The sequence below is a fragment of the Chryseobacterium sp. P1-3 genome (assembly GCF_000738495.1).
Lineage (GTDB): Bacteria > Bacteroidota > Bacteroidia > Flavobacteriales > Weeksellaceae > Chryseobacterium > Chryseobacterium gallinarum.
The window spans coordinates 57,672-173,014 of the sequence record NZ_JPEQ01000008.1; the positions used below are offsets into that span (position 1 = coordinate 57,672).

General features: G+C 37.3%; 105 protein-coding genes, 1 tRNA gene, 12 pseudogenes and 1 riboswitch (1 of these 119 only partly in view). Of the genes and pseudogenes, 70 read left to right on the forward strand and 48 right to left on the reverse strand.

Annotation, left to right across the window (positions count from 1 at the left end; all coding sequences use genetic code 11):
* The 6 genes and pseudogenes from proS to dnaJ all read left to right on the forward strand — a co-directional run.
* A pseudogene (gene proS / locus HX13_RS13045) lies at positions 1 to 130 on the forward strand (proline--tRNA ligase) (it extends 1,348 nt beyond the left edge of the window).
* Positions 131 to 250: 120 nt separating this feature from the next.
* Complete coding sequence (locus HX13_RS22805) at positions 251 to 1,219, forward strand: DUF937 domain-containing protein (RefSeq protein ID WP_238555323.1); 969 nt, start codon at positions 251 to 253, stop codon at positions 1,217 to 1,219.
* Positions 1,220 to 1,271: 52 nt separating this feature from the next.
* Complete coding sequence (locus tag HX13_RS24340) at positions 1,272 to 1,583, forward strand: OmpA family protein (RefSeq protein ID WP_238555324.1); 312 nt, start codon at positions 1,272 to 1,274, stop codon at positions 1,581 to 1,583.
* 110 nt (positions 1,584 to 1,693) lie between these two features.
* Entirely contained in the window at positions 1,694 to 3,031 is a 1,338-nt protein-coding gene (locus HX13_RS13055) for an Nramp family divalent metal transporter (protein ID WP_050021472.1), read from the forward strand.
* A gap of 177 nt (positions 3,032 to 3,208) precedes the next feature.
* A pseudogene (locus HX13_RS13060) lies at positions 3,209 to 3,746 on the forward strand (nucleotide exchange factor GrpE).
* Between the two features lie 109 nt (positions 3,747 to 3,855).
* A complete protein-coding gene (gene dnaJ / locus HX13_RS13065; RefSeq protein ID WP_050021473.1) occupies positions 3,856 to 4,971 on the forward strand; it encodes a molecular chaperone DnaJ in 1,116 nt (371 codons plus the stop codon).
* Between the two features lie 98 nt (positions 4,972 to 5,069).
* On the opposite strand, the gene HX13_RS13070 is transcribed toward dnaJ, so the two are convergent.
* A complete protein-coding gene (locus HX13_RS13070) occupies positions 5,070 to 5,951 on the reverse strand; it encodes a DUF808 family protein (protein WP_050021474.1) in 882 nt (293 codons plus the stop codon).
* 344 nt (positions 5,952 to 6,295) lie between these two features.
* Between HX13_RS13070 and HX13_RS13075 the strand changes: the two genes are divergently transcribed.
* Positions 6,296 to 7,165 (forward strand): alpha/beta hydrolase, encoded by an 870-nt coding sequence (locus HX13_RS13075; RefSeq protein ID WP_050021475.1) that lies wholly within the window; start codon positions 6,296 to 6,298, stop codon positions 7,163 to 7,165.
* Between the two features lie 39 nt (positions 7,166 to 7,204).
* Here the strand turns inward: HX13_RS13075 and HX13_RS13080 are convergent, their stop codons facing one another.
* From HX13_RS13080 to HX13_RS13090, 3 genes are all read right to left on the reverse strand, one after another.
* Entirely contained in the window at positions 7,205 to 7,900 is a 696-nt protein-coding gene (locus tag HX13_RS13080) for a DedA family protein (protein ID WP_050021476.1), read from the reverse strand.
* 85 nt (positions 7,901 to 7,985) lie between these two features.
* Positions 7,986 to 9,098, reverse strand: a complete 1,113-nt coding sequence (gene prfB, locus HX13_RS13085; RefSeq protein WP_050021477.1) for a peptide chain release factor 2 — start codon at positions 9,096 to 9,098, stop codon at positions 7,986 to 7,988.
* A gap of 470 nt (positions 9,099 to 9,568) precedes the next feature.
* Positions 9,569 to 10,657 (reverse strand): ATP-binding protein, encoded by a 1,089-nt coding sequence (locus HX13_RS13090; RefSeq protein ID WP_238555325.1) that lies wholly within the window; start codon positions 10,655 to 10,657, stop codon positions 9,569 to 9,571.
* A 117-nt stretch (positions 10,658 to 10,774) separates the two neighbouring features.
* On the opposite strand from HX13_RS13090, the gene HX13_RS13095 reads away from it, so the two are divergent.
* Positions 10,775 to 11,677: an ABC transporter ATP-binding protein gene (locus HX13_RS13095; protein WP_050021478.1), complete on the forward strand. Its 903-nt coding sequence runs from the start codon at positions 10,775 to 10,777 to the stop codon at positions 11,675 to 11,677.
* Positions 11,678 to 11,679: 2 nt separating this feature from the next.
* A complete protein-coding gene (locus tag HX13_RS13100) occupies positions 11,680 to 12,525 on the forward strand; it encodes an ABC transporter permease (protein ID WP_050021479.1) in 846 nt (281 codons plus the stop codon).
* A gap of 122 nt (positions 12,526 to 12,647) precedes the next feature.
* Here HX13_RS13100 and msrB read toward each other — a convergent pair whose 3' ends face one another.
* The 3 genes from msrB to HX13_RS13120 form a co-directional block, all read right to left on the reverse strand.
* Positions 12,648 to 13,745, reverse strand: a complete 1,098-nt coding sequence (gene msrB, locus HX13_RS13105) for a peptide-methionine (R)-S-oxide reductase MsrB (protein ID WP_050021582.1) — start codon at positions 13,743 to 13,745, stop codon at positions 12,648 to 12,650.
* Between the two features lie 14 nt (positions 13,746 to 13,759).
* On the reverse strand, positions 13,760 to 14,209 hold the full coding sequence (locus HX13_RS13110; RefSeq protein WP_050021480.1) for a DUF417 family protein: 450 nt from the start codon (positions 14,207 to 14,209) through the stop codon (positions 13,760 to 13,762).
* A 359-nt stretch (positions 14,210 to 14,568) separates the two neighbouring features.
* Positions 14,569 to 15,120 carry a sigma-70 family RNA polymerase sigma factor gene (locus HX13_RS13120; RefSeq protein WP_185113608.1) on the reverse strand — a complete coding sequence of 184 codons (552 nt, stop codon included), beginning with the start codon at positions 15,118 to 15,120 and terminating at the stop codon, positions 14,569 to 14,571.
* Positions 15,121 to 15,428: 308 nt separating this feature from the next.
* Between HX13_RS13120 and alaS the strand changes: the two are divergent.
* The 8 genes and pseudogenes from alaS to HX13_RS13160 all read left to right on the forward strand — a co-directional run bounded on the left by alaS (position 15,429) and on the right by HX13_RS13160 (position 26,074).
* A pseudogene (gene alaS / locus HX13_RS13125) lies at positions 15,429 to 18,033 on the forward strand (alanine--tRNA ligase).
* Between the two features lie 271 nt (positions 18,034 to 18,304).
* Positions 18,305 to 19,784: pseudogene (locus tag HX13_RS13130) on the forward strand (alkaline phosphatase PhoX).
* 67 nt (positions 19,785 to 19,851) lie between these two features.
* On the forward strand, positions 19,852 to 20,055 hold the full coding sequence (locus HX13_RS13135) for a hypothetical protein (protein ID WP_050021482.1): 204 nt from the start codon (positions 19,852 to 19,854) through the stop codon (positions 20,053 to 20,055).
* A 49-nt stretch (positions 20,056 to 20,104) separates the two neighbouring features.
* Entirely contained in the window at positions 20,105 to 20,740 is a 636-nt protein-coding gene (locus HX13_RS13140) for a hypothetical protein (protein ID WP_050021483.1), read from the forward strand.
* Complete coding sequence (locus HX13_RS13145) at positions 20,700 to 21,668, forward strand: cytochrome-c peroxidase (protein WP_050021484.1); 969 nt, start codon at positions 20,700 to 20,702, stop codon at positions 21,666 to 21,668. The genes HX13_RS13140 and HX13_RS13145 overlap by 41 nt, the downstream gene beginning before the upstream one ends.
* 212 nt (positions 21,669 to 21,880) lie before the next feature.
* Positions 21,881 to 24,277 carry a hypothetical protein gene (locus HX13_RS13150; RefSeq protein WP_050021485.1) on the forward strand — a complete coding sequence of 799 codons (2,397 nt, stop codon included), beginning with the start codon at positions 21,881 to 21,883 and terminating at the stop codon, positions 24,275 to 24,277.
* 75 nt (positions 24,278 to 24,352) lie between these two features.
* The gene (locus HX13_RS13155; RefSeq protein ID WP_050021486.1) at positions 24,353 to 24,589 is read left to right on the forward strand and encodes a hypothetical protein; all 237 of its coding nucleotides are present in this window, start codon (positions 24,353 to 24,355) and stop codon (positions 24,587 to 24,589) included.
* A 9-nt stretch (positions 24,590 to 24,598) separates the two neighbouring features.
* On the forward strand, positions 24,599 to 26,074 hold the full coding sequence (locus HX13_RS13160; RefSeq protein WP_050021487.1) for a M20/M25/M40 family metallo-hydrolase: 1,476 nt from the start codon (positions 24,599 to 24,601) through the stop codon (positions 26,072 to 26,074).
* A gap of 186 nt (positions 26,075 to 26,260) precedes the next feature.
* On the opposite strand, the gene ilvA is transcribed toward HX13_RS13160, so the two are convergent.
* The 8 genes and pseudogenes from ilvA to folP form a co-directional block, all read right to left on the reverse strand.
* On the reverse strand, positions 26,261 to 27,523 hold the full coding sequence (ilvA, locus tag HX13_RS13165; RefSeq protein WP_050021488.1) for a threonine ammonia-lyase: 1,263 nt from the start codon (positions 27,521 to 27,523) through the stop codon (positions 26,261 to 26,263).
* Between the two features lie 10 nt (positions 27,524 to 27,533).
* Positions 27,534 to 28,582, reverse strand: a pseudogene (gene ilvC, locus HX13_RS13170) (ketol-acid reductoisomerase).
* A gap of 186 nt (positions 28,583 to 28,768) precedes the next feature.
* On the reverse strand, positions 28,769 to 29,050 hold the full coding sequence (locus HX13_RS13175) for a hypothetical protein (RefSeq protein ID WP_053328367.1): 282 nt from the start codon (positions 29,048 to 29,050) through the stop codon (positions 28,769 to 28,771).
* Positions 29,051 to 29,066: 16 nt separating this feature from the next.
* Positions 29,067 to 30,791, reverse strand: coding sequence for a biosynthetic-type acetolactate synthase large subunit (gene ilvB / locus HX13_RS13180; protein ID WP_050021490.1), 1,725 nt, complete (start codon positions 30,789 to 30,791; stop codon positions 29,067 to 29,069).
* An 8-nt stretch (positions 30,792 to 30,799) separates the two neighbouring features.
* On the reverse strand, positions 30,800 to 32,479 hold the full coding sequence (ilvD, locus tag HX13_RS13185) for a dihydroxy-acid dehydratase (RefSeq protein WP_050021491.1): 1,680 nt from the start codon (positions 32,477 to 32,479) through the stop codon (positions 30,800 to 30,802).
* A gap of 1 nt (position 32,480) precedes the next feature.
* Positions 32,481 to 32,672 (reverse strand): hypothetical protein, encoded by a 192-nt coding sequence (locus tag HX13_RS13190; protein ID WP_050021492.1) that lies wholly within the window; start codon positions 32,670 to 32,672, stop codon positions 32,481 to 32,483.
* Positions 32,673 to 32,847: 175 nt separating this feature from the next.
* Complete coding sequence (ilvE, locus tag HX13_RS13195; RefSeq protein ID WP_050021493.1) at positions 32,848 to 33,720, reverse strand: branched-chain-amino-acid transaminase; 873 nt, start codon at positions 33,718 to 33,720, stop codon at positions 32,848 to 32,850.
* A gap of 360 nt (positions 33,721 to 34,080) precedes the next feature.
* A pseudogene (gene folP / locus HX13_RS13200) lies at positions 34,081 to 34,852 on the reverse strand (dihydropteroate synthase).
* A gap of 315 nt (positions 34,853 to 35,167) precedes the next feature.
* Here folP and HX13_RS13205 point away from each other — a divergent pair.
* The 7 genes from HX13_RS13205 (at position 35,168) to tpiA (ending at position 41,349) form a co-directional block, all read left to right on the forward strand.
* The gene (locus HX13_RS13205) at positions 35,168 to 35,734 is read left to right on the forward strand and encodes a DUF1599 domain-containing protein (RefSeq protein ID WP_050021494.1); all 567 of its coding nucleotides are present in this window, start codon (positions 35,168 to 35,170) and stop codon (positions 35,732 to 35,734) included.
* A gap of 1 nt (position 35,735) precedes the next feature.
* Entirely contained in the window at positions 35,736 to 36,851 is a 1,116-nt protein-coding gene (locus HX13_RS13210) for a BT_3928 family protein (protein WP_050021495.1), read from the forward strand.
* A gap of 9 nt (positions 36,852 to 36,860) precedes the next feature.
* Positions 36,861 to 37,541, forward strand: coding sequence for a DUF6058 family natural product biosynthesis protein (locus tag HX13_RS13215; RefSeq protein ID WP_128572408.1), 681 nt, complete (start codon positions 36,861 to 36,863; stop codon positions 37,539 to 37,541).
* Positions 37,542 to 37,548: 7 nt separating this feature from the next.
* Positions 37,549 to 37,896, forward strand: a complete 348-nt coding sequence (locus HX13_RS13220; protein WP_050021497.1) for a TerB family tellurite resistance protein — start codon at positions 37,549 to 37,551, stop codon at positions 37,894 to 37,896.
* 31 nt (positions 37,897 to 37,927) lie between these two features.
* Complete coding sequence (locus HX13_RS13225; RefSeq protein ID WP_050021498.1) at positions 37,928 to 40,054, forward strand: S9 family peptidase; 2,127 nt, start codon at positions 37,928 to 37,930, stop codon at positions 40,052 to 40,054.
* Positions 40,055 to 40,104: 50 nt separating this feature from the next.
* A complete protein-coding gene (locus HX13_RS13230; protein WP_410493132.1) occupies positions 40,105 to 40,428 on the forward strand; it encodes a GxxExxY protein in 324 nt (107 codons plus the stop codon).
* 162 nt (positions 40,429 to 40,590) lie between these two features.
* Complete coding sequence (tpiA, locus tag HX13_RS13235; protein WP_050021499.1) at positions 40,591 to 41,349, forward strand: triose-phosphate isomerase; 759 nt, start codon at positions 40,591 to 40,593, stop codon at positions 41,347 to 41,349.
* A 205-nt stretch (positions 41,350 to 41,554) separates the two neighbouring features.
* Here the strand turns inward: tpiA and HX13_RS25630 are convergent, their stop codons facing one another.
* Entirely contained in the window at positions 41,555 to 41,896 is a 342-nt protein-coding gene (locus tag HX13_RS25630) for an esterase-like activity of phytase family protein (protein WP_316931314.1), read from the reverse strand.
* Positions 41,844 to 42,821 carry an esterase-like activity of phytase family protein gene (locus HX13_RS13240; protein ID WP_262483551.1) on the reverse strand — a complete coding sequence of 326 codons (978 nt, stop codon included), beginning with the start codon at positions 42,819 to 42,821 and terminating at the stop codon, positions 41,844 to 41,846. The genes HX13_RS25630 and HX13_RS13240 overlap by 53 nt, the downstream gene beginning before the upstream one ends.
* A 256-nt stretch (positions 42,822 to 43,077) precedes the next feature.
* Positions 43,078 to 43,266: riboswitch (cobalamin riboswitch) on the forward strand.
* A gap of 52 nt (positions 43,267 to 43,318) precedes the next feature.
* On the opposite strand from HX13_RS13240, the gene HX13_RS13245 reads away from it, so the two are divergent.
* Both HX13_RS13245 and HX13_RS13250 read left to right on the forward strand, forming a co-directional pair.
* A complete protein-coding gene (locus HX13_RS13245) occupies positions 43,319 to 44,602 on the forward strand; it encodes a YncE family protein (RefSeq protein ID WP_050021500.1) in 1,284 nt (427 codons plus the stop codon).
* Between the two features lie 8 nt (positions 44,603 to 44,610).
* Positions 44,611 to 45,735 carry a T9SS type A sorting domain-containing protein gene (locus HX13_RS13250; protein WP_050021501.1) on the forward strand — a complete coding sequence of 375 codons (1,125 nt, stop codon included), beginning with the start codon at positions 44,611 to 44,613 and terminating at the stop codon, positions 45,733 to 45,735.
* Between the two features lie 57 nt (positions 45,736 to 45,792).
* Here the strand turns inward: HX13_RS13250 and clpP are convergent, their stop codons facing one another.
* Both clpP and dnaG read right to left on the reverse strand, forming a co-directional pair.
* Positions 45,793 to 46,479 carry an ATP-dependent Clp endopeptidase proteolytic subunit ClpP gene (gene clpP / locus HX13_RS13255; protein WP_050021502.1) on the reverse strand — a complete coding sequence of 229 codons (687 nt, stop codon included), beginning with the start codon at positions 46,477 to 46,479 and terminating at the stop codon, positions 45,793 to 45,795.
* Positions 46,480 to 46,593: 114 nt separating this feature from the next.
* Positions 46,594 to 48,576 carry a DNA primase gene (dnaG, locus tag HX13_RS13260; protein ID WP_050021503.1) on the reverse strand — a complete coding sequence of 661 codons (1,983 nt, stop codon included), beginning with the start codon at positions 48,574 to 48,576 and terminating at the stop codon, positions 46,594 to 46,596.
* A gap of 227 nt (positions 48,577 to 48,803) precedes the next feature.
* Between dnaG and tsaE the strand changes: the two are divergent.
* The 12 genes and pseudogenes from tsaE to HX13_RS13320 all read left to right on the forward strand — a co-directional run bounded on the left by tsaE (position 48,804) and on the right by HX13_RS13320 (position 58,141).
* Positions 48,804 to 49,212 (forward strand): annotated as a pseudogene (gene tsaE / locus HX13_RS13265) (tRNA (adenosine(37)-N6)-threonylcarbamoyltransferase complex ATPase subunit type 1 TsaE).
* A gap of 68 nt (positions 49,213 to 49,280) precedes the next feature.
* Positions 49,281 to 50,472: pseudogene (locus HX13_RS13270) on the forward strand (alanine dehydrogenase).
* Positions 50,472 to 50,843 (forward strand): hypothetical protein, encoded by a 372-nt coding sequence (locus HX13_RS13275; RefSeq protein ID WP_050021504.1) that lies wholly within the window; start codon positions 50,472 to 50,474, stop codon positions 50,841 to 50,843. The pseudogene HX13_RS13270 and the gene HX13_RS13275 overlap by 1 nt, the downstream one beginning before the upstream one ends.
* Positions 50,844 to 50,866: 23 nt before the next feature.
* Entirely contained in the window at positions 50,867 to 51,640 is a 774-nt protein-coding gene (locus HX13_RS13280; RefSeq protein WP_128572409.1) for a histidine kinase, read from the forward strand.
* Positions 51,615 to 52,322, forward strand: a complete 708-nt coding sequence (locus HX13_RS13285) for a LytR/AlgR family response regulator transcription factor (RefSeq protein ID WP_050021505.1) — start codon at positions 51,615 to 51,617, stop codon at positions 52,320 to 52,322. Before HX13_RS13280 ends, HX13_RS13285 begins: the two co-directional genes overlap by 26 nt.
* A 317-nt stretch (positions 52,323 to 52,639) precedes the next feature.
* Positions 52,640 to 54,922 (forward strand): cation:proton antiporter, encoded by a 2,283-nt coding sequence (locus tag HX13_RS13290; protein WP_050021506.1) that lies wholly within the window; start codon positions 52,640 to 52,642, stop codon positions 54,920 to 54,922.
* 97 nt (positions 54,923 to 55,019) lie between these two features.
* Complete coding sequence (locus HX13_RS13295) at positions 55,020 to 55,508, forward strand: hypothetical protein (protein WP_050021507.1); 489 nt, start codon at positions 55,020 to 55,022, stop codon at positions 55,506 to 55,508.
* Positions 55,509 to 55,547: 39 nt separating this feature from the next.
* Positions 55,548 to 56,072, forward strand: a complete 525-nt coding sequence (locus tag HX13_RS13300; RefSeq protein WP_316931311.1) for a hypothetical protein — start codon at positions 55,548 to 55,550, stop codon at positions 56,070 to 56,072.
* The gene (locus tag HX13_RS13305) at positions 56,072 to 56,494 is read left to right on the forward strand and encodes a hypothetical protein (RefSeq protein ID WP_050021509.1); all 423 of its coding nucleotides are present in this window, start codon (positions 56,072 to 56,074) and stop codon (positions 56,492 to 56,494) included. Before HX13_RS13300 ends, HX13_RS13305 begins: the two co-directional genes overlap by 1 nt.
* A complete protein-coding gene (locus tag HX13_RS13310) occupies positions 56,487 to 56,750 on the forward strand; it encodes a hypothetical protein (protein WP_050021510.1) in 264 nt (87 codons plus the stop codon). The genes HX13_RS13305 and HX13_RS13310 overlap by 8 nt, the downstream gene beginning before the upstream one ends.
* A gap of 184 nt (positions 56,751 to 56,934) precedes the next feature.
* Positions 56,935 to 57,123 carry a hypothetical protein gene (locus tag HX13_RS13315; protein ID WP_050021511.1) on the forward strand — a complete coding sequence of 63 codons (189 nt, stop codon included), beginning with the start codon at positions 56,935 to 56,937 and terminating at the stop codon, positions 57,121 to 57,123.
* 175 nt (positions 57,124 to 57,298) lie between these two features.
* Complete coding sequence (locus HX13_RS13320; protein WP_050021512.1) at positions 57,299 to 58,141, forward strand: prephenate dehydrogenase; 843 nt, start codon at positions 57,299 to 57,301, stop codon at positions 58,139 to 58,141.
* Between the two features lie 62 nt (positions 58,142 to 58,203).
* Here the strand turns inward: HX13_RS13320 and HX13_RS13325 are convergent, their stop codons facing one another.
* From HX13_RS13325 to HX13_RS13355, 8 genes are all read right to left on the reverse strand, one after another.
* Positions 58,204 to 59,622 (reverse strand): L-serine ammonia-lyase, encoded by a 1,419-nt coding sequence (locus HX13_RS13325; RefSeq protein WP_050021585.1) that lies wholly within the window; start codon positions 59,620 to 59,622, stop codon positions 58,204 to 58,206.
* 149 nt (positions 59,623 to 59,771) lie between these two features.
* On the reverse strand, positions 59,772 to 61,118 hold the full coding sequence (locus HX13_RS13330) for an ammonium transporter (protein WP_050021513.1): 1,347 nt from the start codon (positions 61,116 to 61,118) through the stop codon (positions 59,772 to 59,774).
* Positions 61,119 to 61,219: 101 nt separating this feature from the next.
* Positions 61,220 to 61,867: an alpha/beta hydrolase gene (locus HX13_RS13335; protein ID WP_050021514.1), complete on the reverse strand. Its 648-nt coding sequence runs from the start codon at positions 61,865 to 61,867 to the stop codon at positions 61,220 to 61,222.
* Between the two features lie 184 nt (positions 61,868 to 62,051).
* Positions 62,052 to 62,681 (reverse strand): YceI family protein, encoded by a 630-nt coding sequence (locus HX13_RS13340; RefSeq protein WP_050021515.1) that lies wholly within the window; start codon positions 62,679 to 62,681, stop codon positions 62,052 to 62,054.
* 78 nt (positions 62,682 to 62,759) lie between these two features.
* A complete protein-coding gene (locus HX13_RS13345) occupies positions 62,760 to 63,326 on the reverse strand; it encodes a YceI family protein (RefSeq protein WP_050021516.1) in 567 nt (188 codons plus the stop codon).
* Positions 63,327 to 63,471: 145 nt separating this feature from the next.
* Positions 63,472 to 64,275: a glucokinase gene (locus HX13_RS13350; protein WP_238555328.1), complete on the reverse strand. Its 804-nt coding sequence runs from the start codon at positions 64,273 to 64,275 to the stop codon at positions 63,472 to 63,474.
* Entirely contained in the window at positions 64,250 to 64,522 is a 273-nt protein-coding gene (locus tag HX13_RS24350) for a hypothetical protein (protein ID WP_238555329.1), read from the reverse strand. The genes HX13_RS13350 and HX13_RS24350 overlap by 26 nt, the downstream gene beginning before the upstream one ends.
* Before the next feature lie 113 nt (positions 64,523 to 64,635).
* Complete coding sequence (locus HX13_RS13355; protein ID WP_050021517.1) at positions 64,636 to 65,199, reverse strand: hypothetical protein; 564 nt, start codon at positions 65,197 to 65,199, stop codon at positions 64,636 to 64,638.
* 338 nt (positions 65,200 to 65,537) lie between these two features.
* On the opposite strand from HX13_RS13355, the gene HX13_RS13360 reads away from it, so the two are divergent.
* Entirely contained in the window at positions 65,538 to 66,782 is a 1,245-nt protein-coding gene (locus HX13_RS13360) for a DUF1800 family protein (protein ID WP_238555330.1), read from the forward strand.
* 208 nt (positions 66,783 to 66,990) lie between these two features.
* On the forward strand, positions 66,991 to 68,121 hold the full coding sequence (locus HX13_RS13365) for a DUF1501 domain-containing protein (protein ID WP_128572410.1): 1,131 nt from the start codon (positions 66,991 to 66,993) through the stop codon (positions 68,119 to 68,121).
* Between the two features lie 457 nt (positions 68,122 to 68,578).
* Here HX13_RS13365 and HX13_RS13370 read toward each other — a convergent pair whose 3' ends face one another.
* Both HX13_RS13370 and HX13_RS13375 read right to left on the reverse strand, forming a co-directional pair.
* Positions 68,579 to 69,598 (reverse strand): helix-turn-helix transcriptional regulator, encoded by a 1,020-nt coding sequence (locus tag HX13_RS13370; protein ID WP_050021518.1) that lies wholly within the window; start codon positions 69,596 to 69,598, stop codon positions 68,579 to 68,581.
* Between the two features lie 4 nt (positions 69,599 to 69,602).
* On the reverse strand, positions 69,603 to 69,938 hold the full coding sequence (locus HX13_RS13375; RefSeq protein ID WP_050021519.1) for a HopJ type III effector protein: 336 nt from the start codon (positions 69,936 to 69,938) through the stop codon (positions 69,603 to 69,605).
* 151 nt (positions 69,939 to 70,089) lie between these two features.
* Here HX13_RS13375 and HX13_RS13380 point away from each other — a divergent pair, with 151 nt between their 5' ends.
* The 3 genes from HX13_RS13380 (at position 70,090) to HX13_RS22545 (ending at position 72,937) form a co-directional block, all read left to right on the forward strand.
* Complete coding sequence (locus HX13_RS13380; protein ID WP_050021520.1) at positions 70,090 to 71,472, forward strand: RtcB family protein; 1,383 nt, start codon at positions 70,090 to 70,092, stop codon at positions 71,470 to 71,472.
* Positions 71,473 to 71,727: 255 nt separating this feature from the next.
* Positions 71,728 to 72,795 (forward strand): hypothetical protein, encoded by a 1,068-nt coding sequence (locus tag HX13_RS13385; protein WP_050021521.1) that lies wholly within the window; start codon positions 71,728 to 71,730, stop codon positions 72,793 to 72,795.
* A 1-nt stretch (position 72,796) separates the two neighbouring features.
* Positions 72,797 to 72,937, forward strand: a complete 141-nt coding sequence (locus HX13_RS22545; RefSeq protein ID WP_157837444.1) for a hypothetical protein — start codon at positions 72,797 to 72,799, stop codon at positions 72,935 to 72,937.
* Between the two features lie 63 nt (positions 72,938 to 73,000).
* Here HX13_RS22545 and cobC read toward each other — a convergent pair whose 3' ends face one another.
* Genes cobC through cobT form a run of 3 tightly spaced genes read right to left on the reverse strand, consistent with a single transcriptional unit; the run spans position 73,001 to position 75,327 of the window.
* Positions 73,001 to 73,555, reverse strand: a complete 555-nt coding sequence (gene cobC / locus HX13_RS13390) for an alpha-ribazole phosphatase family protein (RefSeq protein WP_050021522.1) — start codon at positions 73,553 to 73,555, stop codon at positions 73,001 to 73,003.
* Positions 73,540 to 74,322, reverse strand: a complete 783-nt coding sequence (locus HX13_RS13395) for an adenosylcobinamide-GDP ribazoletransferase (RefSeq protein ID WP_050021523.1) — start codon at positions 74,320 to 74,322, stop codon at positions 73,540 to 73,542. The genes cobC and HX13_RS13395 overlap by 16 nt, the downstream gene beginning before the upstream one ends.
* Positions 74,323 to 75,327, reverse strand: coding sequence for a nicotinate-nucleotide--dimethylbenzimidazole phosphoribosyltransferase (cobT, locus tag HX13_RS13400; RefSeq protein WP_050021524.1), 1,005 nt, complete (start codon positions 75,325 to 75,327; stop codon positions 74,323 to 74,325).
* A 251-nt stretch (positions 75,328 to 75,578) separates the two neighbouring features.
* On the opposite strand from cobT, the gene HX13_RS13405 reads away from it, so the two are divergent.
* Both HX13_RS13405 and HX13_RS13410 read left to right on the forward strand, forming a co-directional pair.
* Positions 75,579 to 76,331 (forward strand): DNA polymerase beta superfamily protein, encoded by a 753-nt coding sequence (locus tag HX13_RS13405; RefSeq protein WP_050021525.1) that lies wholly within the window; start codon positions 75,579 to 75,581, stop codon positions 76,329 to 76,331.
* 37 nt (positions 76,332 to 76,368) lie between these two features.
* Positions 76,369 to 77,446 (forward strand): annotated as a pseudogene (locus tag HX13_RS13410) (DNA polymerase beta superfamily protein).
* Positions 77,447 to 77,502: 56 nt separating this feature from the next.
* Here the strand turns inward: HX13_RS13410 and HX13_RS13415 are convergent.
* Entirely contained in the window at positions 77,503 to 77,844 is a 342-nt protein-coding gene (locus HX13_RS13415; protein ID WP_050021526.1) for a TfoX/Sxy family protein, read from the reverse strand.
* Positions 77,845 to 78,007: 163 nt separating this feature from the next.
* Here HX13_RS13415 and HX13_RS24355 point away from each other — a divergent pair, with 163 nt between their 5' ends.
* The 9 genes from HX13_RS24355 (at position 78,008) to HX13_RS13450 (ending at position 85,938) form a co-directional block, all read left to right on the forward strand.
* The gene (locus tag HX13_RS24355; RefSeq protein ID WP_238555342.1) at positions 78,008 to 78,334 is read left to right on the forward strand and encodes a hypothetical protein; all 327 of its coding nucleotides are present in this window, start codon (positions 78,008 to 78,010) and stop codon (positions 78,332 to 78,334) included.
* Entirely contained in the window at positions 78,246 to 78,524 is a 279-nt protein-coding gene (locus tag HX13_RS24360) for a DUF2975 domain-containing protein (RefSeq protein ID WP_238555331.1), read from the forward strand. Before HX13_RS24355 ends, HX13_RS24360 begins: the two co-directional genes overlap by 89 nt.
* A 1-nt stretch (position 78,525) precedes the next feature.
* On the forward strand, positions 78,526 to 78,729 hold the full coding sequence (locus tag HX13_RS13425; RefSeq protein WP_002980904.1) for a helix-turn-helix domain-containing protein: 204 nt from the start codon (positions 78,526 to 78,528) through the stop codon (positions 78,727 to 78,729).
* Between the two features lie 133 nt (positions 78,730 to 78,862).
* Positions 78,863 to 79,735: an ABC transporter ATP-binding protein gene (locus HX13_RS13430; protein WP_050021527.1), complete on the forward strand. Its 873-nt coding sequence runs from the start codon at positions 78,863 to 78,865 to the stop codon at positions 79,733 to 79,735.
* Between the two features lie 2 nt (positions 79,736 to 79,737).
* Entirely contained in the window at positions 79,738 to 82,593 is a 2,856-nt protein-coding gene (locus HX13_RS13435; protein WP_238555332.1) for an ABC transporter permease/M1 family aminopeptidase, read from the forward strand.
* Positions 82,583 to 82,978 carry a hypothetical protein gene (locus tag HX13_RS24365; protein ID WP_238555333.1) on the forward strand — a complete coding sequence of 132 codons (396 nt, stop codon included), beginning with the start codon at positions 82,583 to 82,585 and terminating at the stop codon, positions 82,976 to 82,978. The genes HX13_RS13435 and HX13_RS24365 overlap by 11 nt, the downstream gene beginning before the upstream one ends.
* 100 nt (positions 82,979 to 83,078) lie before the next feature.
* Positions 83,079 to 83,519: a MarR family winged helix-turn-helix transcriptional regulator gene (locus tag HX13_RS13440; protein ID WP_050021528.1), complete on the forward strand. Its 441-nt coding sequence runs from the start codon at positions 83,079 to 83,081 to the stop codon at positions 83,517 to 83,519.
* Positions 83,520 to 83,525: 6 nt separating this feature from the next.
* A complete protein-coding gene (locus HX13_RS13445; protein WP_050021529.1) occupies positions 83,526 to 84,752 on the forward strand; it encodes a TonB-dependent receptor plug domain-containing protein in 1,227 nt (408 codons plus the stop codon).
* A complete protein-coding gene (locus tag HX13_RS13450; protein ID WP_050021530.1) occupies positions 84,724 to 85,938 on the forward strand; it encodes an outer membrane beta-barrel family protein in 1,215 nt (404 codons plus the stop codon). The genes HX13_RS13445 and HX13_RS13450 overlap by 29 nt, the downstream gene beginning before the upstream one ends.
* A 174-nt stretch (positions 85,939 to 86,112) precedes the next feature.
* On the opposite strand, the gene HX13_RS13455 is transcribed toward HX13_RS13450, so the two are convergent.
* On the reverse strand, positions 86,113 to 88,320 hold the full coding sequence (locus HX13_RS13455) for a polyribonucleotide nucleotidyltransferase (RefSeq protein ID WP_050021531.1): 2,208 nt from the start codon (positions 88,318 to 88,320) through the stop codon (positions 86,113 to 86,115).
* Between the two features lie 513 nt (positions 88,321 to 88,833).
* On the opposite strand from HX13_RS13455, the gene HX13_RS13460 reads away from it, so the two are divergent.
* Both HX13_RS13460 and HX13_RS13465 read left to right on the forward strand, forming a co-directional pair.
* Positions 88,834 to 90,153 carry a sugar MFS transporter gene (locus HX13_RS13460; RefSeq protein WP_238555334.1) on the forward strand — a complete coding sequence of 440 codons (1,320 nt, stop codon included), beginning with the start codon at positions 88,834 to 88,836 and terminating at the stop codon, positions 90,151 to 90,153.
* A gap of 271 nt (positions 90,154 to 90,424) precedes the next feature.
* Positions 90,425 to 90,784, forward strand: a complete 360-nt coding sequence (locus HX13_RS13465) for a DUF4260 domain-containing protein (protein ID WP_050021532.1) — start codon at positions 90,425 to 90,427, stop codon at positions 90,782 to 90,784.
* A gap of 111 nt (positions 90,785 to 90,895) precedes the next feature.
* On the opposite strand, the gene rpsO is transcribed toward HX13_RS13465, so the two are convergent.
* Complete coding sequence (gene rpsO, locus HX13_RS13470) at positions 90,896 to 91,165, reverse strand: 30S ribosomal protein S15 (protein WP_050021533.1); 270 nt, start codon at positions 91,163 to 91,165, stop codon at positions 90,896 to 90,898.
* Positions 91,166 to 91,338: 173 nt separating this feature from the next.
* Between rpsO and HX13_RS13475 the strand changes: the two genes are divergently transcribed.
* The 7 genes from HX13_RS13475 (at position 91,339) to HX13_RS13490 (ending at position 95,730) form a co-directional block, all read left to right on the forward strand.
* Positions 91,339 to 91,899 (forward strand): hypothetical protein, encoded by a 561-nt coding sequence (locus HX13_RS13475; RefSeq protein ID WP_050021534.1) that lies wholly within the window; start codon positions 91,339 to 91,341, stop codon positions 91,897 to 91,899.
* A gap of 325 nt (positions 91,900 to 92,224) precedes the next feature.
* A complete protein-coding gene (locus tag HX13_RS22550) occupies positions 92,225 to 92,368 on the forward strand; it encodes a bacteriocin-like protein (RefSeq protein ID WP_156173289.1) in 144 nt (47 codons plus the stop codon).
* 182 nt (positions 92,369 to 92,550) lie between these two features.
* Positions 92,551 to 92,694, forward strand: coding sequence for a bacteriocin-like protein (locus tag HX13_RS22555; RefSeq protein ID WP_156173288.1), 144 nt, complete (start codon positions 92,551 to 92,553; stop codon positions 92,692 to 92,694).
* Between the two features lie 34 nt (positions 92,695 to 92,728).
* On the forward strand, positions 92,729 to 92,902 hold the full coding sequence (locus HX13_RS22560; protein ID WP_156173287.1) for a hypothetical protein: 174 nt from the start codon (positions 92,729 to 92,731) through the stop codon (positions 92,900 to 92,902).
* A 160-nt stretch (positions 92,903 to 93,062) separates the two neighbouring features.
* The gene (gene mgtE, locus HX13_RS13480; protein WP_128572412.1) at positions 93,063 to 94,448 is read left to right on the forward strand and encodes a magnesium transporter; all 1,386 of its coding nucleotides are present in this window, start codon (positions 93,063 to 93,065) and stop codon (positions 94,446 to 94,448) included.
* Positions 94,414 to 95,064 carry an ABC transporter substrate-binding protein gene (locus tag HX13_RS13485; RefSeq protein ID WP_238555335.1) on the forward strand — a complete coding sequence of 217 codons (651 nt, stop codon included), beginning with the start codon at positions 94,414 to 94,416 and terminating at the stop codon, positions 95,062 to 95,064. The genes mgtE and HX13_RS13485 overlap by 35 nt, the downstream gene beginning before the upstream one ends.
* A gap of 198 nt (positions 95,065 to 95,262) precedes the next feature.
* Positions 95,263 to 95,730, forward strand: coding sequence for a cupin domain-containing protein (locus HX13_RS13490; protein WP_050021535.1), 468 nt, complete (start codon positions 95,263 to 95,265; stop codon positions 95,728 to 95,730).
* Between the two features lie 108 nt (positions 95,731 to 95,838).
* On the opposite strand, the gene HX13_RS13495 is transcribed toward HX13_RS13490, so the two are convergent.
* Complete coding sequence (locus HX13_RS13495; RefSeq protein ID WP_050021536.1) at positions 95,839 to 96,288, reverse strand: GAF domain-containing protein; 450 nt, start codon at positions 96,286 to 96,288, stop codon at positions 95,839 to 95,841.
* Between the two features lie 12 nt (positions 96,289 to 96,300).
* A pseudogene (locus tag HX13_RS13500) lies at positions 96,301 to 97,729 on the reverse strand (TonB-dependent receptor).
* A gap of 55 nt (positions 97,730 to 97,784) precedes the next feature.
* Here HX13_RS13500 and HX13_RS13505 point away from each other — a divergent pair.
* From HX13_RS13505 to HX13_RS13535, 7 genes and pseudogenes are all read left to right on the forward strand, one after another.
* Positions 97,785 to 98,553 (forward strand): annotated as a pseudogene (locus HX13_RS13505) (MBL fold metallo-hydrolase).
* Between the two features lie 78 nt (positions 98,554 to 98,631).
* Positions 98,632 to 98,711 (forward strand) — tRNA-Leu (locus HX13_RS13510).
* A gap of 193 nt (positions 98,712 to 98,904) precedes the next feature.
* The gene (locus HX13_RS13515) at positions 98,905 to 99,870 is read left to right on the forward strand and encodes an ATP-binding protein (protein ID WP_050021537.1); all 966 of its coding nucleotides are present in this window, start codon (positions 98,905 to 98,907) and stop codon (positions 99,868 to 99,870) included.
* A gap of 40 nt (positions 99,871 to 99,910) precedes the next feature.
* Positions 99,911 to 101,218, forward strand: a complete 1,308-nt coding sequence (locus tag HX13_RS13520) for a sensor histidine kinase (protein WP_050021538.1) — start codon at positions 99,911 to 99,913, stop codon at positions 101,216 to 101,218.
* On the forward strand, positions 101,208 to 102,269 hold the full coding sequence (locus tag HX13_RS13525) for a hypothetical protein (RefSeq protein WP_050021539.1): 1,062 nt from the start codon (positions 101,208 to 101,210) through the stop codon (positions 102,267 to 102,269). Before HX13_RS13520 ends, HX13_RS13525 begins: the two co-directional genes overlap by 11 nt.
* Before the next feature lie 4 nt (positions 102,270 to 102,273).
* Positions 102,274 to 102,639, forward strand: coding sequence for a hypothetical protein (locus HX13_RS13530; RefSeq protein WP_050021540.1), 366 nt, complete (start codon positions 102,274 to 102,276; stop codon positions 102,637 to 102,639).
* A gap of 584 nt (positions 102,640 to 103,223) precedes the next feature.
* Positions 103,224 to 104,900, forward strand: coding sequence for an Eco57I restriction-modification methylase domain-containing protein (locus HX13_RS13535; protein WP_202962925.1), 1,677 nt, complete (start codon positions 103,224 to 103,226; stop codon positions 104,898 to 104,900).
* Between the two features lie 73 nt (positions 104,901 to 104,973).
* On the opposite strand, the gene HX13_RS13540 is transcribed toward HX13_RS13535, so the two are convergent.
* The 11 genes and pseudogenes from HX13_RS13540 to tssD all read right to left on the reverse strand — a co-directional run bounded on the left by HX13_RS13540 (position 104,974) and on the right by tssD (position 115,189).
* A complete protein-coding gene (locus tag HX13_RS13540) occupies positions 104,974 to 105,237 on the reverse strand; it encodes a hypothetical protein (RefSeq protein ID WP_128572413.1) in 264 nt (87 codons plus the stop codon).
* Positions 105,238 to 105,404: 167 nt separating this feature from the next.
* The gene (locus HX13_RS13545; RefSeq protein WP_050021543.1) at positions 105,405 to 105,893 is read right to left on the reverse strand and encodes a T9SS type A sorting domain-containing protein; all 489 of its coding nucleotides are present in this window, start codon (positions 105,891 to 105,893) and stop codon (positions 105,405 to 105,407) included.
* A 419-nt stretch (positions 105,894 to 106,312) separates the two neighbouring features.
* Entirely contained in the window at positions 106,313 to 106,531 is a 219-nt protein-coding gene (locus HX13_RS13550; RefSeq protein ID WP_050021544.1) for a hypothetical protein, read from the reverse strand.
* Positions 106,531 to 107,367 carry a tetratricopeptide repeat protein gene (locus HX13_RS13555; protein ID WP_050021545.1) on the reverse strand — a complete coding sequence of 279 codons (837 nt, stop codon included), beginning with the start codon at positions 107,365 to 107,367 and terminating at the stop codon, positions 106,531 to 106,533. The genes HX13_RS13550 and HX13_RS13555 overlap by 1 nt, the downstream gene beginning before the upstream one ends.
* On the reverse strand, positions 107,357 to 108,511 hold the full coding sequence (locus tag HX13_RS13560) for a glycoside hydrolase family 19 protein (protein WP_128572414.1): 1,155 nt from the start codon (positions 108,509 to 108,511) through the stop codon (positions 107,357 to 107,359). The genes HX13_RS13555 and HX13_RS13560 overlap by 11 nt, the downstream gene beginning before the upstream one ends.
* A gap of 146 nt (positions 108,512 to 108,657) precedes the next feature.
* Positions 108,658 to 109,359, reverse strand: a complete 702-nt coding sequence (locus tag HX13_RS13565; RefSeq protein WP_050021547.1) for a hypothetical protein — start codon at positions 109,357 to 109,359, stop codon at positions 108,658 to 108,660.
* Positions 109,360 to 109,362: 3 nt separating this feature from the next.
* On the reverse strand, positions 109,363 to 110,691 hold the full coding sequence (locus HX13_RS13570; protein WP_050021548.1) for a phospholipase effector Tle1 domain-containing protein: 1,329 nt from the start codon (positions 110,689 to 110,691) through the stop codon (positions 109,363 to 109,365).
* Positions 110,639 to 111,196, reverse strand: coding sequence for a hypothetical protein (locus tag HX13_RS13575; RefSeq protein ID WP_050021549.1), 558 nt, complete (start codon positions 111,194 to 111,196; stop codon positions 110,639 to 110,641). The genes HX13_RS13570 and HX13_RS13575 overlap by 53 nt, the downstream gene beginning before the upstream one ends.
* An 11-nt stretch (positions 111,197 to 111,207) precedes the next feature.
* The gene (locus tag HX13_RS13580; protein WP_262483554.1) at positions 111,208 to 112,212 is read right to left on the reverse strand and encodes a DUF2931 family protein; all 1,005 of its coding nucleotides are present in this window, start codon (positions 112,210 to 112,212) and stop codon (positions 111,208 to 111,210) included.
* A 469-nt stretch (positions 112,213 to 112,681) separates the two neighbouring features.
* Positions 112,682 to 114,542, reverse strand: a pseudogene (locus HX13_RS13590) (type VI secretion system Vgr family protein).
* A gap of 239 nt (positions 114,543 to 114,781) precedes the next feature.
* Positions 114,782 to 115,189, reverse strand: coding sequence for a type VI secretion system tube protein TssD (tssD, locus tag HX13_RS13595; RefSeq protein WP_050021552.1), 408 nt, complete (start codon positions 115,187 to 115,189; stop codon positions 114,782 to 114,784).
* Positions 115,190 to 115,343 lie beyond the last annotated feature (154 nt).

Here is a 115,343-nt window from a genome sequence, read left to right on the forward strand (position 1 = left end):
AGAACAGATCAAAGAAGAAACTAAGGCAACGATCAGATGTATTCCTTTGGATGATGATGTGGAAGAAGGTATTTCACTGATCTCCGGAAAACCTTCTAAGAGACGTGTGTTATTCGCAAAAGCGTATTAAAATTTTTTAACGATTTAAAAAAACTTCGTTAAATTTTAAAGAAATATTCAAAAAAAAGTGGCATTTTGACAGATTTTTGTTTAAATTTATCACAACATTAATCTAAAAAAATTTATTATTATGTCTTTAAATGTCATTGATTTAATTAAAGGACAATTAGGTCCCGCTTTAGTAACACAAGCTGCATCACAATTTGGAGAAAGCGAATCTGGTATTTCTAAAGCAATTGGCGGCTTATTGCCTGCAGTAGTAGGTGGATTAGCCAATAACGCAGACAATCCTGGCGTTTTGGATGCTATCACGAAAGCCTCTTCAAGCGGGATTTTGGGGAATTTATTAGGAGGAACTTACAATAGCCCTATTATCACCACTTTATTATCTTCAATTTTTGGAGACAAGATAGGCGGATTAGTGAACTCCATTGCCACTTTTTCAGGAATCAGCAATAATTCTGCAGGTTCTTTGTTAAATCTGGTGACCGGAGCTACGGTAGGCACTATCGGAAAATACGCTGCAGATAATAATCTCGGCCCATCAGGTATTTCCAGTCTACTGAATGACCAAAAAGGCATTGTCTCTTCGTTATTGCCGGCAGGTCTTTCTTTAGCTTCTTTTGGTTTAGGAGCTGAGAATTGGTTTGGACAGGCTAAGGAAAACGTTTCTTCAGTAGCATCCACGGCTAAAGATAATCTTGCCGAAGGTGTAGCTACAGCCAGGGAAAATGTTTCTGAAGGAGCCAGAGAAATAAGAGAACAATTTAATAATAATAACAATAATCAAGGCGGAGGTTCAATCTGGAAATGGTTGCTTCCGCTTTTATTATTGATTGCAGCTGCCTATTTCTTATGGAAGCAGTGCGACAAAAAACAAAATACCACTACTACCACTACATCAGCTGACTCAACAGGGATGGCTACAGACACGGCTACCGTTCAGACATCGACAGATACTACTGCTCCGACTACCGCACCGGCCAGAACTGATGAAAATATTGATCTTAACGGAGTAACTCTAAAAGGGTACAAAGGAGGAATGGAAGATCAGATGATTGCATTCCTGAAATCTGACGGATACAAAAAACGCCGCTGATGATGCTGCCCTGAAAGATAAATGGTATGACTTTGACCATGTTAATTTCAAAATGGGAAGCGCTACAGAACTGGAAGCAGGTTCTCAGGGACAATTGGATAACCTGGTAGCTATTTTAAAAGCTTTCCCTGATGCAAAAATCAAAATCGGAGGCTATACAGATAAAACAGGTAACGAGGCTGCTAATGTTAAACTTTCCAAGGAAAGAGCTGAATACATCAAAGCTGCTTTAGTAAAAGCCGGAGTAGGCGCTCAGGTGCTTGAGGCTGAAGGATACGGAAGTAAATTTGCTAAAGTAGATGCAAAAGCTTCTGATGCTGAAAGAGCTTCTGACAGAAAAATGGCAGTAAGATTTGCAAAATAATCTTAGACTGAATAAATTAGATCCCGGAAAGTGATTTCTGGGATTTTTTTATCCCTTAATTTTTTTGTTTACATTTATTTAATTAAATTTGTTAGTCATTTCTAACATTCATGAATTTAAAATTAAAGAGCGCCTGGCGAAAAGATAAAACAGCCCATTCATTACCGGAAGTTTATTCTTCAATAAAAGTACCTAAAAAAGGTTCTTTCTGGAGAAAGTATCTGGCTTTTACGGGCCCCGGATTAATGATTGCTGTCGGCTATATGGATCCGGGGAACTGGGCAACCGATATTGCCGGCGGAGCACAGTTTGGATATACTTTGCTTTCGGTAATTCTTATTTCCAATATTTTCGCCATGGTTCTTCAGCATTTATCCCTGAAATTGGGAGTAGCTACTGAAAGGGACCTGGCACAAGCCTGTAGGGACCATTTTAGTCCTGCAACCAATTTTATCCTTTGGGTATTCTGTGAAATAGCCATTGCTGCCTGTGATCTCGCTGAGGTAATAGGATCGGCAATTGCCCTCAATCTGTTATTTCATATACCGCTCACCTGGGGTATTGTCATCACCACCATAGATGTACTGATTATTCTTTTGCTTCAGGCCAAAGGCTTCCGCTGGATTGAAAGCATTGTAGGCGGACTTATTTTCGTTATTCTCGCATGCTTTATTTATGAAATTATTATTTCCCAGCCTGCTTTTACTGAAATTCTGGGGGGATTAGTTCCTCAGAAAGAAATTATTCAGAATCCGGCCATGCTTTATATAGCCATCGGAATATTGGGGGCAACCGTTATGCCTCATAACCTGTACCTTCACAGCAGTATTATCCAAACCCGTGATTATACTCGTGACACGGAGGGAAAAAAAGAAGCTATAAAATTTGCTACTTTAGACAGTACGGTATCTCTGATGCTTGCTTTTTTCATCAATGGAGCCATTCTTATCCTGGCTGCTGCTACGTTCCATACCACCGGTAATGAGCATGTTGCAGATATTCATGACGCCTATAAAATGTTAACTCCTATTTTAGGAGCTTCAATGGCAAGTATTGCATTTGCTATTGCATTACTGGCATCAGGGCAAAATTCAACGCTTACCGGGACGCTTGCCGGGCAAATCGTAATGGAAGGATTCTTAAATATCCGGTTAAAACCTTGGTTGAGAAGGCTCATTACCAGACTTATTGCCGTTATTCCGGCCCTTATCGTGGCTATTCTTTATGGAGAACAGGGAACAACTGATTTATTGGTGCTGAGCCAGGTGATTTTATCCATGCAATTAAGTTTTGCGGTAGTCCCTTTGGTAATGTTTACCAATGATAAAGCTAAAATGGGAGAGTTTGTCAACAAACCATTTTTAAAAGTAGGTGCCTGGATCATTTCGGGGATCATCATTGTTCTGAATGTATATCTGCTATACCAAACATTAACGGGGGAACAATAAATGAGATCTAAATAATGGAAAAGCTGAAAATTACCACAGTAGTAACAAAATCACTTGACATTTACATTCAGCTTTTTATTTTCAATTCTACCCTCCCTCCTTTTTCTGCCTTAATGTCCTGATTTTTTTTATTTGGCAGACTCTTTGTCAAACAATTGTGTAAATAAATATTGAATTATGGAAAATCAGGATATTAACGAAGAAAGCATCAATAATCAGGAAGAAAACAAAGTTCAGAACTCCACAACGTCTGAGGACAATGTGACAGATACTCCTTCTGCAGAAGACCTTTTGGCAGAAGAAAAGGACCGTTATATCAGATTATATGCCGAATTCGAAAACTATAAAAAAAAGAACGGCAAAAGAAAAAATGGAATTCTTCCAATATGCCAATCAGGACATGATGGTATCTATGCTGGGTGTTTTGGATGATTTTGAAAGAGCATTAAAGGAAATCGCTAAAAATGGTAATCCGGCTGACTTACAGGGAGTAGAGTTAATCTACCAGAAATTTAAAAATAAACTTGGCGAAAAAGGGTTGAAAACCATGGAGGTAAAGGCAGGAGATAATTTCAATGTAGACTTCCACGAAGCCATTACCCAGATCCCTGCTCCGTCAGAAGATCTGAAAGGTAAAATTGTAGATGTTATTGAAACAGGATACACTTTAAATGATAAAGTAATCCGTTTTGCAAAGGTAGTAACAGGAAACTAGTATTATAAATGATAAATGATGAGTGATAATTGATGGATAATAATCCTTTATTACTTGAATTTTAATATCTTTTATCATTTATCAATCATCGATTATAGAATAGAAAGTCATGTCAAAAAGAGATTATTACGAGGTCCTCGAGATCAGCAAGTCTGCATCGGCCGACGAAATAAAAAAAGCATACCGAAAAATGGCCATTAAATATCACCCGGATAAAAATCCCGGGGATAAACAGGCTGAAGAAAAATTTAAAGAAGCTGCTGAAGCATATGAAGTATTAAGTGACGACCAGAAGCGCGCCAGATATGATCAGTTCGGTCATGCCGGATTGGGAGGAAACGGTGGTTTCGGAGGCGGAGGCTTCGGAGGCGGAATGAATATGGAAGACATTTTCAGCCAGTTCGGGGATATTTTCGGTGGTGGTTTCGGAGGCTTTGGAGGCGGCGGAGGCCGTCAGCAGGTGAAAGGTTCTAATTTAAGAATCAGAATCAAGCTGAACCTTGAGGAAATGGTAAACGGAACCCAGAAGACCATCAAAGTAAAAAAAATGAAGATGGCGGAAGGTGCCACATCAAAAACATGCCCTACCTGTAACGGTTCCGGTGTTCAGATTAAAGTAATGAACACGATGTTTGGCCAGATGCAGACTCAAACCACCTGTGGTACTTGTCAGGGAATCGGAAAGGTTGCTGATAAAATTCCTGCCGGTGCCAATGCACAGGGTCTTATCAAAGATGAAGAAGAAATCAGCATTAACATTCCTGCCGGTGCCAGAGACGGAATCCAGCTAAACGTGCGAGGAAAAGGAAATGATGCTCCATTTGGTGGAACTCCGGGTGACTTATTGGTTATCATTGAAGAAGAAGTAGATCCAACCATCAAAAGAGAAGGCGACAATCTTCACCAGGAATTATACGTATCTTTTGCTGAAGCAGCATTAGGAACTAAAAAAGAGGTTCCTACCGTAGGTGGAAAAGTAAAAATCACCGTTGACCCGGGAACACAATCCGGAAAGATTTTAAGGCTTGCCGGAAAAGGGCTGCCGAGCATCGACAGTTACGGAAAAGGAGATATGTTTATCCACATTAATGTATGGACTCCACAAAAGCTTACGAAGGAACAGAAAGATTTCTTTGAAAAGCAGATGTCCAGCGGGGAAATGGTTGCAGAACCTTCAGGCAAGGAAAAAACTTTTTTTGATAAAGTGAAAGATTTATTCAACTAATATAGAGGCCTTAGGGTCTCTTTTTATTTAAAGGTTATAAAAAAATATCCTGTACTTTTTCTGAGTACAGGATGTTTTTTTTATTTCGATGTAAAATTCTATTTCTTCGTAGCTAATGAATATACTGCCTTCCCAACGGTAAAAACAGCTACTGCAGCCAGTCCGCCTATAATTCCGAAAGTAAATTCTTTAAGCATTGATGGCCAGGTTGGAAGCGAATCATGCAGATAATGAATATTGTGTGAAAAAATACCTCCTGAAACCAGGATAAGGGCAATGGTTCCTACAATTCCCAATAATTTAATAATTACAGGTAATGCTTTTACCAGTAAATGGCCCAGTTTTGAAAAGAAACCTTTATCATGACTTTTTCTGATTAGGCTAAAACCAGCATCATCCATTCTTACAATAAGGGCTACAATTCCATATACCCCTACAGTAGCTATAAATGACACGAAAGTTACCGTAAGAATCTGGGTTAATAGCGGATGATTCTCTTGAATTACCGTTCCCAAAGCAATAATCACAATTTCAATAGAAAGAATAAAATCTGTTCTGATAGCAGAATTGATTTTGGCTTTCTCGGATACTTCCGAGTTCTCTTCTATTTTACTTTCTTCTATAACCTCATGTCCTTTTTTGGAACGATGAAATAGAAATTCAATGATTTTTTCCACTCCTTCAAAAGCCAGATATATTCCTCCCAAAATAAGGATTATTTCAATAGCCGGTTTGTAAAGCCAGTTCAACAGGAAAGCAATAGGAAGAATAATCAGCTTATTGATAAATGATCCTTTCGTAATAGCCCATAAAACCGGAATCTCTCTGGAAGAAAGAAAGCCCGTAGCTTTCTCTGCATTTACCGCTAAATCATCACCTAATATTCCTGCCGTTTTCTGTGTTGCTATTTTACTGGTAACGGCAACATCATCCATCAATGCTGCAATATCATCTAAAATTGCAAAAAAGCCTGATGCCATATTTTAATATTTTTTTAATCTCTGTTAAGTTCAGCAAAAATAAATATTAAAATCTATTTTTATTTATTTCCGGCTATTAATTTAAAATATTTTCGACGCAGTATGTGGATATGAGCAAAAGCCTACTTCTTTTTACTGATTTGACCTGATATTACGTGGCACCAATCATGTATTTGCTTTAGGATATTTTTATGTTATCCGGAATGATAACCGTTCTAAGGTAAAAATGCAGGCTGAAAAGAGGGCCTATTTTTACTGCAGGATGATGATGCTGAAATCTCTTTTGTTTTCAAAAAAGGAGAAAATCTGATCCATAATCAATCGAATTTCAGTATATTTAATTAATGAAAAGACTCATTCTCAGGTATCATTTTTTCGCTATGGGATTCATCGGTTTCCTGTTGCAATCCTGCAATACGAAATTCAGAGTCTGGGTAGGCCCGGAAGGTCAGCAGAAAATTTATAATTTGAAATACGGTAAGCATAAAAGGCAGAAAATGGATATTTTTCTCCCTAAGAATTACCCGTCAGATTCACCTGTCCTTCTCATCGTGCATGGAGGTGCATGGACATTGGGGAAAAAAGAACACATGATCCAGATTCAGAAAATGCTTTTCAAGAATAATATTCCGAGCATTAACATGAACTACAGATTGGTATCCAGGAAAAAGAAAATAACCTATAAAGAGCAGCTTGACGATATAGCCCTGGCTATTGAGCAGTTTAATTCTTTAACCGAAAAGGCAGAGCTTCTCCCCAATAATTATATTATCCTTGGCGAAAGTGCCGGAGGACATCTGGCGCTGTTATATGGATATCAACATCCTGACCAGATTAAGAAAATCATTTCGTTAAGCGGGCCTACAGATTTTTACAGTCCTGACTACTTAAATTCCTTTTACTCCAGATATACATCACCTACCATTCAGAAAATGGTGGGAATTCCATTTGACCGTAAAAAGATTTCCGAAGCTTTTAAAGAAGCCAGTCCTATCGCCAATATTACTGATGTTCCTACCCTTTTATTCCAGGGAAATCAGGATATTTTGGTGAGCCAGCATCAGGGAATTGCCATGGATTCTGCGCTTACCCGACTGAATGTACCGCATAAGTTTGTCTTTATGGAAAGAACGGGCCATGTTCCAAGGCTCTTCAATAAAAGAAAAAGAGACAGCATTATCTATCCGAATATTCTGGAATGGATAAAAAAATAGCCCGCTTTAAGCAGGCTATCTATATATTTTATATAACTTTTATTCAAAATCTTTGTTTTCGTATTTGGATAAATCATCCTTTTTACCGAACATAAATTTGATAATCACCGGAAGTGTTGTAATCAATACAATAACAATGATGATATACTCCAGCTTTTCTTTAAGATTGACACCAAACTGTTCCATAAATAATTTGTCCAGGTAGTGGCCTGCGAAGATCAAAATAAAAGACCATAGGACTGCTCCAATGACATTGTCTCTCAAAAATTCTTTTTTATCCATTTTTACAATACCCGCAACTATGGGAGTAAATGTTCTTACCACCGGTAAAAATCTTGCCATAATGATTGCCAGCGCACCATGTTTTTCAAAAAAATCATGCGCCTGGTACAGGTACTTTTTCTTAAAGAGCATAGAATCCGGTCTTTTATACAAAGCAGGACCCGTTTTTCTTCCAAAATAATATCCTACTTCATTTCCTATAATAGCTGCAATTGCTACTCCTGATGCTAAAAGGGTTGTATCCAAAAAATCGCTCCCTGTGGAGCCAAAAGTCTCTTTGATGATTTCAACGGCATAAATTCCCGAAACAAACAATAAAGAGTCTCCAGGTAGAAAAAATCCTACAAAAAGACCTGTTTCAGCAAAAACTATAAATAAAATAAGCCAAAACCCTCCCATTTTAATATAAAACTCCGGGTTTAATAAATCCTTCCAGCTATTGAAATCTTCCATATATATCGATGTACAACAAAAATAAGTCTAAAATGTCTGAAACAAAAATTAATTATAAGATTTTAACTAAAATCAGGCATGATATTTATAGGTTCAGGTCATCATCGGAAACGGCCGTTCCATCAGCCATTAGGAATGCTTTTAAAAATGGAGTGATATTACCATTCATTACAGCATCCACATCTGATGTTTCATGGCCTGAGCGTACATCTTTTACCAATTTATAAGGATGCATTACGTAATTCCTGATCTGGCTGCCCCATTCGATTTTCATTTTATTGGCTTCGATTTCATTTCTGGCTTTCATCCGCTCTTCCAGTTCCATTTCGTATAATCTTGAACGAAGGAGCTGCATGGCCTTTTCTTTATTCTGGAGCTGTGAGCGGGATTCCGAGTTTTCAATAATAATTCCTGTAGGTGCGTGGCGAAGACGTACAGCAGTTTCCACTTTGTTTACGTTCTGTCCTCCGGCTCCCGAAGCTCTCATTGTTTCAAAGCTGATATCAGCCGGGTTAATGTTGATCTCTATGGTATCATCTACCAATGGATAAACATATACGGAAACAAAGCTTGTGTGGCGTTTTGCATTGCTGTCAAACGGTGAAATCCTTACCAACCGGTGTACTCCGTTTTCTCCTTTCAGGTATCCGAAAGCATATTCTCCTTCAATCTCCAGGGTAACGGTTTTTACTCCTGCCACATCCCCTTCCTGGAAGTTCAGTTCACGGATTTTATAGCCTTGTTTTTCTGCCCACATGGTATACATTCTCATCAGCATAGAAGCCCAGTCACAGCTTTCCGTTCCTCCGGCCCCGGCAGTGATCTGAAGTACGGCAGAAAGCTCATCCCCTTCATTGGAAAGCATATTTTTAAACTCCAGGTCTTCTATTTTTTCTACCAATAACGGAAAGGTTTCGTCCAATTCTTTTTCAGAATCGGGATCTTCTTTGGCAAAATCGGCTAGAACCTGCAAATCTTCAAACTGTGCCTGAATTTCATCATAGCTTTCCACCCATTTTTTCTTGGAGCGGAGCTGTTTTAAAAATGCTTCAGCTGCTTTAGGGTTATCCCAGAACTCAGGGGCTGCCGTTTTTTCATCATCATTGGCAATTTCTATTTTCTTTTTTTCAATCTGAAGGTATCTGTGTAAATCTTCAATCCTGGATTGAATTTCTTTTATCTGATCGCTGTTAATCACGAATTTTTTCTTTTTGCAAAAATAAGGAATTCTTTGAGAGTAGAAAGAGATTGAATGAGGAGTTAGAGCCGGGATATAACTTCAAATAAAATTAAACTGAAAGTAACTTCCGGCTTTTTATATTTAATTTTCGAACTCCGTCAATTAGTAATTTTATATTCTATCTCTTCCCAGCTCTTTATTTTTCAAACTCCCAGCCTGAAACTTATCCTTTGTCTTCTTCTCCATTGTGCTGGAACCCAATCGCTCTTTGCGGTTTTTCCACCACTTTATAGGTTTCCAGCTCATTTCTCAAGGCCTGGATTCTAAACCGGAATTCATCCAGATTATTGATAATAACGTCTGCCAGAAAACGCGCTACCTGATCAAGATATTCCTCTGTGAGTTTTCCTGCAGCATCTCTTAATGCGGCATTGAGCAGATTCTGATCAATCTTAAGTTTTTCATTCCTGGTTCTCTGGTAAAGGTTTTTAATCCTTTTTTTTCAGACTTTGTGTAAAATCGATCAGCATAGTATTGCTAAAAGCTTTCATTTTGGAAGATACATCATGCCAGAAGGGAACTTTATCCGCCTTATTGTTTTTGAGTATTTTATACAGTAAAGAGTCTTCTTCAAGTCCTTTTGTCATGGCATATAAAATAATTTCAGAACGTTCTCCGGCATTAGGAGGAAATATAGGAATCATCACATCAAACCTACCCGGTGCCAGCACTTCTTCATCAATTTCCGAAACAGAATTGGCAGAACCCACCATAAGAACTCCTTCTTTTTCAAATTTCCCTATATAATGAAGGATCAGTTCCTGCGCTTCAAGGTTACAGGATGCTATATCCGTTTCAGCTTTTCTCTGCATCATAATTTCATCAAAATCATCAAGGAAAAGCAGCATTTTATTTTCACTCATCATCGAAACCAGAAAATCGTTGAAGTTGACTTCATTACCGTCAACCAGGGAAGTTCCCAGATAATGTTTTTTAACTTCTTTAAACTGGTAGCCTATAATTTCAGCAATTTTATTAGCCCAGAAAATTTTACCGCTTCCCGGTGGCCCATATACAATAATTCCGGCAGGTCTGTTGATCCCCCAGTCTTTTATCTGCTGTGGATTAAGGAAAGGCTCCAAAACTGAGGATATGTAAAAAAATAAGTCCCGGTAACCTATAAAATCTCTTTTCTGCAAACTGGTTTTATGCCCGAAATAATCGTAGACAAACTGATAGTTTCCGCCCAATTTATTATCAATTCCATAGCTTGAAATGGAAGATTTAAAAAGTCCATTGTCAAAAATATTCGGGGTGTGATCCTTTATGGCTTTTTCAATCTTATCTTTGGGCTGATTAATCACCTCAGCAATCTGTTCCACTGTTTTGTTTTTATCCAGGTCTTTTTCATACAACCTTAAAAAATCTACATTTTCACGAGCAAATTTTTCAAAATCTCCTTTTACTTCAAAGTTAGTGCTGATACAATCCACCAGTTCAAGGTCAAAATCCTGTATAAATTGTTTAATGGCTTCTGCGGTAACCTGTAATTCTTCTGCAAGTTCAATTAATTTCATAAAGTCTTCATTAATTCAATCAAATTTAATGTATTTACTACTAAAAGTAAATTGATTTATGATAATTGTGTAACATTTTATAATTCATATAGACTACTACTATGTAAAACAAATTACATGGAAAAAATTTTATCCGTAAAGAATCTGACGAAAAAATTCAAGAGAGTGGTTGTTAACAACATTTCTTTTGATGTCGAAAAAGGTAATGTATATGGGCTCCTGGGCCCCAACGGAAGCGGAAAATCAACAACGTTCGGAATGCTTCTTTCCACCATTAATCCTACAAGTGGAGACTGGTATTGGTTTGGCAGAAAAGGAACAGATTCCGAAACTTTAAAGAAAATTGGAGCCATTATCGAGCAACCCAATTTTTATCCATACCTGAGTGCTGAAACCAACCTTAAAATTGTTGCTGAAATTAAGGGGACGCCGTATTCAAGAATTGAAGAGGTTTTACAAACGGTCAATTTATTTGAAAGGCGAAAAGATCCTTTTAGAACATATTCCCTGGGAATGAAGCAGCGCCTTGCCATTGCTTCGGCTATGCTGAACAATCCGGAAGTTCTGATTCTGGATGAACCCACAAACGGCCTGGATCCGGAAGGCATTATTCAGATCAGGGAGATCATTAACAATATTGCAAAACAAGGTATTACGATCATTATTGCCAGTCATCTTCTGGATGAAATTGAAAAAATATGCAGTCATGTTATTGTGCTAAAGGAAGGAAATTCCATCTATTGTGGAAGAGTGGATGAGATGACTTCCAATAATGGATATTTTGAGCTTAAGGCAGACAATAACACCTTGCTTTTAAACATACTGAACGAATTTCAATGGTTCACTTCCATCAAACAGGATGGGGATCTTATCAAGGCACAGATCCGTGATGACGCTTCAATTTCGGCATCTGCATTGAATCAAAAGCTGGTTGAAAAGGGAATTTTCCTATCCCATTTAACCAGGAAAAAACTGTCTCTTGAATCTCAATTCCTTGAACTTGTAAAAAACACAAATTAATCATGATCAAATTACTAAAACTGGAGTACTATAAAAACCTGAACTATAAGCCATTCAAAGTTTTTAGCATCCTTTATTTTGCTATTCTTATTGCCTTGCTTTTTATTGGATTGGTAGATTTTGACCTTTTTGGCGGCACCGTTAATTTAAAAGAGGAAGGCATCTATAATTTTCCTGAAATATGGAACTTTACCACATGGATTGTAGCTTTATTGAAAATTTTCCTGGGATTGATTATTGTATTCTCCATTTCACAGGAATTCAGCAACCGGATGTTTAAGCAGAATACTATTGACGGATTAAGCCGGAAAGAATTCATTACTTCAAAATTATTGACTATCAGTATTTTTACCATTACCTCTACTCTCATTGTATTTGGGATTACAATGTTTCTGGGATATCAATATTCAAAAACGACAGAATCTGCTAAAGTTTTCGGAGAGATTTTTTTCATTGGAAATTACTTTGTTAAACTGTTTACTTTCTTTTGTTTTCTACTGTTTCTTTCCGTTTTGCTGAGAAAATCAATTTTTGTATTCCTTGCTTTTTTTGTTTTCTGGATTGTGGAAAGCATTTTAACGGCTTTAGAAGTTTTTTATAAAGTAAAAGGAATGCAGGGCCCACAAAGAAACGAGGTGCTGCAACATGATTTTTTTATAACCCATCTTTTACCGTTGGAAAGTATGTCCAGCCTTATTCCTAATCCGATGATGCGATTAAATATGGCTAAAATGATGGGGGTAAAATATGAATTCCATTACCCTGCAGAAAGCCTTATCGCCTGTCTGGTCTGGAGTGCTGTTTTCATTTTCGGATCGTATTGGATTCTGAAAAAAAGAGATTGGTAAACTTTTCATAAACCATTACTAAAATTGTTTTTAAAGTGATTCGTTCCGGATCACTTTTTTTTGGTTTAAGTTTTTGAAGTATTATCAAAAAAAGACTGCCTGTTGGCAGCCTTTATTTCATCTTACTTTTTATCTAGCAACGGAAGGTATTTTCCGTATCCTTTTTTTTCCATTTCCGCTTTTGGAATAAATTTCAGTGAAGCACTGTTGATACAATAGCGGAGTCCTCCTTTGTCCTGCGGACCATCTGTAAAAACATGTCCAAGGTGGGCATCTCCTGTTTTGCTTCTTACCTCCACCCTGTCCATACCGTGAGAACGGTCCAGTTTTTCTTCAATCAGGCTTTTGGTAATAGGTTTTGAAAAGCTTGGCCATCCACAACCTGATTCGAATTTATCCGTTGAAACAAACAAAGGTTCTCCTGTTGTAATATCTACATAGATTCCTTCGCGGGTTTCATTCCAGTATTCATTCTGGAAAGGTCTTTCCGTACCATTTTCCTGGGTAACGTTGTACTGTTCTGCGGTAAGTTTTTCTTTTAAAATATTTTTATCCTGTTTCTGATAGGTTGTTTTAGGAAGCGGGTTTGCTTTTTTGGCCATTTCAAAAAGACCGGGCTCAATATGACAATAGCCTCCCGGATTTTTATCCAGATAATCCTGGTGATAGTCCTCTGCTCTATAGAAGTTTTTCAAAGGAATGGTCTCCACCACTACCGGTTTACTATAGTTTTTTGCCAGTTTCTGAACTTCTCCTTTGATCACGGCTTCATCTTCTTTATTGGTAAAATAAATCCCGGTTCTGTATTGGTTCCCCCTGTCATTTCCCTGTTTGTCTATACTTGTAGGATCAATTGTCTTGAAATACAGATCAATCAGCAATTTCAGATCTACTTGTTCAGGATCATATTTCACTTTTACCGTTTCTGCAAAACCTGTGGTGTGACTTACTACTTCTTCATAGGTAGGATTTTGGGTATTACCGTTGGCATATCCTACTTCCGTTCCTACTACCCCACGAATCTGTTGGAAGAAATGTTCTGTACCCCAAAAACACCCTCCTGCAAAATAAACTTCTCTGACATTTTTATTATCCATAATTTCCTGATTTTCTTTTTCTTTTATTACTACTTTAGGTTTTGCATGTCTGAAAAACCCGGAGCCTGCAGCAAAGACTGCAATACCCAGAACTATCCCGAGTACTATTAATATATTTTTCATATCTAGCTTTTTATTCATTTTGTATTACTTTGAAATACCATCAATCCAAATCCTAAAAACATAAGATCTTTTAAGATGAAAAAATCTGTAACCGGAATTCCATCTACTATTTTCCATATTCCCGGCGTTGTAAACAGATAACTCAATGTTACCAGAAACGTTACAATCATCCCTATTCCGGCATATCTTTTCAGTACAGCAAATTTCGCACTAAATACCAACAGTAAGGCAATGATAATTTCTATCGTTCCGATCAGGTTTGACACTGTCTGAACACTCATTATTTTGTATACGAAAAAAGTTAGAAAATGGTTTTCAACCAAAGGCTTTATTGCAGCGGCTTCAGTAGGAGTAAATTTGAAGATACCAATCCAGAGCAGAATCAGGGCTGCGCCGAAAAGAGAAACATAATATCCTGATTTGTACGTTGAATGATTGGCAGATTCAGATGTTGTTCCGATCATGTGTTGTAAGATTTTGAATTATACTTATTGTTCAGAAGTATAGTCGGCAAAGTTTCAAAATCCTGACAAAATTTTCTTAAAAATCTAATTTTTCGAACATTTTATTTTTAAAATCCTGAATATCAGATTCATTAATTTCACTTTCTCTTTTAGAAAAAATTTTTCGGAATATGTGATCCAAAAAAGCCAGTTTTTTATTATACATCCTGCACCATTTGCAAATTATCAGGTGTATACTGAGTTTTCTGTTCTCTCCGGCAGAAATAGATTGGGCATTGCGCTTTTCCATCAGTAAAGTAGCCTCACTACATGACAAAAAAAGCAGGTGTACAATTTTTTTTTAACATTTCAGTCATTTATTATTTTGAAAACCAGTTCATCTCCAGACATTCTCTAAGCTGCATCCGGGTTCTTTGTAAGATCTTCCAAAGGTTAGTCGTAGAAACCTCTAATTCCTGACTCACTTCGGGTGCTTTTTTTTCTTCAATGTAGTACATTTTTAACAAAATTTTCCATCTGGAAGGCAATTCTTCGATACATTCTTCTAATGTTTTATTAAAATCTATATTATCTAGCAGCTCAGGTTCTCTGGCGGATACATCCCAGTCATTCAAAACATCATTATTTTTCCATGAGCCTGTTTCGTCAAAAAAGTGATCGAGTCTTACGTTCGGTTCTGATTTGTATTTTTTCCGGTAGAAATCAGCAATTTTCCGTTGTAAAATGGACATGAGCCAAGTCAGAGGCTGACTTTTTCCTTCAAAAGAATCATAAGAAGAAAATGCAGCAAGGAAAACTTCCTGGACTACATCCTGAGCATCTTCTTTATTGGAAAGCATATACACAGCTTTCTTCAAAAGCGGTGCAGAATACTGTTCTATCCAGCTTTTCAAAATCTCATTTTTCATCATTGCGAGTTAATTTAAACGAAGATAAGATTTTTTTTAATTGTGTAAAGTGAGCAAAACTTGCTATAATTCATCAGTGTTATCTTCAACTTCATAAGCCTAACAGGTTTGAAAGCATGTTAGGTTTAAATAGGCGAAAGAATCTGCTTACCAGGGTAAATTACCAGATCCATTAAAAACCATGATTCATTGTTTATGTCAACCATTTGATAAAATGGCTTTAAAATATCTAATATTTGATATAAAATCACCTAAAAACCTTAAATTTGCATCTTATCAAAATTTGATATTAAAAAAGCAAAAGCAATACTATGACATCACAAGAGATACGTCAAAAATTTTTAGATTATTTTAAAAGTAAGGACCACCTTATTGTTCCTTCAGCTCCTATTGTGCTGAAAGACGACCCTACCCTTATGTTTTCCAACTCAGGAATGACGCAGTTCAAAGATTTTTTCTTAGGCTATAAAACACCTACCGCCCCTAGAATTGCCGATACACAGAAATGTCTGAGAGTTTCAGGAAAGCATAATGACCTGGATGATGTAGGTAGAGATACTTACCACCACACCATGTTCGAGATGTTAGGAAACTGGTCTTTTGGAGATTATTTTAAAAAAGAGGCTATTGCTTTTGCCTGGGAATTGCTGACTGAAGTTTATGGAATTCCAAAAGAGAATTTATATGTAACTATTTTTGAAGGTGATGCCTCTGAAAATTTAGAGAGAGATCAGGATGCTTTTGATTTCTGGAAATCTCATATTGCTGAAGACCGGATCATCAATGGAAATAAAAAAAGACAATTTCTGGGAAATGGGTGAAAGCGGACCTTGCGGCCCATGTTCAGAGATTCATATCGACCTGAGAACCCCTGAAGAAAAAGCAGCTGTTCCGGGAATTACCCTGGTAAATCAGGATCATCCACAAGTGGTGGAAGTATGGAACCTGGTTTTCATGGAATTCAACAGAAAAGCGGATAAGTCTTTAGAAAAACTTCCTGCCCAGCATGTGGATACGGGAATGGGCTTCGAGCGTTTATGTATGGCGCTTCAGGGAAAATCCTCCAACTATGATACGGATGTTTTCACTCCGTTGATTTCTAAAGTGGAAGAGCTTTCAGGTAAGAAATATACCGGTATCCTGGAGGATGAAAAAGATATTGCCATCCGTGTGGTGGTAGACCACATCAGGGCTGTTTCTTTTGCTATTGCTGATGGCCAGTTACCTTCTAACGGTGGTGCAGGATACGTTATCAGAAGAATCTTAAGAAGAGCTATTTCCTATGCTTACAGATTCCTTGGCATGAAAGAGCCTTTCCTTTATAAACTGGTTCCTGTACTTCAGGAACAAATGGGACAATTCTTCCCTGAAATTGAAAAACAGGGTAAATTAGTAGGCGAAGTCATCAAAAGTGAGGAAGAATCATTCTTAAAAACAATTGAAAACGGTCTGATCAGGGTAGAAAAGCTGATCCAGCAGACGATTGCCGGGAATTCAAAAATATTACCTAGCGAGGAAGTCTTTGAATTATATGATACCTATGGTTTTCCTGATGACCTGACGAGAATTATTGCTGAGGAAAAAGGGTTAACAATTGATGAGGCCGGATTTAAAGCTGAAATGGAAAAACAAAAACAACGTTCCAAGTCTGATTCTGCACAGAAAGTGTATGACTGGGTTGTTTTGGAAGAAAAGCCGGAAAACTTCGTAGGGTATGATCAGATTGAATCTGAAACCTATATTACAAGATACAGAAAAGTAGAAAACAAAGACGGGGAATTTTACCAGGTGGTATTAAGCAGCTCTCCATTCTACCCTGAAGGAGGTGGACAGGTTGGAGATAAAGGAGTTCTGGAAAATGCTTCTGAAAGCTTTGAAGTTTTAGAAACTAAAAAAGAAAACGGACTGATCATTTCTTTAATCAATGGTCTGCCTAAAGATGCAGGTGCTCTTTTCTATGCTAAAGTAAACGCTGCCGACAGAAAGAATTCTCAGGCGAACCACTCTGTAACGCACCTTTTACATGAAGCCTTAAGAGAAGTTTTAGGAACTCACGTAGAGCAAAAAGGATCTTATGTGGGACCGGATTATCTGCGTTTCGACTTTTCCCACTTCAATAAAATGACAGAGGAAGAACTAGCACTGATTGAAGAAAAAGTAAACAAAAAGATCAAAGAAAGCATTGCGTTACAGGAATTCAGAAGCATTCCTATTCAGGAGGCTCTGGACAAAGGGGCAATGGCTTTGTTCGGGGAAAAATATGGTGACAATGTGAGAATGATCCAGTTTGGAAGTTCCAAAGAACTTTGCGGGGGAACTCACGTTAAAAATACCAGCGAAATCGGTCATTTCAAAATTACTTCCGAAGGTTCTGCTGCGGCAGGAATCAGAAGAATTGAAGCGATTTCCGGTGATAAGTCTGAAGAATATTTCAACAATCTAGAAAAACAGTTCATTGAACTTTCCCAGTTGTTAAAATCTAAGGATGTTGTAAGGGCTATTGAGAAATTAATTGAAGACAACACATCGTTAAAAGCTGAAGTGGATGCTCTTAAAAAAGAAAAGGCAAAAGGAGAAATCAGTGATTGGAAAAATGCTTACGAACAGAAAGGCAATAAGCAGCTTTTAGTCAAGAAAACTTCTTTGGATGCCGGTTCTGTGAAAGATATCGTATTCCAGCTGAAAAGAGAAATTCCGGCTTCTGTAACGGTCATTCTTTCTGATGCAGACGGAAAACCAATGATTACTGTAGGTGTGTCGGATGACCTTGCTGCAGATTATCAGGCCGGAGCTATTGTAAAAGATCTTGCTAAAGAAATTCAAGGTGGTGGTGGCGGAAATCCTGGTTTTGCCACTGCGGGAGGTAAAAACCTTGCAGGATTGGAAAATGCATACCAAAAAGCATTGAATATTTAAGATTACTATCATTAAGCATTTCAAAATCAGCGGTCTCATCTGACCGCTGATTTTTTTTAAATACAAATGTAACCTTGGGTGTCCATGTGTCTTTACAACATCTTCTGAGCTTTATTTATATATTAAAAATGATTTTTATTTATATTCATTCTAATTATTGATCTTATCTTAACAATCATCTCTTAATCTTAAACTATTTGTTTTGTCTTATTAAAACCCAGTTAATACTAGACCTTTAGTTTTGCCTTAATCGAAATTCAAAAAAACAATTATGAAAATTAACAAAACTATTGGTGCTTTATTATTTGCAACTGTCCTTTTTCAGGGCTGTAATGATGATAATAACGGTGACAGCAGCAACCCGGTTAATGATAAAATCAAGCTTGAAAACTTTTCTAAAAGAACCGGCTTTCGTTTTTGGAATGCCCGGTTTTGAAAACCTGAATATCACCACCCTTATTTCAAGCTCCGATGTTCTTTCCGGATCTCCTGATTTTGTTTTCGGAGGTCAGCCGGACGGGATGGGAATTATGAAAGATCCGAACTCTGACGGATACCTGATGATCACTAATCATGAGATCAAGCAATCGGTATCAAGAGTATATTTAGATAAAACATTCAGACCTGTAAAAGGAGAATATATCCTTAACGGTACGGGAGGAATGACCAGGTTATGTTCTGCTACACTAGCCACTCCGGAGATTCATGGTTTCAGTGCTTTTCTTACAGCGGGTGAATCAGGAGAAGAAAGTATGGTTCATGCTTTAAATCCTTTAGCTCCGGTTTCCCAGGCTTCAGATAAAACAAGGGTAAAACCGGCTTTAGGAAAGGCATCTATGGAAAATGCAGTTCCCCTTCCTAAGGATGTGTCCAACGGGAAATCTTATATCATTATCGGGGAAGACCAATCTTATTCTTCTTCTCATCAGTCTGCCGGACAATTGATCATGTATGTTGCCAATACACAGGGAGATTTAGATAACGGGAAATTATACGCTTTGAAGAGAACCAACAATAATTATACAGAAACTGATATGACGAAAGGAAACAGTTATGATGTGGAGTTTGTTGAGATCCCAAATGCTAAAAACCTTACAGGAGCCCAGATCAACCAGGCCAACATCAATAATAATGCAATCCGCTTCTCAAGAGTTGAAGATGTTGACTACAGAAAAGGAGCAGGAAAAGGCAGGGAAATTTATTTTACGGCTACAGGAGAATCTTCTGACGGAATGAATCCGAAACCGGGTTTAACCATGTGGGGAAGGGTCTATAAGCTTGTGCTTAATGCCAATAATATGCTGACAGGAAAACTTGAAGTAGTTGCTGAAGGAGATTCCAATCCGGGACACAATCTTATCAATCCGGATAATTTATGTGTTACTGAAAACTATGTTTATATTCAGGAAGACGGGGATTCATATTACAAAGCGGCAGCCCATGATTCTTACATCTGGCAGCTGAATATTGCAACCAAACAATATAAACCGTGGCTGAACATGAAACACAATAGAAATGATGCTGCCTGGCAGACGGCTTATAACCAGTCCGGGGACCTACAGAAATTCGGTTCATGGGAATTTGGGGCGATGGTTGATATTTCAGATATCATTGGTGTTCCTAATACTTTTTCGGTAAATATCCATTCTCATACATGGCAATCGGATAAATTCAAAAATCCTGATGGATCGGGTATCAATACCAATAAAGAAGGAGGACAGATTGTTATTATCAGAAACGTAGAAAAATAATTTTTAATTACCCCATAAAAATCAAAAGTATCAATAGAAAAACTTCTGTTGGTACTTTTTCATACCCATGAAAAAGCTTTCAAAATACCCTATTCTCCTGTTTTTATACTCTGCTATTGCTCTTTTTGTCCTTTCTTACTGTAAAAGTGACAAATATTCGCCTGTTTACGAAGATCTGGGTTCTGTAAAAAATGAAATTCTCAGAAACAATACTGAGTTTGAAAAACAGATCAACGGACTGATCGCACTCGTATCAAAAAAATACGGATGAAAAGATCCTCCAGGAAAAATTTGAAGAGTTAAGGAAAACCTATAAAAAAATGGAATGGGCGGTAGAATACTTTCTTCCCCACTCTGCACGGTTTATCAATGGTCCTGCACTTCCCGAAATAGAAATGGATGAACATACCGAGATAGAAGCGGAAGGATTACAGGTGCTGGAAGAAATGCTTTATCCTTATGATAAAACCAATAAGGAAGAGGTGATAAGATTCCTGAATAAACTGATCAATAAAAGCAATACGATCAAAACTAATTTTGAAGCGATTACGGTCAGCAAAGACCAGGTTTTTGATGCCCTAAGGCTGGAAGTTTTCCGGATTTCAAGCTTAGGAATTTCGGGATTTGACACTCCGGTTTCAGGAACTTTTTTAAAAGAAATGCCTTATTCCCTCGAAGGAGTAAAGCAAACTTTACAGCAAATCTCCACAGAACAATCAAAAGATAAAGCCTTAAAAAGCATTATTTCAGAAATCAATTCAGCCATTGGCGTTTTGAAGAAAAACACAGATAAAAATACATTTGATTACGTCAATTTTATTCCTGATCATCTCAACAAAATAACATTCCTTCTCCTGGAATTCAAGAAACAGGAAAAGATCCCGGACGTGGAAGTGACTACTGCTTTGAATAAAAATGCACCTACTTTTTTTTGCCATCAATGCATTCAATCCTGATGCTTTTACTCCCGGAAAAGAATATGCATATTCTGAAGAAAAGGCCGCCCTTGGCAAGAAACTTTTTAATGACAAGATCCTTTCCAATAACAACACCAGGAGCTGTGCTACCTGCCATATTCCTGAAAAAGCCTTTACTGACGGTCTCCCTAAATCCATGTCTCTGGAAAATTCAGAACTTTCCCGAAATGCTCCTTCCCTGAATTATGCTGGATTCCAGCATGGGCAGTTTTGGGATATGAGGAAAGATGACCTTGAGGGGCAAAGCTCTGATGTTATTTCCAATAAAGAAGAAATGCATGGTGACCTCAATCTGATCCTGGTAAAAATTAATCAGCATAAAGAATATCAATCAGCCTTTGAAAAGATCTACCACTCTCCGAAAACCGAAGTATGGCAGCTTCAGAATGTGCTGGCGAGCTATATCCGTTCATTAGCGGGATTCAATTCTGATTTTGACCATTATATGCGGGGGAATAAATCTGCCATGAATGAAAGCCAGAAGCGGGGATTCAATCTTTTTGTAGGAAAAGCGCAATGTGCCATTTGTCATTTTGTTCCCTTGTTTAACGGAACTGTCCCTCCTGTTTTCAAAAAAACAGAACAGGAAGTGCTTGGCGTGGCCGTCAATGGGGAAAACAAAACATTTGATGAAGATCCGGGAAGAGGAAAGTTTCATGAGACGGTGGCTTCATTACAGCATTCCTTTAAAACTCCAACGTTAAGAAACATCAATAAAACAGCACCTTACATGCACAACGGAGGCTATAAAACCCTGAGGGAAGTAATGGATTTTTATAACAAAGGTGGTGGAAAAGGTATAGGTTTTACAATTGAAAATCAAACCCTCTCCGATACTCCTTTACAACTTACCAACCAGGAAATTGACGATATCATTGAGTTTATGAAAGCTCTGGATGACAGATAAAAAACAGGGAGAAAAAAACTGAAAGTTATTTTCAGCAACAGGTGCCAAAGATAATTTACCAGCTATTTAAGCGGGTAATAATCTTCCCGCTCCCAGCTTCATACTTCCAACCTTGTCCCACTTCTTCATTATCAGGTCAGATCAATGTTATACTCTGTTAAAAAACTTTTCCAAAACAATAAATATCATTAATTTTGACCTAGTTTTTTTACATGAAAAGGGGTTTACTGCTATTATTATTTTTGATATCTTTTCTGGGGTATTCACAATTAAAAATTAAAATTGTTGATGACGTCAGCCAAAAGCCTGTCCCCAATGCTAAAGTGTCTTGTGACAATAAGGTTCTCGGCTATACAAATGCTCAGGGTACTCTGGAATTTAAAGCTGCCTGTACAGCCATCACTATTGAAGCTGAATCTTATCAGAAAGAAACAGCCAATGTGGAAAGCAGTATGGAAATATCCCTGCTCAGAAAAACTTCAAAAACTACGGCTATTGAAGCAGTTGTCATCGAAGATAAAAGTGATCCCAGGGCTCTTGAAATTTTAAAGAAAGTAAATCAGCTATTTAAAGAAAATTCTCCGAAAAGCTTAGCTTCATATTCATACAAATCCTATGAGAAGATCTCTCTGGATATTGATGAGGACAGCATTTCCCAGTTCAAAGAATATTTTAATGATTTAAACATTTTCAAGAAAAAGAGAGAAAAAGATTCACTCAACAACATTACTGCAAGAAAAATCTTCGCTAAAAGTAAATTATTCCTTTGGGAAAGAGCCCAGGAATTCCTGTATTCTAAAAAATATGGTGAAAAAATTAATATCCTGGACAACAGAATTTCGGGCCTGAAGCAGCCTATCTATGAAATGATTGCCCTGCAGCAAAGTAACAGGGATGTTGTTCCTGAACAGATCAAACAGGAAAACAGGGGACTTTACCGTTATTTTCTTTCTGATACCGTTGAACTTGACGGAAGGAAAAATTTTGTCATCCGTTTCCGTGAAGTGAATTATAAAAACCCTGACAGAAAAAGAAAATACAATGGTGCCATCTATGTGGATACCGAAACCTATGGAGTCAAAAAAATTGAAAATTTCAGTAAAAACAAAAACGACGGAATTATCACCAGTACCTGGATATTTTACAATAATAAATGGTTTCTTGCTCATGAGAAAGCAAAGCTTAAAATGGGTAAAATGGCCATGGATGACAAAGACCGTTTCAACAAAAAAGACAAAAAAAGCTTTGGCACCTACGCTTTCCTCACTTCAAAATACTTTGACTTCGAATCTCCGATTGAGGTAAGTTCTAAGGACTTCAAAGGCTATACTTTTTCCGTAAAGAGCATTGACGGGCATTCTCTGGAACATTACAGGACTGATCCGCTTACCGAAAGGGAACGCAATACCTATACAACGATTGACAGCTTAGGCAAAAAATATAAAATCGATAATAAAGCCCAGATACTCTCCGGTTTGCTGAATGGACAAATCAGGGTAGGCTCCGTAGATTTTGCAGTGGATGAAGTAGTTAATTACAACTCTTACGAAGGATTCAGATTAGGATTAAAAGCTAAGGTGAATGAAAATTTCAATCCTTATTTTTCTCCGGATTATTATTTTGCTTACGGGGTGAAAGACCGGAGATGGAAATATGGCATGGGAATAGACATCAAAACTACTCTGGAAAAGAATTCGTTTTTCAGATTTGATTTTTACGACGATGTAACGGCCTCCGGTGAATTTTACAGAAGACTCTGGAATTTTAAAATGAGAATGGCCAATTTTGGAAATAACCTTAATAATGACCGGTATTATCATTTTAAAGGAGCCTCGCTATCATACCTGAATGACGTAACCAACGGGCTTACCTTAGCTTTCGCCCTGAGAAGGAATATTGAGGAAGCGGAATTCGATTATCAGTTTAAAGATGAAGGTTCTTCGTTTAAAAACTTCAATACGCTGTTTACCTTAAAATATTCCCCGAATTCTACCAATATTATGACTCCGCAGGGAAAATCCCTGATTGACCAGAAATACCCGGAATTGTATTTTAATTATGAACAGAGTTACAGGACTTTAGGTGGTAATTTCAATTACTCACGTTTTGATGCCCTTTTTGTTCACAACTTTAAAACCCCGCTTGGAATAACCGGATTCAGATTGTATGGAGGAATGGTATTCGGAGAGGCCCCGATCTGGAAAAACTTTACCATGAACGGACTGGCATCTCCCGGTAAAGATTTCAATTTCAACCTTACTTCATTTCTGGGATTTGCAACACTGGAAGGCGGAAAATACTACAATGATAAATTTGTGGCCTATTATTTCACCCACAAGCTACCATGGTATTTCAAAAGCTTCGGTCATAATGTTTCGAGTTTCGACTTTGTATTGCGGGGAACAATTGGAGATATGAAATATCCGGAGTACCATCAGTTCAGGTTCAAACCGCTCAACCATCTTTATCAGGAAGTCGGTCTGGAATGGAATAATTTCCTTTCGAGCTATTTCAATCTAGGGTTGTTTTACAGGGTAGGTTATTATACTACCCCTAATTTCAAACAAAATTTTGCCATCCAGTTTAAATTGAAATTTTTAGAATTTTAAACTCTGATTTTTCCAGAGAAATAAAAAAGATCCAGTTTAAAACCATTTTTAAAATCAACGATAAAATATAATAAAATGCAGAAAATCGAAATAAAAGCAGAACAGTTTTTTGAGTTATTAAAGTTGAAAGATACTTCCATGTGGGCAATTTTCTCACAAATGATCGACGGAAATGAAAAAGAAATCATTTTTTTAGATCATGAGGAAAAAATCCTTTTCAATTATATTTTACCTTCCACTACTGAAAAGCTGGAAGAAGACCGGAAAGAGTTTTCAAAACAATTTTCAGAAAAGTTGGCTAACTTTAATTAAAAATTTCTGATGAATAAACACTATATTTTTTCGCTGCTGAGTTTTCTTTTATTCAGTTTCGGAAATGCCCAAAACTATAAAAAACCTTTGGTTTCTGCCATTAAGGAGGCCGATCTGCGGAAAGATATGTATGAGCTTGCGGCAGACCAGTTCTGGGGAAGGGAAGCCGGCACACTGGATGAATTAAAAGTTTCGATGTGGCTTGCTGACAAAGCCAAAGAAGCCGGAATGCAACCTGCTGGTGATAATGGTACTTTTTTCCAGTTTTTTGAAATGTACAGGCATCAGATTACCCCCCAAAGCAGCCTGAAAATCGGAAATAATAATCTGAAGCTATGGAAAGATTTCCTTGTTGCGGAACCGGTGAATGCTTCTGTGGATGCAGAGGTGGTGTATGCCGGAAATACCGAACCTGAAGACCTATCCCAGCTCAATATCAAAGGAAAGGTTCTTGCTGTGAATGCTTCCGATAAAAATATCGAAAAGGAAATGACCCTTTTTATAAGAAGGTATCCCGGTTTTATACGGACAAAATACTACAATAAAGCCTATGAACTGGGAGCAAAAGCCATTATCTTCATTACCGATGATATTTCTGAAAAAAGCTGGCCGGAAGTGCTTCCCCAGATGACAAGAGGCAGCTACGGAGTAGAAGGTTTGAGAGAAAAAATCACCAACAATATTCCTGTGCTGTGGATCAAAAAGGAAAATACCGATTGGGTAAAAAATAATCCGAAAGTTACCCTGACCCTGACCCTGACCACCGAAACTTATAAATACCCTTCCGTTAATATCATTGGTAAAATAGAAGGAACCGATCCCATCCTTAAAAATGAATATGTTTTGCTTAGCGGACATCAGGATCACGACGGAATCAGACATCCTGTAAAAAACGATACGATCTATAATGGCGCTGATGATAATGCCAGTACTTGTGTAGCCATGCTGGCAATGGCAAGAGCTTATAAAAAGCAGCCGGGTAAAAGAAGCATTCTGTTCGTTTTCCATGGTGCTGAAGAAAGAGGTTTACTGGGGTCGCGGTGGCATGCCGCCCATCCTGTAGTACCCAGGGAAAAAATTGTAGCCGTTCTGAATGGGGATATGATTGGAAGAAACAATAATGATGAAGCAGCTTTACTGGGAGGAAACGCTCCTCATAAAAATTCAGAAGAACTGGTAAAAATGGCGGAAGAGGCTAATAATGAAAGTACAAAATTTAAATACCTGAAGGATTGGGATTCCCCTAACCATGCTGAGTATTTTTATTTCAGAAGTGATCATCTTCCTTATGCTAAAATGGGTATCCCTGCTATCTTTTTCACCAGCGTACTTCATGAACAGTACCATACCCCACAGGATGAATCTGAAAACATCAACTACAAAAAACTGTATAAAATGACCGAATGGATGTACAGAACATCCTGGAAAGTAGCCAACGAGACCGGACGTCCGAAAGTTATAGCCAACTTTTCACTTGAACGATAAATAAAAAGCTTCACAAAAATTTGTGAAGCTTTTTCATCATTGTGTTTTCAGAATCAAAACTAAACTCACCGGATTGAAACTAAAAAATCATCGTAATCTATTTGATCAGCAAGACTGTTTAACAAAAATGTACTTTTATCTGGAAACAAAAGAATAAAAAGTAACTTCTGCTTCCAGTCTTCTATCCTAAATAAGAAGGTTCATTAAAGAAGGATCATTATTCAGGTAATTGACAAAAAAATCATATTTTTTCATTTTCTCAATCAATGGTGGGAAATCATTATTTTGTTTCAGGGCAATTCCTACAACGGCAATTCCTTTTTCTTTTGAGTTTTTCTGGGTATACTCGAAATAAGTGATGTCATCATCAGGTCCCAGAACATCCATTACAAAAGTTTTCAAAGCTCCGGGACGTTGTGGAAACCTGACCAGGAAGTAGTGCTTCAATCCTGCATATAAAAGGGCTTTCTCTTTAATCTCTTCCATACGGGTAATATCATTATTGCTTCCACTGATGATACATACTACATTTTTCCCCTGGATTTCTTCCTTATATTTATTCAGTACAGCCACAGAAAGCGCTCCTGCAGGCTCTACCACAATTGCATCTTTGTTGTACAACGAGAGGATGGTTTCGCACACCAGTCCTTCGTCTACAGTAGCCATATCGTATAATACATTCCGGCAAGAATTAAAAGTAAGATCTCCCACTTTCTGGACGGCTGCACCATCCACAAACCGGCTTATTTTTTCCAGAAGGACAGGTTTTCCTTTTTCCAGGGCTTTTTTCATGCTGGCTGCTGCCGAAGGTTCCACTCCTATGATTTTTGTTTCCGGAGACAATTCCTTAAATACCGAACATACTCCTGCAGCCAGGCCACCTCCTCCTACGGGTACAAAAAGATAATCTACAGGCCGGACAGCCTGTTCCAGTATTTCCAGGGCCACAGTAGCCTGTCCTTCTATGATGGCAGGATCATCAAAGGGATGAATAAACACCCTGCTATGATTCTGGCAAAACCTCATCGCAGCATCTTTAGCTTCATCAAAGGTATCTCCATACAGTACGACATCAATATAATGGCCGCCAAACATTTTCACCTGTTCCAGTTTTTGGCCGGGAGTAGGCAAAGGCATGAAAATAGTCCCTTTCACTTTCATCTTATTGCATGCGAAAGCTACTCCCTGGGCATGATTTCCAGCACTTGCACAAACCACTCCTTTTTCAAGTTCTTTTGAGGACATGGTAGCCATTTTATTATAAGCTCCCCTGATTTTATATGATCTTACCTGCTGAAGATCTTCCCTTTTAAAGCTGATATTGGCTTTGTAGAGATTAGAAAGATTATAATTAACGGCCAAAGGAGTTCTTACAATAACTCCTTTCAGCCTTTCCCCTGCCTGATAGACACCCTCCGGAACAGATGTTCCTATTTCCTCTTTCACCATTTTCCGTATATTAATTGTTTTCGGGTCTGAGGCTTCGGACGGTTTTGCCTGCCTGCCACATTTCGCTTTCTCTTAGCTCTGCGAGCTCAGCTTCTAATTTTTCCCTGTAATCCGGTTTGCTATTGCTGTCAATGGACCGCTGGGCTTCATTTCCCTTCGCTACATTGTCATAAAGTTCCTCAAACAAAGGAGAAGTAGCGTCTCTAAAAAACGTTTCCACCAGTCTAATGCCCCTCGCTGGGCAGTAGTACTGCAATTCGCATACATCCAATCCATTCCGTTCTCTGCAACCAATGGCATTAATGATTGCGTCAGCTCTTCTACGGTTTCATTAAACGCTTCGGAAGGGCTGTGTCCGTTTTTTCTCAAAACATCATACTGAGCTGCAAATATTCCCTGTACAGCGCCCATCAGCGTTCCTCTTTCCCCTGCCAGATCGCTGTATACTTCTTTCTTGAAATCCGTTTCAAATAAATATCCGCTTCCTATGGCAATTCCCAAAGCGGTTACTCTTTCTCTTGCTTTCCCCGTAGCGTCCTGGTACACGGCAAAGCTGCTGTTCAGCCCCCTATCCTGAAGAAACATTCTTCTCAACGAGGTTCCTGAACCTTTAGGGGCTACCAGGAAAACATCAACATCCGCAGGAGGAACAATTCCCGTGCGCTCATTAAACGTAATTCCGAAACCATGAGAAAAATACAAAGCTTTTCCCGGGGTAAGATGTTGTTTTACTTTAGGCCAGTATTCAATTTGTGCGGCATCACTTAACAGATAACAGATGATTGTTCCTTTCTCCAATGCCTCTTCAATTTCAAATAAAGTTTCTCCGGGAACAAATCCGTCTGCTACTGCTTTATCCCAGGATTTCGAGTTTTTCCTCTGTCCAACAATGACATTAATTCCGTTGTCTTTCTGGTTAAGAGCCTGACCAGGCCCCTGCACTCCATATCCGATTACGGCTACTACTTCATTTTTTAACACTTCCTGAGCTTTTTTCAGGGGAAACTCTTCTCTTGTTACTACGTTTTCTTCAACTCCGCCAAAATTCAATTTTGCCATCTTTCTTGATTTTAATTATTATATTATTTTTTTATGTAAGTTTTGTTTAAAACACTTAATTCTTTTAAGGTCAGGATCTCATACAACAAACAAGCTCACATAAGCCTGGCATCCATGAAACCTGCTATTTACTGTATCTTAAATGTTAATGTTTTTAGGGTTCTGCTAACAGTTTTATTTTTACATTTAACTGGCATATTCCATGGTTGTGAGATGGGGATTTTTATGATAATGAACCTCCAGTACATCTACCTGTTTCTCCATTTGCCGGGTAATCTTCTGAACCGATTCTTCCGTTTCCCTGATGACAATTACAAATTTTTTAATGCGCTCCATTTCGGAAGGACCTACATTGAAATTCACCATAGAAATCCTTCTTCTTGAAAAAATAGCATTGATCCTGCCGATCAAACCTAAATAATCTTCTGTATATGCCGTTATGGTATATTCTTTATGTTCTGTTCTCATTTTTTTCTTTTTTGTTTTAAACTTTATGCTGTAATACAATTTCCGAAACACTTTTCCCCTGGGGAATCATTGGAAACACATTGTGCTCTTTTCCTGTCATTACCTCCAGAAGAAAAGCTCCCTTATGATCAAGCATCTCATGAAGCGCCTCTTTCAGCTCTTCCCTCTGAGCTACTTTCCTTCCCTGAATTTCATATCCCTTTGCTACCTGAACAAAATCCGGACTCTGGATATCAACAGACGAATATCTTTCTTCATGAAACAGCTCCTGCCATTGCCTTACCATTCCCAGGTAACCATTATTAAGAATTAAAATTTTCACATCAGAATGGTACTGCATAATGGTTCCCAACTCCTGGATATTCATCTGCGCTCCTCCATCTCCCATTACTGCGATAACGGGGCGCTTGTTTACAGCATAGGCAGCTCCTATGGCAGCCGGAAGGCAAAATCCCATCGTTCCCAATCCCCCACTGGTAATATTAGTCCGGGGATGATTAAACCGGGAATATCTGCAGGTGATCATCTGATGCTGTCCTACATCGGTTACAATAATAGCCTCACCGGCTGTTATCTCATTAAGATACCGGATGACTTCTCCCATGGTAATCTCTCCCTCCAACGGATATAACTCTTTATTAATCAAGGTTGTACTTTCAATTTCAAAACACTCTTTAAATTTTTGATGCCAGGACCTGTATTGTTTTTCCTGTATCAGAAGAGTAAGCAGAGGCAATGTTTCCTTACAATTCCCAAGGACAGGCACATCTGCCTTTACATTCTTATTGATCTCAGCCTTATCAATATCCAGGTGAATAATTTTTGCCTGTTTAGCATATTCATCCAACCTTCCCGTAACACGGTCATCGAAACGCATTCCCACTGCAATCAGGACATCGCATTCATTGGTAAGGACATTGGGACCATAATTTCCGTGCATCCCTACCATCCCAACCGCCTGTGGATGATCCGTAGGGATTACCCCCATTCCCAATACCGTCCAGGCAACGGGAATCCCTGATTTTTCAGCAAATTCTAAAAATTCCTGTTCTGCTTTTCCCAGCATAATTCCCTGCCCGGCAATAATGAATGGTTTTTCCGCCCGGTTAATCATCTCAGCTGCCTGGCTGATTCTTTCCATATCCGGAACAGGATCCGGCTTATAGCTTCTCAGTGTATGGCAAGGCCTATAACCCTGATACAAAATGTGCTGCAGCTGGGCATTTTTGGTAACATCAATCAATACCGGACCCGGACGGCCGGATTTTGCTATATAAAATGCTTTAGCTAAAACTTCAGGTAGCTCGTGGGCATCTGCTACCTGGTAATTCCATTTGGTCACAGGACTTGTAATATTCATCACATCAATTTCCTGAAAGGCATCAGTTCCCAGCAGGTGTTCAAAAACCTGGCCTGTGATGCATACCAGAGGGGTATTATCCAGTAAAGCATCTGCCAGTCCTGTTACAAGGTTTGTTGCTCCGGGTCCGCTGGTTGCCAGTACAACGCCCACTTCTCCCGATGCTCTTGCCAGTCCCTGTGCTGCATGTACTGCTGCCTGCTCATGGCGTACGAGGATATGCTCAAGCTTTCCCTGGTAATCATAAAGGGCATCATAAATAGGGATAATGGCACCTCCGGGATATCCGAAAACCGTTTTAACCCCTTCCTGCAGGAAGGATTCAAGGATGATCCTACTCCCGCTAAGCTCTCTTTCTGCTGATAAATTCAGATTCTCCATATATTTTATTAAGTGATTTCGTCTGTTACACAGCCTTCAGCGGCTGATGATACGGTCATTGCATATTTGTACAGCAGTCCTTTTTTCACCTTAAGATCAGGTTTCTGCCATCCTTTTTTTCTTTTTGTAATTTCTTCATCTGAAACCTTTAGCTGTATGGTATTGTTCACAGCATCTATTTCAATAAGATCATTGTCTTTCACAAAAGCTATCAAGCCGCCTTCGTGGGCTTCGGGAGTAATATGTCCCACTACAAAACCATGCGTTCCTCCACTAAAGCGACCATCGGTAATTAAAGCAACACTGCTTCCTAATCCGGCACCTATCAGGGCACTGGTGGGCTTCAGCATTTCCGGCATTCCCGGAGCTCCTTTGGGGCCTTCATGGCGGATAACAATTACATCTCCATGCTGTACGGTACCATCCTGAATTCCCCTGATCAGATTTTTCTCTCCGTCAAATACTCGGGCTTTTCCTACAAACCGCTCTCCTTCTTTACCGGTTATTTTGGCTACACTACCTTTTTCCGCAAGGTTTCCATATAATATTCTCAGGTGTCCTGTTTCTTTTACCGGTTCCGAGAGAGGTTTTATAATTTTTTGTTTTTCGAAATCCAGGCTGGGGACGTCTTTCAGGTTTTCTGCCAGTGTCTTTCCGGTAACCGTCAGACAATCTCCATGTAGTAATCCCTGTTCCAGTAAATACTTCATTACAGCAGGTGTACCGCCATGTTCATGCAAATCCTGCATCAGGTACTTTCCGCTGGGTTTCAGATCTGCCAGTACCGGAGTACAGTCACTCATTTTTTGAAAATCATCCTGGGTTACAGAAACTCCTACACTTTTAGCCATTGCTATAAAATGGAGAACGGCGTTGGTACTTCCTCCGAGAATGATAATCAGGCGAAGGGCATTTTCAAATGCTTTCCGGGTCATAATATCTGATGGCTTAATATCCTTTTCCAGCAAAATTTTCAGATATTTTCCTGCTTCCAGGCATTCATTTTCTTTTTCTTTGCTTAGTGCAGGATTGGATGAAGAGTATGGCAGACTCATTCCCAATGCCTCTATTGCTGAAGCCATTGTATTGGCTGTATACATTCCGCCGCAGGCTCCGGCTCCGGGACAGGAATTTTTAATCACTCCATCAAAGTCTTCTTCTGAAATTTCCCCTGCAATCTTCTTTCCCAACGCCTCGAAAGCTGAAACAATATTGAGAGATTCTCCTTTATAGCATCCCGGAGCTATGGTTCCGCCATATACCATGATCGACGGTCTGTTCAGCCTGCCCATCGCGATAATGGTTCCGGGCATATTTTTATCACATCCCGGCAAAGCGATCACTCCATCATAATATTGAGCTCCGCAGATGGCTTCAATACTGTCTGCTATCACGTCACGGCTTACCAGGGAATACCGCATCCCATCTGTTCCGTTGCTCATTCCGTCACTTACACCAATGGTATTGAAGATTAATCCAGCCAGTCCGTGATCCCAGGTTCCTCTTTTTACTACTTTAGCTAAATCATTCAGGTGCATATTGCATGTATTCCCGTCATATCCCATGCTGGCAATCCCGATCTGGGCTTTATGCATATCTTCTTCTGTAAAGCCTATCCCATACAACATTGCTTTTGCTGCGGGTTGTTCTCTGTTTTGGGTAAATGTTTTTGAATATTTATTTAACATATTATCCTTCTTTTTTTATTCTCATTTTTTTTATCCTGTTTACGGGTATTGTTATCCCTAAATTTCTGTTTGTGATGGAAAAATCATACATTAAATCAATATTTCCAATCCCTAGCTCATCAGATGCTTTAACAATAGTCAGTTCTTTTTTTAGTATTGAAACTGTTTCCGGAAAACAATTTCCATCCTTCAATGGAATATTAAATATTTAATTTCCGGACTTATAAATGAAGCCTATGGTTTAATTCTGGTTCAAAACTACAGCTTGTAATATTTTTTTATTTTCAACATTTCTGAAAATTACAATATCCAATCGTTCAAAAAAGGATTACATTATACTGATAATCAATTATTTAAATAATTAAAATTTACAATGACAAAACTCTTACAAGTTTCAAATACGCCTGTTGGACTTTTCTGCTTGCTGTATCTTCCCAGTTTCTGGTAAAAGGAACATCATCCAGGGACTCCAGTGCAACGATTTCGGCAGCTGTACCACAGAAAAAGCCAGCATCAGCACCACGCATTTCCTCCGGCTTAAAAAATGTTTCTTTTACAGGAATATCAAGCTGTTCGCAGATTTCCATAACCGTTTGCCTTGTGATACCCGGAAGGATGCTCCCTTTGGCCGGGGTGAATAAGACACCGTCTTTTTCATAGAAAACATTGGCTCCCGAACTCTCTGCAACATTTCCGTTTTCATCCAGTACCAAAGCTTCATCATAGCCTTTGTCCCTGGCATCCTGACAGGCCAGGATAGAATTCACATAATGTCCTCCTACTTTGGCTTCCACCTTAAAAGCTTTAGGATTAGGCCGCTGGAATTCTGAAGTCATGACCTTCATTTTATCAGCCAGATAACCGTTATTCCATTCCCAGGCGAGTAAAGAGAGATAAGACTTTTGCCCTTTTGAAAGGGACATATTGGGTGAGCAAGTAACTAACGGACGAATGTAAGCATCTGATAACCCGTTTCGTTCCAACAAATCGTAGGTAAGGCCAGTAAGTTCTTCCACCGAATAATCAAACGGAATATGCATTAGTTCTGCTGATCTTTTTAATCTTTCATAATGTTCTTTAGCCTTAAAAATTCTGGTTCCATGATCTGTACTGTAAGATTTTATTCCTTCAAAAACGGAATATCCGTAATGAAGAGATTGCCCGTAAAGATCCATCCCGGCTTCTTTTGCCTTCATAAAATTTCCATCAAAATAGATGACCGTGTCGTCGTTGTAATACATATTATAGTGGTTTAATAAATTAAAAATGAATAAAAAAAAAGCCCTCTCACGCTGTGAGAGGGCTCATATATGTACAGTCATACACATTCCTTCTCACAGACGCAAGGGAATAATAATGACGATAATAATTACTGCTAATATCTGAAACATAATTACTGTATAAAAGTTAAGACAAAAAAAGCCGTTTCAAAATGAAACGGCCTGTATATAATTTAAATTAAAATCTATTTTAAAATGCCGTTTCCTTACTGTTGTTAATGACAACAGCAATAATAGAAATGACAATATTTTTTTGATTTATAAAATTCATGTTGCAAATGTATAAACTTTTTAATTACTCACAAGTTTTTTTAACACTTTTTATTTTTTCTGCAAAAATCGCATGAGAGTTTCCCTGCCTTCAGCTACATCATGAACTCTTACAATCTTAGCGCCTTGTTCCAAAACTTTCATATGGAGTTTTTGTGTCTCTTCGTTGATATCCAAAGGAGATTTTCCAAGAGGTTTATAGATAAATGATTTTCTGGAAATTCCTATTAATAAAGGAAATCTTTCAAAACCAAGATATTCAACTTCATGAATCATTTTCATCTGGTCTTCAACTGTTTTTCCAAACCCGAAACCAGGGTCAAGGATGATATCTTTTACTCCCTTCTGTAAGAGATCATGTACCTTTTTGGAAAAATAGCGGTTAACTTCCAAAGTAATATCCTCAAATCGGATTTTATCATGCATGGTTTCATAGGACGGATTTATATGCATTAAAATGTAAGGAAGTTTTGTTTCTGCTGCTGTATCAAACATTTTTTTCGTCATATTGCCCTCCTGAAATATCGTTGATTATATCAACTCCTTCGTTATATCCGAATCTTACTGTTTCAGCATAAAAAGTATCCAGGGAAATCAATATTTCCGGAAATTCTTTTTTAATCCGGGAGATGGTGTTTCCTATTCTTCTTATCTCTTCCCTGCTGCTTAAAAATTCAGCATTAGGGCGTGTAGACTGTGGTCCGATATCAATAATTTCTGCACCCTCTTTCACCAGTTTTTCTGCATGTTTCAACGCTGAATTCTCATTGTTGAATTTTCCACCATCGGAGAACGAATCCGGAGTCAGATTAAGGATTCCCATGATTTTCGGAATATCAAGTTGTACCAGCCTGCCATTACAGTTGATGGAATACACAGGAGCATTTGAACGAGTTAGCATTTGAGTGTCTGACAGCATTAGGTTATAATAGGTGAATGTTTATGTACTGCAAAATTAAGAATTTGTACGATGTATTTCTGCACAACATATTTCAAGATCATCCACCATTTTATTTTTTCGCCTTGAAGCCTCATAATTATGGGCGGAAACTCGTCAGATATGCTCTCCTATTCCTATAACTCTAAAAATTTAAAAATCTAAAACCTAATTCGTATATTTGGAAGATTAAGAAATTTTATGCTAAAAACGTCAGTACAATTCGAGAAAATTATCAGTCAGTGCCGTGATCTTTTCAGTAAAAAGCTGCAGGATTATGGGGCAGCATGGAGGGTGTTGAGGCCCAGTTCCATTACGGACCAGATTTATATCAAAGTCAATAGAATCCGTACCCTTCAGATGACCGATAAAAAGATGGTGGATGAAAGTGAAGAAGATGAATTTATTGCCATTGTCAACTATTCTATTATCGGGCTTATCCAACTTGAGAAAGGCTTTTCCAATGATTTTAATGAAAATAAGGAGGAAATTTTAGTCCTTTACGATAAATATGCCAGCGAAGCAAAAGCTTTAATGGAAAGAAAAAATCATGATTATGGTGAGGCATGGAGAGATATGAGAATATCTTCCATTACTGATCTTATTTATCAAAAAGTATTGAGAACGAAACAGATTGAAGACAACCAGGGGCAGACAATTGTTTCTGAAGGCCTGGATGCCAACTATTTCGATATGCTGAATTACGCTGTTTTCTGCCTGATCAAGTTCTCTGAAAAAGAAAACCAATTCGAACCCAAAACTATTTAATATGATCAAAGGTTTATTACGCTTTATTATTGCAGTTATTTTTATCCTGTCCGGCTTTGTAAAAGCTGTGGATCTGGTAGGTTTTTCTTTCAAAATGGAAGAATATTTTTCGCCTGCTGTTTTCAATATGCCATTTTTTGAAAAATTTGCGCTGCTGTTTTCAATTATTGTTGTTATGTTGGAACTTTTCCTTGGATTTATGCTGCTGCTTAAATTAAAGCTTAAATTTACCTTATCAGCCTTAATCGTGCTTTGTATTTTCTTTGGGTTCCTCACCTTCTATTCTGCTTACTTCAATGTAGTTACTGATTGCGGATGTTTTGGTGATGCTATTAAATTTACTCCATGGCAAAGCTTCATCAAGGATATTGTTCTTCTGGCCGGACTTATTATTTTGTTTATACTCTACAAAAAAGAATTCCGTAAAAAGGATTCATATGGATATAACAATGACAGAAAGGAATCTTCAGGGAAGTTTAAATATTATATTTTAGGTGCTTTTTCTTTTGTAATGATTTACATTATGACTCAGGGAATTATGCATGAGCCATTGATTGACTTCCGGGATTATAAAATTGGTACCAATCTGAAAACGGAAAAGGAAAAAATCAATAAAAATCCTTCCGAATATAAAACCTTCTATTCTCTTAAAAACCAGAAAACAGGAGAAGTTGTAAAGGTTAATCAGGATGATTACATCAAAGAGACCCAATATTGGGAAGAAGGCTCTCCATGGAAAATTGAGGAAGGGAAAAATGAATCTGTCCTTGTAAAAGAAGGTTACAAATCGGAGATTGTGAAATTCAAAATTGAAGATCCTTCGGGAGCGGAAATTACGGAATCAATTATTAATGCTCCCAAAGCTATCGTTGTATTCTCCTACCATCCTAAAGAGGTGCCTGCTGACCTGCTTCAAAAAGTAGAGGCAAAAGTTAATGCCCAAAAAGGAGCACTGATCTATGGAGTTTCAACGGATCCGAACACCTTTAAAATAATCAAAAATGCAATGATGGACGGGACCGGTATTAAAACCATTGCGCGAAGTAACCCTTTTGTACTGATCCTGGAAAATGGAAAAATTGTAGATAAGCAACCTGCAAAAGATTATGTCAAATAGATGAAAGGTATGGAACAAAATTTTGAATATATTAATAAGAATTATATTACGGAAGAAAAATTATGCAGCATAACAGGCATCACAAAAGATGATCTATCAGGACTTATCCAAAATCAACTGGTTCCCGACGCTTCCTATACCGTTACCCGCAGTATAAAGATCACCTCTCCTCTTAAGGATGAATTTCAGAGTGAAATAGCAGAAAGGTACTTCAGCAAAAGCTGCATTTCAATAGTTGAAAAGAATAAGGAGTTAAAAGACAGCCGGCAATATAAGGCAGAATTTAAAGAAAAATTCAGCCAGCTTTTAATGCGCCATCCTGATAAGAATTTTGCTTATCACAATATTTTCAGCAATGAATCTCCGGACCAGGAAAAGCTCAATGAAGTTTTTGAAAGCGAATGGAATGCCTATTGTGAAGGAATATATGGAATCTGTACTCTGAACTCAACCGAGGAAGAAATTGTAAAAAAGGAAATTGCTGTAAAAAAACTGATGCAATTCAATACCGAATTTTCTCAAAAACCTCTTAATACAAACGAAATTGAAGAATTACTCAGGCTGAATGATGAATTCAATGAAGTGGCCAACCGATTTGCCCCTTATCAGAGAGATTCAAGCAGCAGAGGAAAATATCTTGATAAAATATTAGAAAACAATAATTTAGATTATTTAGTAAAGAAATATTAAAACAATTATGCAAAAATCAAATAAATCTATCGCCGGCTATCACCTGTTAATGATCCTTTCTTCCGTAGACGGAGAATTTGCCCCTGAAGAAGGAATGCTGGTACAACAATATTTAGCGGATGAATTTCCATTCCGAATGAATCTTGATAATGAGCTGGAAATCCTTGCTTTACTACAACCTGAGGAATGGAAAGATCATTTTGAATTTCACGCCAGATGTTTCCATGATGATTCTACGGAAGAGGAACGCGTAAAATTTGTAAAATTTGCGAAATCATTAATCAAAGCAGATCATAAAGTAACTGAGGAAGAACATACTTTTTATGTTCTTCTGAAAAATCTGTGGGGATTATAATCAGCCATCCCAAATCACTAAACTCTCTACCATGAAAAAAATTTATTTAGGATTATTAGTAATGAGTACAGCTACATTCCAGTCTCAGAAATTTCCGGATCTGAAAGCTCCTGTTGCAGAAAAGCAGGAACATATAAGGGATATACACGGTGATAAGGTCAATGATCCTTATTACTGGATGATTGATTATTTCAAAAAAGGAAGAGACTCTACTAAAGTCGTTGAGTATTTAAAGGCAGAAAACAAGTATTGGGAGGCCATGATGAAAGATACCGAGTCTTTCAGGGAAAAGCTTTTCCAGGAGATGAAAGCCAGAATCAAGGAAAAGGATGAATCTGTTCCTGTATTTAAAAACGGGTATTATTATTACAGCAGAACAGAAGCAGGAAAACAATATTTCAAGTACTGCAGAAAAAAAGGAAGCCTTACCGCACCGGAAGAAATTTTGCTGGACGTGGATCAGCTGGCTGAAGGACATCCTTATTATTCGGCATCCGGATTCAGCATCAGCCCGGATAATACCAAAATGATCTATGGCGTGGATGATGTTTCCAGAAGGCAATATAAACTATTTTTAAAAGATTTGTCCACCGGAAAAACAACAGACCTTGGAATTAAAAATACTACAGGATCTGCGACATGGGCCAATGACAATAAAACTATCTTCTATACCTCTAAAAATCCTGAAACTCTCTTAACAGAAAAGATTTTCAGACACACTCTAGGAACAGATGCTGCTAAAGATGTTCTTGTGTACGAAGAAAAAGACAAAACCAATTATATTGGAGTTGGCAAATCCAAGAATCAGAAATTCATCATGCTTGATTCGCAGTCTACCACTTCTTCTGAAACAAGATATCTGGACGCTGATGATCCCAACGGGACTTTCAAGGTTTTTCAGCCGAGAATGAAGGATGTCCTTTATGATGTAACCCCATTGGAGGATAAATTTTTAATCACCACCAATAAGGATGCCCTTAATTTTAAGGTTGTGGAAGCCCCATTAAACAAAACAGAAGTTGAAAACTGGAAGGATTTTATTCCACACAGAAAAGATGTTCTGATACAGGGGATTTCTGAATTTAAGAATTACCTGGTATTCAGTGAAAGACAAAACGGTCTTTCCCAATTGGTGATTTATGACAGGAAAACGGGAAAAAAAGAATTTTTAAAGTTTGATGAACCTACATATACCGTATATCCATCCGGTAACCCTGAATACAATACAGACAACTTCCGTTTCGGCTATACTTCCATGATTACTCCCAGTTCACAATTTGAACAGGATTTAAAAACGGGAAAAAGAACCCTTTTGAAGCAGCAGGAAGTTCTGGGAGGTTATAATAGAACCAATTATACCACTGAAAGACTTTTTGCCACAGCGAAAGACGGAACCCGGATTCCTATTTCAATCGTTTACAAGAAAGGATTCAAAAAGGATGGTAACAGCCCGTTATTGCTGTATGCTTACGGTTCATACGGAAGTTCAATGGATGCTACATTCAACAGTAACAGGCTCAGTCTGCTGGACCGGGGCTTTGCCTATGCCATTGCCCATATCCGCGGAGGTCAGGAAATGGGAAGGCAGTGGTATGAAGACGGTAAAATGATGAAAAAGAAAAATACTTTTACTGATTTCATTGATGCCGGGGAATATCTGGTTAAAGAAAAATATACTTCTCCAAAACATTTGTATGCCCAAGGGGGAAGCGCCGGAGGCCTTTTAATGGGAGCAATAATCAATATGAGTCCTGATCTTTGGAATGGGGTAATCTCCCAGGTCCCTTTTGTGGATGTTGTGAATACCATGCTGGATGCCAGTATTCCATTAACGACCAACGAGTATGATGAGTGGGGAAATCCCGGTAACAAAGAGGCTTATTTCTATATGAAGTCTTATTCTCCTTATGAAAATATAGAGAAAAAGAATTATCCCAATCTATTGGTAACAACAGGTCTGCATGATTCCCAGGTACAGTATTTTGAGCCGGCCAAATGGGTTGCCAAATTACGGGATATGAAAACCGACAACAATGTATTATTATTAAAAACCGATATGGATTATGGCCATGGTGGGGCTTCCGGAAGGTTTGATTACCTGAAGGATATTGCTTTGGTGTATGCGTTCATGTTTAAACTGGAAGGGATAAATCAGTAATATAAGAATATCAGCTCGCAGATTTTGCAGATTTCGCAGATTTTTTTCTAATGACAGAAAATGAAATTTCATATATCGTAAGAAAGTGTGTTTTCAATGTTTATAACCAATTAGGCCCTGGTTTACTTGAATCTGTATATCAAAAAATCCTGATTTATGAATTAGAAGAAAATGGCTTAGATGTTAAATCTGAGGTAATACTACCAGTATATTATGATAACAAAAAGTTTGATATTAATTTTAAAATTGACATCTTAGTAGAAGACAAAGTGATCTTAGAATTAAAATCAATAAAGGAGCTGGATAACGTTCATTATAAGCAGCTATACACTTATTTAAAGTTATCAAATAAAAAAATTGGGACTGTTAATTAACTTTAATACTTCCAATATTTTAGACAATATAAAAAAGAGTTGTAAATAACTTATAATGACAATTAATCTGCTCAATCAAACAAATCAGCGTGAGAAAATATTAAGTTCGCAGATTCATTAGAGTAAAAATTAAAAGTAAAAATAAATCAATATAATAAATCTATGAGAAGAAAGATCGTAGCAGGAAACTGGAAAATGAACAAAAATGTAATTGATGCCCAACAATTGATGATTCAGTTACTAAGCTATAAAAACAATAATGCTACCAACTGCGAAGTGTGGATTGCTCCGCCTTCTTTATACCTGATGATGGCGAAAGACATTTTTGAAAATGATGAAATCGGGGTATTTTCCCAGGATATGAGCGAGCATGAAAGTGGTGCTTACACCGGAGAAATTTCTGCAGATATGCTGGAATCTATTGATGTAAACGGTTCATTGATCGGCCACTCTGAAAGAAGACAATATCACGGAGAAACAGATTCACACTGCAACAGAAAAATCAAGTTGGCATTAGACAAAGGGCTTACTCCTATCTATTGCAACGGAGAAACCCTTGAGCAAAGAAAAGCAGGGCAGCATCTGGAAGTCGTAAAAAACCAAACTGAAGTAGCTTTGTTTACTCTTTCGGCTGAAGAAATCAAAAAAGTAGTAATTGCTTACGAACCGGTTTGGGCAATCGGAACAGGAGAAACCGCAAGTCCGGAACAGGCTCAGGAAATCCATGCCCACATCAGAAATATTATTGCAACAAAATACGGACAGGAAGTAGCTGATGAAGTATCTATCCTGTATGGAGGTTCCGTAAAACCGGATAATGCCAAAGAAATATTTTCTCAGCCGGATATTGACGGTGGCCTTATTGGAGGGGCAGCATTAAAACTGGAAGATTTCTCTAAAATTATTGAGGCATTCAATTAATTAATTTTACAGAACATTATATTTTTCCGGACCCTCTTTACTGATTGTAGAGAGGGTTCAATATGATATGTTTCGGCTAAAGCCAGTGGAATGCTATTTATCTTTAAACGGGCTAAAGCCCGTTTCATTGAACGGTGTACCAATTTTTTTAACCAATAAAAACGGCGGAGATAATCCCCGCCGTTTTTCGTAAAAAAAAATCTAATTATTGAATATCGACTACGTACATTGTTCCTTTATCTACCTTGCCTGTTTTAGGTAGTATTTTTGCTTTAGGGTTACCGTTTCCATCATCTACTACCCCGAAATCATCATCATTGAAAACAGCGAGTTTATTATTTCCTAAATAAACAATTCCTTCAAATTTATCATGTTCATATCCTAACCTGGCAACCAGATCTACAGCTAATGTTTTAGAAACCGTTTTAATCCCGGCGTTGGTAATTTCATCCCAACTACACTCTTCCAAAGCTTTATTATTGATTTTCATTCCGTCAACAGCGGCAATATCCGGTCCGTTTACATCTGTTGCTCCGCTCAGGTTTATTCTGTATACTTTTTTTTATTCCGCCCTGTGACCCGAAGTTTCCGTCTCTCTCAATCACCAGGAATTCATTATTACTTATTGCAGTAATGTCACAAACTGAATCAGAGGCTCCCCCGTCCTGTTTATATAAAAATTGTCTGGTCTTCCCTGTAGCAATATCAAAAGTGACAATTCTGGTTAAGGTAGTATTTTTAGCCAAAGCCTTGCTTGGAACATGCATCATAGACTGCATGGCTCCCACTAAAGTAGTACCGTCAGGAGTTATACAAAGCCCTTCCATTCCCCTGTTGGCCCTTCTTTTTGCCAGCACAGCGGGAAGTTTTCTTGTTCCTGTATTAACGCCTATCGGACTTATTCTTTCCATCTCTACACCCTCTGCACTATAATGTACAATGTGAGGGCCATACTCATCGGAAACCCAGAAGGTACCGTCTGCTGCTGCAACAATACTTTCACTGTCGAGACCATAATTGTCCGTTCCCAGTACATTTCCTGAAGCATCGTAAGCCGTTTCACCTGTACTCCCCATTCCTATAGGGTTGGGTAGACCTGTGATAGGTTGTCCTGATGGATTTTTAAGCTTAATATATTTGATCACCTCAATATTTCCTTCGGCATTAATTTTAAAATGCATGATTGTTGGACTGAAATTGGGAGCCAAAAACTTTTTCCCGTTCAGGTAATCCGTATTAGGTCCTCTGTCTGTAATGACATAAAATTCCCCTTTTCTTGTAGGGTGTGCAGCCGCACCTGATCCAAAACCTCCATTAATGACATCCACACCATTTACCGTTGCTAATTTTGAAAAAGGAAACTCCTGAGGAAGTTTAGAGTAATTAATATCCTGGTTATGGGCAGTTTCGTCATCTTTGTTACAAGAAACCAATACCGTTAACATCAAAACAGATAATAGTAATCTTTTCATATTCACTTTTATGGCTGCGAAAGTATAAATCGATTGTAAATTAATCTTTAATTCAATGATAATTGTATTTTAACAATGAAACCTGTAAAATGAATTCAATATAAACAGCTATACCTGCCGTTAAATTTATAAAAACAAAACCATCGGTCACATTTTTTATTAATTTCAAAAAACACGTTATAGCTAAGAGCTTATAAAACACTTAATACACAAAAGATAAGTTATTTACCACACGTAAATCAGGAATTTATATGATATATTTGCAGCGTTTTAAGGTTGAACATAGTTCATTAATAGGGAATCAAGTGAGAATTTATTCAATGCTTGAGCTGTACCCGCAACTGTAGACTATTCCACCTATAGCATGAGATGCCACTGGATCCGGATCCGGGAAGGCCGCTATAGGATGTAAGCCAGGAGACCTGCCTTAATACAATTCAGAAGAATTTCTCTCTCTGAAAGTAAGTTTCGGGAATAAAACTTTAATTAATAATATCATGAAGAAAATCTATTTTCTTATTCTTGCATTTGTCATTTTTTTTGCAAATGCTCAAACTGAAGCCGTTTTAGTGCTTAATGAAGGTGGTGCCGGCAGTAATAATGCCGAAATATCGCTGATCTCCAATCAATCAGTTACCAATAACTATTTTAAAACCCACAACAATAATGCTGCATTGGGGGATACGGCACAGGACATTAAAATTTATGGTGACAGAATTTTTGTGGTCCTGAATATTTCCAATCAGATAAAAGTCATCAATAAGTCTGACTTTTCTTTGATTACCACAATCTCAGCCAATCTGGATAATCCGAGATATATTGCCTTCAGCGGAAACAAATTTTATGTAACCAACTGGGGAGGTTCCGGTTCTACAGAAAATTATGTAGCCGTTTATGACCTTAATACCTATACGCATGAAACCAATATTCCGGTTGGAAGCGGACCCGAAAAAATTTACAGCAAAGACAACAGATTATATGTTTTGCTAAAAGGAGGTTTTGGAATCAACCAATTTATGGATGTGATCAATACTTCTACCAATACAGTTGAATCCGAGGTAAACGTTGGAGATTTCCCACACAGCATTTTTGAAAAAGATCAGTTTCTTTATATCATGAGTTTCGGAAATCCCTACACCTCAAACTCTTATGGAACATTTACAGTCTATAATACAGTAACTCAAAGTACCGTTTCAAGTACTGCATTTCCGGCAGGAACAAAACCTTCTTTTATGGATACAGACGGAACGAATATTTATTACATGAAAGATGCTTCAATCTATAAAACACCTATTGCAGCACCGTCTTTTTCAACGACACCCATTGCAACGGCACCTATTACTGTAACCGGCTATGGTGCTGCTGCTTACGGGTTTAATATTGTCAACAATACGATTTATGTGGCTGATCCTAAAGGATATATTGCACCGGGAAAAATTTATACATATGATTTACAGGGAACCTTACAAAACACTTTCACAGTGACCATGCTGCCTAATCAGATCATTGCTTACAACAACAGTGCACCGCCGTCACTTTCAACAGTGGAAAATACAAAAGCTTCTAAATTGTCTTTATATCCCAATCCGGCAAACAGCAAATTCTTTGTACAAGGTTTAAACAGCGGAAATATTCAGGTGTATGATGCTAACGGAAGAAAGGTCATCAACGCACAATATACCCAAAACGGAATTGATATAAACACACTTCCTAAAGGTACTTATATTGTAAAAATTACGGATAAGAGCACTAACTTCACTGAAAAACTAATCATCAAATAAGAATCCGGATGCAAAAGATATTAAGTTTTATATGCAGTTTTATCGTAGTTTTTTGTTGCGCACAATTTACGGCAAACGACATAAAGTTTTTCGTAGGAACAGGCTCTCAGACTGCCTATTTTGTAGCAGACTTTAAAGACGGAACCAATGACAGGTCTTATGCCTGGGGAGTGCGGTTCGATCCGGGGCAAAATATCACCGGACCTCAGATGCTTCAGATGATCAAAAATGCAGAACCCGCCTTTGATTATTTTCTGACCTTCAATAATGGTTTCCTTGATGAGCTAAGCTTCAATGATCATTCACAACAATCCGGGCCGGACTATTGGAGTTTATGGCGTGGGAATGATACCAACAGCTGGTCTGCCGTAGGGTGGATGAACAACGGGACCATCTCAGACGGAAAATGGTATGGTGCTTCCTATGGGTTCAGCAATCCCACAGCAGAAGCGCCTTCTACTCCGCTTCCTGCCTATAGTTCTCTATGGTATAATTCGTCTCAGATTACCAATTGGATCGGTACAGGTTCTGATAAAAGCTTAGTGGTTATTGACTTCGGAACTGATAATTCTAACGGAAATGCTGATTCATTTGTTTTTGGAATTCAATATAACGGAACTATTACCGCAGAGCAGGCTTTACAATTGATTGATGCCCAGGTAAGCACATTTAATTATACTAAAGCTGCCAATCAGGTTTCTTCTTTATCCCTGAATTCTTTTTCAGGTACCCCGAACGGGTCCAACTCCTGGAAATTATACAAAGGAACTAATTTGTCAAACTGGAAAATTCATAACGACCTTTCATCCATTACTTTACATAACGGTGAATGGCTTGGATTAAGTTTCGGACAGAGAAGGCCCTTTACGCCCACAGAAGCTCCTCAATCCACACTTGGAACTTCTTCTGTCAGTAAAAGAACAGTGGGTATCTATCCTAATCCTGCAACTGATTATATTCATATCAATACCCAGGAGAGTATGAAAGAAGTGAATATATATTCTTCTTCAGGCCAAAAAGTAATGACATCAGGGAATTCCAGGATTAATATTCAATCTTTAAGCCCGGGAATTTATTTTGTAGAAATTAAAACTTCAGGTCAGTCAGTTATCCGTAAGATTGTTAAAAAATAGAAAAGAGGCTGTCTCAAAAATTGGGACAGCCTCTTTCAATATGATCTTGGAGATCAATTATTTTTTCTCTGTAGATCTCTGTAAAACTTCATCTACCATTCCGTAGCCTTTAGCTTCTTCAGAAGTCATCCAGTAATCTCTGTCAGAAGATTTCTCAACCCACTCGTATGTTTGTCCTGAGTGGTGAGCGATAATTTCATAAAGCTCCTGCTTTAGTTTCAGCATCTCTCTCAGGTTGATTTCCATATCAGAAGCCACTCCCTGGGCTCCGCCTGAAGGCTGGTGAATCATTACCCTTGAATGTTTAAGCGCAGAACGTTTCCCTTTCTCTCCGGCCACAAGTAATACAGCTCCCATAGAAGCGGCCATACCTGTACAGATTGTTGCTACATCAGGCTTAATGATCTGCATGGTGTCATAAATTCCTAATCCTGCATACACACTACCACCCGGCGAGTTGATATAAATCTGGATATCCTTTGACGGGTCGGCACTTTCCAGGAATAAGAGCTGAGCAGTAACGATGTTGGCTACCTGGTCATCAATTCCTGTTCCCAGGAAGATAATCCTGTCCATCATCAAACGGGAGAAAACGTCCATCTGAGCAACGTTCAGTCTTCTCTCTTCCATAATGTAAGGCGTAAGGTTCGTCGGACCATACATTCCCATATACTGATCGGTAACCAGACCGTTATTTCCTAAATGTTTTACAGAGAAATCTCTGAATTCCTTTTTAATGTCCATATTTCTATTATGTATTATTTTTTTAAACAAATATTCTCGGAATGTAAATTACAATATTTATTCCTAAAATTTTATCAGACTTTTTGTCACAGAATACAAAAACCTGTCTGTACATTATCTTCTTCTCCCCGCATAAATTCCTTTAATCGGCGAGTATTCGATGATATTGCTCAATCGTATGGAAGCCTGTTTCAGCAGGGTGATTTTTTTGATCAGATCAAAATATCTTACCTCATCCGTATTGCTGTACTGATCCAGTTCCCTGGCTGTTTCTTTGATGAGATAATCGATGTACCGGTATTTGTGCAATAAGATATCACCTTTCACCTGATCTGCGACCTTATCCCCGTAATTAGGCGGATAAATATTCCTGGAAGCCCAGTTTTCAAGTTCATCTAACGGAATCAGGGCATCTACAACCTTCGTGGTAATTTCTTCATCCATAAAAGATACAAAAAAGTTTCCACTTCTGAGCTCATCTTTCCGGATTCCTTCTTTTACCTGGTTGATGATAATCTCATTTTCCTTGACTAAAAACTTGTACTGTTCTTCTTCAAAATGATGGAGGATCTCTTCAATAACCGTGATCTGGTACTCTTCATTGTTCTCATTTCTTCTTTTCAGTACAATATCTCCAAACATCAGCATATGGTCCACCAGTTTATTTTCCATAAACAAAACATCATAGAGAAAAGGATCTTCTTTCTCGTGATCCACCGGAACAATCTCCATTTTCGGAGGCGTTTTTTCCTTCTGCTGCTGAACATGGTGGGTCTGGTTCTGGGTAATCTGCTTCTGGACATCAAGTTCATTGAAAAGGCTCTGCTCGGAAAGCCCGAATTTATTTGAAACTTCTTTCAGGTATACTTCCCTTTTCAGCGCATTTTGTACAAAAGAAACCGATTTTACAATATCACGTATGGCTTCTGCCTTTTTAATGGGATCATTTTCAACATCCCTAAGGAGGATTTCCGCTTTAAAGTCGATAAAATCCATCGCTTCATTTTCGATGTATTTTTCAACATAATCCTGCGGATGTTTTCTGGCAAAAGAGTCCGGATCATCTCCGTCAGGGAATAACAGCACCCTGATATTCATTCCCTCTGTCAGCAGCATATCAATGCTTCTGAAACTGGCTTTGATCCCGGCATTATCCCCATCGAAAAGAATGGTTACATTTTCTGTAAGCCTTTTGATCAATTTGATCTGCTCGGTAGTCAGTGAAGTTCCGGAACTTGCCACTACGTTTTCAATTCCGGACATATGAAGTGAAATCACATCCATATAACCTTCCACCAAAAGACAGGCATTCTTTCTTGAAATAGCCTGCTTACTTTGATTTAGCCCATAGAGAACATTTGATTTATGATAGATCTCCGTCTCCGGCGAGTTGAGGTATTTCGCTGTTTTAACATTGCTTTTTAGAATCCGGGCACCAAATCCTAAAACTCTTCCTGAAAAACTGTGTATCGGGAAAATAACCCTTTCCCGGAACCTGTCTATTCCTGCAGGAGCATTTTCCGGAAAAATGGAAAGTCCGGATTTTTCCAGAATTTCTTTGGAATAGCCTTTTTCCAGAGCATATTCCGTAAAAGCATTTTTCTTTTCCGGGGAATATCCCAGCTGGAACTTTTTAATGATATCATCCCTAAGCTCACGCTCTTTGAAATAAGCCAGCCCGATACTTCTTCCCTCCTGGTCATCCCAAAGGATTTCCTGGAAGTAATTATTGGCTACTTCATGAATTTTATACAGCAGGTCCTTCTCTGTTTGGGCATTTTTTGCTTCTTCAGAAATTTCGCGCTGATCCTCTTCAATTTCAATCCCATATTTCTTGGCGGCATGACGAAGCGCCTCAGGATAAGTAAAGTTTTCAATTTCCATAAGGAAAGAGATTGCAGTACCTCCTTTTCCGGTAGAGAAATCTTTCCAGATCTGTTTACTGGCAGAAACGACAAAACTCGGAGTTTTTTCATCATGAAAAGGGCTGAGTCCTTTATAATTAGACCCTGCTCTTTTCAGCTGCACGTATTCTCCTACAATCTCTTCTACCCGTATTGTTGAAAAAATTTTATCTATCGTCTGCTTGGATATCATGCTGTAAAATTAAGTATTTTACGTAGAACATGGAAGATTTTGGGTGGGAGAATTAAGCCGTCGGAGATGGTAAGGTGGTAAGCCGATTGCATTGTACTGATTATTTAACGGGCTAAGCCATCATTATTGATATATTAATTTCCCTGAACAACTTTGTTTGTTGTGGACTTCTCAAATTCTCAATTTCCCGCTTCTTAAATTTCATTATTTTTGCAATAAATTAGCTTATGCAGTTCACTATAAATAAAATTGAAGACTGGCAGGAAATTGTTGATACCATTATTCCTGAATTACAACACCATATATTTTTACTAAAAGGAAACCTGGGAGCAGGAAAAACTACTTTCACACAGTTTTTACTTAAAAAAACTGGGAAGTGAAGATGAAGTCAGCTCTCCTACCTATTCTATTGTGAATGAATACAATACTCCAAAAGGAAAAGTATATCATTTTGACCTTTACCGCCTGAAAAACATTGAAGAAGTCTATGATATCGGGATAGAAGAATACCTCGATAATTCCTTTTTATGCATTATCGAGTGGCCTGAGGTTTATGAAGAGGAGCTGTACGGCCTTAAATACCACACAATGAACATTATGAACACGGGTGAAAGCAGAGAAATTTCATTCGAGTAAATATTATGTATCTTTGCTTACTAATTCAGTGTTAAAAAATAATCTGTAAGACATAATACAATTTAAGGATGAGCACAAATATTTTTACTCCTTTCACAGAAGAAGAATTGATGCCGAAAGAAGAAAAACTGGAGGTTATTAAGAAAGGAAAACAGTTCAGTATTGGGATTCCTAAAGAAACCTGTCTCAACGAAAGGAGAACCTGTATTACTCCTGACGCAGTACAGGTATTGGTAGAGCATGGCCATGAGATCATTATAGAATCAGGGGCCGGAGAAGGCTCATTTTTTACAGATTTACAGTATTCCGAATCGGGAGCCAGGATTACGACTGATCCTAAAGAAGCTTTCGGACAGGATCTGATCTTAAAAATAAACCCTCCTACACAAGAGGAGATTGATTATATGAAACCTAATACCTATCTGGTTTCTGCACTTCAGATCAATCTCAGGGATAAGGAATACTTTTTAAAACTTGCAGAGAAAAAAATAAATGCCATTGCTTTTGAATTTATTGTTGATGAATATAAACAGCTGGCGTTGGTAAGGCTCATCGGAGAAATTGCAGGAACCGTTTCTATTTTATATGCATCAGAATTATTAGCCTTATCAAATGGCTTAATGCTGGGAGGCATTACGGGAGTAAGACCTGCTGAAGTCGTAATTCTCGGGGCCGGCATCGTGGGTGAATTTGCTACAAAGGCAGCCATAGGTTTAGGAGCCAGCATAAAAGTTTTCGACAACTCTTTGTCTAAACTGAGAAGGCTTCACACTATGGTTGACAGCCGTGTGCCTACTTCCATTATTGATCCTAAGGAGCTCAGCAAAAGCCTGAGACGTGCTGACGTAGTCATCGGGGCGCTTCCAAGATTAAATATGACCCCTATTGTCACTGAGGATATGGTCATGAAAATGAAAAAGGGCAGCGTCATTATCGATATCACCATAGACAATGGTAAAGTAATCGAGACGTCAGAACTGACTACCATGGAAGATCCTTATATCATCAAACACGGGGTGATCCATTGCGGGCTTCCCAACCTTACCTCAAGAATGCCGAGAACCACTACAAAGGCTATTTCAAATTTCTTCCTTTCCTATATCCTGAATTATGACGAAGAGGGTGGATTTGAAAACATGCTGATCCGACAAAAATGAAATGAAGCAGAGCTTATATATGTACAAGGGCAGACATACCAAAAAGATCATCTGTGACCGTTTCGGCCTTACGTACCACGATATCAATCTTTTAATCTTCTAATGAAAAAACTGAAATTTTATGCCATAGGCTTCATTCCGGGGCTTTTGATTGTATTTTTTATTTTAAACAAAAAAGGAGCCAGCTGCAGCGGTTATTTACCCAACAGCCGCGTTATTGCTGAAACCCTGTCCAAGGAATTCACCTATTCCGATAACTTTAAAAATGAAATGTATACATACAGGATAGATGAGAAATTTATTAAAGACAGTATCATTACCAAAGGAAAAGTTGACTTTGACAGGAGCCATGCGCAAAAGAAACCATGCCCGGACTATCTTTTAACCTATCCTGAAAAGAATCCGAGATATGAAATCACTTTTGAAAAATGTGAGGAAAGTGTGACTTTAAACAGCCTCAAAAAGCTGAAATAATTTTCATCCTGTAACCTTATTGTATGGACGGCAATTACTACATGATTCATGATTATCTGATCTTCATTGGAGTTTTTGCCATTCTCTTTTTTCTGACTACAAGTATTTATCTGTTCAGCCAATATCAGAAGTTCAAGCAGAGAAATATCAGGCTGTCAGAAACCAACAGAATGATTGAGCAGCGGCTGAATGAAGTCCGGCTGGAACATATCGGCACCAAACTCAATCCGCATTTATTCAAAAACATTCTTAATTCAGTGCAGTCTCACGCTTATCAGACCTATATGTCCCTGGACAAACTGGCCAATGTTCTGGATTATATTTTATATGAAAGTAACAACAAATTTGTAAGCCCGAAGGAAGAATTGAATTTTGCCTTAAGCCTGATTGAAATAAACAAGATTAAAATAAATCCTCTTTTTGATTTCAGAATTAAATCCAGGATTAATAAGTCTGACGCTGTGTATGAGGAAAAAGTCTTTGCTCCGCTGATCTCTGTAGACCTGATTGAAAATGCTTTCAAACATACCGACTTTCTGGCCCAGGATTCTTTTATTTCCATTTATATAGAGCTTGAGAACGGAATTTTTACTATGAAAGTAAGCAATAAAGCTTCTTTGAAAAATATACTGGCAAAAGAGAAAAGCGGTTTCGGCAGCCAGTCTTTAGACCAAAGGCTCCAGATGATCTACAACACCCACTATCAGCTTGAAAAAAGTTCTAAAAACGGTATCTTCACCGCAGAATTAAAAATCAATTTAGGAGATTTCTATGATAAAATGCGTTATTCTCGATGATGAACTATTAGCCATCAGCTATTTAAAACTTCTATGCGAACAGATTGATGATGTAGAAGTCGTCAAAGCATTTAATGATCCTAAAGTCTTTCTGAGTGAAATTGATACCCTCGACTGCAATCTATGTGTATTGGACATTGAAATGCCCGGAATGACAGGACTTCAGGTGGCAGAACTGATTTCAGGTTCAAAAAAAATCATTTTCACAACAGCCTATAAAGAATATGCAGCAGAAGCTTTTGACCTGAATGTGGTGGATTATGTACGAAAACCTATCAGAAAAGAGCGGTTGATCCAGGCTTTTGAAAAAGCAAAGGAACAGATCAGTACTTCCCGGAAAAAGACCTTTATCGAATGGAACACCAATATTGGTAAAACCGTTATTCTGGCAGAACAGATTGCCTATATCAAAACCTCAGAGATCGACAGCCGTGATAAAGATATCATCCTGAATGACGGAACAATGATTGTGCTGAAAAACCTCAACTTCAAAAATCTCCTGGAGATGCTTCCGGCTAAAGACTTTGCCCAGGTCAATAAAAAAGAAATCATTTCCCTTTCTTCCATTAAGGTGTTTACTACCAACGAAATTATCACAACCCTTCCTGAAGGAGAACATTTTCTTAAACTTCAGATTGGAGAAGCCTATAAAAGTTCACTCATGGAGCTTTTTGGAAAATAGATTTTTCAAAGATTTCCAGTTTCATTACAGAAAGCATCCGCTTCATTACGCCCCTGTTTTTAAAACTCAGGGCCTGCTTATTTTTGCTATAATTAAATGATTACTAATGAAAATCTCCTTATGCTGCGGAACTTTATCCGGGACTGTGCTACCTGTCTTTATAGCCTAAATCCGGGGTCGAAACCAGAAAAAAACCGTCCCGGATATTCTTTCAAAGTACATTTTGTTACATTTTTTGAAACATTCATTACATTTTAAGAAAAACAGTATTTAACATAACTATATTCTTATCAATTTTGCAATAAAATATTGGAATCATGAATTGGGGAAAATACAGGAATTTAATTTTCTACATTACAACTATAGCCGTCTTTTCGTGCCTGATGTACTTCTTTATTGTGGAAGGGCAGACACTGGAAGTAAAGGAAAATATGATTGCCCAAACCAGTAGCGGTTCTACCTGGGAAAATTTCATGGAGTCTTTTAAAACCAATCTTCATCATCCATTGGCTTTATTACTGGCGCAGATTGTTACCATTATTCTGACGGCCCGGCTTTTCGGATGGATCTGTATGAAGATCAGGCAGCCTACCGTAATCGGGGAAATGATTGCAGGTATTGTATTGGGGCCTTCATTGGTGGGAATGTATTTCCCTGAATTTTCTGCATTTCTTTTTCCTAAAGAATCCCTGGGTAACCTACAATTTCTCAGTCAGATCGGGCTTATTCTTTTCATGTACATTGTGGGCATGGAGCTGGACCTGAGCGTTCTAAGAAAAAAAGCTCACGACGCTGTGGTCATCAGCCATGCCAGTATCATTATCCCTTTTGCTTTGGGAATCGGTCTCTCTTATTTTATTTATCAGAAATTTGCGCCTGATGGTATTCAATTTACCTCTTTTGCTTTATTCATAGCCATATCCATGAGTATTACCGCTTTTCCGGTATTGGCAAGAATTGTACAGGAAAGGAATCTTCAGAAAACCAAGTTGGGAACTATTGTGATTACCTGTGCAGCGGCTGATGACATTACGGCATGGTGTATTCTGGCTGCTGTAATTGCCATTGTAAAAGCCGGCTCTTTTACCAGTTCCATTTATGTTATTCTTATGGCTATTGCTTATGTATTTTTAATGATTAAAATCGTAAGACCCTTCCTTAAAAGAATTGGTGATCTTCAGGCAGGAAAGAACAGCATCAGCAAACCTATGGTGGCCATTTTCTTCCTGACCCTGATCTTATCATCTTATGCTACGGAAGTAATAGGAATCCATGCTTTGTTCGGGGCATTTATGGCAGGAGCTATTATGCCGGAAAACGCTAAGTTCCGTACCCTGTTTATTGACAAGGTAGAGGATGTGGCATTGGTACTTCTTCTCCCGCTGTTTTTCGTTTTTACGGGTTTGCGTACCCAGATCGGATTGCTGAATGATGGACAACTGTGGATGACGGCTGGGTTTATTATTTTAACGGCCGTTCTTGGTAAGTTTGCAGGCAGTGCCCTGACTTCCAGATTCGTCGGAATCAACTGGAAAGAAAGTTTAACGATCGGAGCCCTTATGAATACAAGAGGTTTAATGGAGCTTATTGTACTCAATATCGGCTATGACCTTGGTGTATTGGGACCCGAGATTTTTGCCATGCTGGTAATTATGGCATTATTTACCACTTTTATGACAGGGCCGGCCTTAGACTTTATTAATTTTATTTTTAAATCCAAAAAGGAAAACAATGAAGAGCTTTATGATAAAAATGATTCTCAATATCGTGTTCTCCTGTCTTTTGACAAACCTGAATCGGGAAGTACCCTGCTCAGGTTAGCCCATGACTTCACCCATAAAATGAATGGCAATAAAAGTATTACAGCCATGAATATTGCTCCGGTGGATGAAATGCACGCTTATGATATCAACGAATATGAAAATTCCCAGTTCCAGAACGTGATTGAGACATCGCATGAGCTGAAACTTGAAGTCACCACCCTTTTCAAAGCTTCTACCGATATAGAAAGCGACCTCACCAGCATTTCCAACAAAGGAAATTATGACCTCCTGTTGATCATGCTTGGAAAATCTATGTATGAAGGAAGCTTATTGGGAAGACTATTGGGCTTTACCACGAAAATCATCAATCCTGAGAAGCTTTTGAATACGGTAAAAGGGAAAGGAAATATTTTCAACAACTCTCCTTTTGATGATTTTACCCTGCAAATCCTGGATAAAACCAATATTCCTGTAGGAGTTTTGGTGGAAAAGGGTTTCAAAACCGCAGACAAGGTATTTGTACCCATTTTTAACCTCAGCGATTTTTATCTTCTTGAATACGCCAAAAGGTTAATCAACAATAACAATTCTCAGATCATTATTCTGGACGCTGCAGGCCAGATCCGTAATAATATTGAAGTAAAAGAGCTGATCAGGAGTATAGAACAGGTAGCTCCTAACCACATTACACTGTACAACGAAAAGAAAATTGAGAAAGAGTTCCTGAATGCACAGGATCTGATGCTCATCAGCAGTAAAAGCTGGAAAAATCTCATCGATACAAAAAGTTTATGGCTTTCTGATATTCCTTCCACATTAATTATTTCTAATCCATAAACCTGCCGATATTTCTATTTCTACCGAAGCTGTAAATATTATTCGTTGTCTGTAAAGAAAAAACGGGTATATTTATAGCTTCAATTTTTTTACAGGAATGCTGATTAACAGTGAAAATGGAAGTATTGAGCTGGAATCCTTTGCTACCCGGCTGTATAAAGGGATGCCACTCAATCAGCTAAAGGAGACTGATTTTTACAAAGTAAATTATCACAATATGTGGGATGTAAAAACCGGGTATTTTTGGTATTACTTTAAAACAACAGAGGTAAAAGGTTACCAATTGTACCTCAGCCTATGTTTCTTTGAAGATAGATTGCACAGTCTCCATATGAATACATGGGAAATCAGCGATGCTAAAGATTGGAACGGGTGGACGGAAGAGAAGGAAATACAGGTTTTTCATCGCAATAACAGGTTTCTGACACTTCTGTTGGGAATATCTCCCACTTGGAAAAGGAAAACACCCTATCCCGGTGTCTTTTTCAGATTTTCCTGGGGTAATATATGGTCGGTTTATGATCCGCGAAGTGCCAGCAGCCTGATGGGAATCAGCTATGATGAAAAAAATATTGCTAAAAATTAATAACCAAAAGAACAAGATTCTAATATGTGCCGATATGCTATGATGATTTACAAAAGTCATTACGCCTGTTTTAACTGTCAGAAAACATTCAAACGCCGCACTTTAAAAGATGTGGACAGAAACGCTTCTGTTTCAGTGGACGCCAAATGTCCCGAATGTGGAAATCTGATGGCTAATATGGGGCTTGATTTTGAGTCCCCGGCAAAGAATGATGATAAACAATGGGCACATATCCGCAATCTGTACACCGTGGGCATCACCTTCCATTCCTGTGGTTGCTCCGGCCCCGGATATATTCCACAAGACCGTAAAGCCATTATTTCCTATCTGGAAAAAATCCGGGCGGAATATATGCGTGCTCTGGTATTCTGGAGATACCGTGTTGAACCTGAAAACAAGAAAGAACGGGAGCTTGAATATCAGAAAAATGGCGGACATTTAAGAGCCGTGAGCAACAATGCTTTCAGGGAAACCGTTACCAACCAGGAAGGAATCAACTACTGGATCAATAAAATTAAAGAATTGGAAGAACGTCTTACCTTAATCCGAAATTCAAAGCAATAATGGAACTGAGATCAGATATAGAGCCTGACCTGAAAACTGCGGAAAACCGCTATCCGGAAATTTTAAAGTTAATCCTGGATTATACATCCCATACAGACCTTGCCGGAGACAAAAACCTCATCACTTACCAGCATCTTGAAACGGCATTACATCAGATCACTCAAAAAGATATTTCCCGGTTCAGTATGGAATGGTGGGAGGAAGAAGGCGCTGAAGTATTGGCATTCCGTATTGCTTTACCTGATCCCGTAAAAGTAAATGATCTGACTTCTGAGGAGCTGGAAGAAATTATATTCCGTATAGAAAGCCCGGTAATTATCAATAAAAACTGGGAAGATCAGACTTTTGAAGAACAGTTTTCATTATATCTGGATGACTATTACCGGAAATTTTTGAAATTGAATGGTAATCCTTATGGCTAAGCCAACTGAAGCATTCGCAGGAAAATATCCTGTGCCCCCTCTAAAAGTCCCTATCAATAAAAACAAAACATTTATCTTTACCAACCAGTCGAAAAACAGGACTGTAATTAATAATTCAGAATTTAAAACATACATTTCAATCTTCATGAAAAAATTGAGTTTCATCGCTCTTGCTTTGTTGCTGGTAACAGGATGCAAGAACGATCCAAAACAAACTATAAGCAAAACCACAGCTCCCGAAAAAAAAAGACAGTAGCCTTGCAAAAGTTTCTGCTGCAGAATATAAGACTCCTGAAAACAAAGAAATACCTGCTCTGAAGGAATGTACAGAAAAGACCATTGAATATGGAAGTGAACAGGAATGTTTTTTCCCGGAATCTACCATTAAAGAAGTATATCAAAAAACCATTAAAGAAAATGAAATAGAAAAGGCAGAACTGTTGCTTCCGGATTTGCCCGGACACACTGTAGAAAAAACAATCAATCAGGATGGCCTGGAATCTATTCATTACAAGGTGGCTCCGGAAAAAATTGAAATTGAATTCCTGTTTGCAGGCGGAGTGACCACTTTAGAACTGGAACAGCAGGGAGGTAAAGTGAAAAGAACCATTATTCACAGTGCCGATTAAATTTAGATAAGAAAATCTTCGGATTTCAAAAATATTTTATACCTTCGCTTTGTGAATTTTAATAAAGGAACATATTATTATAGAATTTTTAGCTCAGATCTGGGATAGGGATTCTTATGAATATAACTTAAAACCTCGTCCTGGACGGGGTTTTTTTATTATAAAAATTTAAAAAATGAAAATAAGTATTATAGGAGTAGGATTAATCGGAGGCTCGATGGCTTTAAAATTAAGGGAAAAAGGCATTGCCGATTTTGTTTATGGAATTGACCAGAACCAACAGCATATCAAAGAGGCTTTAGATTTAAAAATCATTGATGCAGAAGCTGATCTGCATCAGGGAATCAAAAACTCGGACCTGATCATCATGGCTATTCCGGTAGATGCAGCCAGAAAATTATTACCGGATGTTTTAAATCTTGTATCAGATCAACAAACCGTGATGGATGCCGGATCTACAAAGGCCGGAATTGTGGGCGCCGTCAAAGACCATCCGAAACGCTCAAGGTTTGTAGCCTTCCATCCGATGTGGGGGACAGAAAACAGCGGTCCAAAGTCTGCCATTTCCGAGAGCTTCTCCGGAAAAGCAGGAGTCATTTGTAATAAAGAAGAATCTGCTGAGGACGCATTGAATACCGTTGAAAAAATTGTGGCTGCCCTGGACATGCATCAGATTTATATGAATGCAGAAGACCACGACATCCATACCGCTTATATTTCACATATTTCACATATTACCTCTTATGCCCTGGCCAACACTGTCCTTGAAAAGGAACGTGAAGAAGAAACAATCTTCCAGCTGGCAAGTTCAGGATTTTCCAGTACTGTACGTCTGGCAAAATCCCATCCTGAAATGTGGGTACCGATCTTTAAACAGAATAAAGAAAATGTACTGGATGTTTTAAATGAACACATTACTCAGCTCAGAAAATTCAAATCCGCTTTGGAAAAAGAGAATTATGAATATCTTGAAGAGTTGATCACCAATGCCAACAGGATCAGGGGAATATTAAGATAAGACTAGAGAAAAACCCCCGGACCTGCGGTCCGGGGGTTTTGTATTGTTAAGAATATATCTCATTAGCACTCAGGAACATTCACGGCGATAGCCAGTCCCCCTTCGGAGGTTTCCTTAAAGCGGTCACTCATGGATTGTGCCGTTTCCCACATGGTCTGAATAACTTCATCTAATGTTACTTTTGCTTTGGAAGGATCACTTTCCAAAGCGATATTCGCGGCCGTGATTGCTTTGATAGCTCCCATTGTATTCCTTTCAATACAAGGAATCTGCACAAGTCCTTTGATAGGATCACAGGTCAGCCCAAGATGGTGTTCCATCGCTATTTCTGCAGCCATCAATACCTGACCTACATTGCCTCCCAGGATTTCCGTAAGACCGGCAGCTGCCATTGCTGAAGATACTCCTATTTCAGCCTGACAGCCTCCCATTGCAGCTGAAATGGTTGCATTTTTCTTGAATAACGTTCCGATTTCTCCTGCTACCAGAAGGAAACGTACAATATCATCATCACTTACAGCATCTGTAAAGGCCTGGGAATACATCAGAACTGCCGGAATCACACCACTGGCTCCATTGGTAGGGGCTGTAATGATTCTCCCGAAGCTTGCATTCTCTTCATTCACTGCCAGGGCAAAACACGCTATCCATTTATTGATATTCGTGAAGTTTTCCTCTGCATCTACAACAAGCCTGAACCATTCATCAATATTTTTATAAATCTTATCTCCTAAAAGCTTTCTGTTCAGCCCTGCTGCTCTTCTGGAAACATTCAGTCCTCCCGGAAGGATACCTTCTTTATTTACACCTTTATAAATACATTCTTTGATTTGCTGCCAGATGTAAAGCGCCTCCTGTCTCGTTTCTTCCTGCGTTCTCCAGCTTTCTTCATTAATTAAAATCAAATCCGAAATTTTGTTGAACCCTAATTTCTGGCAATATTTTGCAATATCTGATCCGTGATGGCAAGGATATAAGGTACGTATACAATGTTTTTGTATGGAATTTTTCTCCTGGCTGGCAATAAACCCTCCGCCTACGGAATAAAAATCCTGAACCAGCTCAGTTCCATCTTCAAAAACAGCCCTGAAAATCATTCCGTTAGGATGAAAATCAAGAGATTTCTGCATATTTAAAACAAGATGGTACCCGTAGACAAAAGGAATCTCCTTCTCACCTCCAAGGTTAATGATCTGGTTTCTTTTTATGTTTTCTATTTTCTCATCAATTTTTGATGTGTCAATAGTTTTAAAATCTTCACCATTCAGTCCCAGCATCCCGGCGATATCTGTTCCGTGTCCGATTCCGGTTTTAGCTAAAGAACCAAAAAACTCAAGGAAAACCTCTTTTACCTCTTCTATTGACCTCTCCCTTTTTATAATCCTGATGAATGCAGAAGCAGCATTCCATGGTCCCATCGTGTGCGAACTGGATGGTCCTATTCCAACTTTAATAATCTCAAAAACCGATATTGATTCCATAAATGATTCGTCATTTTCCTCAAAACAAAGATACATGATAAATCTTAATAAAAAGCGTATTAGATGCTAGATTGATTAACTTTTATAACCATTACGGTGAGTTTATAATAAGTATTTGTGCAATTCGTCACAACTTTCATTTCTGGATCTCAATTAAAGCGCTCTCCATGCTGTGAAAGGTCAAGCCCTTTGTTTTCTGATTCTTCTGATACCCGTAACGGGATGATAGAATCTGTAATTTTATATAAAAGCAATGAACCGGAAAACGTAAAGACAGATACTAAAGCCAAAGCAATCATATGATGAAGAAAAACCTCTATTCCTCCATGAAGAAGACTTGCTTTCTCACCATGTGCAAAAACAGCCGTCAGGATCATTCCCATAATTCCTCCTACTCCATGGCATGCGAATACGTCCAGGGTATCATCGATCTTTTTTAAAGCCTTCCAATTGACCATCATATTGGAAACTATTGCTGAAATAAACCCTATAAAAAGACTTTCCTGAATGCTGACAAAACCACAGCCAGGAGTAATAGCCACCAATCCAACAACAGCACCGATACAGGCGCCCAGTGCTGATATACTTCTTCCATTGATTCTGTCGAAAAAAATCCATGTCATCATTGCGGAAGCGGAAGCAATTGTGGTGGTACCAAATGCTGACGCCGCGGAAGCAGAAGCACTTAATGCCGAACCGGCATTGAATCCAAACCATCCGAACCACAGCATCCCTGTTCCCAGGAGAACATAAGGAATGTTTGACGGCTCATGGTGGGGATTTTTCCGATTGCCTAATACCAAAGCCCCGGCTAACGCTGCAAACCCGGCACTCATATGCACTACAGTTCCTCCTGCAAAGTCTTTTACACCGAAATATGTATTCAGAAGACCATCAGGATGCCACACCATGTGACAAAGCGGCGTATAAATAAAAATACAGAATAGAATAATGAATAAAAGATAAGAGATAAAACGGACCCGCTCTGCAAAAGAACCTGTAATAATGGCCGGGGTTATAACGGCAAATTTCATCTGGAATAGGGCAAAGAGAATAAAAGGAATTGTAGAAGCCATCATCCGGTGCGGCAAACCTCCTACTCCTTTAAAAAACGGATAAGTCAGCGGATTTCCGATGATTCCATAATGTTTTCCGGAAATTGTAATTCCTAATGATTCCCCAAAAGATAATGAAAAACCTACAACAACCCACAGAATAGAGATGACCCCTAATGCAATAAAGCTTTGCAGCATAGTGGAAATTATATTTTTCCTTCCTACCATTCCCCCGTAAAAGAAAGAAAGCCCGGGCGTCATAAGAAGCACCAGACCTGCCGCCGCAAGAATCCAGGCAACATCTGCTCCTACAATTTTATCTTCACCAAGGAAATCTCCGGTAAAAGAATCCTCAGTAACGGAAGGATTCCAGAATAAACCACCGACTGCCACAAGACTGATTATACAGAAAGAGACAATCCACTTAAGTCCTGTTTTCATATAATTTACATTTAAACCCTATCAAATTTAAACATAAATACAATAAAAACATATTTTTATTACAAATACCCCTATAAAAATACTACCAAATAATAATATTTCTATTTATCATTGAATATTTCAGATAATATTTTGGAGACCTCTTTGTATTTGGTAGCTGGAAATAAATGGGTTCCTCCTTTAATGACATAATCGGGCTTTGAATAACGGATCGGAAATACAATATCCTTGTCTCCCAGGATCTGAATAACATTAGGATTTTCTTCAAACTTCCATTCAGCGACTTTTTCTACAGACCATTTCAGGTAATATGGATCTTTTACCCTGAAATACTGAAGGAGCCTGGGATTTTTAGGATCAAAAAGTTTTCTGAGGCTGGCGTATAAATTGGTGGCTTTATCATTAAATAACCCTACCGGAAGTAATCGTGGGATTTTGGTAACTTCTCCAGTTTTGATAAACCTGGATTTTTCTTTATCAGATTTTATGCTTCCCAGGATCACGACTTTTTCGGCAGGTTTCAGCCGGTTGATTTCCTGTACCATAATCCCGCCAAAAGAATACCCTAATAAACAGAACGGCTCCGAATCATCCACCTTTTCTGCCATTCTTTCCACGTACTTATGAAAAGGTTCATTTTTTTCCGGAATAAGCCAATCTATAAAAATCAATTCACAGTGCCTGGGAAACTCCAGTCTTTCAAGGACTTTAAAATCTGCTCCAAGACCGCTTACGATATAAATTTTCATAGGACTAATTTAAAAAAAATATCAAAACAGGCATTTAATAAAACCTATAGAATTTCAGATTGCATATGCTATGAACACTAACATTCTCTTTTATTGTAACGTTCAATTATTGATCATTTTTTTCATAAAAAAAAGAACAGTCCATCTGAACTGCTCTTTCCATATCTATAGTATGTGTATACTCTTATTTCTTTTTCTTTACCGGAATCCTGTTATCATTATCCAAAGTCTCGGTAGAAACTTTAAATTGAATATCCATTTCATTTTTAATGAAATAATCTTTCAGCGAAGATTGATAGAATACTTTAAAGTCCCTTCTGTTTAGGGAGAACTTTGCAGATTCAATCACTACCGTAAACTGAGTAACATAAACATTGGCAGGGAAAGAAATTGTTTTTCTCACCCCTTTAAGTGTAAGGTCTCCATATACGGTAGAATTATATTCACTGTTTGCTAAAGGAATAATTTTAGTCAAATGGAATTTGGCAACCGGGAATTTTTTCACTTCAAAAAAGTTGGTACTCTTCAGGTCATTAGTAAGCTTGATCTGGTCTTCATCAGAAACATCGCCCGCCATCAGGCTTCTCATATCTATTACAAACTCTCCGTCCACCAAAACAGTTTTATCAAAGTTGAATTTTCCACTCTTAAGCTTTACCGTTCCTGAATGGGATGAGGCTTCGGTTTTTACAACTTTGTATCCCCACCATCTGATCTCTGATGAAGTCACTTTTGAAACTTTATCAAATTTCTTTTGTGCAGAAACAAATGATATGCTTGCGCACACCATAGCAAACAATAGTAATCTTTTCATTCTTTTTTATTTACAATTTAACAAAAATAAAAAAAAGTGTAGAACTTCTACACTTTTAACAATCTTTTTTTGATTAATTTATTGAGCAGTCACCTTTACTACCATATCAATATCATCTTTCACAAAAACATCCTGCATAGTAGACTTGTATGCTACATCAAATTTCTGTCTGTCGAAAGAGAATTTGTTGGATACTAAACTTACTACTCCTTTGCTGTAAGCAATTTTTGCAGGGAAAGTAACTGGATTTGTTTTTCCTTTTACGGTAAGGTTTCCTGTTACTAAAGAATTATAGATCTTATCGTTGTTTTTCTTTACACCGGTAATTTTGAAAGTAGCAGTCGGGTACTTCTCCACTTCAAAGAAATCACCGTTTTTAAGGTGCCCGTTTAATTTTTGCTGATATTCCCCTGTGAGGTCAGTTGCATTGATAGAAGTCATATCCAAAACAAAGCTTCCCCCTACTAATTGATTTCCTTTCATCACCATGTCTCCTGATTTTACTTTAATAGTTCCGTCATGAGAGCTTGCCTCAGATTTTGCTACTTTGTATCCCCACCAGTGAATATCAGATGCTACCACTTTTTTAGTCTGTCCGAAAGCTAAACCACCAGCTAACACTGCCAGTAAAAATATTTTTTTCATTGAATAGAATTGTTTATTTATTTTAACAACACAAAGGTAGCCAACTTACACAATAGATTTCATTGATGTATATCAAGAATTTCAATTATTTTTATGAATAATATCAGGTCATAAAAAAAACTCCGGATAAACCGGAGTTTGTATGCTAATCTTGGTAGTAAGCCGTATAGAGCGCCACTCCTTTTAATGCGGTATGGTTTTGTTTCACCAGATATATCGGAATATTTTTCAGCATTTCTTCCATTTTGTCACTGATCTTGAATTTTTCATAGAATTTATCCTTATCAATGTATTGGATGACCAACTGAGGGATATCTCCTGCAATCAGCAGACCTCCGGTGGCTTTTAGCTTCAATGTCAGGTTATTTGCTTCTCTTGCTAAGAATTCAAGGAAAGTGTCCAATGCAATTTTACAGATCAATACATTTTCTTCTACAGCAGCCTTGTAAAGTTCTTCTGCGAAATTTCCGCCGGCAAGACGCTCTCCCAGCCATTCAGGCTCAGGATGTCTTTTTACGTCTCTTAAAAATCTATAGATATTAAACAATCCTGATTTTGAAAGTACATTTTCCCAGCTTACAATTCCGTAGATATTATTCAGAAACTGGTAAAATTCAACTTCTACATTGGTTCTCGGTGAAAACTCAGAATGCCCTCCTTCTGTAGCAAAAGGCCTTAAATTTTTTCCGTCGAAGAAATACCCTGCTTCTCCAAGCCCGTTCCCCGGGGCAAGAATAGCCACATTTCCTTTTTCCAGGTGGCCACTGGTATAAATGGCTTCAAGATCATTATCTTCCAGAAGAGCCATTCCATAGGCAGAAGCTTCAAGGTCATTCAGCATATCTGCTTTCTCAAACCCGAAATCTTTTTTATACTCTTCGATATCTAAATTCCAGCCTAATCGTGCAGGGCTGCTTTTTCCGTTAAGAACCGGACCCGGCACGGCCATTCCCAGACGTTTTTACATTTTCCAGCTGATTATCCTGAATAAACTTCCTTAAAATATCAGCAAAAGAAGAATATTCTTTGGTATTATATGTATTTTGGATTTTTATCTCAAGACCTTTGTTACCGGAAACAAAATAGCCCAAGATTGTGGTGTCTTCACGGAGACTTGCTCCAATGATAGAAACATTATCATTATTACTGTTCTCTACTCCTGGTAAATAAAGTGGAAATTTTGGATTCAGAATCATAACCTCAAATTTTACCAAATATAATAATTGTTTTTGTAAATCCTGCAGAGAAGAAAAAAACCTTTCCACTTTCGTGAAAAGGTTTGGTTAATAATTGTTTATATTAAATCTAACTACTTTCCTAATGGAATATTATAACCGAATCCAACTCCGATATTCCCCACATTATAGTCCTGTCCTGGCAAATCACCTTTTGTTCCTACAAAAACCTTCTGGTATTGTACGAAAAAGTTCCAGTCTCTGTTGTGGTATCCGATTTCCGGTTTCAGGTAAAATCCTCCGCCAGCTCTTTCCACATTCGTGTTGGAAGCCACCTGCTTGTCACCTACCAGGAATCCGTATCCTAAATCTGTCCCGAAATAGAAACCTGTCTGTTTAGGATAAATCCTGATTAAAGCAGCTACAGGAACCACTCCTACATCATTGTTTTTATAACCATTGTTTTCTTTTCCGAAATAATGAGTATATCCTGAAGCGATACCTAATCCAAATCCGGGAGTAATAAGGTTCTGATAAGCAACATCTACTCCAACGGCTGCAGAAAGGTTATCTGCGGGAACTGCTAAACCAACATTTGCGCCTACTTTGATCATATTGTTCATTTGTGCACTTTGAGCGCTTGCTATACCTGCTGTTAAAATTCCAGCCAGCACTATTGCCTGTTTAAACATTTTCATAACTCTAATTTTTAATTTTACTAAGCTAATAAGATGTAAAAATCGTGCCAAGCAAGGCTAATTGATTGTTTTTAACATTTACAGAAACCATAAACAAATGATTTCCAATGAATTATTTTTAACAAAATTTAAATGTTTGTTTAACAAAATTTATGTAAAAAGAATCTTAAAAAGTGAATTAAGGTAAAAATGAACCTTATATTTTAAAATGAAAATTAAATTTTTCAGGATATGACTTCTACTTTTATCTCTTATCAGCCCTCTTTGATACTATTAACAATTCTTAACCCGTTGTTATTTTAACCTTATTCCTATAAAGGTATCAAAAAAATAAACCTATGGCTGATTCATTATTAAAAAACAAACATCTCCTCTGGCGTGCGGGCTTCGGTGTGGGAATCAATCAGGTTACCGACCTGAAAAATAATAACACCAGAACGCTCCTCAATGAATTATTTAAAGAAGATCCCTTTACGGAAATTACTTATGATACGCCTGATATAGATCCTGCAGCAGCTTATATGAACAGCTCATCCCCTGTCGATAAGAAAAAAGAAATGCAACGGATTAACAGGGAACAAAATAACGAGCTTAACCTCAATTTTCTGGATAAAATGGTCAACAGCAAAGAGCAAATGAGAGAAAAGATGGCCTTTTTCTGGCATGGACATTTTGCTTCCAGGGTGGTTAACCCCAGGTTCAACAAACAGCTTTTAAATACAATACGGAAAAATGCATTGGGAAATTTCAGGGACCTGCTCTTTGAAGTGAGTCAGGCCCCTGCCATGCTGGGCTTTCTCAATAACCAACAGAATAAAAAAGACCATCCTAATGAAAATTTTGCCCGGGAGGTTATGGAACTGTTTACCATGGGAAGAGGAAACTATACGGAAAAGGATGTCAGGGAAGCAGCCAGGGCTTTTACAGGCTGGGGATATGATAAAGAAGGAAATTTTAAAGAAAGAAAAAACCTGCATGATGAAGGCTCCAAAACTTTTTTAGGGAAGACAGGAAACTTTTCAGGCGCTGATATCCTTAATCTTATTCTGGAACAAAAAGCTACGTCCCGGTTCATTACCACCAAGGTGTATAAGTTTTTTGTCAATGAAAAAACAGACCAGGATATTATTGATACATTAAGCAATAATTTTTACAATTCCGGTTACGATATCAAAAAGCTTATGACTGAAATATTTTCCAGTACATGGTTTTACGACCAGAAAAACATTGGAAACCGGATAAAATCTCCTATAGAGCTGATGGCAGGAATCATGCGCATTCTTCCCATGCATATCCAGAATCCGGAAAACCTTATTGTATACCAAAAATTGCTGGGACAAATGTTGCTGTATCCTCCCAATGTATCGGGCTGGCCGAACGGAAGATCATGGATTGACAGTTCTACATTGATGCTGAGGCTCCAGGTTCCTCAGATCTGGTCCGGGCTCAGGCCGCTGGAATACAGCCCCCGGCAGGACGATGATATCGATATGGGGATGAAGTCTCTGGAAACAGCGTTGAACAAAAGTTTTAAAAACCCAAATATCACCATCGACTGGAATCGGGTAGAAAAAAATTTTTGAAAATAAAAAGACTGAAGATTATCTTATTCAGAACACCCAGACACTAGACATCAATTCGGTAAAAAACTTCTCGGATAAAAGTACAAAAATGACCATTATCAATCTCATGTCTACCCCGGAATACCAGCTGATGTAAAATATAAATAACAGATCGCAGCTCTCCTGAATACTGCTTTATCATTATATGCACACCCAAACCCTTCAAGCTATGTTAATTAAAAGAAGAGAATTCCTTAAAATAAGTTCGCTGGCCACCGCTTCCCTGTTGATGCCTAATTTTCTAAAAGCCATGGCATTGGATGATGCTCTGGGTCCAAGCCAGAATATACTGATCGTTCTTCAGTTTACAGGAGGAAATGATGGATTGAATACCATTATTCCCGCCAAAAATGATATTTATTTCAGGGAAAGAAAAACCCTGGCCATCCAGGATTCATTATCCCTTAGTGATGAAGCCGGTATCAATCCTTCCCTTTCCTATTTCAAAGAGCTTTTTGATAATGGAGAACTTTCTGTTATGAACAATGTGGGGTATCCCAACCCTGACAAATCCCATTTCCGGAGCATGGATATCTGGCAATCTGCAAGCCGGAGTGATGAATTTCTGGAAACAGGCTGGCTTGGCCGTTTTCTGGATGAGGAATGTTATCGTTGTGAACATCCCACCCAGGCTCTGGAAGTAGACGACATGCTCAGTCTCGCCCTCAAGGGAGAAAATAATAAAGCGTTTGCTTTTAAAGATCCTAAAAGACTGTATCAGACCAGCCAGGAAAAGTACTTTAAATCTCTTTATGATCACCATCATGATGATGAGACCGTATCGTATCTTTATCAAACACTCGGTTCCACTATCAATAATGCCGGTTATATTTTTGAAAAAAGCAAAGCAAAGAAAACGGAACAGGCCTATCCTAATTCTCAATTAGGAAAAGACTTCAAAACAGTGGCTTCTTTAATAAAATCCGACATTAATACCCAGGTGTATTACCTTTCTGTCGGAAGCTTTGATACGCACGTTAACCAGAATGAACGACAAAAGAAATTATTCAGCGATATTAATGAAGCCGTAAAGTCTTTTGTAGCCGATATGAAAAGTAATGGGCTGTTTAAAAACATCCTTCTGATGACTTTTTCTGAATTTGGCCGGCGTGTGGCCCAGAATGCCAGCAACGGTACCGATCATGGTACCGCCAATCAGATGTTTTTCATCAGCGGAAACCTTAAAAAGAAAGGTCTCTTAAATGCCCTTCCCGATCTCCGGAACCTCAACGAAGGTGACCTTGTGTATACTGAAGATTTCCGAAAAGTATATGCTACTATTTTAAAAAAACTGGCTTAAAGCCGATTCTTCTAAAGTACTGGGATGGAAAAACGGGATCTATGACTTTATTTAAACCCAGTGGCATAAAAATTTTTCGCCGGTGCCATGAAACAGTAAATTTATCGATATTGTTTTAATCCTTTTGCGGAAAGAAAAAAAAAGAATTTTTCTTTTCTGATTAATCCGTCTGTTTATCTTGGCTTGGAAATTGTATATATTTTATAAAATCACACTATGAAATCAAGAATATTTAAAGCATTAATTGCAATTATAGCACCACTGGCGATAGAATATATCGTAAAAAAAAATATCTGAAAAGATAGACAAAAAAGTAGATGAAAAGGAAAAAGAAAAAAAGCAGATTACTGCATAAACGTAAAAGTAGTTAGATTTAAAATTAGTGAAAAGAGACAGCCCATAATGAGGCCGTCTCTTTTTCTTTTCTGAAATTGAAGAATACAAATTAATATTTACATTAATGGACATCCGGAATTTCAAGATTCTGATAATTTTCAAACCCCATTTTGAATTTTTCCTCCATTCTTAATCGCAGCTTACGGGGTTTGTGAACGGTAAGAGCATCCCCGAAGCCCAGCAATAATCTTTCTAATTCAAAATTAATCTGCACACAGACTTTAAACAGGGTTCCCTGTTTTGTTTCATGTATAATTTCCTGGCTTTTATGTAAAGGCTTGGTTTTAATATAAGGGGCATTGGCTGCATCTACAAAGAAAACAACATTTCTTGGAGCCAATGAATCCGAGACAGTAACGCCTACAATATCTTTAAAATATTCATCGCCATCCAGTTCTTTATCTATATAAGAGAGACTCTCATCCACCTCGATGCTTTCCATCCTGTCCAGCGCAAGATTATACATTTTCTGTTTATAAAGGCAGATCAGAAACCAGCGGTTGTTATACTCCTTCAGCAACTGGGGATGAACGGTATATATATTGGACTCTCTTGCGGTAAAGCTTTTATAGAGGATTTTCAAAACCTTTTTATTGACGATACTTTCATAAAGAATATCAATATGCTCCAAACCTCTCAGCTGCTCATTTTTGTCCAGATGGATAATAGATTTCTGGCTGGTAGAATGAATAGAATCTTCCAGTTTCTGGATTACTCCATTCATTTCTTTAAACATCGAAAAATCTTTAAACTGTTTTAAAATCTGAATAGCATTGTTCATCGCCTTCAGGTCACTTTCGTTCACCGAAATATTATGAATACTATAGTCCGGATCGCTATAGCGGTAATATTTTCTTTCATATACCTCTATAGGAGCCTCGTACCCGAATTTTTCACTGCGCATATTCTGAAGATCGAGCTGGATTGTACGCTTGCTTACATAAGATTCTTTTCCCTCAAATTCAAATAAAGCTTCAGAACATTCATCAATAAGATCTTCCAGGGTATATTTCCGGTATTTGTTTTTCAGGCATTTATCTAATGTTTTATAGCGAATCAGGGCATTTTTATTGGATGACATGTGATTATTTCTCTTTCAGCGGGTCACTTTCAAAAATTACACCATCCCAACCAAATTCCATAAAGTTTCTGATATTCTGATGATCGTTTCCATTAGGGTGTTTTAATACGTCTTCCCTGTAAAATTCTCCGAAAAGATGCAGGGTCTGATCTTCAGGAAGTCCATAGTATGAAGCGAAGCCAAAAATCTTACATGATCCGCTGTTCTGCCCTTCTTCATTTCTGATATTTCCATTTTTAAATGCTGCCGGGGTAAAGTCAAAATGAGAATCAATATAAGCGATGACATCATGGAACTGAACGGTTTCAGGGAAATGCTTTACTTGTTCTAATAATTGCATAGGTGTTGATCTTATATGGTATTGTTTATCGTTAAAATCAGCAAATAATCTACTTTGCTTTATTTTTTGTAAAAATAATCAAAAAATAACAAACTACGCAAAACTATTGCGCAACAAGCTTTTTACTTTGCATCATCAAAAATGAAAACAAATGGAATTTAATGGAAATCACTTAATCGAATTGGGATATAGACCAGATAAATGGTTTAAAGATGCCATTACCTATATCAATGAAAATAATCTGGATGAGATTCAGGTCAAAGAGTATCTTGAACAGTTCAGGCAACCGGAACTTATCCCTCTTCATGAAACCGCTAAAGATTTTGTCATCAATATCAGAGCTGAACATGAATCTGAGCATGATAATGTGGAAAAGGTAATCAAAACAATGGAAGTCCTGATGAAAACCCCTACATTGATGGGGGGAGCAGTTATGCCGGATGCATGTCCTACAGGACCTGAAGGTCAGATTCCGGTAGGAGGTGTGGTCATTGCAAAAAATGCCATCCACCCGGGTTTCCATAGTGCAGATATCTGCTGTTCCGTTATGCTGACTGATTTTGGAAAAGCTGATCCTAAAGACGTTCTGGACGCCGCCCATTCAGTGACTCATTTCGGATACGGCGGAAGACCAAGAGGTGAACAGATGCCAATGTCTCAGGAGCTTATGGATGGCTTCAGAAAAAATGATTTTTTAAATGATGAAAAGCTGATCAGTATTGCCCGTTCACATATGGGAACACAGGGAGACGGGAATCATTTCCTGTTTGTAGGAATTTCCAGAAACACAGGAAATACCATGCTGGTTACCCATCATGGTTCCAGAGCTCCGGGTGCAGCTCTTTATGATAAAGGGATGAAAGTTGCGAACCGTTTCAGGAGAGATATTTCTCCGGAAACCCTGAAAGAAAATGCCTGGATTCCTTATGATACGGAAGAGGGACAATCCTATTGGGAAGCCCTTCAGCTGATAAGAAAATGGACCAAAGAGAATCATACTTCTATTCATGATGCCGTGCTGACCAGGCTTGATATGGTAAAAGAAAACAGGTATTGGAATGAACATAACTTTGTTTTCAAAGACGGGGATTTGTTTTATCACGCTAAAGGAGCTACTCCGCTGGATGATAAGTTTATGCCTGATATTACAGGGCCTAGATTGATTCCATTGAATATGGCAGAACCGGTATTAATTGTCCGGGGGACAACCAATGAGAGAAACCTTGGATTTGCTCCCCATGGTGCTGGAAGAAATTTCAGCAGAAGCCAGCATAAGAAGTCACTGGCTCATAAAACGACTGAGGAAATCTTCAATGAAGAAACGCAAGGACTTGATATCCGTTTCTATTCCAATGAAATTGATATTTCCGAACTGCCGAGTGCTTATAAAAGCGCAAAAAACGTAAGAGCACAGATTGAGGAATACGGATTGTGTGAAGTCCTGGATGAAGTAATGCCTTACGGATGCATTATGGCTGGTGATGTTCAGAAAAACGCACCATGGAAGAAAAAGAAGAAATATAGAAAAGCATAATATAATTCTGATTTTATATGAACCTTGCATGCTCCTGAAAACCTGCTGAGTTATTAAAAATTATAGGTAAAAGGAATAGTTTTACCAGGATTTTTCAAATAGTATCCCGCCATTTAATTCAATTGAATGGCGTTTTTATTTTATGATCTCCGGTATTTCAGCAAATCTAATAATAAGTCTATCAAATATTTAAAAAGTAATGATCTTTTTCTTTATATTTGCCGACCTTATTTATAAAACTAAAAACTTTTAATCATGAAGAAAATATTTTTCATATTTCTATCAGTTCTTACACTCGCTTCATGCGGTTCGGACGGCAACAGAGATAATGACAATGATACCAACAACAATGTCAATGCAGCGCCAAAAGTTGTAACGGGTACTCCTATTATCGCCAACGCAGAATTTAAATTTACAGGAACAGTCACTTCTGCCGGATCCGGATATTCAAAACGCGGGTTTTGCTGGAGTAAGAATATCAACCCTACCATTGGTAATTCCAAATATATTGAGGAGTATACCAATACTACAGGAGATTATCTTCTTATGGCAACATACAGTACAGATTTTGACAAATCAACTACGTATTATGTAAGGGCTTATGTTCAGGCTTATAATGGAGATGTTATTTACGGAGATAATGTATCGTTTGTTACACCTGCAAAAATGGACATTACATTTAAAATGGCCAAAAACGTGTACACAACCTCTGCTACCCTGGTTACAGAAAATATTGCCGTACATTATCTTGAAGCTTTCCTTCCTGATGAAAAAGGATTCTGCTACAGAACCAGTGCTGGCGTAGATATCACAAACGGACAAACCATTAAAATATCAAATCCGAATACGTATTCGGCATATGAACTGGAAGCGACAGCATTACAGCCCAACACTACCTATTACGTAAAATCTTATGTAAAAGAGGGAGCGCAGGTATATTATTCACCTGAAAAAACATTTAAAACTGCAGGAGCCATAGGAGCTTCGGGTGGATATGTTTTTTATGACAAAGGAGAATTTACAGATGGATGGAGATATCTTGAGGCTGCTCCTGCCAATCTCACTTATAACGGATCAGATAAAATCAAATGGGGGTGCCCGTTTGATGTTGTTAACCAGACCCAGGCAGTAATGGGATCAGGTCCTGCTAATACAGCAAGAATTATTTCCCAGTGTTCAGATGCAAACTGCGCGGCAAGGTTATGTGCTAATTATACTATAAACGGCCTCACAGGCTGGTTCTTGCCATCAGAAGAGGAATTAATGGCATTCTATAAAAGTTCCAAAAAACGTTTACAATATTGCATCAAATCCATGGAATGATGTGTCACAAAAATACTACTGGAGCTCTACAGAAATGCCGGGCATCAATGAAGCCAGAATTCTGGATGGGTATGTGGGCCATATCTGGAATTATTCCAAAGATTACAACATGGTCAGGGTAAGGCCTTTCAGAAGGTTCTAAAAATACTTTATATTATGAAACCGCCGGTATGCCGGTGGTTTTTTATTTTAAGTGTTGAACAGTCTAACTATTTACTTTATAAACTGAAAATAACGATCCTTCTGCTTTAATAATTACCTTCTTTCCATAATCAATCTGTATGCTGAACATATTTTCGAGCGGAAATTGCAAAATTGACTGAAGTATCAGGCGGATGGCCCCTGCATGGGTAATAATCAGGACTTTCCCGGTATTCTTTTTCTTAATCAATTCATTCCAAAAGCTAAGCACACGGGTCTGCATTTCAAGCAAATTTTCTCCTCCCGAAGCTTTTACATTAACAAAATCCTGATACCAGGGATTGATTTCTTCTTCAGGGATTTCGGTCCATTTTTTCAGCTCCCAGTTTCCGAAGTTCATCTCCCTCAACCGAGCATCTGTCGTATAATCAAATTTGAAATAATCAGCAAGAAGGCGGCACCGCAGCGAAGGACTTGAAATGACAAGATCAAACTCTTCATCCAGGTCAAGCTTTTCACAATCTTTAGTATAGTTTCCACGCAAAGGCATTTCAGCAAAACCATAACAGAGGTTTTCAGGATTATCTACAGCTGTATGCCGGATCAGATGAATTTCCATGCGATAATTGTTCCGAGATAAAATAAAACTTCGCACACCTGCTGTACCGACCCCAGGCAGTCTCCGGTATAGCCACCGATATGCTTTTTAAAATACCAGCCCATGCACATCTTCCCCAAATAAGCGAGTGCGAAAGCCAGCACCAAGCGCCAGTCAGGTATCAGGACAAAAGAAATTAAAACACTGATAAAGCCAACCAGTAATGCCATCCCATCCAATGGTTTATTCGCCAAAGGTTTTGATTTGCTGACATCTATATCCGTCACATACTGGTGGGTATAAATCATCGTTCCTGAAATAAAACGGCTTGAAGTATGTGCCAAGATAACAATTGACAGAGTCTTCATCAGATCAACCGTTCCCAGAGCCTGAATACTGAAAAATTTCAAAGCAAACAACAGGATAATTCCAATGGTTCCGTAAGCTCCTACCCTGCTGTCTTTCATAATGGTAAGAATTTTTTCTTTCCCATATCCGCCTCCAAAACTGTCGCACATATCTGTGAAGCCATCTTCGTGGAATGCCCCGGTCAGTAAAACACTACTGATCATCATTAACACAATCCCTATTTCCAGGTTAAAAAGCTGCATAAAAAGATAAAGGAATACCGCATTGATCAATCCGACCAATAATCCGACCCAGGCAAAATATTTTTGAGATTTATTCATGATTTCACCGGAATACGGAATGGTAAACGGAACCGGAATTCTGGTGAAAAACATTAATGCTGTCGCAAAGTAAATCAATTCATTCTTTATGGTTTTCATCTATTCTTTATTTGAAACATGGGCATCTTCAAAACTTGACATTTCATTCAGGAAATTAACAGCACTTTGAAGTAACGGATACGCCAGTGCACAGCCTGTTCCTTCTCCCAAACGCAAATTCAGATTGAGTAAAGCTTTCTGTCCCAGCAGTTCTATCAGCTGAAGATGGGCATTTTCATCGCTTACATGGCAGAAAATACAGTTATTAAGGATTTGAGAATTCTTTTTCCATGCAGTAGCAATCGCAATGGTTGCAATAAAACCGTCTACCATTATCAGCATATCCTGATGAAAGGCCTCTTCCATTGCACCGATCATCTGGGCAATTTCAAGCCCGCCAAAAGTCCTGGCAATTTCATCTGGAGCTGCTAGATCCGGATACTTTTCTATCGCCGCCGTTAAAATATTGATTTTATTCTGTAACTGATCATCATTCAACCCGGTACCACGCCCGATACAGCTCACTATAGGCAGGTTAAACAATTGACTCATCATCAGTGAAGAAGCGGAAGTATTCCCGATCCCCATCTCTCCAAAGCCAATAATATTACAACCACTTCCTGCAATTTCTCTCACTACCTGTCGGCCATTTTCAAGGGACTGAAGATATTCTTCAGAAGTCATGGCAGGTTCTTCTAGAATGTTACGACTGGATTTTCTTACTTTTTTATCTTGTAAAGGCAGTCCCTGAGGAAAATCAAAATTAACTCCGGCATCTACAATTGTAATTTCAATACCGTTTTGTTTACAGAAAACATTAATCGCTGCTCCACCACTCAAAAAATTCATCACCATCTGGTACGTTACTTCCTGCGGATAGGCACTCACTCCCGCTGTAGCAATTCCATGGTCGGCTGCAAAAACAACCATATGGGGTTTTACCAATCCGGGTGAAGTGGTCTTCTGAACCATTCCGATTTTGTGGGCCAGATATTCAAGCTGTCCCAATGCTCCTAAAGGTTTTGTTTTGAAATCAATTTTGTGCTGTAATTCTGATGATAACATGAATGTAAAATAGTTATGTGGATAGAGAAAGTGCAATATTAGTGAAATAGGGATTTTCATACAAAGGATTCATGGAAAATATGAAGGGGGGTAAGACAGACAAATCATAAACGAATACATGAAAGCTTAAAAGATCCAATATTGCAATACTACCTCTTACCTCTGGAAAATTCAGACCTCACAAAATATAAAACCTACGCAAAAACATTGCGTACTATCATCATTATTTTGCATTATCAATAAAAAAAACAATGACACCAACAATACTGAAAAAGATAAAAGAAGTAGAAGAAATACGGGGAGTAGAAGTACTTCTTGCCGTTGAATCCGGGAGCAGGGCATGGGGTTTCGCTTCTCCTGACAGCGATTATGATATACGGTTCATATACCGGCATGAAAAAGACTGGTATCTTTCCCCATGGGATAAAGATGAAACGATAGAATTCATGACGGAAGATGATCTGGATGGTTCGGGATGGGATCTCCGCAAGACTTTTCATCTTTTACTGAAATCGAACGCAGCCTTATTGAGTTGGTTTTATTCTCCTGTCGTATACAAGGAAAACACAAAATTCACAGCGCTTTTCAGGCCATTGGCTGATGCCTGCTTTTCTCCGATAGCGGTTTCCTATCATTATTTAAGCATGAGTAAAAAATACCTGGAAGCCTGCAGAAGTGATGAAGTTAAATTAAAAAGTTATTTTTATTGCCTGAGAACCACACTCACCGGAAAATGGATCATAGAAAAAGGAACCGTTCCACCGGTTTTGTTCAGTGATCTGCTTGTTCTGACAGATGATACCATCAGGCGAAAAATAGAAGATCTCGTTGCTTTAAAAGCCACCAAAGGAGAATCTTACTATCATCCGAATGATTGGGCGTTGTTTGGTTTTCTTGAGAAAACAATCGCAGAGAACGAGAAAAAATCAAAGGGTCTTCCGGGAGGAAAAGCAGATAAGGCTGAGATGGAGAGAGTTTTCAGGGAGATCTTGGAGAAATGTTAATCTTAAAGTATATTATAAATTTGAATCCACTTAGAATATGACCATCCAAGACCTAAAAAACAAAAACCTCCTCCTCTTTGAAGCCATCTCCGGAAGCCGCGCTTTCGGGCTGGCGACGGAGAATTCGGATACAGATATCCGTGGGGTATATTATCTACCGAAAGAAGATTTCTTCGGGCTGAATTATATTCCGCAGATTTCCAATGAAACGAATGATATTACCTATTATGAAATCGGGAGATTTGTGGAACTGCTTCAGAAAAATAATCCTAATATTCTGGAAATCCTGGCAAGTCCGGAGGATTGTATTCTTTACCAACATCCGCTGATGAATCTGCTGAAAACCGAGGACTTTCTGTCTAAAGTATGCAAAGACAGCTTTGCAGGCTATGCCATTTCGCAGATAAAAAAAAGCCAAAGGACTCAACAAAAAGATTCTCAATCCTATTGAAAAGGAAAGGAAATCTATCCTGGATTTTTGTTTCGTTCTTGAAGGCCAGGGTTCCGTTCCTTTGAAAAAGTGGCTTTCAGCACATGGAAAGGTTCAGGAAAAATGCGGATTAATAAATATTGACCATACCAAGGGCATGTATGCTGTATTTTATGATGAATCAGGGACGTTGGGTTATAAAGGAGTTATTCAGAATGAAGAGGCCAATCAGGTTTCTGTATCATCTGTTCCTAAAGACGAAAAACCTGTTTCCTACGTGTTCTGCAATCTGGATGCCTACTCTGTTTACTGCAAAGACTACAGGAAATACTGGAAATGGGTAGCGGAGCGTAATGAAGACCGTTACAATGTCAATCAGAAGCACGGACAGAATTATGACAGCAAGAATATGATGCATACCATCCGGCTGCTGCAATCCTGTGAACAGATTTTTAAAACCCGATCATTGACTGTTCGTGTAGAAAATCGCGACGAACTGTTGGATATCAAAGCCGGTAACCAATCCTATGAAAAGGTTATGCAAAAGGCAGAAAAACTGATACAATCTATAGAAAACCATTATTCTGTTTCCAGCCTGCCTGATTATCCTGATTTAGAAAAAACAACAAAGACTCTGGTCCGGATAAGAGAAAAGCTTTACGGAAATCATGATAACTATAAATAAGAGTGATGGATTGTAAGACTGAAATTTCATCACTCTTATTCCCAACTCTTTTCCATTCATTTCTTCGAAGCCTTTGCCATGGGGTTATAATCAAGACATATTTTGATCCAGTATTCAAAATCATCCGGCTTTTGAAATCCGGCAGGTTCTACATAGCAGTATCCTTTGAGTTGCTTCCCTTTCATGATCATCGGCAGAAATCCTTTCTTTTCCGAAACCTCTTCTTCCAACTCCGGATCATAGCGGCACATAAGGTTCTCATGACTGATGCTGATACACATCTTTCCATTCACAAGAAAAGACAGTCCGCTGAACATTTTCTTTTCTTCAATTTCTATATTATTTTCCACCAAGAGCCGTTCCCGTACGCGGTCGGCAAGTTCAGTACTGTAAGCCATGATTTCAATTTTATTATTTAAAATTACTTAAAAACTGTGATTATCACGCTATTCCGACCAGTTTATTGATAATTTTGAATCGAGAAAATAAATTTTTATTTAAATTAATTATTGTTTTACGATAATTAATTATACATTTGCAATATCAATTAATGATCATGACATGAACCAGACCAGAATTATTTCAAAGATTTTATTTTATATCTGCTGTATTCTTTCGGCAGGCTATTTAATCACTTTTGTATACTCCATTCTTTGTTTAGCTACGGATTTTTCTGTTGTTCCGTACAAAGACGGACAATACCTTCACATCAATTATCCGTTTACGGAAAGTCCTTTTCTGAATATTGAAAACAATCATCCGTACATTATGTTTTCATTTCTTCTGGTTTTAATTTCCTATGGAATTTTTTTCTGGCTTTCTGCCGGAGTTTTCAGGGTATTCTTCCGCGACAAATTATTTACGAAAAAAAAATATAGGTCAACTTAAGAGATTTTATCTGTATAATATTTTCATTCCCCTTCCCCTGGTTATTATCGCGAGTTTCTTTGTGGAAGTGGAAAGTATTATATGGGGACTGGTGTTTATTCACTTTATGCTTGGAATTTTCTGCCTGTTTCTTGCCAATATTTTTAAACAAGGGCTACATTTGCAAAACGAACAAGATCTATTTATATAAAATGCCGATTATAGTCAACTTGGATGTAATGCTTGCCAAAAGAAAGATGCAGAGTAAAGAATTGGCAGAAAAACTGGGAATTACTCCCGTCAATCTTTCCATCCTGAAAACCGGAAAAGCCAAAGGAGTACGTTTCGATACCCTTGAGGCCATCTGCAAAATCCTGGAATGCCAGCCCGGAGATATTCTTGAATTTAAAGAATAGCCGGCTACGGAGCGAAGCCAAGTATTAAGAGTTAAAATTTCCCATTACTTCCAGCTTCCAGCCCACTAACTTCTAACTTCAAAAAACAGCTGTCGAAAGACCGCCTGTCATTGTATTAACCAAACTCAAAATTATGAATACATTATCTGTTAACCAGCTCAGCCTCACTTATCCTAATGGACATCAAGCTATTCAGAACATTTCACTGGAGATCAAAAACGGAATGTTCGGCCTGCTTGGTCCTAATGGAGCGGGTAAATCATCTTTAATGAAAACCATTGTAGGCCTCCGGAAACCTACTTCCGGGAATATCATCTTTAACGGAACGGATGTTACCCAAAATCCAGATTATATCAAAAAACATTTGGGGTTTCTGCCTCAGGATTTCGGGGTTTACCCTAGAGTTTCTGCATATGATCTGCTGGAACATATCGCAGTATTGAAGGGCGTTTCAGACAAGAATCAGCGGAAAAATCAGATTATAAATCTACTGGAGAAGGTCAACCTTGCAGATTTCAGGAATAAAGAGGTTCATACCTTCTCCGGGGGAATGAAGCAGCGATTCGGAGTGGCACAGGCTTTATTGGGCGCACCCAAGATCATCATCGTAGATGAACCTACGGCCGGTCTAGATCCTGAGGAACGCAACCGTTTCAATGCTTTGCTGAATGACATCAGCCGGGATGTTATTGTGATCCTTTCCACCCATCTGGTGGAAGATGTAAGAAACCTTTGCTCGGAAATGGCTGTTATGAATCATGGCAAGATCCTTATACAAGGCAGCCCGGGAGCATTAATTGCAGAACTGGAAAACAAAATATGGTCTAAACCTATCGATAAAAATGAGCTGAAACAGTATACTTTACACTATGATATTATCAGCCAGCAGCTAATTGAAAGAGCACTGCATATCACCGTTTTTTCTCAGGAATATCCCAAAGGTTTCTATTCTGTACAACCTTTATTGGAACATGTTTACTTTCATACTCTAACTCAAAAACCTTAGTCATGAACACTATATTTTTATTTGAGGCCGGACGCCATATAAAGCACCGGTCCGGGTACCTGATTGCCTTAGCCTTAACAGGAATAGGTATCTTTTGCGGCAGCCGGTTTAATCTTACCGTTGGAGAAGGTATTTTTTTAAATTCACCTTATACCATTGGTTTTATGACCGGACTACTCAGCATTTCGCTCATCTTTCCCGGAGTCATTTATGCTTTACAGCTGCTTTTCAAGGAAGCTGATAGCCGGTTCGATTTACTGATGTTCTCATTTCCGGTCGATAAAAAATCTTATCTGACCGGAAAATTCTGTTCGTATTATGTACAACTTTTTTTAAGTTTCTTTTTTCTTATGACTGGTTTTATGACTGGACAGGCAATGCGGACAGGAAGCGAAATGCAGGATGGATTCCAAGTGGTGTATTACTTATATCCTTTGCTGGTTTTCGGTCTGTTCAATACTTTTTTCATCAGCAGTTTGTTGTTTTTTGTATCTTTCATCATCAGGAAAAAATTACTCGTTGTTGTAACCGGATTGTTCCTGTATGTATTGTACATGGTTGTCCTGCTATTTTCCAATTCTCCTTTTATGGCAGGAAGCATGCCTCAGTCATTGGAAGCACAGCAACTTTCGGCATGGCTTGATCCTTTCGGCATTTCCTCTTATTTTATGGATGCCAAAGTGTTTTCCGTTCATCAGAAGAACACACAAATTGTACCTTTTACGCATTATTTATTGTTCAACAGGCTTATGTTCTCTGGAATATCAGTTATTTTCCTGCTGCTTTCCTTCAGACTGTTCTCATTTTCCCATATTTCAAAAAGAAAAATAAAAAAAGAGCCTCAGCGCTATTCTTCACCTGTGATTTCTTCGGAGGAATACAAGGTTGCATTCCCAATTTTCAATAGAAAATCTTCCGTTCAGGCCATCCTGTCATTTGCAAAAACCGACCTGATTTATTTATTTAAAACCGTTACTATTCCTGCTGTCACCATCCTCCTGCTATTCTTCATAGGAATGGAAATGTATGCCGAAATTGAGAAAGGGATCCGCCTGCCTCAAAAATACGCCAGTTCAGGACTGATGGCAACCACCATTTCTGAAAACTTCCATATATTAGGTATATTGGTCGTGGTTTATTTTCTCAACGACCTGTATTGGAGGAGTCACTCATCCGGCTTTTTCCTTATTGAAAAAAGTACTTTTTTCTCAAAAGCAAAATGGGCAGGTCATTGTATTTCCATGAGTATCCTGCTGTTTTTTTTCACGGGGATTTCAATTATTGAAGGAATCGTTTTCCAGACTGTTTACGGGTATGGGCATCTGGACTGGAATGCTTATCTCGGAGTATTTATCTTTAATACTTTTCCATTGATCTTGTTTACCAGCCTGATACTGTTGATCAATGACCTTATAAAAAACAAGTTTATTGCTTTGGGCATATCTGTTGTATCTTCATTTGTATTCGCCGGCCCTGCTTCCCAAATGTTATTTTCTTATCCGCTTTTGAGAATATTTTCAGATTTCAGAGGCAGTTACAGTGATTTTAATGGGTACGGAACCTACGAAGAGGCTTTTTTACAAAGGCTTTTATTTGGTGCCGGTATCATGGCTGTGTTATGGCTGGCTGTTCTTTTCATAAAAACTAAAAAGCTCTCTGTTATTCAATATTCCGTTTGTTTTCTTCTCTTATTTTCAGGGATCTATTCAGGATCACTTTTTATGAAAGGGTATATCCCCAAAAATGAAGAAAGTTCCGTTTTGCATGCTGCTCAGTATGAAAAAAAATACCGGAAATATGAACACCTGCCACAACCTGACATCACTGATGTAACTACTGAAATTAAACTCTATCCATCAAAGAATACGTATGAAATCACGGGAAAATACCTCCTGAAAAATCAAACAGGAAGTCCTGTCAGTAAAATCCTGATCAATTTTAATAAAGATCTGCGATTGAAATCTGCAATTTTTAAATACGGATCAGAAATTATGCCAATTGCCAAAAATACGGCTGAGATTTCATTAAACCAGCCAATGGCTCCAGAAGCTGAAGCTGTCCTAGATTTTGAATTGTCTTACCAATGGTTTGCCGTTAACGGTCACCAATCTTTCAATGCCATTATAGAAAACGGTTCATTTGCAAGAATCAGCAGGTATTATCCGGGCATCGGATATCAGAAAGGAGAAGAAATACAGGATGAGCAAAAACGGAAACAATACCGGCTTGGAGAGCTTGAGCCATTACAGAGTCCCGAAAATCCGGCAGTATTTAAAAAAGATTTTATTACATTGGATATGACCCTTTCTACAGAGGGCAATCAAACAGCTGTGGGTACCGGAGATCTTATAAAAAGCTGGAGTACAGCAGGAAGGAACTATTTCCGATATCACGCGAAAAATATCCCTTTCCGGTTTGCCTTTTCATCCGCAGTATATCAGATTCAGAAAGTAAATTACAAGGGAATCCTGATCAACATTCTGTATCATAAAAATCATGGTGAAAATGTAGAGCATCTTATTCAGAATGCAAAACTCACCCTGGATTATTGCCAGCAGAATTTTGGGCAATACCCTTTCAGTACCATTACTTTCGCAGAAATTTCATCATTTACCAGAGGTTTTGCGGCTACAGCGTACCCATCAGTCATCTTTATGCCTGAAGATATGATATTCCATGCCAACATTCATGCTGATAAAGAACAAGATGTCATCAATGAACTCGCGGGCCACGAACTCTCCCATCTGTGGTGGGGCAACAGCCAGATAGACCCTGATCACCGTGAAGGCTCCGTAATGCTTACAGAAACTCTCGCCATGTATACAGAAATGATGCTTTACAAAAAAAATGCATGGTAAAGAAAAAATGATGGACAGAATCCGCGTACATCAGCAAATCTATGACAATGAAAAAGGATTATCTGAAAATGTTCCTATTTACAGGGCTACCGGGAAAGTTCCCCATATTTCATACTCTAAAGGTGCTGTTGGTATGGTAAAATTAAGTGAGCTTATTGGGGAGGAAAAAGTAAATCTGGCTTTAAGGAATTTCCTAAGCAACAACCGGTACCCTAAAAAGCCGGGTTCTCTGGATCTTCTCAAAGAGTTTTATCATGTATCTCCTCCGGGAATTCGGCCGCAAATCGACGGATTATTTAAAGTGATTGAAAATACAGCTCCCTCTTATTCTCTAAAAGGCCCATCTGTAAAGGAAAAAATCAATGATCCTATTGGCAGTTTTTAAATTATTTTAAAAAAAATTTCAGGGTAGTGTAACAAAGGTATATTGATGGTCAACCAATTAATTGATATATCAATAATTGATTTATCATTTTAATGATATCATGGAAAAACTAAATTCAATTATATTCTACAATATCGATAAAGCCATAAGGGCCTATAGAAACTATGCACAACGTCAGCTAAAGGCAAACGGTTTTACGATAACCATAGATCAATGGCTTATCATCAAGGCTATTCTGGAAAACCCGGGAATTACCCAGAATGAGATTGGTGATCTGGTATTTAAAGATAATGCTTCTGTAACCAGAATCATTGATATCATGGTAAAGTCAGAATATATTATACGACACGTACACACTGAAGACCGTAGGAAAACCAATTTAAAAGTGACAGAATCCGGAAAGGAAATCATAGAAAAGGTTCAGAATATTGTTGAAAAAAACAGAAAAACGGCTTTAGAGGGGATTAGTAAAAAAGAGCTGGAAGTGATGTATTCCGCTTTGCTTAAAATTTCAGAAAACTGTCTCAATTCAAAAAAATAAAACACTATGGCCAGAATATTTTCATTTCTGCTGATCTGGATGCTCCTGTTCAGCAGTTATTTGTCAGCACAAACCATGCAGGGTTTTTCCTTGTCAGGCACTATTTCCTCTGAGAAAACAGAGCAGATGGAAATCAATTTATTCGACTCTGAACAGAAACTTATTAAAACAGAAATTGCAGATGCCAACGGAAAGTTCAGTTTCAATGACCTGAAGCCCGGAACTTACCGGTTAAAGATTAACAGAAACGGCTCTGAAATCTATCATTCTGACAATATTGCATTGGCAGACAATACCAGCCTCCCTCCTATTGACCTGAAAATAAAATCAATTGAAGGAGTAACCATTACAAAGACCAGGCCCCTGATTGAAAGACAGGACGGAAAAATGATTATGAATGTCGAAAACAGTATTGCCAGTACAGGAAACTCAGCTTTTGAAGTGCTGGAAAAGGCACCGGGAGTCAACATTGATTCCAATGATAATATCAGCCTCAGGGGAAAAGGAAACCTGCTCATCCAGATTGATGGTAAAAATACACCAATGACCGGAAGTGATCTCGCCAATTATCTGAAAGGGCTTCCTTCTTCCACCATAGATAAAATAGAATTTATCACCAATCCTTCTTCCAAATACGATGCTGCAGGCTCATCCATCATCAATATCAGACTTAAAAAGGAACAGAGAAAAGGCACAAACGGCAGTATTTCATCCTCTATAGGAACAGGAAAGTATGTGAAGAACAATAACAGCTTCAGCATTAATCACAGGAATAAAAAGTTCAATATATTCGGAAATTACAGTTTTGCCTACAGGGAGCTTTACAACCACCTGATCCTGGATAGAAATTTTTATAACAATAATAATTTTGAAAAAGCTTATTTACAGGATAATTATCTAAAGTTTGGCATTAAAAGTCATGTGGCAAAAGCCGGAATGGACTATTATATGAATGATAAAAATGTGCTGGGCTTTTCTTTAGGCCTGGTCACCAGCAGGCTTAATCTGGATGGTGATAACAACAATATAACACTGAACAACAACCGCATTCCTGAAAGTACTTTCAATACACTGAGTACCACAAAAAATGACTGGGATAATTTTTCGGTGAACCTGAACCATAAATATGCTCTTGATTCTTTAGGATCGGAACTGACTACAGATTTTGATTATATTAATTATACCAATTCCTCGCTTCAAAATTTTGAAACAAAAAACCCACCTGATATCTGAAAATTCTGACAGGCTTGATATTTTAAAAGGTGATATCAATGGAAAATTAAATATCTATTCATTAAAATCTGATCTCGCCAAAAATTTAAAAAATGACTGGAAACTGGAAGGAGGGGTTAAGACCAGCTTTGTAAAAAACGACAGTGATCTGAAGTTTTTCAATTTAGAAGCCGGAAATCCGGTTTTTGATCCTTCAAAGAGCAATCATTTTATTTATGAAGAAAATATTAATGCCATCTATGGAAATGTCTCCAAAAAATGGGAAAAATTAAAAATGACAGCCGGTTTAAGAGTAGAGAATACCAACATAAAAGGAACACAGCTTGCTACGAATCAGGTTAATAAACAAAATTATACGCAATTATTTCCAAGTGCTGTTTTCTCTTATGACCTGACGGATAAAAGCAACCTGGAAATCAATTTCAGCAGAAGGATCACAAGACCCAGTTATATGCAGCTGAACCCGTTTAAGTTCTATCTGGATCCTACCACTTCCAAAACCGGAAATCCTGACCTGAGCCCACAAACCATGATGAATTATGAAATTACCTATAGCTTAAGCAATAAATATTTCTTTACATTAAGCTACAGTAAAACCAGTGACAATATTACGGATGTCATCAAGCCTGTTATAGAAGATGGTAAAAATGTGACCGTACAAACTATTGAAAACCTCAGCTCGGTCTCTAACTACGGCCTTTACCTGATCGCTCCTGTAAAAGTGACCCAATGGTGGGACATGAATAACAATGCCAATTTTTATTATGCGACTTACACCGGAAATGTTTCTGAAACCCAGATCAACAACAAAGGAAATTTTAATTTCAATATCAACAGCATCAACTCCTTCAAATTAGGAAATGGATTCACAGCAGAAGTCACAGGCAATTACAGAACCCGGGAAGTTTATGCCTATATGGACGTAAGACCCATCTGGTACCTGAATATAGGAGCCCAGAAGAAATTTAAAAATAACAGCATCCTGAAGCTTGCATTCAACGATGTATTTTTCTCCAGTAACCCTAAAGCACAAACTGTTTTTAATAATTATGTAGAAAATTTTGTTGTGAAAAGGGACTCCCGTGTGGTGACACTTTCCTATACTTATAACTTCGGTTCTTCTAAAAACGGACAGCCGAGAAAAACCGGGGGAGCTGAGGATTTAAAACAAAGAATCGGAAGCTGAAATAAAGACTGTTGAAGATGCAAGGGAGCATATACAATTAAAAGAGAAAAAATAACCCTGACCTATAAAGCATTTAATGTTATCACAGGTAAAAACCTTCTGGTTGCACTTTTCAACCCTATACAAACAAAAAATCCCTCAAAATGAGGGATTTTTCATATCTAAGAATATTTCTTATGCTTCTGTAGTAGGCGTCTGGTTTTCTGCAGGTTTTCCGCCTTGTGGTCTTCCTTGTCCTTCAGCTTTCGGTTTACCTTCCGGTTTTGGAGGTCTTGGCAAAAGAACTTTACGGGAAAGCTTCATTTTCTTACGGTCATCATACCCCATGAATTTTACTTCTACTTCATCACCTTCAGCGTATGGAACCTTATCAAGGCGCTTCCATTCAATTTCTGAAATGTGCAGAAGTCCTTCAGTACCTTTGGCAATGGCCACAAAAGCTCCAAAATCCATCACTTTCACTACCTTACCTTTGTATACTTCACCTACAACCGGTACGAAGGTAATCTCATTGATCTTAGCGATCGCAGCATTGATTTTCTCCCTGTCTGTTCCGGCAATTTCAATACGTCCGATTTCTCCGATTTCTTCAATTGAAACAACCGTATCCGTATCTTTCTGTAGCTGTTGAATAATTTTTCCACCAGGCCCGATTACCGCTCCAATGAAGTCTTTTGCAATCTCCATTATTACCATCTTCGGAGCATGAGGCTTCACATCCGGTCTTGGCTGGGCAATCGTTTCTGTGATTTTATTAAGGATGTGTAATCTTCCGTCTTTAGCCTGCATTAAAGCCTTTTCCATGATATCCATAGAAAGTCCCTGGATTTTAATATCCATCTGACAAGCTGTGATACCGTCTGCTGTACCGGTTACTTTGAAGTCCATATCTCCAAGGTGGTCTTCATCACCTAAGATATCGGAAAGTACAGTCCATTTTCCTGATTTTTTATCCGTAATCAATCCCATTGCAATCCCTGAAACAGGTTTTGTAATCTGAACTCCGGCATCCATTAATGCCAATGTTCCGGCACAAACAGTTGCCATTGAAGAGGAACCGTTTGATTCCAGGATATCGGAAACAATTCTGATGGTATATGGGTTTTCCTGGGGAATTACTGCTGTTAAAGCTCTTTGTGCCAGGTTTCCGTGTCCTACCTCTCTTCTTGATGTACCTCTTAAAGGTCTTGCTTCACCAGTTGAGAACGGAGGGAAATTATAATGCAGGAAGAATCTCTCGTCGTGCTGCGTGATTACGCTGTCGATCATGTTGGCATCTTTTACAGAGCCTAATGTTACGGCAGTCAGAGACTGGGTTTCCCCTCTTGTAAAGATTGCTGAACCGTGAGCTCCCGGAAGATAGTCAATCTCTGACCAGATCGGACGGATCGTTTGCGGATCACGACCATCAAGACGGATATTGTCTTCAAGGATCATCTGACGCATAGCTTCTTTCTCTACGTCGTGGTAATATACTTTAACGAAAGGAGTCACTCTTGCCAATTCTTCTTCATCTTCAGCATACTGGGCTAAAAATTCCTCAAGAACTGCTTTGAACTTCTCCCCTCTTTCTTCTTTATTGGATGGAGTTTTTGCTACTTCATATACTTTGTTGTAGCATTCATTCCATACTTTTTCACGAATGGCTTCGTCATGCTCTTCGTGGCTGTATTCTCTTTTAGGGAAAGATTTTCCTACTTTTGCAGCTAATCTCTCCTGGGCTTCAATCTGTTTTTTGATTTCTGCATGAGCAAAATTGATTGCCTCCAGCATTTCCTGCTCGGAGATTTCTTTCATCTCACCTTCTACCATTACGATGGAGTCTTTAGTAGCTCCCACCATAATATCGATATCTGCTTTTAATAAATTTTCATAACTTGGATTTACAGATAGCTCTCCGTCTATTCTTATTACCCTAGCTTCAGACATCGGTCCATTGAAAGGAATATCTGTAATGGCGATGGCCGCAGAAGCTGCCAGACCGGCTAATGCTTCAGGCATCACCTCTTTGTCATAAGAGATCAGTGAGATCATCACCTGTACTTCCGCATGGAAATCTTCAGGGAAAAGCGGACGCAATACCCTGTCTACCAATCTCATAGTAAGCACTTCATCATCAGATGGTTTTGCTTCTCTACGGAAGAAATTCCCTGGAATTCTTCCTCCCGCATAGAACTTTTCCCTGTAATCTACTGTTAATGGTAAAAAGTCTACTCCGGGATTTGCTTCTTTATTGGCTACAACAGTTGCTAAAAGCATTGTCCCACCACATTTAACAACTACGGATCCGTCAGCCTGCTTAGCCAGCTTCCCCGTTTCAATCGTGATTTCCCTGCCATCTGCAAGGGTAACCGTTTCTGTAAACGCTTGAGGTATACTCATAAATTTTCGTCTTTATACTCCGTATTGAGTATGATTAATATTTAAACTCTTTAAATTTTCGTTTGCAAAGGTACTATATAATAATGAAATATTAAATTTTTCGTTTGTATAAATAAGGTATCGGATTATAAAATTATGTCTGTCAGCAAATGAAAGATTCAACTTAATTCAGAACTTATTCATTATTATTGGCAAAAAATGAAAATTGTTTTTTCATAAATTGTCCTAAAAAATCATTGCTTTTTTGTATTATTGTCTCAAAAAAAGAAAATAATATCTGACGGATAAAACTGGAAAACAATTGCAAAACAACAAACCTATCTCTTATATTTGCCTTACTTCACAAAATAATATGCTGCAGGCAAAAAATTAAGGTATCCTTATCGAAAAAAGGCCCCTTTTATATTAAATAAATGTTTATGAATAAAGAAGTACAATCACAAAGCAGGAATTATACGGTTCCATTGATCACCATCACCCTGCTTTTTTTTTATGTGGGGATTCATTACCTGTATGAATGATATTCTGATCCCTTATCTGAAACAACTTTTCAAACTGACTTTTTTTGAATCCATGCTGGTACAGTTCTGCTTTTTCGGAGCTTACTTTATCGGTTCCCTGGTTTATTTCCTTATTTCCATTTCCAAAGGTGACCCTATCAATAAAGTGGGATATAAAAAAGGAATTCTTTTCGGGATTGTTTTGGCAGCTTTCGGCTGTATTCTGTTTTATCCGGCAGCCACTTTCTCTTATTATCCTTTATTTTTAGGTGCATTGTTTATTCTGGGATTAGGTTTCACAGTTTTGCAGATCACAGCCAATGCGTATGTTTCATTGCTGGGTTCAGAAGAATCAGCATCCAGCCGCTTAAATATGACACAGGCTTTCAACGCTTTCGGAACTACGATTGCGCCCGTATTGGGAGGACACTTAATTTTTGAATTATTTTCGGAACCGGACGGAACATTCAGTGCGGTGGCAACAAGAATACCTTATTTAATCTTCGCTGCCATCCTCCTGTTGGTAGGTTTATTAATTTCAAGAGTGAAGCTTCCTTCATTTCAAATGGAAACCGAAGAAACGCTCCAAGGATGGGGAGCATTGAAATTTAATCACCTGAAATTCGGAGTTTTCACCATGTTTTGTTACGTTGGAGGTGAGGTGGCAGTAGGAAGTTTTATTATCAGTTTCCTTGAAGAAACCATGAAATTCAATGAAGCGATCAGTAAAAATTATCTTTCATTATATTGGGGAGGTGCAATGATCGGACGTTTCCTTGGAGCTATTTCATTAAACCAATCGATGAGCCAGGCTAAAAAAGCAGTTTTTATGCTAGGAGCTGCCACATTGGTTTTCCTGGTGATTTTCAGCATTGTTAACCTTAGTTTTGCCCAAATAAGCTTTTTCCTGGTATTTATATTACTGAACTTTGCAGCATTCTTTGTGGGGAAAGCGGCTCCGGCAAGAACTCTTTCCATTTTTGCCGCAATTAATGTTATCCTGCTGATTTCAACTATGGTTAATCATGGGGAAATGGCCATGTACAGTGTTTTGGGAATCGGAATTTTCAATTCAATCATGTTTTCCAATATCTACACTTTGGCGATTTCAGGACTGGGGAAATATACAAGTCAGGGCTCATCCCTGGTTGTCATGGCAATTTTAGGAGGAGCTATCGTTCCTATTCTTCAGGGGTATCTTGCAGACCAGTTCGGAGTACAGCAGTCATTTATCATCCCGGTGTTCTGTTATCTTGTGATTCTTATTTTCGGAGCTTACTGCACCAAATTTCTGGGGCATGTAGAAAGCACTGAAGCGAAATCAGGACATTAACTTCTATATAAAATAATTTAAGCAGGCTGTTTCATTTCCGGAACAGCCTGTTATATTTTCACGACTTTATCTTATGGGCAAGCAATAAAAATTCTCATTTTTAAATCATAAGCACATCGTTAATCACAAAATACTATTTCATTCTTGCACTCTTACACATACAGGCGCCTGCATTTTTAGAAGCATTCTGATCCTAAACTCTTGGTCTTGTATGTAACTTTCTTCCCGAAATTCCGACTTAATTTATATAATCATTAAATTCCTTATTCTGATGAAGTTTCAGTTACAACTTGAATACGCAGCCTTTTTAATCCTTGGAATTCTAGCTTTTGCACAAACGGGATACTCCTGGTGGTGGTTTGCAGGACTTTTCCTTGCTCCTGATATTTCCATGCTGGGATATACGATTAATAATAAAACAGGTGCCTTTTGTTATAACCTGTTTCACCATTTAGGAATTGCTATTGTTGTTTATCTTGCCGGAACGGTGCTCGCACTCCCCTATTTACAGATGATCGGAGCTATTTTATTTTCGCATTCCGCATTTGACAGAATATTAGGATATGGTTTAAAATTTCCAGATAGTTTTCAGAATACGCATTTGGGGAAAATTGGTAAGAAAGCGGAATAAGTTGGGAGAACATAAAATAAGTGCAAAACTGGAGACTTTGTCGCCCTCTTTGCTTATAAAAAATAAAGCAACTCCTTTCGAAGTTGCTTTGTTTTTGAAAATCTTTATAGATTATTTTCTTAAACCTAGTTCAGCGATGATCGCTCTATATCTGGCGATATCTTTATTTTTAAGGTAATCTAGTAATCTTTTTCTTTTACCTACCAGCTTAACCAAAGATTTTTCAGTGTTGAAATCTTTATGGTTGCTCTTTAAGTGAGCAGAAAGATGGTTGATTCTGAAAGTGAAAAGTGCAATTTGTCCTTCAGCACTTCCTGTGTCTTGTGCAGATTTTCCGTGTTTTGCGAAAATTTCCTGCTTTTTTTCTGTTGTTAAGTACATTCCAATATTGTTTAATGATTATTATGTAACGGGTGCAAAATTACGACTATTTTTTGATTTTGCAAACATTATTGATTTCATAAATTAAAATTGATAGAAAAAAATGTTAAAAATTTCTTAATAAATTGTATGTAATCCAACAAAAAGGCAGTAGTTTTGCATTCGAATTACAAATGAAAAAAATTATATTCTTTACAGCAGTTATCACTTTTTTATTGACAGGCGTTACTTTGGTAAAAGCACAGAGGAATGCTGAAGACAAAATAAAAAAAGTTTTATACTTCAATCCTGAGGTAGAGCCTGATATTGATGAAATAAAAGAGCCTACCAATAATGCCTTCTTTGATGCTGTAACTGATAATTTCAGCGGGAGAAAAAACAAAATGCTCCGGGCTGAAGTTCAGGTTCCTTTTGACAGCATAGATAAACAAACCATTATGGATTACTGTGTGAATAACGATGCCGATTTTGCAATTGTTTCTAAAGTACGTTATTTCAAAGTAGGTCTCGGGAAATATGTCTTTTCTAATCAGGTTGTGGTGAGCATGAAGCTTTTTAGTGCTGATGGGAATCTCGTTACGGAAACAGACCATGACACTTACAGAAAAAATATGCGTTTGCTGGGATCAACTGTGAATTCTGTTAAGATAGGTACCGATGGTGCCATAAGAGGAATTATAAAAAAAACTGAGGAAATTAAAACCTGCAGAGGCAGAGCTTTAATTAAACTGTAAAATTTATTTGAAAATTTGCTTCTCGATCTATTTTCATAATTATCCTTTCATTTCACACCGCTTTTACCATTCATCCATTATTAGGAAGTCTTTTACAGCTCGTTTTATACTGTATTTATAACCGATTATAATAGTTCCGGCTTCAAAACAGAAGCATGCTTTACCGTTAATTTGTCATTCGCTGCATTTCCTTTTACACTACTCTATTTTTCTAAATATCTCCAAAACATCTATAAAATACTGACTACCAACGCAATATTTTCACCAAAATAGGAATAATTGAAAAATATTTGTTATTTTAGTGAAACATTAAAATCTAAATCCTATGAAAAATTTAAAGAAAATCAGCAGAGAAGCAGCAAAACACATTAACGGAGGTGTTATTGCCAGATGCAGCATCACCCGTCCATGCACTGTTGGATGGTGTTGTGATGGAATTTGCAGTCCACAAATGTGCCCATTGGAATAATGGTAACACATTCCATTACCTGTCTTATCATTACTGAATAAGCAGCAGAGAAAAGGCAAAGCAAATTAACAGGATGTAGTGATTCCAACCCATGTGCTGCCGGATGGTGTTGCTATGGAATTTGTTCACCGTTCATCTGTCTGGAATAAGTAAAACTTAACAAACCTATAAAATCAAATCACATGAAAAATTTAAAGAAACTCAGTAGAGAAAAAGCAAAGCAAATTAACGGGGGACTGATTGAAAGATGCAGTGAAACCAGACCATGTTTTATCGGAATCTGCTGCAGGGGCGTCTGTATGGAATATGCCTGTATTGAAGACTAGGAAATATTTTTAATCTTACTTAAAATTAGTCACCATGTCAGCTACAACGTTCAAAAAGCTTAGCAGAAAAGAGCAAAAAGAAATCAAAGGAAGCCTTCAGGCCAGAAAATGCAGAACCACCGAACCCCAATGTGATCCCGGTGAATGCTGTACCGGAGGGTTTTGCCTTCCCTCTCCCGTAATACAATGTGAGCCTATTTTGGAATAACAGGCCCGCATGCATTTTAAAATTTAATTTTCAACATCCGCTCCGGCGGGTGTTTTTCTTTATTACACAGCTTCAGACTTTAATTAATCCTTAAATTTACCAGTTTATTGGCCAGTCTTAAAAATTTGAATTATTTTTGCATATCCTAAAATTTCACGTTTTGAACTCTAGAGACGAACTTATCTTCAACCCTGCCGATATTGCCGAAACTCTCAGTGAACTTCCAGCTGATGAGAGGCTACTCGCGTTCCTGAAGGTTCCGAAAGAGTACAAAGCCGAAGTTTTCTCCCATCTTGATCCGGATTTTCAGGAAGATACCATCAGGAGTATCGGAAGCGATGATGTTTCTGAAATTCTTAATGCGATGACACCGGATGACAGGACTGCCCTTTTTGAGGATTTTCCGGATGAGCTGATTAAATATTCCATCAATCATCTTAATCCACAGGAAAGAAGGATTGCTTTAAAACTTTTAGGGTATAATTCGGATTCTATTGCCCGTCTGATGACCCCCTACTATATCCAGATCCGTAAGGAATGGACGGTAAAGCGGTGTCTCCAGCAAATTAAAAAAGTAGGTAAAAAGGTAGAAACCATGAATTACCTGTATGTAGTGGATGAAAGAAACCGGCTGATTGATGACCTCGCCATCGGAACTTTACTTCTTGAAGAAGAGGACACCCTGGTTTCCGATATTACAGACAATCATTTTGTGGCGATTACCACAACGACTTCAAAAGAGGATGCAGTTACTTATTTTGAAAAATATGACCGTGGCGCACTCCCTATTATTACAGAGGCCGGTGTTCTGGTAGGAATTGTAACAATAGATGACATCCTCGACCAAATTGAGCAGCAAAATACAGAGGACATCCAGAAATTCGGGGGGTTGGAAGCCTTAGATCTCCCCTATACCCAAACTTCCTGGACGGAAATGATCAAGAAAAGAGCTACATGGCTTATTATTCTTTTTGTATCAGAAATGCTGACAGCATCTGCCATGGGATATTTTGATAAAGAAATTGAGAAAGCGGTTGTTCTTGCCCTGTTTGTTCCTTTAATTATTTCCAGTGGTGGGAATTCAGGCTCACAGGCGGCTACATTGATTATCCGTGCTATGGCCCTTCAGGAAATCAGCCTTAAGGACTGGTGGTATGTGATGAGAAAGGAAATTATTTCCGGACTGTGCCTGGGAGCTATTTTAGGGATCATTGGCTTTATCAGGATTATGCTTTGGCAAAAAATAGGCCTTTTCGATTATGGCCAATATTGGGTATATGTAGGTTTAAGTGTTTCCGTATCACTGATTGCCATTGTATTATGGGGAACCTTATCCGGATCGATGATTCCGTTTGTTTTAAAGAAATTAAAACTCGATCCTGCTACATCTTCTGCCCCTTTCGTTGCCACCCTGGTAGATGTTACCGGACTTATCATCTATTTTACGGTAGCGGGACTTTTTCTTAACCGGAAAACTTTTGTAATTTTAGGCATCATCTTACTATGCCAATATGAAAATTGTTTCACTTGTCCCCTCTATTACTGAGGCTTTATTTGATCTTGGATTAACCGGACATGAGGTTGTAGGCCGGACTAAATTCTGCATACATCCCAAAGATAAAGTAAAAAACGTAACGATTGTCGGAGGAACCAAGAACATCAATATTGAAAAAATCAAAGCTTTACAGCCGGATCTTATCCTTGCCAACAAGGAGGAAAATGTAAAAGAGCAGGTGGAAGCTTTAATGAATGACTTCAAGGTTATGGTAACTAACGTAGAAACAATAGAAGATAATTATTATCTGCTTAAAAACCTTGGAAAGCTGATTGGAAGGGAGGAAAGAGCACAATTGTTCAATCTCAAAATCTATGATGTCCTTAATCAGGCAAAGCTTGATACAAGTATAAAAACAGCTTATCTTATCTGGAAAAACCCTTATATGTCGGTTGGTTCAGACACATTCATTCACAGGATTTTATCTGAAACCGGTTTTGAAAATATTTTTAAAGATAAAACCCGCTATCCTGAAATTACTCCTGAGGATCTTGCAGAAGCTGATCTTATTATGCTATCTTCCGAACCGTTTCCATTTAAAGAAAAACATATTGAAGAGCTAAAAGTCTTTTATCCTGATAAAAAAGATAATGATTGTAGATGGTGAAGCATTCTCCTGGTATGGAACGCATATCGCGAAATGTGAAAACTATTTTAAAGAATTGCTGACGGAGGTACAGGCAATGCAAGACTGACTTTGCTACCACAACATAAGTAATACCCAGACTATTTTTAAAACTTTAATGAGCTCTGCTTGCTTTATGATATATTTTTGGGTACATTGAGCTGCATTAAACTAAAGCACATGTCCGGTACAGTTATATTATCTGAAGGCGTAGAATTTGACCACGTTATACAAGAAGTTTCAAAATACATTCACCTGTATGTAATGGCATTCGGAAAGAATGAACGGAGCATTACCCGCATAGATAAACGTGAAAACATGTATGGCGGTAACGGAACCGTATATATGATACAGATGTTCGGTCACCAGGAACTGGCTAATAACCGGCTGGCGGCTTACATGGTATTATTGAAAAAAGGCGATGAATCCGGATTTCATACCCATAATGAAAGAAATGAAGAGGAATTGTATGTTGTAGTACATGGAACCGGGGAATACCGGGAAAGAACGGGGATACAAGGTCCTGTGCGTAAAAAAACCCTTCAAAAGGGAGACATTACCGCCATTAGTTCTATTGGTTACCATTCTATTGAAAACACAGGGGATGAACCGTTAATACTGTTTGTCATTACCACTTATAATCCATAATAAGTAACCGTAATTCTAAGATTTCTATTTGAACACCTCATTTCAATAGTGACAAAAAAACTCCAGCTGTAAAAGCCGGAGTCTATATGATGTATTGCTGAAATTCAATTATAAAATTTTTGAAACTTCATTACATAACCATTCCAATAGTTCGCGATCTTCATCTGTAAAAGGATCTATGGTATGGGAATCAATATCAATCTGGCCAATGTTTTTCCCATCTTTGAATATCGGGACCACAATTTCGGCTTTGGTATCAATGGAACAGCTCAGGTAATTACTTTCTTCGTTCACATCGGGAACAACAAAGGTTTCATTGGAAACGGCAACCTGTCCACAAATTCCTTTTCCATAAGGGATAATGGTATGGTCTGTAGGGGCTCCTACATAGGGGCCCAGGATCAGTTCATCTTTATCCCCGTTTTTAAAGTAAAAGCCTGTCCAGTTAAAGTAGGAAATTTCCTGGTCCAGCAGGTGACAAACTTTTTCAAGTTTTTCTTCTGTATTATGTTTGGGACTTTCAAGAATAGAGGAAAGTCTTTTTTTTAATTCTGACATTATTTAATATTTTTAAGAGAATTGTTTAAATGAAAGTTCTTCTTTGTAACCAAACATTCCACGTTCTTTGATCATTTCTGCAACGCCTTCCGGAACCTGGGTCTCCCATCCTTTAACGCAGCATGCAATTTTTCTTAATATTTCCCGTGAGTAAATTTCTAAGAACTCCGGATTATAATTCGTAATATCTACAATACGATTATTACGTTTGAAATATTTATACAATTCTTTCAGGTTTTCCTCTACTTTAAGATTTGAAGAATCCAGCAACAGATGGGTTTCAGGATCTTTATAAGGATACAGATACACCCTCATACCATTCCGGAAAAATTTCCCGAATGCTTCAAGAATTCCTCCGGATAAATCTTTATAGTATTTTTCGTCAAATACCATCAATAGATTATTGACCCCCATGGCAACTCCAATATCTCCTCCTGTATAGGAAGCAAAGTAATCAATCAGCCTGTAATATTCCGAGAAGTTTGAAATAATAACCGTATATCCTAATTTCCCGAGAATATCTACTCTATCCAGGAAGTCTCTTTCATCAATATCACCATCTGCCCTCAGGTTGGAAATTGTAATTTCAATAAGAACTTCCGTTTCTTCATGGGTGCAGGTGGCATCTTTTAAAAACATATCCAGACCGTTCTGAAGCATATCAATATTCACTTTCGTTACCGGCCTGAAACTTCCCCGTACCGCAAAAATATTTTTCTTATACAGTACATCTGCAGGAAGCATGTTGTTTCCCTGGGAATTAAAAATAACGGCATCGGTCATACCATTTTTAACCAGTTGAAGAGACATTAGCCTGTTATCTACATATTCAAATGCAGGACCGCTGAAATCAATCATATCAATTTCCAGGTTGTCTTTTGCTATATCATCATATAAAGATTCAACAAGGGTTCTCGGATTGTCAAAATAATGAAAGGCTCCGAAAATAAGGTTCACTCCCAGGTTTCCTAACGTTTCCTGCTGTAAGGTGGCATCATTTTCCTTGAATTTCACATGGATAACAATCTCGTTGTAATCTTCATTTTCTTTGGTTTGGAAACGGATTCCTACCCAACCGTGGCCTTTTACTGTTTTGTCAAAATTAATCGTGGTAACGGTATTGGCATAGGAAAAGAACTTTCTGTCCGGATTATTATCCCTTGAAATTCTTTCTTCGATCAATGCGACTTCATAACGAAGCATTTTACGAAGTCTGTTTTGGGTAACGTACCTGTTTTTTACTTCTTTTCCGTAGATGGCATCACTAAAATCTTTGTCGTAAGCAGACATCGCCTTAGCAATTGTACCGGAAGCTCCCCCTGCTCTAAAAAAAGTGGCGAACAGTCTCCTGCCCTGCTCCAATTTCTGCGAAAGTACCATAAATAGTAGGATCTAGATTAATTGTTAATGCTTTTTGCTTAGGAGTTAGTTTCTGATACATTAGGACATGAAATTTTTTTGTAAATTTACCAAAATTAAACCAACCTCAAAACAAAATGAAGTTGAAATTTTTAGGAACCGGTACTTCGCAAGGTGTGCCCGTTATAGGCTGTACATGCGAAGTGTGTACTTCTGAAAATCCCAAAGACAAAACGTTTACGCTCTTCCGTGATGGTCACTACGGAGGAAAATAAAAAAATATTGATCGACTGCGGCCCTGACTTCAGACAGCAAATGCTTAGCAACCATGAGCATACCGTAGATATTACCCTGATCACTCATGAACATAATGATCATGTCATCGGACTGGATGATATGCGACCCCTGATTTTTAAAAGTGGCAAAGACGTCCCGCTTTATTGCTACCACAGAGTGGCCCATGAGATTAAAAACCGCTTTCCCTATGCTTTTGCAGATGTAAGATACCCCGGAGCTCCTGCCTTTGAACTTCATGAAATTGAAAATAAGCCATTCACTGTTTTGGATACAGAAATCACTCCTGTTGAAGTGATTCATTATAAAATCTCTGTCTTCGGATATAAATTTAAAAAGCTGGCCTACATTACGGATGCGGGTTTCATTTCAGAAAAAGAAAAGGAAAAACTGAAGGGTCTGGATGTATTGATTTTAAACTGTATCAGAAAATTTGACCCGCACCCTGCTCATTTTATTCTTCCGGATGTCATTAAATTATTTGAAGAACTACAACCTGAGAAATTATTTCTAACCCACATCAGTCATCACCTTGGCCTGCATGATATTGAGGATAAGCAGCTTCCACCCGGAATCCACCTTGCCTACGATGGTTTAGAGATTAATTTCTAATTTTTTTTATTCAAAAAACTTTTGAATATTAATAAAAATTTCTATATTTGCACACCGATTCAAACAAGGTATACACTTGCCCAGGTGGCGGAATTGGTAGACGCGCTGGTCTCAAACACCAGTTCTTAGGAGTACCGGTTCGATCCCGGTCCTGGGTACAAAAATCCCCTGAAATCATTTGATTTTCAGGGGATTTTACTTTTTAGGGTGGCTAAAAGGGTGGTCAAATGTTTTTTATATGACATTCATTAAACCTGACTAATCTGAGTATTTAGCCATTTGACTTTAATTTTATTTAATATTATTAAAGTTCTTAGTATATTGTAATACCAAATAAAAAAATAATTCTTAATGGAAGAATTAAAAATAAGGCAAGAGCTAGAAAGGATTTTAAGAGAAGATCCTAATAATTATAATAAAATTATAGAACTCTCTACAAAACTTTCTGCATTTGACAAAAATAACATTCGATTTAGTATTGATGCTGGTATTATTGATCGATTAGGCAGCGAATTGGTTGCAAGACAGGAAACCGCCGTTTCAGAGTTAGTCAAAAATGCCTATGATGCAGATGCAACACAAGTAGATATTATATTTGAGAATACAGACGTCATTGGAGGAACTTTACATATTAAAGACAATGGAACAGGAATGAATCGAATTCAATTAATCAATGGATTCATGAGATTATCCTCTAGTTCTAAAATTCATAATCCTACCTCAGAGATTTTTGGTAGAAAAAGAGCTGGGCAAAAGGGAATTGGTCGTTTTGCTGTTCAAAGACTTGGCAAAGAACTAACAATAATAACACAGACAAAAGAAGATGAACAAGCATTAGTTGTTTCAATCAATTGGGATGAATATGCTACTGACACCGATTTAGGAATTATCAGCAATAGAGTAACAACTAGACCAAAAGAGCATGAAACAGGGACCAGCCTCATAATTAATGGCTTAAGAGATAAATGGTCTGAAGCATCTATTCGTAGGATATATAATTATGTAATGGATATATTACAGCCTTTTCCATTATCAAAAAATGAAGAAATTAATCATCCAAAAGAAGAAATAGTTGATCCAGGATTTAAAGTTTTATTTTCAAAAATAATTAATAACAGGACTATTAAAATAGCGGATGAAAAAAACATGGTTTATAATCATGCTACTGCTATTATTGACGGATCAGTTGATGAAGATGGTAATGGTTTATTTTGGCTTAATAGTGCAAAGCTTGATATGGATGAAATTGGCTCTGTCAGTAGTAGTCCTGACGAAGAGAATGTACCTTTCTCTCATCTAAAAAAATGTAAGATTTAGAGCATATTATTTCATATATAATACAGGACTAATCCCTAAAATGCAAGAAACTAATATCAGAAAACTAGCAAGAAAACAAGGAGGAATTAGATTATATCGAAATGGATTTAGAGTTTTACCATACGGGGAACCTAATAATGATTGGGTTGGTCTTGATGCTTCTACAAGACAAAGATCTATTCTCCCTGTACATTCAAATATAAATTTTTTTGGATTTGTAGAATTAATTGATTTAGAAAATACCTTTAATGAAACTTCTAGCCGAGAAGGATTAGTTGAAAACGAAGCTTTAATACAGTTAAGAAATTTTGTTTACAGAACCATATTAACAGCTGTAATAAAGATCGCAGAGGCAAGAAATGTAAAAATAGTTACAAACCAAAAAAAAGTAGATAATGTTTTTGAATCTGTTGAAGTTCGTATAAAAAACATTGCATTTACTTTGGAACAATTGGATAAAGAACTAGAAAAAGAAAGTGGAAATGTTGAAGTAAAAAAAGGTAGAAAAAAGAAAATCGATCAGATAAAAAAAGAAGTTCAACTTTTACAAAAAGCCCAAGAAGAAGAAAAAGAAGCTTTTTTGAAAGAGAGATCAATGCTTAGAGTACTAGGAAGTGTTGGATTAACAATATCCCTATTTATACATGAGGTTAAAGATTATGTTCTTAATATGAACTCTGATATTAAGTTTCTGATGGAAACTTTAAAAAATGAAGAAGTCATTTTAAATAGAATATCAATCCTTCAATCAAATGTAGAAACATTCAAATCATATACTTCATATTTTGATTCTATTATTTCTCAAAATGTTACAAGAAATCTACAGCCTCTTGAGTTACAAAGCAAAGCAGAAGAATTTTGGGATGTAGTAAATATTGATTCTGAAAAAAGTAATATTAACTTTCTAATGCCTGTAAGAGAAAATTATTTTCTTTTTACAACACCGATGCATCCATCAGAGCTATCTTCTATTTTCTTTAATTTATATACAAATTCGAAAAAAGCCATCAGACGATCAAAAAATGAAGGAATTATAAAAATAAGCTGTGGGAAAATTGAAAATAAACTATTTTTAAAATTCTCAGATACGGGTGATGGTATAAAAGAAGAGCTTAGAGACCGAATTTTTGAAGAATTTTTCACTACATCTTCTCCACATACATTAGAAAACCTAAACTATAGTAATGAAATTACAGGAACCGGTTTAGGATTAAAAATTGTAAAAGATATTATTGCTAGTTATAGAGGAAAAATTTATGTTATTGATCCTGAAGATGGATTTTCTACAACAATTTATATTGAATTACCAAAAGCAACAGAAAAAGAACTAGACCAATATGGATACTAAAATTTGTTATATAGAGGATTTACCCGGTGAAAGTCGAAAAGTCGATTTTGAAAAACTTGGATATACAGTCGACCAATACGATCCTAAAAAAGATTTAAATCAAGTCATAGATGATATAAATGGATTTAATTCTGATATTATAATCATGGATTATAGATTAAATAATGGAGTTGATCAAGTATATTATGATGCTCCAACTATCGCAGCCACTTTAAGAAGTAAGCATAGAACAGGATTTGTTGAGAAACCAATTATATTAATCTCAAACGAAGGGAAAATTACTGATTTTTATAAAGATTTTTTAAATCAAGATTTGTTTGATTATGCAATAAAAAAACAGCAATTAGATGATGATGAAGGAAAAGATGATTTTAAAAGGAAAATTGATGCTTATAAAGAATCTTATGATGTTATCTATAATTCAGAATTTAATATTTTTGAAATATTAGCATTAAAGAAAGAAGAAGAATCTTTATTACATTCCCTTGTTTTAAAAAAATTAGAACCAAAAACAGGACAAATTTATGAATATAGTAGATTTATCAATGATAACTTCATATATTCGATTGGTATGTTGATTGGACAAGATGTACTTTCTGCTAGATTAGGTGTATCAAAAACATCTGAAAATTGGCAGGATTTATTAAATTTATTATCAGATTATAAATATACAGGAGTATTCAGTAAATCCCATGATAGATGGTGGGCCAAAAAAATCGAAGATTGGTGGACAACTATATTTGGAAGTAATAATCTAAGAAGATTAGATGCAAACGAAAGAGTAAAAATGCTCTCGGAGAAGTTTAATTTTAAATTAAATACTTTAGAAATTTCAAAATTTTCGAAAAGCTCAAAATTTTGGACAATATGTAAGGGTAGCAATCAAGCCATAGACCCTTTTGATGGAATTTTAATCTTAAAAAAAGATTATAAAATTTGGCAAGAAAAAGAATATTTTTCTAAAGAGTATGCTTTAGGAAAAATTGCTGACATAAAACCTTACATTGATGAAATGGACATTAAATATTTAAGAAATTTAGCAAATAGTTAATGTTATGGAGTATTGGGAAGTGAAAAAATTCAAGGATGATTTAATAAAATTTGCAGATTTAGTTGAAAAATTCAATGTTCCGTGCGAAATTAATGATATACACAACTTAATAGGAAACTTTTATAATTTAAATGACTTTTCTTATGAATTATTCAATATAGGGTTTAATATAAATAAAAAAATTGCAGGATCTTATCCTGATATGGAGGATTATAAAATATTTTTAAATAATTCAATACAAACCATTAATCCTATAAATATTGATAGGGACTGTATTTCTGAATATTTATTTGAGATAAATATTGACGGTTATTATTTGGATAATAAAAGTAATATAAAAACATTAAAAAAGTTGCTGGCATTTAGATAAGCATATAGAAACAGAAGGAGGTGAAGATGGAGTTCCAAAATTTACACATCCTTCATATCATTTTCAATTTGGAGGTGAATATATAACAGGATGCGATACTGGTGAGTTGGGCATATTAGCAAATCCACGACTTCCCCATCCTCCTATGGATATTTTTTTAGGCTTTAATTTTATTATTAATAATTTCTACAATAAAAAAGATTACGAATTTGTGAACGCACTTCTATCCGATCACGAATATATAGAGATAATAAAAAAATGCTCAGGATAGATGTTGGAATGCTTATTTCAAAGGTTTTGATTTTACTAATGGACATCAAGATTTTAAAATAGACAAAATTTTCCCGATGTATATAATGTGATGATGAACCAAAAAATATTAACATTTTTTAAAATCATTCTCTTTTCAAGAAGAGAAGATTAATAAACTAATTGTATCAACTTTCCTATATACAAATAATATAAAAAATGTTGAAAATGAATTTATCTCAAATCTAATTATTGAAAATAGCTCTGAGGATTATGAATCAGTTCTAAAATTTAGTAGTTTATTTGAAAAAGCCTTAGACATTGAGGCTTTATTAATGCTTTTTGAATTTGTAATTTCTCCTAAAGACAGAGAGGTTAATGGAGCCATATATACCCCAAAATATATTCGCGATTTTATTGTAAAAAATGCTTTTGAAAAAGCTATTTACGAAGGAAATAATTTAGAATCTGCGTTAATTGCAGATATTTCTTGTGGTTGTGGAGGCTTTTTTAAAACAGCAACTGAAGAAATAAAAAAGAATCACAACAAAAGTTTTTATGACATTTATAAAGACAATATATATGGCATAGATATTCAAGAATATAGTATTATAAGGACTAAGATTTTATTAACTCTATTTGCTATAATTAATTTGGAGGACAGGAAAGAGTTTCAATTTAATCTCTTTGTAGGTGATTCATTAGAGTTTAATTGGAATGATATTGAAGCTGTGAATAATAATGGAGGATTCAATTTAATTATAGGAAACCCTCCGTATGTAGGATCTACAAAAATTGAAAAAAGTACCAGAGAATTTCTTCATAACTGGAGTGTAACTTCAACGGGAAAACCCGATTTATATATTCCATTTTTTCAAATAGCAATTGAAAATCTTTCTGAATTAGGAATATTAGGATATATAACGGTAAATACTTTCCAAAAAAGTCTTAATGCAAGAGCCTTGAGAAGCTATTTTTCTAATATAAATTATGATTTCAAAATTATTGATTTTGGAGGAGAGCAAGTATTCAAATCTCGTTCTACTTATACCTGCATATGTATATTAACAAAAAGATTAGGAAAATATATACATTATACTAAAATAAATAGCAAAAACTTGTCAAAAATAAAAGCGAAAGATTTTATTAAAATTAAATACGAAGATGTTGATGATTATAATGGATGGCATTTAGTAGATTTAAAAACTAATATCGAAATTAAGAAAATTGAGAATACAGGTAAAAAACTTGGACAACTATTTGAAATTAGAAATGGGTTTGCTACTCTAAAGAATAAAATTTATATTTTTAATCCCTTAAGAGAAGACAACCATTATTATTATTTTGTAAAAAATAGTATAGAATATAAGATTGAAAGGAATATATGTAAAGATACTATTAAACCCAATACGTTAAAATCTGAAGAAGACTTAACAGCGAGTTTGGAAAAAATTATTTTTCCTTACATGTTTAATCGAACTTTTGATATTTTTGATAATGAGAAGAGAGAATTAAAGATTCTTGAAGAAAATATTTTGAAAGAACAATTTCCTTTCGCATATCAATATCTTTTATTACATAAAAGTGAGCTATTTGAAAGAGATAAAGGGAATAAAGAATATGAAAAATGGTATGCATTTGGAAGAAATCAAGCTCTAAATTTAACAGGATATAAGTTATTTTTACCATACATTTCATCTTCACCCTGCTTTGTATTTTGTGATGACTTAGATTTACTTTTTTATAATGGTTATGCGATATTATCTGAAGATGCTTATAATTTAAGAGTTATTCAAAAAATATTAATGTCATCAATATTTTGGTTTTATATAAAAAACACAAGTAGACCCTATTCAGGTGATTTCTATTCAGTTGCCAAAAATTACATTAAGAATTTTGGAATTTGTGATTTAACAAGTAACGAAAAAAACTATTTATTAGGACTTACAGATAAAAATGAAATTGATAAATTTTTATGTACTAAATATAAAATAGACTATAATATATTATAGTCTATTTTATATTGAATTAGTTAATGCTTAATCTGACAGTTATTAACTAATTTTAAAACAGATTAAGTATTGACTAATTCATATTATCTTTTTCCAGATCCTGTTCAAGTTCAGATTCCAATAAAACTGGCTGTTTTTTAATATCAGATAAAATCTTTTCTAGATCATTTCTTAATTCTTCTGTATTCTCATAATTATCTAAAGCAACCGGATCTTCTGTCCATGAAATAATTTTTCCAGTTTTTCCGTTGAAATAAACTTCATGTACTCCATAATAAGGAGTTTCGTTTGTTCCTGTATTGATAATTTGATAACGCCAAAAAGTTATATTTTCCATTGATATTATTTTTAAAAAAAAATTATGCTCACTTTTAACAACGAAAAAAAAAAACAGAGTAAATAAAATCTGAACAGTTTTTCTTTTTAAGTTAAAAAAAACTATAAAAATCCATCCCAAATAATTTTGAAGATGGATTTTTGTCTTAATGAGTACTATTCACATAATTAATTAACTATAAATTTATGGATCGTATTTTCTGTTTTAAGAAAATACATACCTTTCAATAGATTATCTATTAATATTGAATTGCTTTTTAAGTTTGATTTCTTAATTAGTCTTCCTTCAATATTGTAAATAAGAATTTCATTTACCTTTTCATTAAGATTTAGGTACTCACCATTTCTAATTGGATTAGGATAAATTGGAAGCTGAACTGACTTAGTGCTTTCATTAACTCCTAAAGTTGAGTAACATGTCCAGGATAAATCATCAATTGCAATTCGCTGTCCTGTATTTGGGTTCAAAATTTTAATTACAAAATCACCGGTTACATTCAAATTATCAATAGTTGTCACAGTTGCAATTGAGCTGAAAGGTATTGTCCCAACCGGAATATCATTTATTTGTACCATAAGTTCACCAGGGTTTCCAGCAAATTTCAGTTGTATAGTCATAGTAAGACTTTTAATTCCTCCATGAATTACAGAACTCATTAAATTACCATTCCGGATAGTAATTGCTTTACTAATGGATTGATCAGTTCTTGAGTCAAAAGGCCCAGGTGATATTACCTAAACTCTGTATATAAAGCTTTATTATTTAATAATACGTTGCTAAATGAATGGTATTATATTTTGATTGAGCACTAAATTGTGCATATAAGAAAAGTAATACTGTTGTAATTCTTGGTTTCATTTTAAAATACCATTTTCCCATCATTAATCCATCTATTTTTCTTATCCCATTTGCCACCACAGTCTGATTGTAATTCTGTCACAACTTTTTTTCTTCACTACATCAACAATAACACATAAGTAATTCTCATACAATGTTTATTAGTTCCATCTTCCACATACCCTTTAGAAATGTAATCCATAACTATAAATCTTCTATTGGGTGATATGCTTAAAATTTAACCTCCTGAATAATTGGAATTATCATAGCCTTGTATTTTATACTTCTTACCACTTTTCAAAATAAATGGGTTTTGATACATATTGAATTCTTTATTGTATTCATTAAACCCTAATTTATAAGATTTTGATACCGAAATAATGGGTAATCTCTCTCCCGTTTGAGAAAAAGCAAAACCTGCGATAAAAAATATAAATACTGTAAAAAGGTTTTTCATTATTTTATCCTTTCCTCAACATACCTGGGAATTTTATTAAGATCTTTCTTTTGAGCTTTCATTAAAGAAAGATATTGTTTATAATTCTTTTTTGCAGCTTCTTTATTCCCGGTCGCCCAATAACTATCTGCGATATTAAGATATGTTACCACCCTATCCGGATATTTCTTAATTATTTTCTCAAGTATTTGAATTGATATTGAGGGATTAACATTTCCAAGATTAAATGCAAAATCATTGAGTTTAGTAATGTTATGTGACGAAATAATTATATAATCCAACCAACTTTTATTAGCTACCCAATCATAATAATTAAACTTCATTCCTGGAAGATCTGTGTTATCTAACACTATTGTGACACTGTCATCAGCTTCAACTGAAAAGTAACTCTCTCTGTATTTAGCAAGATAAAAATTGTCTTTTGAAAACTGTAATGTAAAATCTATAACAGAGTATTTATCCGAGGCAAAAGGAGCAATACAAGTGGTATATGAAAGCAGATTATTCTTAAATTTCAGATTATCAATATTCATATCAGATTTGCCACTGCATTCTTTACAAGGTAGAATAACGTCATTTTCATAAGTAAATGTTGAGTTATTTTTATTATTAAAAACAATCAGAAGTTTTCTTCGAGTAAGGTCTTCTGGTTGTTGTTTACTTTTAGTATTTTCTAATGTTAAAATATATAAATCATCACGGACACCGTCATTGTTAAAATCATTATGGAGCTGGGTTACAATTTCATTTGATTTTAATAAAGATTCTAATCGAGAAGTTTGAGAATTACAACTTATTCCTAAAAATAAAAGTAATAAAAAAATTTTATTGATCATCTTTAAATATTTTAACCGTTCTATCAAAAGCATCTCTTCTGTTGCTATATGATTTTGTAGAATAATTTATTTTTGCAGTAATTGAATTAACTACTTTATGTGTTGCTCCATCTTTAGCCAATGTATTAGCTTTTTTCAGAATCCAATCTCCTAATCCAGCAAAAACAGCTTCTTTTGCAGTAAATGTTGATTTACCCAATGATAAATCAATTCCTGAATCAGGCAGTCTAGCATCTATTATTTCTTGGATACTTTTATAATTACTTCTCCCCGTAATTTGCATCAATCCTCGTCCTCTAAATTTCCAGCCATCACCTTCATGTACATTTCCTAATTTATAATCTTTTCCCCTATTGTTATCATCATAAGCTATATTAGCAATTTTTTCCTGGTCTGCAGCATGTATAAGTTTTTTCTTTTTTGTCTTAGGATCAATCTCACTTTTCCTACCTATTTCATCAGCATAGTCATAATATTTTTTATTATTCTTAAAAACAGAAAAAGGATAACCTGATCTTAATGCCTCAACTGAATAGTTTAAGCTTTCTCCATTAAACGCCCCAGATAAATCATCACTACTTTCAACAAATGCTTGGGCAAAAAAATGAGCTCTGTTAAGACAAGTATTAAGGTCAAATATCTCATAAAGTTTTTTAGATTCACCTTTTACCATATATGATTTATTTAATTCGTCAACAATACCTTGCATCCAATCAACATTCGAAGCACTAGGCCAAACACTTTTTATTTGTGATAAAGTAAAATCATCAGTACATTGACTTTTTTTCTTTTTCTGTTCCGGCACCGGCGCTCCCTTCGCATCAATACTTTCCGGAATATTTACCTGTCCGGAGGTTACAAATTCTATTTTTCCTGTTTCGGGCGGCACATTTCCCGGCATTTTGCCTGTTCCCGGTAAAGTGGATTTTTTTAACAATACATAATTATCCTGAACTTTTGCAGTTCCAAAATCCTGCCAGTCTGTGAGGGAAATCATCTGAAAACCATCATCAAAAATAAAATTAGGAATCTGTTTTTCTACTACAGTTCCTGTAAGCTTATCCTGCGTGGTCGGTACATTATTCAGCACTTTAAATGTTCCCATATGAGCATTGAATTTTATTTTAGCACCATCTATGGCCAATAATAAACCTTCTTCAGCTTTATCTTTCTCTTCATTTTCCGCACGTTTGCCGTCTATTTTCTGGCTATTGGCCGCCTTCATTTTATCATTATCCTGTGCTGTATTTTGAGTCTGAGTTTCGGGAGAAGTATTTTCTCCATCACGTTTTACCCTGTCCATACCAATGAATGTTTTAAATGATAATTGTGTTTCCTGATTTCTATAAAACCTTCTTCATAGTGGTTCTTTTTACATACAAACAATCCTCTGAAATGTTCGACACCTGATCCTTCGAGGTTTTCTGCTGAGATTTTCAAAGTCACTGTATCTCCATTTTTTACAGGAGTCATTATTTCTGTAAAGCCTTCAGTGGATTCTCTTTTCATTTTGGTGTCAAAGGAATTGAATAGGCCGTTAAAAAGAAGTCCAAACATATTATAACCTCCCAGGAATCCAATAAGCTTATCTTCATCCTCCAGTAAATTGGTGACCTGACCAAAATACCTGTCCATCACATCTCCTTTATGACTTTTGGATAATTCTTCCTGTATTTGTACCCATCTTAGCCGAAGGGATAACAGATTATCTACTGTCATTATATTTCCTTCTTCATCCGCCTTACATTCCAGTTCATCAAATAAATAGCTTATCTTTTTTATCAGTTTCCCCATGGCGTTTTCATCATCCGAAAAATCAAAGTCTACCACTAAAACCTGGAACTGATGCAGCTCCTTTACTTTTCCGAAATAATATACCTCAACTTGTCTTGCATAGCTTTTCGTGGTAAAATAAACCGGATTTTTCTGTTCTGTAACTATTGTTTCCAGCCTGTATGTTTTCTGATGAAGATTTTGCAGTATACTAACCATTATTTATTCCGGATATATTCTTCTTTGATAATCATTATTGGGGTCCATCCCCATCCAGTCTCTGTTGGCAGACCAGTGAAGATACTGATTACGGATAATCCTCAGTAACGTCTGAGGATGATAGCCGGTAACGGTAACTCCTTGCAACGTGGTGGTTTTAATTTTATTACCATTTTCATCCAGTATTTCATCAGGTACCGGTTCTGATGTAGGTTCCGGTTCCGGATTTAATAGCCTTTCTCTTGCTCTTTCCTGCTTTTCCTTCTCAAATTCTTCATCTGTTTTAAAGTTCCATTTTCCTTCACCCTCAAAGACGTAGCCATGCAGGAGATCTTTTGCAGAAAGCAGGTACTGATCATGCTCTATGGAATAGCTTGTCGCTGTTTTCATGATCAACTGATGATCATACAAATTAACCCCATGTTCTTCCATGAAATGAAGCGGAATATAGCTGTATTCTTTCCTCAAAAAACGGGTTCCTGTAATTTTACGGTATACCCCTCCCATTGTTATTACATTGAGAAAACTGTTATTAATCTCAATTTGCTCCTCGTCGTACCAATGCTCATCTATCAATTGCTGTCTCCGCTTATTTAAAAACCATAAAGGTTTATGGTTAGAAGTTTCTATTTCGTCCACCACTTCCATCCCGTTTTCATAAGCTCCACCGATATCACAATGAACTCCCGGAAATTCTTTTTCGATACTGCCGGGGAACCGCGTCAATGAAAAGTTTTCCCGGTGCTCATTAGCTGCTGTAAAATGAACGGCTTTAAAATAAGATCCGGGGTTCAGCAACTGTAACTGTTCCACATCGTCTCCGAAATTGTATTTAGGCCCTAAGGCAGAATGTTTCATTCCTTCCCACCCTACACGCCTGATTCCTCCCATATCACCATATTCTTCATACGACGATACGGTATCATAGACTCCAATAAAACGAACATCCAGATCCAGGTTGTCTAATTCCTCTTTTGTCAGGATATCTTTACTGAGAAGATAATATCCCAGAAAACCAAATCTCGGAAGCTTCCCATTTATAACATATTGCGGGTCTACTTCAGTATTGTCCTTATCCACCCAGATATCTCCGTATTCAGGAACCATAACCGGGCCTTCAGGAGAGTTAACCTGGTTATACCCCACAATTTTCCTTGATTTTCTGATCTCAACATCTTTGGTTCTTTTATTCCCGTTGATCTCATAAGCAAAATTTCTTGCGGCAGCAGCTCCTCGACTAAATCCAAAGGTGTCAATGGTAATTTTTGTTATTCTTATTTTACCGTTTGCCGCAGAAGTAAGTTTTTTTAATTCTGTCAGCAGCCATTTCACATCCTTTTCTTACTTTTCCCCTCACTCCTGTTTTACCGGAGCCGTACTGGAATCCGTCATCTACATCCCTGCTGTTATCAAGGGTACCAATACCTTCCACATAGACGCCATAATTATATTGTTCGCAGCATTTATACATTCTTGCAACATTGGTATAATCATTACTAAAACTGTTATCTACTCCCTGTTTATCCAGCCATGCCCGATGACTCGCCTTAAGGTAGCGTTCATATTCAGAATCGGTATCTGATATTTCTTTATTTTTAAGTTTTTTATATTCTTTTTCCTGTAAGGCCCTTGTATCTTCAATTGCCTTTTCCTTTTTTAGTATGGTCTCTTTATCATCAGTGCTTTCTATCTGATTCTTGCCATCCCTGTACTTGGCTCTTAATTCGGTATTTTTCAGATTGTTCAAAGTACCATCAAAAAACACTCCTATTTCCACATGCAGCTCATCCACAGGAGGTTTAGCAGTGCCGGTGTTGTATACGAAAGTTTTTCCCATAGCTTTTGTTTTTAGAAAACTTCTATTTTATCTGCTTTTATAAAGGCTTCTTTTCCGTTTTCTCCCTTTACTTTTATCGTAAAGTAGCTGTTCGCCTCATTTACCTTAACAATAATATCAGCCCTGGTTGAACCGGGATCATCACCAAACACAACCTTAAAAGCTTCGAAACCTGATTCTTCATTCAGGTCGCAATTTGCTCCATACACTTTATTATCCGCACCTATATAATCAAAAATAATGCTTTTTGGAATTGCCCTCTGTTGATTTTCAGCCAATATGCCTGTTGCAGTGTCAAACTGTTCTTTTTCTCCATTAATTGCAAATATTTTAACATTTATTGATGGATTGAGCCTGGCATTTCCCGGAAGCTCAAAGACCGGTTTCCAGCTGTACCGTATTCTATAGGTATCCCACAAACCGAACGGAATAGGCTTGTCTTTATTTTTTTCCCGTATCTCTGCAGGAATAACCTTACCATTATTGAATACTTCATTGAGATAATCTTTCCGCCAAAAACGGTTTTCGTGGCTGTCCAGCTTAGCGATTTCGGATTCAGGGATCGTTACTTTTTTACCTTGATACCTTCCTACTTCCTTCTGAACTCCTACACCTGCCACCCATACGACAACTACACCTCCGGGAGCCATTCCCACACCGATTTCATCAAAGTTTAAATGCTTGTTTTTACCGCTTCTTCCCTTTGTATCATATCCTTTCCCAAAATACTCTTTAATTATAGCAATATCAATAGGAGTATCAATCATGTAAAACTGGTTTTCCATATAAGACATCCAGATAAAATCAAGCCGGGAAGGAAGGCTTTTAAAACCATTTCCCATCCCATGGTTAATAGCTCCCCAATCATTTCTTCCCGGAACTATGCCAAAGCCTAAGCTTACCCATTCCCCACCTTCACACTCTATTCCGCCTTTGTATACTTCCATCGGATATCCTAAAGGAGCAGACGTCCCTTCAGTCCATTCATATTTTGTCATAGTTTCAGTTTTTTTTATAGTCTTTTTTCTCCTGACACGAAATCTGGATAAAAAAACAGAAGGCTAACTAGATATTTCGTTATATTATTCATTATTAAAACCTTAACATAAATCATCACCTCTGCTATGGTGCATGATTATTTTTAATATTCTTTTTACGGTGTAATTCCGTTCCATTTACCTCATTTATGAACAGATTTGAGGAACCAGAATCAGTAATATCACAGATATGATGATAAAAAACGGTACAGCCTGAATATACACAGAACAGCATAAAATCATCTATGGTCTTCTTTTGCCGTCGATCTGCTATTATAAACGGCAGAAAAAACAATATAGGCAAAATGCTCCGCAAAGCCATACTGCAATCCACCCGCAATCTCAATGACTATATCTTGTAAGATCCAGGATACCTAATGTAATGATACCGGTGAGTATTACAGAAAATATACTTGAAAATAGCGCAATCAATATTTTTTTCAGCATATTATCCTTTATTCACTTTAGCATCTATTTTCCCCAGCACCTTGGCCACCCCCGAGCTTTGTAATACAATATCACCATTTTTTGCTTTATGGGTAGTGGTAGAAGTAGTTTCTTTTAAATCACCAGTAACATTGACTGTTTTATTTTCATTAACGGTCTGTTTATAATTCCTGGATGTAAACCTGTGATCATTGATAACATTGATGGCATTATCATTTCCCACGCTTGTTTTCATATCTTTTCCTACATTAATGTTGAGGTCTTCTCCCGCATTGAATGTCATATTTTTTAGGGGCAGTCACTACAATATTACCTTTTCCGTCCATAAAATAATTATTTCCGCTGGGATCTATAATGTTGACACTTCCTTCCGCGTCATTCATCAAAATCCTGATGCCACTCCGGGTCTGTATGGATTTCAAATGGTTATCCACGCCACCTCCCAAAGCTGTTCCTCCATGAAACATTCCACCCAGTACAAACGGACGGTCCGGATGATTATGAACAAATCCCACCATCACCTGATCTCCTACTTCCGGTATCGCTACATAGCCTCTGTTTTGGGTAATCTGATCTGTTCCTCCCGCATCGGGGGCCATCATCCGTATAAAATTGGTATGATCATTCAGCTGCCAGTCGAATCTTACCGTTACCCTACCTTGTCCCAAAGGATCTGTATTCGATATTACCGTGGCAATTTGTGGCTGTGCAATGGGAACAATAAATTCCGGAGTGGGAATATATCCCGTATCTGACGCAATTGCTTCAAATCTTCCCTGATAGCGTCCTAAGGTGTCCACTTCGTGTATCACCTCTGTCATCATCAGTTTGGTAAAATAAGCGGTTTGATTGCTGTCCGTTTTCCGCATTTTTATATCTGCCACACAACCGGGGTATAAAAAAGGAATGGTGGTTCCACCTGAAACGGTAAAAACTTCTACGGCTCTGCTTCCTGAAGTACTGGTCTGAGAGATAACCACATCCATATCCGTTGCCGCTTTTATAGGGGCTACCTGTAATGAGGGTGTTTTGAATATCCCATCATTATTTTTATAGGCTGTTTTCGCCAGATTTCCCACATGCTTTATCGGTGTTTCTCCGGAGACAAGCTTTGTATTGGAGCTGCTGTTATATCCATAAAAACTCGGTTTGATGTGTACGGCTTTCAATTCGACATTCACATCGGAAACGTTACTTCCATAGATCAGTTCCAGGGCTTTATTTTGTGGAGGCATATTTCCAAAATGCAATATTTCCCCATCATAATAAAACTGTTCTCCGTAGGCTTCTGCCATCCTGCAAAGGTAATTGTAATGGGTTTCATTATACTGGGCACTGTATAGAATCTGGGAAGCTGCCTTAGCATTAACTTTTACATCAAACTTACCGCTGTCAATTCCCTGTTTAATAACTTCTGTGGCAATAATCCCCATATTTACGGGCTGGTTCCCGCCAAAACTCTGGGTGTGGGGAGCAGCGTCCAATAAAATAGTGGGACTGTAACCTTTCAGCACAATATTTCCGAGACTGTGATTTTCCTGGCTGAATCCTACTTTTGTAATGACTCCCACAAAAGTTCTTTCAGGAGTTCCTTCCACATTTTTATATTTAAAAACTACAGTCAGTCGCTTGCCTAAAAACTGCTGAGCTTCTTCCAAATCGTAGTTTTGTACTCCTTCTAATGTGTCATGTGCCAGTGTAAGTTCAAATTCATGATGTTTTCTTACACTCTGCTCCAGACGAAAATGCCTGAAGTGCCTGATGATCCTGCCTTCAATTACAATATCCAGTTTTACTACACGGTTGATCCCGGGAATATGATTCTCCGAAATCATATCAGAATTTGAGATATTTTTATTCATAACAGATAAGGTGTTTTTTAAAGGTTCTTACCTTAAAAAATAAACGAACCTTTCATAAGTGATGAGTTTCATAACACAAAATTCACAAGCTTCTTATATTTAAAAGTAAATAGTCATGAAAGTATTATTTAAAACCATTGAATTATCGGTAGAAATAATAGCGGATAAAAAAAACAGAACAGCATCCTTCAGGATGTACTATTCTGTTTTGTCTATTTAAATTAAAAAAATAAAAATTCTTACGCTGTAGGCCAGGCTCCAAAGTAGGACGAAGTTCCCAGATCGATCTGCTCTGCACTTACAATAAAACTGATGTACATACTGTTTTCATCTATAGCATCAAAATCTACTTCATGGTGGATTACATAGCCATTGTTCCATTTTAGGGTTGTCAATGTTCCTTCTTCGTGGGATTTATTGAATACTACTTCTCCTACTGTAGGTTTATATTTACCGTTAAGGAGGCTTTCCAGTATATCAGATTTTTCTGTAGCTTCTACTGTGATTTTGATAAGAGCATTGGAAGGATCCGATGCTACTCTTCCGGATACATCTGTAGCACGGGATACACTGTAATTAAGTTTTAACAGCTTTTGCCCTTCGCCATTGTTGAATTTTAATATTCCTCTTGAATTTCGTTCTGCCATGATTGTAAATTTTAATCGTTATTATTTTGTGATTTGATGTGGTATGTCACCAAATTTAGAAGTATTTGCAATATAAAAAGAATATTTCAATGCAAATATGGAAAAGTGTAGTATTTCTACGACTAACAGTTGTTAGGGTTTTTACTTATTGTAA

Bases quoted from the DNA above. Each gene is read 5' to 3' on its own strand.
- HX13_RS13550 (WP_050021544.1), bottom strand. From the start codon at position 106,531: ATGAAAAACCTTTTTACAGTATTTATATTTTTTATCGCAGGTTTTGCT.
- HX13_RS13490 (WP_050021535.1), top strand. From the start codon at position 95,263: ATGTCCGGTACAGTTATATTATCTGAAGGCGTAGAATTTGACCACGTT.
- HX13_RS13455 (WP_050021531.1), bottom strand. From the start codon at position 88,320: ATGAGTATACCTCAAGCGTTTACAGAAACGGTTACCCTTGCAGATGGC.
- HX13_RS13290 (WP_050021506.1), top strand. From the start codon at position 52,640: ATGAATTGGGGAAAATACAGGAATTTAATTTTCTACATTACAACTATA.
- rpsO (WP_050021533.1), bottom strand. From the start codon at position 91,165: ATGTACTTAACAACAGAAAAAAAGCAGGAAATTTTCGCAAAACACGGA.
- HX13_RS13295 (WP_050021507.1), top strand. From the start codon at position 55,020: ATGCTGATTAACAGTGAAAATGGAAGTATTGAGCTGGAATCCTTTGCT.
- HX13_RS13540 (WP_128572413.1), bottom strand. From the start codon at position 105,237: ATGGAAAATATAACTTTTTGGCGTTATCAAATTATCAATACAGGAACA.
- HX13_RS13175 (WP_053328367.1), bottom strand. From the start codon at position 29,050: ATGAGAACAGAACATAAAGAATATACCATAACGGCATATACAGAAGAT.
- HX13_RS24365 (WP_238555333.1), top strand. From the start codon at position 82,583: ATGCATGGTAAAGAAAAAATGATGGACAGAATCCGCGTACATCAGCAA.
- cobC (WP_050021522.1), bottom strand. From the start codon at position 73,555: ATGGAAATTCATCTGATCCGGCATACAGCTGTAGATAATCCTGAAAAC.
- HX13_RS13360 (WP_238555330.1), top strand. From the start codon at position 65,538: ATGGCTGATTCATTATTAAAAAACAAACATCTCCTCTGGCGTGCGGGC.
- HX13_RS13575 (WP_050021549.1), bottom strand. From the start codon at position 111,196: ATGGGAAAAACTTTCGTATACAACACCGGCACTGCTAAACCTCCTGTG.
- ilvE (WP_050021493.1), bottom strand. From the start codon at position 33,720: ATGTATTACAACGACGACACGGTCATCTATTTTGATGGAAATTTTATG.
- HX13_RS13415 (WP_050021526.1), bottom strand. From the start codon at position 77,844: ATGGCTTACAGTACTGAACTTGCCGACCGCGTACGGGAACGGCTCTTG.
- HX13_RS13075 (WP_050021475.1), top strand. From the start codon at position 6,296: ATGAAAAGACTCATTCTCAGGTATCATTTTTTCGCTATGGGATTCATC.
- HX13_RS13460 (WP_238555334.1), top strand. From the start codon at position 88,834: ATGAATGATATTCTGATCCCTTATCTGAAACAACTTTTCAAACTGACT.
- HX13_RS22550 (WP_156173289.1), top strand. From the start codon at position 92,225: ATGAAAAATTTAAAGAAAATCAGCAGAGAAGCAGCAAAACACATTAAC.
- HX13_RS13215 (WP_128572408.1), top strand. From the start codon at position 36,861: ATGGAACAAAATTTTGAATATATTAATAAGAATTATATTACGGAAGAA.
- HX13_RS13485 (WP_238555335.1), top strand. From the start codon at position 94,414: ATGAAAATTGTTTCACTTGTCCCCTCTATTACTGAGGCTTTATTTGAT.
- HX13_RS13245 (WP_050021500.1), top strand. From the start codon at position 43,319: ATGAAGAAAATCTATTTTCTTATTCTTGCATTTGTCATTTTTTTTGCA.
- dnaJ (WP_050021473.1), top strand. From the start codon at position 3,856: ATGTCAAAAAGAGATTATTACGAGGTCCTCGAGATCAGCAAGTCTGCA.
- HX13_RS13090 (WP_238555325.1), bottom strand. From the start codon at position 10,657: ATGAAATTAATTGAACTTGCAGAAGAATTACAGGTTACCGCAGAAGCC.
- HX13_RS13335 (WP_050021514.1), bottom strand. From the start codon at position 61,867: ATGAAAATTTATATCGTAAGCGGTCTTGGAGCAGATTTTAAAGTCCTT.
- HX13_RS13370 (WP_050021518.1), bottom strand. From the start codon at position 69,598: ATGTCATCCAATAAAAATGCCCTGATTCGCTATAAAACATTAGATAAA.
- HX13_RS13380 (WP_050021520.1), top strand. From the start codon at position 70,090: ATGGAATTTAATGGAAATCACTTAATCGAATTGGGATATAGACCAGAT.
- HX13_RS13305 (WP_050021509.1), top strand. From the start codon at position 56,072: ATGGAACTGAGATCAGATATAGAGCCTGACCTGAAAACTGCGGAAAAC.
- HX13_RS13110 (WP_050021480.1), bottom strand. From the start codon at position 14,209: ATGATCGGAACAACATCTGAATCTGCCAATCATTCAACGTACAAATCA.
- HX13_RS13250 (WP_050021501.1), top strand. From the start codon at position 44,611: ATGCAAAAGATATTAAGTTTTATATGCAGTTTTATCGTAGTTTTTTGT.
- HX13_RS24350 (WP_238555329.1), bottom strand. From the start codon at position 64,522: ATGATTCTGAATCCAAAATTTCCACTTTATTTACCAGGAGTAGAGAAC.
- HX13_RS13135 (WP_050021482.1), top strand. From the start codon at position 19,852: ATGAAAAAGCTTTCAAAATACCCTATTCTCCTGTTTTTATACTCTGCT.
- HX13_RS13435 (WP_238555332.1), top strand. From the start codon at position 79,738: ATGAACACTATATTTTTATTTGAGGCCGGACGCCATATAAAGCACCGG.
- HX13_RS13520 (WP_050021538.1), top strand. From the start codon at position 99,911: ATGCAAGAAACTAATATCAGAAAACTAGCAAGAAAACAAGGAGGAATT.
- tssD (WP_050021552.1), bottom strand. From the start codon at position 115,189: ATGGCAGAACGAAATTCAAGAGGAATATTAAAATTCAACAATGGCGAA.
- tpiA (WP_050021499.1), top strand. From the start codon at position 40,591: ATGAGAAGAAAGATCGTAGCAGGAAACTGGAAAATGAACAAAAATGTA.
- HX13_RS13375 (WP_050021519.1), bottom strand. From the start codon at position 69,938: ATGCAATTATTAGAACAAGTAAAGCATTTCCCTGAAACCGTTCAGTTC.
- HX13_RS13070 (WP_050021474.1), bottom strand. From the start codon at position 5,951: ATGGCATCAGGCTTTTTTGCAATTTTAGATGATATTGCAGCATTGATG.
- HX13_RS24360 (WP_238555331.1), top strand. From the start codon at position 78,246: ATGGAATTTTTTTCTGGCTTTCTGCCGGAGTTTTCAGGGTATTCTTCC.
- msrB (WP_050021582.1), bottom strand. From the start codon at position 13,745: ATGAAAAATATATTAATAGTACTCGGGATAGTTCTGGGTATTGCAGTC.
- HX13_RS13300 (WP_316931311.1), top strand. From the start codon at position 55,548: ATGATGATTTACAAAAGTCATTACGCCTGTTTTAACTGTCAGAAAACA.
- HX13_RS13120 (WP_185113608.1), bottom strand. From the start codon at position 15,120: ATGATGAAAAATGAGATTTTGAAAAGCTGGATAGAACAGTATTCTGCA.
- ilvD (WP_050021491.1), bottom strand. From the start codon at position 32,479: ATGTTAAATAAATATTCAAAAACATTTACCCAAAACAGAGAACAACCC.
- dnaG (WP_050021503.1), bottom strand. From the start codon at position 48,576: ATGATATCCAAGCAGACGATAGATAAAATTTTTTCAACAATACGGGTA.
- HX13_RS13225 (WP_050021498.1), top strand. From the start codon at position 37,928: ATGAAAAAAATTTATTTAGGATTATTAGTAATGAGTACAGCTACATTC.
- HX13_RS13405 (WP_050021525.1), top strand. From the start codon at position 75,579: ATGACACCAACAATACTGAAAAAGATAAAAGAAGTAGAAGAAATACGG.
- HX13_RS13280 (WP_128572409.1), top strand. From the start codon at position 50,867: ATGGACGGCAATTACTACATGATTCATGATTATCTGATCTTCATTGGA.
- HX13_RS13310 (WP_050021510.1), top strand. From the start codon at position 56,487: ATGGCTAAGCCAACTGAAGCATTCGCAGGAAAATATCCTGTGCCCCCT.
- HX13_RS13155 (WP_050021486.1), top strand. From the start codon at position 24,353: ATGCAGAAAATCGAAATAAAAGCAGAACAGTTTTTTGAGTTATTAAAG.
- HX13_RS13145 (WP_050021484.1), top strand. From the start codon at position 20,700: ATGCACCTACTTTTTTTTGCCATCAATGCATTCAATCCTGATGCTTTT.
- HX13_RS22555 (WP_156173288.1), top strand. From the start codon at position 92,551: ATGAAAAATTTAAAGAAACTCAGTAGAGAAAAAGCAAAGCAAATTAAC.
- HX13_RS13555 (WP_050021545.1), bottom strand. From the start codon at position 107,367: ATGATCAATAAAATTTTTTTATTACTTTTATTTTTAGGAATAAGTTGT.
- ilvA (WP_050021488.1), bottom strand. From the start codon at position 27,523: ATGGTGAAAGAGGAAATAGGAACATCTGTTCCGGAGGGTGTCTATCAG.
- HX13_RS13440 (WP_050021528.1), top strand. From the start codon at position 83,079: ATGGAAAAACTAAATTCAATTATATTCTACAATATCGATAAAGCCATA.
- HX13_RS13095 (WP_050021478.1), top strand. From the start codon at position 10,775: ATGGAAAAAATTTTATCCGTAAAGAATCTGACGAAAAAATTCAAGAGA.
- HX13_RS13205 (WP_050021494.1), top strand. From the start codon at position 35,168: ATGCTAAAAACGTCAGTACAATTCGAGAAAATTATCAGTCAGTGCCGT.
- HX13_RS13565 (WP_050021547.1), bottom strand. From the start codon at position 109,359: ATGGTTAGTATACTGCAAAATCTTCATCAGAAAACATACAGGCTGGAA.
- HX13_RS13465 (WP_050021532.1), top strand. From the start codon at position 90,425: ATGAAGTTTCAGTTACAACTTGAATACGCAGCCTTTTTAATCCTTGGA.
- HX13_RS13345 (WP_050021516.1), bottom strand. From the start codon at position 63,326: ATGAAAAAAATATTTTTACTGGCAGTGTTAGCTGGTGGTTTAGCTTTC.
- HX13_RS13055 (WP_050021472.1), top strand. From the start codon at position 1,694: ATGAATTTAAAATTAAAGAGCGCCTGGCGAAAAGATAAAACAGCCCAT.
- HX13_RS13475 (WP_050021534.1), top strand. From the start codon at position 91,339: ATGAAAAAAATTATATTCTTTACAGCAGTTATCACTTTTTTATTGACA.
- HX13_RS13140 (WP_050021483.1), top strand. From the start codon at position 20,105: ATGGAATGGGCGGTAGAATACTTTCTTCCCCACTCTGCACGGTTTATC.
- HX13_RS13220 (WP_050021497.1), top strand. From the start codon at position 37,549: ATGCAAAAATCAAATAAATCTATCGCCGGCTATCACCTGTTAATGATC.
- HX13_RS13340 (WP_050021515.1), bottom strand. From the start codon at position 62,681: ATGAAAAGATTACTATTGTTTGCTATGGTGTGCGCAAGCATATCATTT.
- HX13_RS13530 (WP_050021540.1), top strand. From the start codon at position 102,274: ATGGAGTATTGGGAAGTGAAAAAATTCAAGGATGATTTAATAAAATTT.
- clpP (WP_050021502.1), bottom strand. From the start codon at position 46,479: ATGGACATTAAAAAGGAATTCAGAGATTTCTCTGTAAAACATTTAGGA.
- HX13_RS13425 (WP_002980904.1), top strand. From the start codon at position 78,526: ATGCCGATTATAGTCAACTTGGATGTAATGCTTGCCAAAAGAAAGATG.
- HX13_RS13320 (WP_050021512.1), top strand. From the start codon at position 57,299: ATGAAAATAAGTATTATAGGAGTAGGATTAATCGGAGGCTCGATGGCT.
- HX13_RS22805 (WP_238555323.1), top strand. From the start codon at position 251: ATGTCTTTAAATGTCATTGATTTAATTAAAGGACAATTAGGTCCCGCT.
- HX13_RS13350 (WP_238555328.1), bottom strand. From the start codon at position 64,275: ATGGCCGTGCCGGGTCCGGTTCTTAACGGAAAAAGCAGCCCTGCACGA.
- HX13_RS24340 (WP_238555324.1), top strand. From the start codon at position 1,272: ATGGGAAGCGCTACAGAACTGGAAGCAGGTTCTCAGGGACAATTGGAT.
- HX13_RS13525 (WP_050021539.1), top strand. From the start codon at position 101,208: ATGGATACTAAAATTTGTTATATAGAGGATTTACCCGGTGAAAGTCGA.
- cobT (WP_050021524.1), bottom strand. From the start codon at position 75,327: ATGTTATCATCAGAATTACAGCACAAAATTGATTTCAAAACAAAACCT.
- HX13_RS13240 (WP_262483551.1), bottom strand. From the start codon at position 42,821: ATGAAAAGATTACTATTATCTGTTTTGATGTTAACGGTATTGGTTTCT.
- HX13_RS13080 (WP_050021476.1), bottom strand. From the start codon at position 7,900: ATGGAAGATTTCAATAGCTGGAAGGATTTATTAAACCCGGAGTTTTAT.
- HX13_RS13430 (WP_050021527.1), top strand. From the start codon at position 78,863: ATGAATACATTATCTGTTAACCAGCTCAGCCTCACTTATCCTAATGGA.
- HX13_RS13355 (WP_050021517.1), bottom strand. From the start codon at position 65,199: ATGAAAATGTTTAAACAGGCAATAGTGCTGGCTGGAATTTTAACAGCA.
- HX13_RS13230 (WP_410493132.1), top strand. From the start codon at position 40,105: ATGACAGAAAATGAAATTTCATATATCGTAAGAAAGTGTGTTTTCAAT.
- HX13_RS24355 (WP_238555342.1), top strand. From the start codon at position 78,008: ATGAACCAGACCAGAATTATTTCAAAGATTTTATTTTATATCTGCTGT.
- HX13_RS13545 (WP_050021543.1), bottom strand. From the start codon at position 105,893: ATGAGTTCTGTAATTCATGGAGGAATTAAAAGTCTTACTATGACTATA.
- HX13_RS13365 (WP_128572410.1), top strand. From the start codon at position 66,991: ATGTTAATTAAAAGAAGAGAATTCCTTAAAATAAGTTCGCTGGCCACC.
- HX13_RS22560 (WP_156173287.1), top strand. From the start codon at position 92,729: ATGTCAGCTACAACGTTCAAAAAGCTTAGCAGAAAAGAGCAAAAAGAA.
- HX13_RS13325 (WP_050021585.1), bottom strand. From the start codon at position 59,622: ATGGAATCAATATCGGTTTTTGAGATTATTAAAGTTGGAATAGGACCA.
- HX13_RS13330 (WP_050021513.1), bottom strand. From the start codon at position 61,118: ATGAAAACAGGACTTAAGTGGATTGTCTCTTTCTGTATAATCAGTCTT.
- ilvB (WP_050021490.1), bottom strand. From the start codon at position 30,791: ATGGAGAATCTGAATTTATCAGCAGAAAGAGAGCTTAGCGGGAGTAGG.
- HX13_RS13385 (WP_050021521.1), top strand. From the start codon at position 71,728: ATGAAGAAAATATTTTTCATATTTCTATCAGTTCTTACACTCGCTTCA.
- HX13_RS13275 (WP_050021504.1), top strand. From the start codon at position 50,472: ATGAAAAAACTGAAATTTTATGCCATAGGCTTCATTCCGGGGCTTTTG.
- HX13_RS13535 (WP_202962925.1), top strand. From the start codon at position 103,224: ATGCTTTTTGAATTTGTAATTTCTCCTAAAGACAGAGAGGTTAATGGA.
- HX13_RS13285 (WP_050021505.1), top strand. From the start codon at position 51,615: ATGATAAAATGCGTTATTCTCGATGATGAACTATTAGCCATCAGCTAT.
- HX13_RS13100 (WP_050021479.1), top strand. From the start codon at position 11,680: ATGATCAAATTACTAAAACTGGAGTACTATAAAAACCTGAACTATAAG.
- HX13_RS13210 (WP_050021495.1), top strand. From the start codon at position 35,736: ATGATCAAAGGTTTATTACGCTTTATTATTGCAGTTATTTTTATCCTG.
- HX13_RS13395 (WP_050021523.1), bottom strand. From the start codon at position 74,322: ATGAAAACCATAAAGAATGAATTGATTTACTTTGCGACAGCATTAATG.
- HX13_RS13150 (WP_050021485.1), top strand. From the start codon at position 21,881: ATGAAAAGGGGTTTACTGCTATTATTATTTTTGATATCTTTTCTGGGG.
- HX13_RS13160 (WP_050021487.1), top strand. From the start codon at position 24,599: ATGAATAAACACTATATTTTTTCGCTGCTGAGTTTTCTTTTATTCAGT.
- HX13_RS13445 (WP_050021529.1), top strand. From the start codon at position 83,526: ATGGCCAGAATATTTTCATTTCTGCTGATCTGGATGCTCCTGTTCAGC.
- HX13_RS13495 (WP_050021536.1), bottom strand. From the start codon at position 96,288: ATGTCAGAATTAAAAAAAAGACTTTCCTCTATTCTTGAAAGTCCCAAA.
- HX13_RS13515 (WP_050021537.1), top strand. From the start codon at position 98,905: ATGGAAGAATTAAAAATAAGGCAAGAGCTAGAAAGGATTTTAAGAGAA.